This is a genomic window from Blautia sp. HCP28S3_G10, assembly GCF_052065235.1.
Taxonomy (GTDB): domain Bacteria; phylum Bacillota; class Clostridia; order Lachnospirales; family Lachnospiraceae; genus Blautia_A.
In genome coordinates, this window is sequence record NZ_JBQHUL010000002.1 from 1 (window position 1) to 115343 (window position 115343).

General features: G+C 41.9%; 103 protein-coding genes, 4 pseudogenes and 1 riboswitch (1 of these 108 running past the window's edge). Of the genes and pseudogenes, 86 read left to right on the plus strand and 21 right to left on the minus strand.

Translation table 11 applies throughout. From position 1 onward, the window contains the following. Positions 1–154: 154 nt before the first annotated feature. Both ACTNB8_RS01210 and ACTNB8_RS01215 read left to right on the plus strand, forming a co-directional pair. Positions 155–694, plus strand: a pseudogene (locus tag ACTNB8_RS01210) (manganese catalase family protein); the annotation flags it as partial. Positions 695–824: 130 nt separating this feature from the next. Further along, positions 825–2161 (plus strand): annotated as a pseudogene (locus ACTNB8_RS01215) (transposase). 366 nt (positions 2162–2527) lie between these two features. Here the strand turns inward: ACTNB8_RS01215 and ACTNB8_RS01220 are convergent. Beyond that, the gene (locus ACTNB8_RS01220; protein WP_441051599.1) at positions 2528–2911 is read right to left on the minus strand and encodes a hypothetical protein; all 384 of its coding nucleotides are present in this window, start codon (positions 2909–2911) and stop codon (positions 2528–2530) included. Further along, complete coding sequence (locus ACTNB8_RS01225) at positions 2902–3354, minus strand: helix-turn-helix domain-containing protein (RefSeq protein ID WP_441051932.1); 453 nt, start codon at positions 3352–3354, stop codon at positions 2902–2904. The genes ACTNB8_RS01220 and ACTNB8_RS01225 overlap by 10 nt, the downstream gene beginning before the upstream one ends. Positions 3355–3534: 180 nt before the next feature. Here ACTNB8_RS01225 and ACTNB8_RS01230 point away from each other — a divergent pair, with 180 nt between their 5' ends. After that, positions 3535–3741 carry a helix-turn-helix domain-containing protein gene (locus ACTNB8_RS01230; protein ID WP_441051602.1) on the plus strand — a complete coding sequence of 69 codons (207 nt, stop codon included), beginning with the start codon at positions 3535–3537 and terminating at the stop codon, positions 3739–3741. A gap of 191 nt (positions 3742–3932) precedes the next feature. Here the strand turns inward: ACTNB8_RS01230 and ACTNB8_RS01235 are convergent, their stop codons facing one another. Continuing rightward, the gene (locus ACTNB8_RS01235) at positions 3933–4304 is read right to left on the minus strand and encodes a hypothetical protein (protein WP_441051604.1); all 372 of its coding nucleotides are present in this window, start codon (positions 4302–4304) and stop codon (positions 3933–3935) included. 179 nt (positions 4305–4483) lie between these two features. Further along, entirely contained in the window at positions 4484–4837 is a 354-nt protein-coding gene (locus ACTNB8_RS01240) for a hypothetical protein (RefSeq protein WP_441051607.1), read from the minus strand. A 107-nt stretch (positions 4838–4944) separates the two neighbouring features. On the opposite strand from ACTNB8_RS01240, the gene ACTNB8_RS01245 reads away from it, so the two are divergent. Continuing rightward, a complete protein-coding gene (locus ACTNB8_RS01245) occupies positions 4945–5139 on the plus strand; it encodes a hypothetical protein (protein ID WP_441051610.1) in 195 nt (64 codons plus the stop codon). Here ACTNB8_RS01245 and ACTNB8_RS01250 read toward each other — a convergent pair. Continuing rightward, positions 5123–5332, minus strand: a complete 210-nt coding sequence (locus ACTNB8_RS01250; RefSeq protein ID WP_441051613.1) for a hypothetical protein — start codon at positions 5330–5332, stop codon at positions 5123–5125. The genes ACTNB8_RS01245 and ACTNB8_RS01250 overlap by 17 nt on opposite strands. A 170-nt stretch (positions 5333–5502) precedes the next feature. On the opposite strand from ACTNB8_RS01250, the gene ACTNB8_RS01255 reads away from it, so the two are divergent. The 8 genes from ACTNB8_RS01255 to ACTNB8_RS01290 all read left to right on the plus strand — a co-directional run bounded on the left by ACTNB8_RS01255 (position 5503) and on the right by ACTNB8_RS01290 (position 9314). Next, entirely contained in the window at positions 5503–5646 is a 144-nt protein-coding gene (locus ACTNB8_RS01255; RefSeq protein WP_441051614.1) for a hypothetical protein, read from the plus strand. 21 nt (positions 5647–5667) lie between these two features. After that, the gene (locus tag ACTNB8_RS01260) at positions 5668–5820 is read left to right on the plus strand and encodes a hypothetical protein (RefSeq protein ID WP_441051617.1); all 153 of its coding nucleotides are present in this window, start codon (positions 5668–5670) and stop codon (positions 5818–5820) included. Next, positions 5808–6002, plus strand: coding sequence for a hypothetical protein (locus tag ACTNB8_RS01265; RefSeq protein ID WP_441051620.1), 195 nt, complete (start codon positions 5808–5810; stop codon positions 6000–6002). Before ACTNB8_RS01260 ends, ACTNB8_RS01265 begins: the two co-directional genes overlap by 13 nt. 53 nt (positions 6003–6055) lie before the next feature. Further along, the gene (locus tag ACTNB8_RS01270; protein ID WP_296158249.1) at positions 6056–6241 is read left to right on the plus strand and encodes a hypothetical protein; all 186 of its coding nucleotides are present in this window, start codon (positions 6056–6058) and stop codon (positions 6239–6241) included. A gap of 186 nt (positions 6242–6427) precedes the next feature. Further along, positions 6428–7066, plus strand: a complete 639-nt coding sequence (locus ACTNB8_RS01275) for a rolling circle replication-associated protein (RefSeq protein ID WP_441051622.1) — start codon at positions 6428–6430, stop codon at positions 7064–7066. Positions 7067–7221: 155 nt separating this feature from the next. Further along, complete coding sequence (locus tag ACTNB8_RS01280; protein WP_441051625.1) at positions 7222–7536, plus strand: hypothetical protein; 315 nt, start codon at positions 7222–7224, stop codon at positions 7534–7536. Further along, positions 7526–7858: a ribonuclease gene (locus ACTNB8_RS01285; protein ID WP_296157101.1), complete on the plus strand. Its 333-nt coding sequence runs from the start codon at positions 7526–7528 to the stop codon at positions 7856–7858. Before ACTNB8_RS01280 ends, ACTNB8_RS01285 begins: the two co-directional genes overlap by 11 nt. Before the next feature lie 34 nt (positions 7859–7892). Further along, positions 7893–9314, plus strand: a complete 1422-nt coding sequence (locus ACTNB8_RS01290; RefSeq protein WP_441051628.1) for a GH25 family lysozyme — start codon at positions 7893–7895, stop codon at positions 9312–9314. 365 nt (positions 9315–9679) lie between these two features. Here ACTNB8_RS01290 and ACTNB8_RS01295 read toward each other — a convergent pair. The 3 genes and pseudogenes from ACTNB8_RS01295 to ACTNB8_RS01305 form a co-directional block, all read right to left on the minus strand. Then, positions 9680–9778: pseudogene (locus tag ACTNB8_RS01295) on the minus strand (manganese catalase family protein); the annotation flags it as partial. Positions 9779–9781: 3 nt separating this feature from the next. Beyond that, entirely contained in the window at positions 9782–10066 is a 285-nt protein-coding gene (locus ACTNB8_RS01300; protein ID WP_441051630.1) for a spore coat protein CotJB, read from the minus strand. Beyond that, complete coding sequence (locus ACTNB8_RS01305; protein WP_441051632.1) at positions 10063–10398, minus strand: spore coat associated protein CotJA; 336 nt, start codon at positions 10396–10398, stop codon at positions 10063–10065. The genes ACTNB8_RS01300 and ACTNB8_RS01305 overlap by 4 nt, the downstream gene beginning before the upstream one ends. Before the next feature lie 172 nt (positions 10399–10570). Here ACTNB8_RS01305 and ACTNB8_RS01310 point away from each other — a divergent pair, with 172 nt between their 5' ends. From ACTNB8_RS01310 to ACTNB8_RS01345, 8 genes are all read left to right on the plus strand, one after another. Further along, entirely contained in the window at positions 10571–11107 is a 537-nt protein-coding gene (locus ACTNB8_RS01310; protein ID WP_441051635.1) for a flavin reductase family protein, read from the plus strand. A gap of 21 nt (positions 11108–11128) precedes the next feature. Beyond that, the gene (locus ACTNB8_RS01315; RefSeq protein ID WP_441051636.1) at positions 11129–11638 is read left to right on the plus strand and encodes an NUDIX hydrolase; all 510 of its coding nucleotides are present in this window, start codon (positions 11129–11131) and stop codon (positions 11636–11638) included. Positions 11639–11641: 3 nt separating this feature from the next. Further along, the gene (locus tag ACTNB8_RS01320; protein WP_441051639.1) at positions 11642–12943 is read left to right on the plus strand and encodes a Na+/H+ antiporter NhaC family protein; all 1302 of its coding nucleotides are present in this window, start codon (positions 11642–11644) and stop codon (positions 12941–12943) included. Positions 12944–13020: 77 nt separating this feature from the next. Beyond that, a riboswitch (cobalamin riboswitch) is annotated at positions 13021–13202 on the plus strand. A 153-nt stretch (positions 13203–13355) separates the two neighbouring features. Beyond that, on the plus strand, positions 13356–14714 hold the full coding sequence (locus ACTNB8_RS01325; RefSeq protein WP_441051640.1) for a sirohydrochlorin cobaltochelatase: 1359 nt from the start codon (positions 13356–13358) through the stop codon (positions 14712–14714). Between the two features lie 117 nt (positions 14715–14831). Beyond that, entirely contained in the window at positions 14832–15809 is a 978-nt protein-coding gene (locus tag ACTNB8_RS01330) for a hypothetical protein (protein ID WP_441051642.1), read from the plus strand. Then, on the plus strand, positions 15810–16982 hold the full coding sequence (locus ACTNB8_RS01335; RefSeq protein ID WP_441051644.1) for an ABC transporter substrate-binding protein: 1173 nt from the start codon (positions 15810–15812) through the stop codon (positions 16980–16982). It abuts the gene before it with no gap. Positions 16983–16997: 15 nt separating this feature from the next. Continuing rightward, complete coding sequence (locus ACTNB8_RS01340; RefSeq protein ID WP_441051645.1) at positions 16998–18014, plus strand: FecCD family ABC transporter permease; 1017 nt, start codon at positions 16998–17000, stop codon at positions 18012–18014. Continuing rightward, a complete protein-coding gene (locus ACTNB8_RS01345) occupies positions 18014–19141 on the plus strand; it encodes an ABC transporter ATP-binding protein (protein WP_441051647.1) in 1128 nt (375 codons plus the stop codon). The genes ACTNB8_RS01340 and ACTNB8_RS01345 overlap by 1 nt, the downstream gene beginning before the upstream one ends. 47 nt (positions 19142–19188) lie before the next feature. On the opposite strand, the gene ACTNB8_RS01350 is transcribed toward ACTNB8_RS01345, so the two are convergent. After that, positions 19189–19800 (minus strand): TetR/AcrR family transcriptional regulator, encoded by a 612-nt coding sequence (locus tag ACTNB8_RS01350; RefSeq protein ID WP_441051648.1) that lies wholly within the window; start codon positions 19798–19800, stop codon positions 19189–19191. A 292-nt stretch (positions 19801–20092) separates the two neighbouring features. On the opposite strand from ACTNB8_RS01350, the gene ACTNB8_RS01355 reads away from it, so the two are divergent. From ACTNB8_RS01355 to xerD, 36 genes are all read left to right on the plus strand, one after another. Then, positions 20093–22162 (plus strand): efflux RND transporter permease subunit, encoded by a 2070-nt coding sequence (locus tag ACTNB8_RS01355; protein ID WP_441051650.1) that lies wholly within the window; start codon positions 20093–20095, stop codon positions 22160–22162. Positions 22163–22220: 58 nt separating this feature from the next. Continuing rightward, positions 22221–25088 carry a hypothetical protein gene (locus ACTNB8_RS01360; RefSeq protein ID WP_441051652.1) on the plus strand — a complete coding sequence of 956 codons (2868 nt, stop codon included), beginning with the start codon at positions 22221–22223 and terminating at the stop codon, positions 25086–25088. A 144-nt stretch (positions 25089–25232) separates the two neighbouring features. Continuing rightward, entirely contained in the window at positions 25233–26438 is a 1206-nt protein-coding gene (locus ACTNB8_RS01365; protein WP_441051654.1) for an FtsW/RodA/SpoVE family cell cycle protein, read from the plus strand. Positions 26439–26565: 127 nt separating this feature from the next. After that, a complete protein-coding gene (gene acpP, locus ACTNB8_RS01370; protein WP_296157077.1) occupies positions 26566–26799 on the plus strand; it encodes an acyl carrier protein in 234 nt (77 codons plus the stop codon). 102 nt (positions 26800–26901) lie between these two features. After that, a complete protein-coding gene (gene gltX, locus ACTNB8_RS01375; protein WP_441051656.1) occupies positions 26902–28350 on the plus strand; it encodes a glutamate--tRNA ligase in 1449 nt (482 codons plus the stop codon). Between the two features lie 22 nt (positions 28351–28372). Beyond that, entirely contained in the window at positions 28373–30199 is a 1827-nt protein-coding gene (locus ACTNB8_RS01380; RefSeq protein ID WP_441051658.1) for an ATP-dependent helicase, read from the plus strand. After that, positions 30196–30744, plus strand: coding sequence for a 4'-phosphopantetheinyl transferase family protein (locus ACTNB8_RS01385; protein ID WP_441051660.1), 549 nt, complete (start codon positions 30196–30198; stop codon positions 30742–30744). Before ACTNB8_RS01380 ends, ACTNB8_RS01385 begins: the two co-directional genes overlap by 4 nt. Positions 30745–30893: 149 nt before the next feature. Further along, the gene (locus tag ACTNB8_RS01390) at positions 30894–38087 is read left to right on the plus strand and encodes an Ig-like domain-containing protein (RefSeq protein ID WP_441051662.1); all 7194 of its coding nucleotides are present in this window, start codon (positions 30894–30896) and stop codon (positions 38085–38087) included. 149 nt (positions 38088–38236) lie between these two features. Then, entirely contained in the window at positions 38237–40015 is a 1779-nt protein-coding gene (locus tag ACTNB8_RS01395) for an O-antigen ligase family protein (protein ID WP_441051663.1), read from the plus strand. Positions 40016–40102: 87 nt separating this feature from the next. Further along, the gene (spoIIIAA, locus tag ACTNB8_RS01400; RefSeq protein WP_441051665.1) at positions 40103–41008 is read left to right on the plus strand and encodes a stage III sporulation protein AA; all 906 of its coding nucleotides are present in this window, start codon (positions 40103–40105) and stop codon (positions 41006–41008) included. Then, positions 41002–41520: a stage III sporulation protein AB gene (locus tag ACTNB8_RS01405; RefSeq protein WP_441051667.1), complete on the plus strand. Its 519-nt coding sequence runs from the start codon at positions 41002–41004 to the stop codon at positions 41518–41520. The genes spoIIIAA and ACTNB8_RS01405 overlap by 7 nt, the downstream gene beginning before the upstream one ends. A 14-nt stretch (positions 41521–41534) precedes the next feature. After that, positions 41535–41729, plus strand: coding sequence for a stage III sporulation protein AC (gene spoIIIAC, locus ACTNB8_RS01410; protein WP_296157065.1), 195 nt, complete (start codon positions 41535–41537; stop codon positions 41727–41729). 13 nt (positions 41730–41742) lie between these two features. Then, the gene (locus ACTNB8_RS01415) at positions 41743–42129 is read left to right on the plus strand and encodes a SpoIIIAC/SpoIIIAD family protein (RefSeq protein WP_441051669.1); all 387 of its coding nucleotides are present in this window, start codon (positions 41743–41745) and stop codon (positions 42127–42129) included. After that, the gene (locus tag ACTNB8_RS01420) at positions 42126–43286 is read left to right on the plus strand and encodes a stage III sporulation protein AE (protein WP_441051671.1); all 1161 of its coding nucleotides are present in this window, start codon (positions 42126–42128) and stop codon (positions 43284–43286) included. The genes ACTNB8_RS01415 and ACTNB8_RS01420 overlap by 4 nt, the downstream gene beginning before the upstream one ends. Before the next feature lie 13 nt (positions 43287–43299). Continuing rightward, complete coding sequence (locus ACTNB8_RS01425; protein ID WP_441051673.1) at positions 43300–43875, plus strand: stage III sporulation protein AF; 576 nt, start codon at positions 43300–43302, stop codon at positions 43873–43875. Next, the gene (locus ACTNB8_RS01430; RefSeq protein ID WP_441051675.1) at positions 43790–44170 is read left to right on the plus strand and encodes a hypothetical protein; all 381 of its coding nucleotides are present in this window, start codon (positions 43790–43792) and stop codon (positions 44168–44170) included. The genes ACTNB8_RS01425 and ACTNB8_RS01430 overlap by 86 nt, the downstream gene beginning before the upstream one ends. A gap of 10 nt (positions 44171–44180) precedes the next feature. Then, on the plus strand, positions 44181–44951 hold the full coding sequence (locus ACTNB8_RS01435; protein ID WP_441051677.1) for a SpoIIIAH-like family protein: 771 nt from the start codon (positions 44181–44183) through the stop codon (positions 44949–44951). Positions 44952–45027: 76 nt separating this feature from the next. After that, entirely contained in the window at positions 45028–46641 is a 1614-nt protein-coding gene (locus tag ACTNB8_RS01440) for a peptide chain release factor 3 (RefSeq protein ID WP_441051679.1), read from the plus strand. 305 nt (positions 46642–46946) lie between these two features. Next, entirely contained in the window at positions 46947–47333 is a 387-nt protein-coding gene (locus ACTNB8_RS01445; protein ID WP_296157054.1) for an Asp23/Gls24 family envelope stress response protein, read from the plus strand. A 72-nt stretch (positions 47334–47405) separates the two neighbouring features. Next, entirely contained in the window at positions 47406–47927 is a 522-nt protein-coding gene (nusB, locus tag ACTNB8_RS01450; RefSeq protein WP_441051681.1) for a transcription antitermination factor NusB, read from the plus strand. Then, a complete protein-coding gene (gene xseA, locus ACTNB8_RS01455) occupies positions 47924–49135 on the plus strand; it encodes an exodeoxyribonuclease VII large subunit (protein WP_441051683.1) in 1212 nt (403 codons plus the stop codon). Before nusB ends, xseA begins: the two co-directional genes overlap by 4 nt. Continuing rightward, a complete protein-coding gene (gene xseB / locus ACTNB8_RS01460) occupies positions 49132–49362 on the plus strand; it encodes an exodeoxyribonuclease VII small subunit (RefSeq protein ID WP_296157049.1) in 231 nt (76 codons plus the stop codon). Before xseA ends, xseB begins: the two co-directional genes overlap by 4 nt. Further along, entirely contained in the window at positions 49352–50239 is an 888-nt protein-coding gene (locus ACTNB8_RS01465; protein WP_441051686.1) for a polyprenyl synthetase family protein, read from the plus strand. The genes xseB and ACTNB8_RS01465 overlap by 11 nt, the downstream gene beginning before the upstream one ends. 16 nt (positions 50240–50255) lie before the next feature. Next, positions 50256–52118, plus strand: a complete 1863-nt coding sequence (gene dxs / locus ACTNB8_RS01470; protein WP_441051687.1) for a 1-deoxy-D-xylulose-5-phosphate synthase — start codon at positions 50256–50258, stop codon at positions 52116–52118. Continuing rightward, positions 52115–52924: a TlyA family RNA methyltransferase gene (locus ACTNB8_RS01475; protein WP_441051689.1), complete on the plus strand. Its 810-nt coding sequence runs from the start codon at positions 52115–52117 to the stop codon at positions 52922–52924. The genes dxs and ACTNB8_RS01475 overlap by 4 nt, the downstream gene beginning before the upstream one ends. 14 nt (positions 52925–52938) lie before the next feature. Then, positions 52939–53799, plus strand: coding sequence for an NAD(+)/NADH kinase (locus ACTNB8_RS01480; protein WP_441051692.1), 861 nt, complete (start codon positions 52939–52941; stop codon positions 53797–53799). A 56-nt stretch (positions 53800–53855) separates the two neighbouring features. Then, positions 53856–54311, plus strand: coding sequence for an arginine repressor (gene argR / locus ACTNB8_RS01485; protein WP_441051694.1), 456 nt, complete (start codon positions 53856–53858; stop codon positions 54309–54311). Next, complete coding sequence (gene recN, locus ACTNB8_RS01490; protein ID WP_441051695.1) at positions 54305–55996, plus strand: DNA repair protein RecN; 1692 nt, start codon at positions 54305–54307, stop codon at positions 55994–55996. The genes argR and recN overlap by 7 nt, the downstream gene beginning before the upstream one ends. 145 nt (positions 55997–56141) lie before the next feature. Continuing rightward, positions 56142–57350 carry a SpoIVB peptidase gene (gene spoIVB, locus ACTNB8_RS01495; protein ID WP_441051697.1) on the plus strand — a complete coding sequence of 403 codons (1209 nt, stop codon included), beginning with the start codon at positions 56142–56144 and terminating at the stop codon, positions 57348–57350. Between the two features lie 327 nt (positions 57351–57677). Further along, positions 57678–58484, plus strand: a complete 807-nt coding sequence (gene spo0A, locus ACTNB8_RS01500; RefSeq protein WP_441051698.1) for a sporulation transcription factor Spo0A — start codon at positions 57678–57680, stop codon at positions 58482–58484. A 55-nt stretch (positions 58485–58539) separates the two neighbouring features. Next, a complete protein-coding gene (gene glgA, locus ACTNB8_RS01505; RefSeq protein WP_441051700.1) occupies positions 58540–59988 on the plus strand; it encodes a glycogen synthase GlgA in 1449 nt (482 codons plus the stop codon). 192 nt (positions 59989–60180) lie between these two features. Next, positions 60181–61239 carry a recombinase RecA gene (gene recA, locus ACTNB8_RS01510; RefSeq protein ID WP_441051703.1) on the plus strand — a complete coding sequence of 353 codons (1059 nt, stop codon included), beginning with the start codon at positions 60181–60183 and terminating at the stop codon, positions 61237–61239. 11 nt (positions 61240–61250) lie between these two features. Then, on the plus strand, positions 61251–61745 hold the full coding sequence (locus ACTNB8_RS01515) for a regulatory protein RecX (RefSeq protein WP_441051705.1): 495 nt from the start codon (positions 61251–61253) through the stop codon (positions 61743–61745). A 299-nt stretch (positions 61746–62044) separates the two neighbouring features. After that, positions 62045–63568, plus strand: a complete 1524-nt coding sequence (gene rny, locus ACTNB8_RS01520) for a ribonuclease Y (RefSeq protein ID WP_441051934.1) — start codon at positions 62045–62047, stop codon at positions 63566–63568. Between the two features lie 109 nt (positions 63569–63677). Further along, the gene (locus tag ACTNB8_RS01525) at positions 63678–64265 is read left to right on the plus strand and encodes a stage II sporulation protein M (RefSeq protein WP_441051707.1); all 588 of its coding nucleotides are present in this window, start codon (positions 63678–63680) and stop codon (positions 64263–64265) included. 170 nt (positions 64266–64435) lie between these two features. Then, a complete protein-coding gene (gene xerD / locus ACTNB8_RS01530) occupies positions 64436–65320 on the plus strand; it encodes a site-specific tyrosine recombinase XerD (RefSeq protein ID WP_441051708.1) in 885 nt (294 codons plus the stop codon). A 324-nt stretch (positions 65321–65644) separates the two neighbouring features. On the opposite strand, the gene ACTNB8_RS01535 is transcribed toward xerD, so the two are convergent. The 4 genes from ACTNB8_RS01535 to ACTNB8_RS01550 all read right to left on the minus strand — a co-directional run bounded on the left by ACTNB8_RS01535 (position 65645) and on the right by ACTNB8_RS01550 (position 69857). Continuing rightward, positions 65645–66610: an IS3 family transposase gene (locus ACTNB8_RS01535; RefSeq protein WP_441051710.1), complete on the minus strand. Its 966-nt coding sequence runs from the start codon at positions 66608–66610 to the stop codon at positions 65645–65647. Continuing rightward, positions 66607–67287, minus strand: a complete 681-nt coding sequence (locus ACTNB8_RS01540; protein ID WP_441051712.1) for a transposase — start codon at positions 67285–67287, stop codon at positions 66607–66609. Before ACTNB8_RS01540 ends, ACTNB8_RS01535 begins: the two co-directional genes overlap by 4 nt. Before the next feature lie 116 nt (positions 67288–67403). Beyond that, on the minus strand, positions 67404–68435 hold the full coding sequence (locus tag ACTNB8_RS01545) for a 3-deoxy-7-phosphoheptulonate synthase (RefSeq protein WP_441051714.1): 1032 nt from the start codon (positions 68433–68435) through the stop codon (positions 67404–67406). Between the two features lie 84 nt (positions 68436–68519). Further along, a complete protein-coding gene (locus ACTNB8_RS01550; RefSeq protein WP_441051715.1) occupies positions 68520–69857 on the minus strand; it encodes an oligosaccharide flippase family protein in 1338 nt (445 codons plus the stop codon). A gap of 122 nt (positions 69858–69979) precedes the next feature. Between ACTNB8_RS01550 and ACTNB8_RS01555 the strand changes: the two genes are divergently transcribed. The 5 genes from ACTNB8_RS01555 (at position 69980) to ACTNB8_RS01575 (ending at position 75432) form a co-directional block, all read left to right on the plus strand. Further along, positions 69980–70414 (plus strand): RrF2 family transcriptional regulator, encoded by a 435-nt coding sequence (locus ACTNB8_RS01555; protein ID WP_441051717.1) that lies wholly within the window; start codon positions 69980–69982, stop codon positions 70412–70414. A gap of 29 nt (positions 70415–70443) precedes the next feature. Then, positions 70444–71628, plus strand: a complete 1185-nt coding sequence (gene nifS / locus ACTNB8_RS01560; protein ID WP_441051719.1) for a cysteine desulfurase NifS — start codon at positions 70444–70446, stop codon at positions 71626–71628. A gap of 64 nt (positions 71629–71692) precedes the next feature. Next, entirely contained in the window at positions 71693–72133 is a 441-nt protein-coding gene (gene nifU, locus ACTNB8_RS01565) for a Fe-S cluster assembly scaffold protein NifU (protein ID WP_441051720.1), read from the plus strand. Between the two features lie 51 nt (positions 72134–72184). Next, positions 72185–74659: an HAD-IC family P-type ATPase gene (locus tag ACTNB8_RS01570; protein ID WP_441051722.1), complete on the plus strand. Its 2475-nt coding sequence runs from the start codon at positions 72185–72187 to the stop codon at positions 74657–74659. Positions 74660–74802: 143 nt separating this feature from the next. Continuing rightward, positions 74803–75432, plus strand: coding sequence for a hypothetical protein (locus tag ACTNB8_RS01575; protein ID WP_441051724.1), 630 nt, complete (start codon positions 74803–74805; stop codon positions 75430–75432). Between the two features lie 83 nt (positions 75433–75515). Here the strand turns inward: ACTNB8_RS01575 and ACTNB8_RS01580 are convergent, their stop codons facing one another. Further along, positions 75516–77669: an alpha-amylase family glycosyl hydrolase gene (locus tag ACTNB8_RS01580; protein WP_441051725.1), complete on the minus strand. Its 2154-nt coding sequence runs from the start codon at positions 77667–77669 to the stop codon at positions 75516–75518. A gap of 64 nt (positions 77670–77733) precedes the next feature. Then, positions 77734–78552, minus strand: a complete 819-nt coding sequence (locus ACTNB8_RS01585) for a histidinol-phosphatase HisJ family protein (RefSeq protein ID WP_441051727.1) — start codon at positions 78550–78552, stop codon at positions 77734–77736. A 267-nt stretch (positions 78553–78819) separates the two neighbouring features. Here ACTNB8_RS01585 and gap point away from each other — a divergent pair, with 267 nt between their 5' ends. The 9 genes from gap (at position 78820) to ACTNB8_RS01630 (ending at position 88675) form a co-directional block, all read left to right on the plus strand. Next, the gene (gap, locus tag ACTNB8_RS01590) at positions 78820–79839 is read left to right on the plus strand and encodes a type I glyceraldehyde-3-phosphate dehydrogenase (RefSeq protein ID WP_441051729.1); all 1020 of its coding nucleotides are present in this window, start codon (positions 78820–78822) and stop codon (positions 79837–79839) included. Between the two features lie 124 nt (positions 79840–79963). Beyond that, complete coding sequence (locus ACTNB8_RS01595; protein ID WP_441051731.1) at positions 79964–81172, plus strand: phosphoglycerate kinase; 1209 nt, start codon at positions 79964–79966, stop codon at positions 81170–81172. Positions 81173–81310: 138 nt separating this feature from the next. After that, on the plus strand, positions 81311–82060 hold the full coding sequence (gene tpiA / locus ACTNB8_RS01600; RefSeq protein WP_441051732.1) for a triose-phosphate isomerase: 750 nt from the start codon (positions 81311–81313) through the stop codon (positions 82058–82060). A 199-nt stretch (positions 82061–82259) separates the two neighbouring features. Next, positions 82260–83555: a homoserine dehydrogenase gene (locus ACTNB8_RS01605; RefSeq protein WP_441051734.1), complete on the plus strand. Its 1296-nt coding sequence runs from the start codon at positions 82260–82262 to the stop codon at positions 83553–83555. A gap of 37 nt (positions 83556–83592) precedes the next feature. Beyond that, positions 83593–83874 (plus strand): hypothetical protein, encoded by a 282-nt coding sequence (locus ACTNB8_RS01610; RefSeq protein ID WP_441051736.1) that lies wholly within the window; start codon positions 83593–83595, stop codon positions 83872–83874. After that, positions 83871–84707 carry an Mbeg1-like protein gene (locus tag ACTNB8_RS01615; RefSeq protein WP_441051737.1) on the plus strand — a complete coding sequence of 279 codons (837 nt, stop codon included), beginning with the start codon at positions 83871–83873 and terminating at the stop codon, positions 84705–84707. Before ACTNB8_RS01610 ends, ACTNB8_RS01615 begins: the two co-directional genes overlap by 4 nt. 88 nt (positions 84708–84795) lie before the next feature. Next, the gene (gene gpmI, locus ACTNB8_RS01620; protein ID WP_441051740.1) at positions 84796–86337 is read left to right on the plus strand and encodes a 2,3-bisphosphoglycerate-independent phosphoglycerate mutase; all 1542 of its coding nucleotides are present in this window, start codon (positions 84796–84798) and stop codon (positions 86335–86337) included. Positions 86338–86694: 357 nt separating this feature from the next. Further along, positions 86695–88353 carry a L,D-transpeptidase family protein gene (locus ACTNB8_RS01625; RefSeq protein ID WP_441051742.1) on the plus strand — a complete coding sequence of 553 codons (1659 nt, stop codon included), beginning with the start codon at positions 86695–86697 and terminating at the stop codon, positions 88351–88353. Positions 88354–88375: 22 nt separating this feature from the next. After that, on the plus strand, positions 88376–88675 hold the full coding sequence (locus ACTNB8_RS01630; RefSeq protein WP_441051743.1) for a DUF3784 domain-containing protein: 300 nt from the start codon (positions 88376–88378) through the stop codon (positions 88673–88675). Positions 88676–88742: 67 nt separating this feature from the next. Here the strand turns inward: ACTNB8_RS01630 and ACTNB8_RS01635 are convergent, their stop codons facing one another. Further along, a complete protein-coding gene (locus ACTNB8_RS01635) occupies positions 88743–89363 on the minus strand; it encodes an HAD family hydrolase (protein WP_441051746.1) in 621 nt (206 codons plus the stop codon). A gap of 140 nt (positions 89364–89503) precedes the next feature. On the opposite strand from ACTNB8_RS01635, the gene mutY reads away from it, so the two are divergent. Both mutY and ACTNB8_RS01645 read left to right on the plus strand, forming a co-directional pair. Next, positions 89504–91309 (plus strand): A/G-specific adenine glycosylase, encoded by a 1806-nt coding sequence (mutY, locus tag ACTNB8_RS01640; RefSeq protein ID WP_441051747.1) that lies wholly within the window; start codon positions 89504–89506, stop codon positions 91307–91309. Further along, positions 91306–92319 (plus strand): glycosyltransferase family 2 protein, encoded by a 1014-nt coding sequence (locus ACTNB8_RS01645; protein WP_441051749.1) that lies wholly within the window; start codon positions 91306–91308, stop codon positions 92317–92319. The genes mutY and ACTNB8_RS01645 overlap by 4 nt, the downstream gene beginning before the upstream one ends. Positions 92320–92419: 100 nt before the next feature. On the opposite strand, the gene ACTNB8_RS01650 is transcribed toward ACTNB8_RS01645, so the two are convergent. Next, entirely contained in the window at positions 92420–93340 is a 921-nt protein-coding gene (locus tag ACTNB8_RS01650; RefSeq protein WP_441051750.1) for a diacylglycerol/lipid kinase family protein, read from the minus strand. 207 nt (positions 93341–93547) lie between these two features. On the opposite strand from ACTNB8_RS01650, the gene ACTNB8_RS01655 reads away from it, so the two are divergent. Both ACTNB8_RS01655 and ACTNB8_RS01660 read left to right on the plus strand, forming a co-directional pair. After that, entirely contained in the window at positions 93548–94213 is a 666-nt protein-coding gene (locus ACTNB8_RS01655; RefSeq protein WP_441051752.1) for a response regulator transcription factor, read from the plus strand. A 125-nt stretch (positions 94214–94338) separates the two neighbouring features. Further along, positions 94339–96531 carry a DNA topoisomerase III gene (locus ACTNB8_RS01660; protein ID WP_441051754.1) on the plus strand — a complete coding sequence of 731 codons (2193 nt, stop codon included), beginning with the start codon at positions 94339–94341 and terminating at the stop codon, positions 96529–96531. 32 nt (positions 96532–96563) lie between these two features. On the opposite strand, the gene ACTNB8_RS01665 is transcribed toward ACTNB8_RS01660, so the two are convergent. Then, the gene (locus ACTNB8_RS01665) at positions 96564–97922 is read right to left on the minus strand and encodes an MATE family efflux transporter (RefSeq protein WP_441051756.1); all 1359 of its coding nucleotides are present in this window, start codon (positions 97920–97922) and stop codon (positions 96564–96566) included. 201 nt (positions 97923–98123) lie between these two features. Here ACTNB8_RS01665 and ACTNB8_RS01670 point away from each other — a divergent pair, with 201 nt between their 5' ends. Next, complete coding sequence (locus ACTNB8_RS01670) at positions 98124–99608, plus strand: AAA family ATPase (protein ID WP_441051758.1); 1485 nt, start codon at positions 98124–98126, stop codon at positions 99606–99608. A 62-nt stretch (positions 99609–99670) separates the two neighbouring features. Here ACTNB8_RS01670 and ACTNB8_RS01675 read toward each other — a convergent pair whose 3' ends face one another. Beyond that, positions 99671–101392, minus strand: a complete 1722-nt coding sequence (locus tag ACTNB8_RS01675) for an ABC transporter ATP-binding protein (protein ID WP_441051760.1) — start codon at positions 101390–101392, stop codon at positions 99671–99673. A gap of 105 nt (positions 101393–101497) precedes the next feature. Further along, positions 101498–103102: a phosphoenolpyruvate carboxykinase (ATP) gene (gene pckA, locus ACTNB8_RS01680; RefSeq protein ID WP_441051762.1), complete on the minus strand. Its 1605-nt coding sequence runs from the start codon at positions 103100–103102 to the stop codon at positions 101498–101500. 300 nt (positions 103103–103402) lie between these two features. Between pckA and ACTNB8_RS01685 the strand changes: the two genes are divergently transcribed. The 3 genes from ACTNB8_RS01685 to ACTNB8_RS01695 all read left to right on the plus strand — a co-directional run bounded on the left by ACTNB8_RS01685 (position 103403) and on the right by ACTNB8_RS01695 (position 108158). Continuing rightward, positions 103403–104752: an MATE family efflux transporter gene (locus ACTNB8_RS01685; protein WP_441051763.1), complete on the plus strand. Its 1350-nt coding sequence runs from the start codon at positions 103403–103405 to the stop codon at positions 104750–104752. Between the two features lie 211 nt (positions 104753–104963). Beyond that, positions 104964–106154 (plus strand): pyridoxal phosphate-dependent aminotransferase, encoded by a 1191-nt coding sequence (locus ACTNB8_RS01690; protein ID WP_441051765.1) that lies wholly within the window; start codon positions 104964–104966, stop codon positions 106152–106154. A gap of 945 nt (positions 106155–107099) precedes the next feature. Beyond that, positions 107100–108158: an NAD(P)H-dependent flavin oxidoreductase gene (locus ACTNB8_RS01695; RefSeq protein ID WP_441051935.1), complete on the plus strand. Its 1059-nt coding sequence runs from the start codon at positions 107100–107102 to the stop codon at positions 108156–108158. A 33-nt stretch (positions 108159–108191) separates the two neighbouring features. Here the strand turns inward: ACTNB8_RS01695 and ACTNB8_RS01700 are convergent, their stop codons facing one another. Continuing rightward, positions 108192–108473, minus strand: coding sequence for a helix-turn-helix transcriptional regulator (locus ACTNB8_RS01700; RefSeq protein WP_441051936.1), 282 nt, complete (start codon positions 108471–108473; stop codon positions 108192–108194). Between ACTNB8_RS01700 and ACTNB8_RS01705 the strand changes: the two are divergent. From ACTNB8_RS01705 to ACTNB8_RS01740, 8 genes and pseudogenes are all read left to right on the plus strand, one after another. After that, positions 108375–109076: pseudogene (locus ACTNB8_RS01705) on the plus strand (glycoside hydrolase family 3 protein); the annotation flags it as partial. The gene ACTNB8_RS01700 and the pseudogene ACTNB8_RS01705 sit on opposite strands and share 99 nt — an antisense overlap. Before the next feature lie 802 nt (positions 109077–109878). Further along, the gene (locus tag ACTNB8_RS01710) at positions 109879–110565 is read left to right on the plus strand and encodes a hypothetical protein (protein WP_441051767.1); all 687 of its coding nucleotides are present in this window, start codon (positions 109879–109881) and stop codon (positions 110563–110565) included. Positions 110566–110627: 62 nt separating this feature from the next. Further along, on the plus strand, positions 110628–110858 hold the full coding sequence (locus ACTNB8_RS01715) for a hypothetical protein (RefSeq protein ID WP_441051768.1): 231 nt from the start codon (positions 110628–110630) through the stop codon (positions 110856–110858). Between the two features lie 225 nt (positions 110859–111083). Beyond that, complete coding sequence (locus ACTNB8_RS01720; RefSeq protein ID WP_441051937.1) at positions 111084–111905, plus strand: amino acid ABC transporter substrate-binding protein; 822 nt, start codon at positions 111084–111086, stop codon at positions 111903–111905. Positions 111906–111992: 87 nt separating this feature from the next. Further along, a complete protein-coding gene (locus ACTNB8_RS01725) occupies positions 111993–112640 on the plus strand; it encodes an amino acid ABC transporter permease (protein ID WP_296157932.1) in 648 nt (215 codons plus the stop codon). 10 nt (positions 112641–112650) lie between these two features. Next, positions 112651–113421, plus strand: coding sequence for an amino acid ABC transporter ATP-binding protein (locus ACTNB8_RS01730; protein WP_441051772.1), 771 nt, complete (start codon positions 112651–112653; stop codon positions 113419–113421). A gap of 168 nt (positions 113422–113589) precedes the next feature. Then, positions 113590–115023: an adenylosuccinate lyase gene (gene purB, locus ACTNB8_RS01735; RefSeq protein ID WP_441051773.1), complete on the plus strand. Its 1434-nt coding sequence runs from the start codon at positions 113590–113592 to the stop codon at positions 115021–115023. Positions 115024–115145: 122 nt separating this feature from the next. Further along, positions 115146–115343, plus strand: the start of a protein-coding gene (locus tag ACTNB8_RS01740) for an adenylosuccinate synthase (RefSeq protein WP_441051775.1). Its footprint extends 1083 nt past the window's final position; the window shows 198 of its 1281 coding nt (coding positions 1–198); the start codon lies at positions 115146–115148; its stop codon lies off the right edge, out of view.

Sequence of the window (115343 nt, forward strand, 5' to 3'; positions counted from 1 at the left end):
TTGGCTATGGGGTAAACCATAGCGTTTTTTTGTAATATAATTAGAAATTACAAGAAAAATTATAAAAGAAGAACTCCCACCTTAAAAAAATGGGAGTTTTTCAGTGCCCTTATAAACACTGGGTTTGCGGCACTATTATAGGGTATTGCACTCTGGTGGCCCGGATGGTGAAATCGGGGCTTCCATGCGCTATCTTTCCCAACGTTTTGCAATGCCTGACAAAGTGTCCGCTGCAGTATTAACAGATGTAGGTACGGAAGAGCTTGCACACCTGGAAATGGTATCCACCATCGTCCACCAGCTGACCAGAAATCTTTCTATGGAAGAAATTGAAAAAAGCGGTTTTGGCCCGTATTATATTGATCATACTGTAGGCATCTGGCCCCAGGCAGCAGGTGGTGTTCCTTTTAATGCCTGTGAATTTCAAAGCAAAGGCGACCCGATCACCGATTTGTTTGAAGATCTGGCTGCAGAACAAAAAGCACGCTCCACTTACGACAACATTCTCCGTGTTGTAAGAGACATACCCGAAGTTGCAGACCCAATCCGCTTCCTGCGGGCACGTGAGATCGTACACTTTCAGCGTTTCGGTGAAGCACTCCGTTCTCTTCAGGAACATCTGGAAGCCAAGAACTTTTATGCTTTCAATCCCAGTTTTGATAATCCATGTGAAGCTTCCTGCAAAAAAGGCTAAAATAACAAACTCCCCGGCTCATTCCGGGGAGTTTGTTTCAGACTGTAGACAAAGCCCTGTTTTTGCAGGGTTTTGCTATTGTTGGAACCGCTTTTCTGATATAATAAATATCAGAAGGGCGGTGTTTTTTATGATGACGAAAAATGCAGATAAAAAAAGAGAACAAATGATGATGTTTTCCATGGATGACATGGTACCTCAAAACCATATGCTGCGATTGATTGATAAAGCAATCAATTGGAACTTTATTTATGATCTGGTTGAAGAAAAATACTGTCCGGATAACGGCCGCCCCAGTATGGATCCCGTTATGCTGATAAAGATACCATTCATTCAGTATCTCTATGGAATAAAAAGCATGCGGCAGACCATGAAAGAGATCGAGGTAAACGTTGCATACCGCTGGTTTCTCGGACTAGACATGTTAGATCCAGTACCTCATTTTTCTACATTTGGAAAGAATTATACCCGCCGTTTCAAAGATACAGACCTTTTTGAGCAGATCTTTTCAAAGATTTTGGAAGATTGTATGAAATATAAGCTTGTAAATACAGAACAGATCTTCGTGGATGCAACACATGTAAAAGTCTGTGCAAACAGTAAAAAAATGCGTAAGCGGGTTGCACACGAACAGGCTCTCTGGTATGAAGAGGAATTAAATAAAGAGATTGAAAAAGATCGTCTAGCACATGGAAAAAACCATTGAAGAAAAAAGATGATAACCAGCCACCTGCATCCGGTGGAACCGGAAATGATAAGGATTCTATATCTGAAGAACTTCCTGAAGATGTGAAAACACAAAAATGCAGCATCAGCGATCCGGAAAGTGGATGGTTTCGAAAGGGTGAACATAAACACGTTTTTGCATATGCTGTAGAAACTGCCTGTGATAAACATGGCTGGATCCTTGGATATCAACCACTTTTTCCGTATACCCGTCCCAAGACCAAAGAAGGCTTTTTCGGAAAACACGAATTCGCATATGATGAATACTATGATTGTTGTATATGTCCGGGAGCACATATATTGACATACAGTACAACAAACAGAAGTAGATATAAAGAGTATAAAAGCTGCGGTGAACATTGTGCTGAATGCCAATATCTTTCAAAATGCACAGAAAGTAAGGATCATGTAAAAATGATCACACGTCATGTATGGGAAGAATATATGGAAGTGGCAGAAGACATTGGGCACACGATAGGAAACAGACAGATCTATCAGTTAAGAAAAGAAACCATAGAGAGGATATTCGGTACAGCGAAAGAACAGCATGGATTTCGATATACGCAATATGTAGGAAAGGCACGGATGGAGATGAAAGCCGGGCTTACCTTTGCATGCATGAATCTGAAAAAACTGGCAAAGATTCTGGAAAAACGAGGCTGGAATACAGCCACTTTTTTATATTTTGAGCTAAGAACAAGAATAAAACCAAAATTTAAAGAAAAATGGTGCTGGGCATAACACCCAGCACCAAGTTTGTCTACAGTCTGAGCTTTGGAATACAATTCCAAAGCTCTTCCGCTGTACTCATAATAATCACCCTTTTTGTAAGGCTTAGATCAGATGAGAGCACGTCCCCTGGCTTCCTGGGTAAATATATTCTATTGTCAAAGTATCTGTCTGTCCGATCGGACACGCTATTATTGCATTTAAAATTTGAAGCAAAATAAAAAGGTGCTACCATAATGGCAACACCTTAATAGTAAGCCAAGTAACAAGATGGGCGGCGTATCCATCATCTCAGGTACTCTTACGAGTGTGTCGGGAGCCTTTCCGACCTTTGCTACTTGTTTATTATCTTATGTCATTATTATAAATATATATTCACTATTTGTCAAATCTTTTTAATCGACCATTTTCTATCCCATGTTGCAATTTTCCAGGGGTGATTGTGTGCAATGTAGCAACATAGAGATAATCTTCTGCCATATCGAGCTTTATACCTATTTGAACATTCTCACTCATTACTTTTACCAATTCAAAACTTGTTCCTTTTTCGTTTGGATTTACACCAATATAATCAGGATCTTCAATAATAGAAGATAACAAAGATAAATAAGGGAGACATTCAGGGTGCCTTTTCTCAATATGTTTTTGCAAACCTTTTGACTGATAAATGAAATCATACTTTAAAGGTTCTGAAAGATAATCATTGAACTGCAAATTAAAAGGAGCAGTAATAAATACTTTAGGTTTCATTTTCATTCCCATTCTGAATCATCATTCATAATATCAAGATCATGCTGAACACCTTCCGATGTCTGTTTAACATCTGTACGGGCATGAGCGGCGAGAACGTCTTCTTCCATCTGCTGGGTGGAGAGAAGATTCTGAGAGTATGTGAGTACTTTTCTCTGGTTGTGTTCATTTAATTTCCTATAGGAAAGAACCAAATCAGCTTCATTTTTAGTTTCGCAATGAACATTGTATAATTCAATAGTGGCAGCAGGTGCAGAGGATTCGTTCCACCCCATTAAATATGCAGGAGAGACATTTAGTGCATCTGCTAATTTTGCGATTTTGTCACGGCGCATATTTGCGATCATTCCGTTTTCCCATTTTCGGACAGTACTTTTTCCTACACCTACTTTATTTCCTAACTCTTCAAGAGTCATATTGTTTTCTAAACGTAAATTTTTTATGCGTGTTCCCATACTTTCCAAACCAGTTCACCTCCGTTACGGAAATAATATCATAAATGTGTCTTTTACGCAACATATAAATATAAAACAAATAAAAAGTGTCATAAAATACACAAATGGTATTGACAGAGGTGAAATAGATGTGGTATTTCATAAGTGTCCTAAACGACACAGGAAAGGAGGAAGTGTTGGATGGATAAATACAAATTAGAATATGAAATGAAAAAGAGAAAAATAAGTCAAGAAGAGCTTTGCAAAAAGATTCATATCAGCAGATCGGCATTTTATAGAAAATGCAATGGCTTATCAGAATTTATTCAGAGTGAAATTCAGGCTATCATAGATTTATTGGAACTTGAATCTCCTATGGGAATTTTTTTTGCAGAAAAAGCGTCCTAAAAGACACAAAAACATTCAAACCAGAAAGGAGGCGAAAGAAGTTGCAATTAGCATGTTGTATTGTAGGTACAGGGCTTTTGATTTTAGCGATTGTTATCTCTGCTTTTTCTGAAAATAACGTAATATGGCTTGTATTACTGATACTAGGAGAGATAGTTGCGTTTTTGGGCTATGCCCCTGTATTGTTGGAACTAAAACTCTTTGGATAATAACTGGATGCAGTGTTCATACAGTTTGTCGGTATCCTTGGAAGCACCATTTTGCAATACTTCGTTTGCTAAAAGAAAAAGGGAACGCCGAACACTTCGACGATGACAAACGGTTGCTAACTTAAGAGATTTTTTGTAAAAAGCCAAAGCAAAACCGCACTTTTCAGTACCATATTGACAGGAAGAATAGGCATCAGTGAATATTTCGCATAATTCAAGGCGTTTTACAATTGTAGAATTCATTTTTGAAATTTTGTATTCCTTGATGGAATGGATGAGAGCAGTGATTGTCGGAGCAACAATGGCCGCAAAAGCAGTTACAAATGCAGCTGTAACAGTAAAATTGTTATCCATAATTTTTGCCCTTTCGCAATATTTGGTACATCAATGTCTGTAATTAGAATAGGAGCAAAAGTGGTAAAAAGTTAATATTTTTGTTATACCAGAAGAAGGGAGCGTAGAGATGATAGACAAAATAAAGTTTTTTCTTGAAGATGCCGCAATCCCCATCATTGGCGGTATCATAGGAAGGTTCATAGGGATGGGGATAGCAGTACTGTTAGGAATATTGTGATCAGAGTTGTAATGATTGCAATGACGATAGGAAGGACGATTTGTAACAAAACAAACTGTAGATTGAACCATTGCTTACTTTCGACTTCTGCGATGCCTAGCTCATCAAGTTTAAAGAGAGTATCTTCACGAAACGGAACAGGTTCACCATATTGATTGGTGCTTCCGCCAATTTGGACAACATAATGACTTCGGACAAGGCTGTCCAGTATTTCGTCAATATCATCAAATTGCATATTCAATTTTGAATATGAGACAGATTTTCGATGGTATATGTATCGAAGAATTTTTAAAGAATATTTGGTAATGGTCATGAGGAACTCCTTTCGTTGTAGATAACTAAAGTATACAGGATTTAATGCAAGGAAACAATGAGCAACTGAATCAGGCAAAAAGGAATCAGCGTAAGGGGGTGAGAGAAGTGAGAGAAATTAGATCATTGGAAGTAGATATAGATAAAGGAATATTAAAAATTAACGGACAGGATGCTGACACACCTACAATCGTAACTCTACCGGGACCTGAAGGATGGCCGTTGCAAAGATTATTTGCTTTGTCAACAGATGCGCTGGTAGAGTGCAATCGAATAGATGTTGTGCTTAATAATAAGTCTTGATGAATCGTATGCCATCTGTAGTAGCATAGTCAATCATTTTGATTAAATGGTTATTTACAAATGTACTAGCGATATCAGAAATGTTTTTGCCAGCATTAGGTGGAACGGTAATTAAAAGATACTTTCCGGCAGAATCTTCGCACTCAGTAAAGTAAGTATCATAACCATTTATATTTATTGACTTTGGTTCCATATTGTCACTCCTTTCATTTTACTCGGACATGGCAGTGTCCTGTAAATTCAGTATAGGAGGACATCACATAATACACAATATGCACAACCAGAATAGACAGGAATTGAAGAAAAAGGATATAGGAACCACAGACAAGTACATTTCATACCATATCACAGGGAGGTGAGGCTGTGAAGAAGATAGAATTCATCACCAGAATACAGGTTAATGGTGTAAAAGAAGAGGTTTCGGGTGCAAAAGCATCTGAGATTGTCCGGGAACGTGTGGAAAACGCACTTCAGGCAATGAACTATGAGAGAAAGGCTGCCGGATAAGGGCAGCGGGGAGGGACAAGCATGAGAGATTTAATTGATTCCGTTCTGATCGGAGGCTGCGCAAGTTATCTTCCGTTCTGGATCTGGGATAACGCAGGTGGTCAGATTGCCGGAGCACTGGCACTGATCGGAATGACATACATAGCAAGGATGTGGAAAGCATGGACGAACTGATCAGACTGGAAATTGAGAACCGGGCACTCTGGAATGTGATCAATGAAGCCAGAAGGATCCTGGAAGACCCATGTGCACATCATACGACACAGGAAACGAGGGCCAGAAGTCTTCTGAACCGGACTGGATACTACATAAACCGTTCCTGCAGGGAAGGGCAGGCATACGAATTCCAGAGCTAGAGATCAAAGAAGAGATTTCTTGAAGAAATAAAAACACTGACAGGAGCAGATAAATGAGACTGACAAGAAAGAATCCCAACGGATCCTACAGGATCCCCATGTGTACCCAGAAGACGATCCGCATGGAATGGCAACAGGAAGAATTAAATGTATTTGGTGAAGTCGCCAACCTTTTGGGGGAATATGAAGATCTTGGGACACCGAAAGAGTTAAGAGAACTTTTAAAACAAAAAAGGTGACCCGTGTACGGGAATACACGGGCCGGGTTATGTCCTCACGACAATAATAATACATTATTATGATAGCATCTGGAGGGCATAGCGTCAAGAGATTACAGGAGAAATCCTGTAATTTTTTTTACCGAAAAACGGGGGAAAACCGCCGTATTAGGACTTGATTAAGATATTAAAGTTAGGACATACGCTATGGTAAAGAGAGAAGAATACAGCTTCCGGAAAAAGATGATCATAGAGATCCGGAAACATCATGCTGGGAATTATGGTGCACCTGGAAAAAAGAGGATAAAAAAGAAGAAGCCTACAGAAGAACAGATGCGTCTGGTGAATGCACAGAACAAAGCCATGCGGTGCAGACACAGGCTGTTGGAATACTTCACACCGGGGGTCTGCTTCGGGACATGGACCTATGCCATGGGGAACCGTCCACCTGATATGGTGGCAGCTTTGAAAGATTTCCAAAAGGCTATCCGGAAGGTGAGGGCTGAATACAAGAAAAGAGGATATGAACTTTTCTGGATCCGCAATATCGAAAGAGGTACAAAGGGAGCCTGGCATATCCATTTTGTAGTGAATGAGATCGGTGATACAGCCAGCATCATGCAGAAAGCCTGGACAAAGGGAGGTACCTATTCCGTGGAGATCCGGAACGACCCGAAGATCTATGATGAGGATTTTACAAAGTTGGCTGCGTACATGACAAAAGATGAGTATACCAGGGAAGAAAAGAAAGACGGTACTCTGGGAAAATCCCGTCTGAAAGAGTCAAGTTACAATACAAGCCGGAACGGTAAAACTCCACTCAACCGAATTGTCTTTCGCTATTGAAGGAAAGGTGTGAGATGTTCCTTCACAAATTATAGCCTTATTTGACTTCGTGTTTAATTCTTTATCTGTCAGTTTTTAATATGATTAGAGCAGCACCATAAATTCTTTCAATTTAAGTAAATTTGCGCCGGCGCAACCGGAGAAAGTGTGAAATATTGAAAGAAATACTTATGCAGACCTACATTATTGTCCTGCCTATAATCCTGGGGTATATCGTCTGGCTTCTGAAGAACCAGAAAAAGGACCGGGACGCAAACAGCAAGGGAACCATGCTCCTGCTTCGTGTACAGCTGATCGAATATCACACAAAGTACATGAAAGAGGGCAGTATCCCTTCGTATGCCTATGAAAACTTTAATGAGATGTACCAGGCATATCATGAACTGGGAGGGAATAGTATGGTGACAAAAATGAAAAAAGAAATTGATGAATTGCATTTAAAGAAAAAGGAGAATGACCATGGATATTAATGTAATGATGCAGTATGTAACTTATGGACTGGCGCTGATCGGTGTGCTTGCCTTCCTGGTATCAATTATTGTTCAGGTGATCAAAGAGATGCCGGGGCTTAAGAAAATCCCCACAAGTGTTGTGGCGCTTGTCACATCACTGATCCTGTGTCCTGTAACGCTGGCGTTTTTGTGCGCATATTATAAAGTATCAATCACAGGCTATTACATTTTTGCTTCTTTCGTTGCCGCATTTATTGTATATCTGGTTTCGACAGGCGGCTGGGAGAAGGTAAAATCCATCTGGGACAGAACAAAGTATAAAGATTCTGAGGGCGAGTGATCGTCCTCTTTTTTGATTCTTAGGAGGGATTCTTATGGAAATCAAAGGTATTGATGTTTCTGCATGGCAGAAAAAGATTGACTGGAAAAAAGTGGCAGCCTATGGAATGGGATTCACTATTATCCGGATCACGGAAGCAGGAAACGTGATCGACCCGTATTTTGAAGCCAACTACAAAGGCTGTACGGAAAATAAGATTCCTGTTGGCGTGTACCGGTATTCTTATGCAATGAACATTGCAGAAATCCAGAGTGAAGCAAGAAAGATCGTCAGCATTCTGAATGGCCGGAAGATCCAGTATCCGGTGTTCCTGGACCTGGAATATAATTCACAGCGCCGCCTTGGTGCTGAGAGTATCCACAAGATGGCTGAGGCTTTCCGGGAGATCATTGTGGCAGCAGGCTATGAATTCGGAATTTATTGTAATTTGGACTGGTACAACACTGTGATCTGCTCTCATTTGAAAAAATATGATTTCTGGATCGCCCGCTATCCCACTAATGACAAGGGAATTCTGGTGGAACGGCTTCGGCCGGATTTCGGAATTGGCTGGCAGTACAGTAGTAAGGCTGTGATTCCGGGTATTTCCGGAAAAGTAGACAGGAATGTGTTTTATAAGGATTACAGCAAAACAGAACCGAAGAAGGAGGAAACTACGGTGGATAAGTTAAAAGAATTCACGGACCTTGGGGATTATTATGCCGGTGAAACGACAGGCACCCCATATCTGGAAAAGAAATCAGCAGCATATCTGGACGATTTCCAGAAGAATACCGGTTACAATAATTATACAAAGTTTGCCCGTGATGTAAACTCCTGGGGACAGCCAGGGTGTCAGGGGCAGCCATGGTGTGCGGTATACCAGTTCTGGAAGCTGGTAAAAGTATTTGGCCTTGCAAAAGCCCTCCAGATCATGGGAGGCGGTTTTTATAACTGCAGAAATGTTACACGACATGCACAGACAAAAGGTACCTGGAAGAAAACACCGAAGAAAGGTGCACTGATCATCTTCCGGAACGGCGCACATATTGGTTCTGTGCGGAAATTTGACACTACTTACGTATACACCAACGAAGGAAATACTTCCAGTGCTTCCGGAGTGATCGCCAACGGTGGCTCCTGCAGGAACAAGAAATACAAACTGACTTCAAGAGACATTGACGGTTATGTATGGATTGACTACGGAACAGGAACAGATCAGAAATCAACAGAGACTGCGAAGACTCTGAGTAAGACACCGAAATGGGTAGGAAAAGTCACCGCAACAGAACTGAATGTCCGTTCCTGGGCAGGTAAAGAGAATCCGACCATCAAGAAGTGGCCGCTCCTGAAGAAAGGAAATCTGGTAGACGTGTGTGATACCATTAAAGCTGCAGATAAATCCAGCTGGTATTATATCCGGATCGCCGGTAAGTACTACGGTTTTGTATCTGCAACGTATATCAAAAAACAGTAATAAACGGAACAAAAACCCCGGAAGTGTGCGAGACTTCCGGGGGTTTCGTTTGCTCTCAATGGATTATCACCATAATCCTTAGCTGTTTTTATCATATGCTATTAAATCCAAAAAGTCACCCTGATTTTTACAATAAAAATATACAGCACCCTCATAGACTGTGGTATAATACAGGTACAATAAGCTTGGAGGTGAGCATAATGAAATATGTAGGACTATTTTTTATTATATTAGCCGGCAATATTGTAGCGCATTATATCTGTAAATGGATTGATAAAAAGTAAAAAAACTCCCGGCAGGTACCCATCTGCCGGGAATATTGTATCATCTCAAAATGTCAATTTTTTGCATTATAGGGTATGGAAGTCCGGGCCACCGTACTGACTCATGATATACTGTGCGATTTTTGCATTGGGAGTTTTGATATTTACCGGGTATTGGAGTCTTTTTTCATAATTCCACATAAATTATCTGCACCCTCCTTCCATCTGCCATGGAAATGGCTGTTCAACCCATTTCCAGGTATTGCTGTCAGATTCCAGTGCATCATCAATGGTAAGAGGTCCATAACACTGGGCATATTCCTTCATCAGTTGCTGGCGCTCCCGGGCACAGTCCTGATAAAATGTGAGAGCTTCCTGACAGCCGGGATGAGTATCAAGATAGAGAAGAATATCATCAACGGCAAAACTGACCTCATTAATACGGTTCAGAAGTTTTTCTCTGGGTGTACAGGAATTTCGATACATCATCTCTGCATGCCCCTCCTTCCGCAAAATGGTTTACACAACTGAGGAAAAACAGTTCCTTCTTTCAGAGCATAGCCAAGGTCATAAACTGTGGTAAATTTCTGACAGGGTATATAGGCCATAGTGGGTTCCATCTGATCTATATGTGTATACATTTCCGGATCATTGCTCTTGACTCCCGGAAGCTGACATGAGCAGGACGAAGAAGAAGGCATTGGTTTTTTTCCGGAGGAAGAGCGACAGGAACACTGCTGCCCTGACATCATCTCTCTGGCCATTCCGCAGGTTGCATTATATGGGCGACCGCATGGACGGTTCATCTGAAAATTTTCCATGAACAAATCCTTTCTGCCATAAAAGTTATTTCCATATATTTTATGACATAAAATAAAAATGGTGCAGATAGCAATGTACTGGCAAAAAAATAAAGTATGATAATTATACACTTGCGCAGGATACTTTTTTACTTTATTATGATAAAGAAAAAGCTACAGGAGGAAATCTTAAATGAAGGAAAAAATAGATGTATATGAACATATGGGAGAAATTCTGAAAAGGGTCAGAAAGGGTGTGCTTATTACAGGAAAAGCCGATGGCAGAATAAATTCCATGACAATTTCATGGGGCATGACCGGAATTGAATGGGGAAAACCTGTTTTTGTTACTTTTATCAGAGAAAATCGTTTTACCAGAAGTCTTCTGGAAAAGAATGGTGAATTTACAGTCAGCATTCCTGTTGATGACAGTGCGAAGAAAATTCTTGGATTTTGCGGTTCAAAATCAGGAAGAGATGTAGATAAAGCGAAAGAACTTGGATTCACTTATGTGGAGCCTGAGATGGTTTCTACACCGGGAATAAAAGAACTGCCACTGACACTGGAATGCAAAGTGATCTACAAACAGAAACAGGACATGGCTGCTATGACGGAAGAGGACAGGGTAAAATTTTATCCACAGGATGTTGACAGTTTTTCTACGGGAGCAAACAAAGATACACATGTTGCATATTACGGCGAGATCGTCAATGCATATTTAATTAAATAGAAGAACAGGGGAGATATCAAAATGGAGTTATGGGATATCTATGATGCAGATAAAAAACCGACAGGCAGAACAATGAAACGTAATGACTGGTGTCTGAAAGATGGAGAATATCATCTTACTGTGCTTGGAGTGATTGGAAGACCTGACGGAACATTCCTTATTACAAAAAGAGTTATGACAAAAGCATGGGCTCCTGGCTGGTGGGAAGTTTCAGGTGGAGCAGCACAGGCAGGTGAAGCTTCAGAAGATGCAGTCCTTCGCGAAGTGAAGGAAGAAACCGGACTGGATGCATCGGAAGCTGAGGGAGGCTATCTTTTTACATATAAAAGAGAAAATCCCGGAGAAGGTGACAACTATTTTGTTGACGTATATCGCTTCATTATGGATATTGATGAAAAAGATCTGAATCTTCAGACCGAGGAAACAGATGGATATATGTTTGCTACATTGGATCAGATTAAAGCCTTTGCAGAAGAAGGAATATTTCTTCACTATGACAGTATTAAAGAGGCTTTTAAAAAGCAGGTGTAATTTATGGAATTTCTGGTTCTTGGAATTTTCTGCACTTTCCTGATCCTGTGTATTGTATCAGAAGCTTCTATTATATATGCACTTCTGGCCGGTTTTGTACTTTTTATGGGCTACGGAAAAAGCAGAGGCTATTCATGGAAAGAACTTGGGCATATGGCTTTTGAGGGAATATATAAAGTAAAAAATATTCTGATCACATTTGTGCTCATCGGAATGATGACAGCTCTGTGGCGTGCAGCAGGAACAATTCCGGCAGTGATCTGTTATACAGTCCGGTTTATACAGCCATCTGTGTTCTTGCTTATGGTTTTTCTGCTGAATTGTCTGGTTTCTGTACTGACAGGAACTGCACTTGGAACGGCGGCAACTATTGGTGTAGTCTGCGCAACGATGGCTTCTGCGTTGAAAATCAGTCCATGGCTTACTGGCGGGACAATCCTTTCAGGTGTATATTTTGGTGACCGCTGTTCGCCGGTATCGACAAGTGCACTTCTTGTTGCGGAATTGACTGAAACCAATATTTATCAGAATATAAAAACGATGATAAAAAGTGCCGCAGTACCATTTGTTCTTAGCTGTATTCTCTATGGATTGATCAGTATGAGAGCCGGGCGCAGCGCAGAACTTCCGGATCTCGTACATATATTCAGCGGACAGTTTGTGATCAGCTGGATTGCGCTTCTTCCTGCAGTTGTAATACTGGTATTGTCTGTGCTGCAGGCAGGGGTAAAAATCTCAATGCTTGCGAGTATTCTGACGGCAGTTCCTGTATGTGTTTTTACACAGGGTATAAGCTGGCAGGAGCTTTCACAGCTTCTGATAACCGGGTTTCATTCCGGTGATGCGGCGATGGCGGCCATGTTGAATGGCGGAGGCATTGTTTCCATGATTAAGGTCGGGGCAATTGTATGTATCTCTTCATCATATTCAGGAATATTTCAGGAGACCGGAATTCTGGATCATGTACAGAAAATTGTGGAGGAACTTGCTGAAAAAACATTCCCTTTTCTTGCAGTGTTTGTAACTGCCGTTATTACGAGCATTGTAGCATGTAATCAGACACTTGCCATCATGCTTACAAGACAGCTGTGCGAAAAAACAGAAGAAGATCAGAAAAAAATGGCCGGATATCTGGAGGACAGTGCTGTAGTCATAGCACCCTTGATTCCCTGGTCAATTGCATGTGCAGTTCCACTGTCAGCAGTCGGTGTATCGGAAATCAGCATACTGGCAGCTTTTTTTCTTTATCTTCTTCCGGTCTGTGAATGTTTCGCTGCGTTTATCAGAAAGAAAAAGAACGTATAAAAAGTTTGTAAAAAAGAACAAAAATCATAAGTAGACTATTGAATTCTTGAGGTGAATGTGCTATTCTGTCTGTAAATTAAATATAGAAAATAACAGGTGCTGATAAAAAAGTTAAAAGGGAAACAGGTTAGAATCCTGTACGATCTCGTCACTGTATTTGGGGAGTAGTAATCTACAATATAAGTCACTGGAAAACCGGGAAGGCAGATTACTATGATGATTCATAAGCCAGGAAACCTGCCTGTTGTTGGTACGGGAATATGCATTCCGGATCACGAGTAATTGATTGTACCGTTTTAATCTGTTGCGAGGATCCTTTTGCTGTGTGTGAAAGGCTTTTTTGTGATGGCAGGCGGTTTGCATTTTCCATATCATACTTTATATTTTCTATAGAAAACAGGAGGATAAAGAAATGAAAAACAAAACTGTAAAAGCACTTGCCATTTTACTGGCAGCAACAACTGTATCCATGATGGGTGGCGTAAGCGCAATGGCTGCTGATGATACTGCAACAGAGGCAGATGCAGCAGAAGAAACAACGGACGATGCTGAAGCAGAAGACGATGCTGAAGCAGAAGACGGAGAAGCTTCTGATGATCAGGCAGCAGCAGATAATGTAGCTGCTCTCATTGACAAGATTTATGTTCAGGAAAGAACTGATACAACAGATGAAGACTGCAAAGCTGCAAAAGAAGCATGGGATGCTCTTACAGATGCGCAGAAAGAACTGGTAGAAGGCGAAGAAGCAAGTCCGGAATATTTCGGCGCTGATACAGGTGATGCATCTAACGATGATCCGCGTAACCAGGATGAGATTGGTGAAAACGAACTTCTTGTAGTAAGCTTTGGAACTTCTTTCAACGACAGTCGTGCAGAAGACATCAAAGGAATCGAAGATGCTCTTCAGGAAGCATATCCGGATTGGTCAGTAAGACGTGCTTTCACAGCACAGATCATCATCAACCACGTAGAAGCAAGAGATGATGAATATATTGACAACATGGATCAGGCTCTTGAGCGTGCAGTTGATAACGGAGTTAAAAATCTTGTTGTTCAGCCTACACATCTGATGCATGGCGCTGAATACGATGAAATGGTAGGAGTAATTGATAATTATAAAGATAAATTTGAATCTGTTGCCATTGCAGAGCCAATGCTTGGAGAAGTTGGAGATGATGCTACAGTAATCAATGATGACAAGAAAGCAGTTGCTCAGGCTATCACAGATGAAGCATGCAAAGAAGCAGGATACGATGATATGAAAGCAGCAGCCGATGACGGCACAGCATTTGTATTCATGGGACATGGAACATCTCATACAGCTAACGTTACATATGATCAGATGCAGACACAGATGGAAGATCTTGGATTTACAAATGCTTTCATTGGAACTGTAGAAGGTAAGCCGGAAGATACAGAATGCCAGGCTGTTATTGAGAAAATCAAAGATGCCGGATTTAAGAAAGTTGTTCTTCGTCCGCTGATGGTTGTTGCAGGTGATCATGCAAACAACGATATGGCTGGTGATGATGAAGATTCCTGGAAGAGTCAGTTTGAAGCAGCTGGTGCATTTGACAGTGTAGACTGCCAGATCGCAGGTCTTGGAAGAATCGAAGCTGTTGAAGATCTGTATGTAGCTCATACAAAAGATGCTATCGATTCTCTTGGAGCAGAAGATGGAGCAGAAGTATCTGATTCAGAAGATACAGAAGAAGCTGCAGATGCAGAAACAACAGATGAAACAGCAGAAGATACAGAGGCTGCTGAATAATAAGAAATACTGGCCTGGGCAGTAGCGTTCAGGTCTGAGAGTAATAATTACAGCTGCCCGGAGGTTTGAGATGACTTCCGGGCAGTTTCTGTAAATATAACAAAGGAGAGTATTATTATGAAACGTTCAATGGCTTTAATGGTATGTGCATTAAGTAGTGCTATGGTACTGGGAAGTTTCAGCCCTGTTATGGCAGGCGGAATCAAAACTGTGCAGACAGCAGTAAAAGACGGTGAGGTCAGTGAAACTGAGAAAGCTGATTCCAAAGAAGACAATCAGGAAGATACTGCAGAAGAAATAGCAAAAGAAGAAAATGGTACGACAGACAGTGCAGCAGATACAACTCTTGAGGATGGAGTATATACTGCGGAATTTGACACGGACAGCAGCATGTTTGCAGTAAATGAAGCGAAGGACGGCAAAGGTGAACTGGTTGTTAAAGACGGTAAGATGACAATTCATGTGAACCTGAAAGGCAAAGGAATCCTGAATCTGTTTATGGGAACAGCAGAAGATGCAAAAAAGGAGGGCGCAGAACTCCTTGAGCCAACAGAAGATGAAGTAACATACAGCGACGGATACTCAGAAAAAGTGTATGGATTTGATATTCCAGTACCTGCTATTGATGAGGAATTTGATGTTGCACTTATTGGTAAAAAAGATAAATGGTATGACCATAAAGTAAAAGTCACAAACCCTGTAAAAGCAGATGACAGCGCGGGAGAAGGTTCTGAAGATACAAAGAAAATGACAGCAGAAGATCTGAAGCTGGAAGATGGCAGTTATACAGTTGAAGTAACCATGGAAGGCGGAACAGGACGTGCTACAATAGAGTCTCCGGCAGCAATTGAGGTGAAAGATGGGGACGTTACAGCAACAATCGTATGGAGCAGTCCAAATTATGATTATATGCTGGTTGGAGATAAGAAATATGAACCTGTAAATAAAGATGGAAATTCTACCTTTGAGATTCCGGTAGACGGTTTTGATTATCCGATGGAAGTTACCGCAGATACTGTAGCTATGAGTACTCCACATGAAATTGATTATACGTTACAGTTTGATTCTTCGAGTATCAAAGAGGCAGATAAATAAATGAAAAAGAAGATACATATATTGGTAAGCCTGGCGCTCAGCACATCTCTTCTGGCGGTGACTCCGGTAATGGCAGAAACATCAGAAACGGAAACAAAGACTGAACAGAGTACTGAGACGAAGACGGATCTTGCAGGACTTAAATATGATCACAGTCTGGAACTTCAGTATGCGGATCAGTTTTCCGTAGATTACTATGAAGGTGGATATGCGCTGATCACAATTGAAGGAGACGGGCAGTTCCTTCTTGTTCCGGAAGGAAAAGATGCACCGGAAGGTCTGGACAAAGATATTGCAGTGATACATAAACCAGTGCAGAATATTTATCTTGTGGCAACATCTGCTATGGATCTTTTCTGCGCACTGGATGGGCTTGACAGCATCAGCCTTTCCGGGACTGATGCAGACGGATGGTATATTGATGAGGCAAAAAAAGCACTGGAAGACGGAAGTATTCTTTTTGCAGGAAAATACAGTGCGCCGGATTACGAACTGATCCTTTCCAAAAACTGTGGACTTGCAATAGAATCTACAATGATTTCTCATTCACCGGAAGTTAAAGAAAAACTGGAAAGTTTTGGAATACCTGTTCTTGTGGAGCATTCCAGCTATGAGAGTTATCCTCTGGGAAGAACAGAGTGGCTGAAACTCTACGGAGTTCTCCTTGGCAAGGAAGATATGGCTGATGAACTTTTTCAGGAACAGGTGGAGAAACTGAAATCAGTGGAAGACAGTGATAATACAGGTAAAACCGTTGCATTTTTTTACATTAATTCTATCGGGGCTGCCAATGTTCGAAAATCTAATGACTATGTGTCAAAGATGATTGAGCTGGCCGGAGGTAAATACATTTTTGACGATCTTGGAGATGAAAACGCTCTTTCTACGATGAATATGCAGATGGAAGAGTTTTATGCCGGAGCAAAAGATGCGGATTATATTATTTATAACAGCACAATTGACGGTGAACTGTCATCTGTGGATCAGCTGCTTTCAAAGAGTGCACTTCTGGGAGATTTCAAGGCAGTGAAGGATGGAAATGTATGGTGTACTTCACAGAATCTTTTTCAGGAGACGATGGAACTGGGAACAATGATCGAGGATATTCATACCATGCTTACATCTGATGATCCGGATCTGGATACACTGACGTACATGCATAAACTTAAATAAAGGAAGGAACGCAATATGCGGAAGAAATTACAGTTCAGATATCTGATTTCGTTTGTTCTGCTGATATTTCTGCTGTGCTTTTTTATAGTATGGAATATTAATGCAGGAAGTATTGATATTTCATTGAAGGAAGTATTTGATATTCTGTTTTGCAGAAACGGACAGGAAACAGCTTATAATATTGTATGGGAGATTCGTATGCCGAGAATTCTCGCTGCAGTGATCCTTGGAGGAGCACTGTCTGTGTCTGGTTTTCTTCTGCAGACGTTTTTCGGAAATCCAATTGCAGGTCCATTTGTTCTGGGAATTTCTTCCGGAGCCAAACTGGTGGTTGCTCTGGTAATGATCTATCTTCTTGGAAAATCAATGGTGGCAACTTCAGGTATCATGATCATTGCAGCTTTTGCAGGTTCAATGATCTCAATGGGATTTGTGCTTGCTGTTGCAAAAAAAATCAGACAGATGTCAATGCTTGTTATCTGCGGAATTATGATTGGATACATCTGCTCAGCAGTTACTGATTTTGTTGTGACATTTGCAGATGATTCCAATATTGTCAATCTTCATAACTGGTCACTGGGAAGTTTTTCAGGCACAAGCTGGGATAATGTAAAAGTTATGACAATCGTGGTAGTGCCGGTTTTGATCATTACATTTCTGATGTCAAAACCGATCGGTGCATATCAGCTGGGAGAGGGGTATGCGCAGAATATGGGCGTGAACATTAAGGTGTTCCGTGTGGCGCTTATTCTGCTGTCCAGTATTCTTTCTGCATGTGTGACTGCTTTTGCAGGCCCGATATCATTTGTTGGAATTGCTGTGCCGCATCTGGTAAAAAGTCTTCTGAAGACCTCAAAACCGATACTGGTAATTCCAGCTTGTTTTCTCGGCGGAGCAGTATTCTGTCTGTTCTGTGACCTTATTGCAAGAACAGTATTTGCACCGACAGAGCTTAGCATAAGTTCTGTAACGGCTGTCTTCGGAGCACCGATCGTTATTTATATCATGATTCACAGGAAGAGGAATGCATAATGGGAGATTTTTTTGTCCGTACAGAACAGATGACAGTCGGCTATGATGGAAAGCCGCTGATAAAAAATATTGAGATTCAGCTGAAAAAGGGCGAAATCCTGACGTTGATCGGACCAAACGGTGCAGGAAAATCCACTATCCTGAAAAGTATGACCAGGCAGCTGAAACTGGTAGGCGGAACTGTTTATCTGAATAATGAAATGATGAATCATATGTCGGGAAAAGAAGTGGCAAGGCGTCTTGCTGTTGTTATGACAGAACGAATACGTCCGGAACTTATGTCCTGTGAAGATATTGTTGCAACAGGGCGCTATCCGTATACAGGAACACTCGGGATTCTGGGAGAAGAAGACTGGGAGAAAGTTCACAGAGCTATGGAGATGGTTCATGCACTGGAATTTAAAGACAGAGATTTTACTGCGATCAGTGATGGTCAGAGGCAGAGGATCCTTCTTGCAAGGGCTATCTGTCAGGAACCGGAGATTATTGTTCTGGATGAACCGACTTCATTTCTGGATATCCGCCATAAGCTGGAATTACTTGCAATTCTTAAGAAAATGGTCCTGGAAAACGGAACGGCTGTTCTGATGTCACTTCATGAACTGGATCTTGCACAGAAGATATCTGACAAGGTGATCTGTGTTCATGGTGATAAAATCGAAAAATACGGAATACCGGAGGAAATTTTTACATCAGAATATATCCATCATCTTTATGGAATCACAACGGGAAGCTATAATGCTTCATTTGGATGTCTGGAGATGGAATCACCGAAGGGAACACCGAAGATTTTTGTGATCGGTGGAAATGGAACAGGAATTCCTGTTTACCGTAAACTGCAGAGGGCAGGCATACCGTTTGTGACCGGGGTGATCCATAAGAATGATATGGATCATGAGGTGGCGAAAGTGCTTGCTACAGAAGTGATCGCAGAAGAGCCTTTTGAGGAAATCAGTGAGAAAAATCTTGAGACAGCCAGAAAATGGCTGGATTCCTGTGAACAGGTGATCTGCTGTGTGGATGTGTTTGGAAAAATGAATGCAGGAAATCGGGAATTGTCTGAAATAGCCCGTAAAGAGGGAAAACTGATTACAATAACTGAATATATGAAACAGAAAAACAGCTGATCATGACAATCGGCTGTTTTTATTTGTACAGAAATATATAAAATTATTCAATTTGCAGAAGCAGTAGTATAACTGGCAAGGATGCCGTCAATGGATTTGTGGAGATAAGGCATATATTCTTCCAGAGGAACCGGCTGCTGGTACAGGATGCAGTTGTAGCAGGTAGAACTTGCAAGCTCGATCACAGAGAAAAGCAGAAGATCTGGATGCTCATAAGTGCGGGAGTCCTGCGCTATAAGCTGAAGGTACATATCATAAAATTTACAGTCTGCATCAGGCATCTGGCCTTCGAGAGCTGCCTGAAAAACACTCCAGGAAAGATTCTTGGAAACAAAGATCAGAAGCTGGGAATCATTTTTCAGATTTTCCAGAATATGATCAATCATAAAATGAAGCTGTGCAGGAAATCCGGTGATGTGATTTTCTATAACAGCCTGATATGCTGCATAAAAAAGATCCTTTGTTTTGTGCGAGGCAAGTTTGTTGCGGATGTCGTATTTATCTTTGAAATATAAATAAAAGGTACCTTTGGCCACACCGGCTTTTTCTACGATATCTGAGATAGTCGTCTTGTTGGGACCTTTGGTCGTAAAAAGTTCAAATGCCGTATTGTACAGAGCATCTTCTTTTTTCTTTTTATTCAGTTCTAATTTTCCCATGAGAAGACCTCCCTGTATAAAATATATCCATTCGTCAACTATTATAGACAAAAATGACTAAAAGTCAATATTGAAAAAATAAGCTGTTTATTTTTGGACACTTTGTGGAAAATGGATATTGACTATCAGTCAGTTTTATTATATAACTCTATTCGGATAAAGAAAATGACTGATAGTCATAAATGATAAAAAGAATCAATAAAATGTTACTGTTCACTCCGTTCACAGCAACTTGGACAGTAACAACAAAATTGCTGTAGACAAAAACGGCAGGACAATTAAGGAGGCAGTAATGATTAAGGTAGGAAAATGGATCGCAAAGCATAAGGTACTGATCGTATTGATCGGTCTGGTGCTTCTGGTTCCGTCAGTGATCGGAATTGCGGCAACAAGAGTTAATTATGATATTCTGAGCTATCTTCCGGAGTCTCTGGAAACAGTAGAGGGTCAGGATATCATGGTAGATGAATTCGGAATGGGCGCCTTTTCCATGGTTGTTGTAGAAAACATGGATATGAAAGACGTGGCTGCTTTGAAAGCAAAATTTGAAGATATCGATCATGTGGAAGATGTACTCTGGTATGACAGTGTGGCAGACCTGAGTTTTCCGGTGGATATGCTCCCGACCAAAATTAAAAATGTATTTTTTAAAGGCGATGCCACAATGATGATTGCACTCTTTGACAATACCACTTCTTCTGATGCGGCAATGGAAGCTGTAACAGAGATGCGTAAGGTAGCAACAAAAGAATGTTATATCAGCGGTATGTCAGGCGTTGTTACCGATATCAAGAACGTGGCACTGGAAGAAATGCCAATCTATGTAGTAGTTGCAGCAGTGCTTTCTTTTCTTGTTCTTTGTCTTTTCATGGATTCACTGGTGGTTCCGGTTCTGTTCCTCTTAAGTGTAGGACTGGCGGTTCTCTATAACCTGGGATCCAATATTTTCCTGGGGAGTGTTTGTTACATCACAAAATCCCTGACAGCAGTACTTCAGCTGGGTGTTACAATGGACTACTCCATTTTCCTTCTGAACTCTTTTGAGGCATATAAGAAGAAATATGAAGACAAAGACAGAGCTATGGCTCATGCCATTGCAGATACATTTAAATCTGTAGCAGGAAGTTCTGTAACTACAATTGCCGGTTTTCTTGCGCTTTGTGTTATGACTTTTGCACTTGGACGTGATATGGGTATCGTAATGGCAAAAGGTGTTGTAATCGGAGTTATCTGTTGTATAACAATACTTCCGGCTATGATCCTTCTTTTTGACAAAGCTATCGAAAAGACAAGACACAGAGCACTGATACCGAATCTTGACAGAGCGTCAGAATTTATTACAAAGCACTATAAAGTATGGATCATCATCTTCCTGGTAATGCTGTTCCCGGCAATTTACGGAAACAATCATACACAGATTTATTACAATATTGATAAATCACTTCCTTCCACATTACCAAGTAATGTTGCAAATGATAAGCTAAAAGATGAGTTTGATATGAGTACTGTACATATGGTACTTCTGAAAAATGGTCTTGACAGCCAGCAGAAAACAGAAATGCTTGATCGTATGGATAAAGTAGATGGAGTTAAATGGGCTCTGGGACTTAATTCCTTCATCGGACCAACATTTCCGGAATCCATGCTTCCATCTGATTTGAAGAGTATGCTGGCATCTGATGATTATGAGATACAGTTTATCTGTTCTGAGTATTCTTCAGCAACGGATGAATGTAATGCACAGCTTGCAGAGATCCAGAAGATTGTAAAAGAATACAGTCCGGAATCCATGGTTATCGGTGAGGCACCTCTTATGAAAGACCTTCAGGATACCACAGACGTTGACCTGCAGAGGGTAAATATCCTTTCTATTGCAGCCATCTTCGTGATCATACTTCTGGTGTTCAAATCAATTTCACTGCCGTTTATCCTTGTGGCAGTTATTGAATTTGCAATTTTTGTAAACATGGCAATTCCTTATTATCAGGGAGTCACACTTCCGTTCGTAGCAAGCATCGTAATCGGAGCAATCCAGCTTGGTGCAACGGTTGACTATGCGATCCTGATGACAAGTAACTATCAGAAACAGCGTCACCTCGGAAAGAGCAAAAAAGAGTCTGTTTCTATTGCACACAAGTTTTCAATGAAGTCGATCATTATCAGCGGATGTAGTTTCTTTGCGGCAACATTTGGTGTAGCCCTGTATTCAAAGGTTGACATGATCGGTTCCATCTGTACACTTCTGGCACGAGGTGCTGTAGTAAGTACGATCGTAGTATTGCTGGTTCTTCCTGCAATGTTTATGATTTTTGATCCGATCATCGTCCATACATCAAAGGGATTTTTACCGGATAAGAAATAAATTACATCAGGTTAACTATTTTTTATGAAGCCGAATGGCAGAAAAGGAGTCGTATAAAATGAACAGAAACAGAAAAAAAGCAGTGGCAGCTTCTGTAGCAGCCGGAATGGCGGCTGTAATGGCAGTAAGCCCGGTAATGGCAGCGGACAGCGGTATCTCCAAAGAAGAGACTGTATATGTAAATGCGGCAGCTGACGGAACACCGGAAGAAATCACAGTATCTGACTGGCTGAAGAACTCCGCATCAGCAGGTGATCTTTCAGATACATCAGATCTGAAAGATATCAAAAATGTCAAAGGTGATGAAACATTCAGTCAGGATGGCAGTAATCTTACATGGAATACAGATGACAAAGATATATATTATCAGGGAACTTCCGACAAAGAACTTCCGGTATCTATGAGCATTAAATATTATATGGACGGTGTTCAGGTAAGTGCAGATGATCTTGCTGGAAAGAGTGGACATCTTAAAATAGAAGTAAATTACACGAATAATGTAAAAAATAAAACAAAAGTCGGCAACAAAACAGAAGACATGTATGCGCCGTTTGTAATGGCAACTGCAATGATCCTTCCTGTGGATAACTTTACAAATGTTACTGTTGATAATGGAAAAGTCCTTTCAGATGGAAAGAGAAATATTGCAATCGGTGTCGGACTTCCGGGTTTAGCAGACAGCCTGGAGCTGAAGAGTATTGATAAAGATATTGATGTTGATATTCCGAAAGGATTTACCATGGAAGCTGATGTTACTGATTTCAGCATGAGTTCAACATTTACTTTTGCACTGACTGATATGCTGGATTCTATTGATACAGATGATATTGACGGACTGGATGATCTGAAGGATTCTGTCAAGAAACTGACAGATGCGGCAACTGAACTGGTAGACGGATCTCAGGAACTGTCAGATGGAGCAGATACACTGAATGAAAAATACGCAGAGTTTGATGATGGTGTGGGAACACTGTCCAGTGGAGTAAGCACACTGAATACAGGTGTAGCATCTCTGAACAGTGGTATTGCCTCTTATACAGCAGGAGCAGACACACTTGCTTCCGGTGTGACTCAGTATACTTCGGGTGTTGGTACACTGACAGATGCACTTAAGAAATATAATAACGGTGTAAATACTCTGACATCGGGTGTGAAATCCTACGTAACAGGAACAACCACACTTGCAGGTGGCGTGAAGACTTATGTACAGGGCGCAACAACACTTGGCCAGGGAATCCAGAAATATGTAGACGGAATCGGTGAGCTGATCAGTGGAATTGGAGATGCAGTAACAGGGATCAATGATGCTGCAACAGAACTGACAGAAACAGCAACAAAGGCGGCTGATCTGCAGAAAGCACTTCCGACAAAGGTCGGAGAGATCAAGAAGTTTGCAGCCGGAGCTTCTGACTTTGCAACAAGCATGGAAACAAAAACAGGCAATTTTGCAACTTCAACAAAGGATTACGCAGGAAAAGTCAGCCAGGTTCGTAAAGGTCTTGATCAGCTGAATGCTTCTTTAAATGGTTCAACAGGTGGAACAACAGAAGGCGCGGATACTGTAGCAAGCGGCCTTGCAACAGCACAGGCAGCAGCTTCCTCTATCTCCGCAGCAACAGACGGTTCTGTTGCAACTCAGATTTCTTCAGCAGCCAGCGCAGTAAGCGCAGCAGCAGGAACAGGTGCTGCACTTCAGGGAGATGCAGATACAATTTCCGGCGGACTTTCCCAGGCAAGTTCTGCAATTGATATCCTGAACGGAATCGATACATCAGGAATGGACGAGGCACAGGCAGCAGCAGTACAGAGCGCAGTTCAGAGTGCGATCGGAGCTATTTCCGGTGGTGTTGCAACAGCTCAGGGCGGAGTTGGAAATCTGCAGGCACATGCAGGTGCTGTTTCAGGACTCTCTGATCAGGCAGCCCAGGTTCAGGCAGCAGCAGATGCAGTAAGTGCACAGAGCGCACAGAATGCGGCAGCAAACAGCGGTGCGGTACAGCAGCTTCAGCAGGGGCTTGCGCAGGTTCAGGAAGGTCTGGAAGACATTAATGCAGCGGGAGATGCACAGGATCCGCTTGCTACAATAAAAACAACAGTAAATCAGCTGGCAACAAGTCTGGATCAGATTGACGATGGTTATAGCAAAGGATTAACAGCAGCTGCAGATGGCTTCCTTTCTAAGGATACACAGGCACTGGTAAAAAAGATCACAGAAGGTGCAACGGAAGTTAACACCGGTGTAGATGATCTCACAAAACAGGTAAGTGAGATGCTCAGTGCAGAGAAACTGAAAAAACTCACAGACGGTGCAGCAGAACTGACAGCAGGTTCACAGGCACTGACAGCAGGATACGCAGAAGCTACAGCATCAGCAAAACAGCTGGTAGAAGGTGCAACAAAACTTCAGTCCTATAACAAAGACCTTACAAGTGGAGCTGACCAGCTTACAAGTTCAGGAAAAACTCTTACAAGTGGAGCTAACAGCCTGGATAAAGCAACCAAGCAGGTTAAATCAGGTACTTCCAAGATCAAGAAAGCGACAAGCCAGCTTGCAGGCGGAGCCAAGAAACTTTCTTCCAACAGTGGTGCACTGAGAAGCGGAGCAGGCCAGCTCGTATCTGGAACTCAGCAGCTGTCAAGTGGTGTGGGAACACTTACAAGCGGCAGCAAACAGGTCAAAGACGGAATCGGAACTCTGGCAGACGGCGCCAAGAAACTGGCAGACGGAACAAAAGAATTCAACGATGACGGAATCAAGAAGATTCAGGACGTAGTTGACAATGATCTTCAGGATGTTCTGGATCGTCTGGATGCACTCTGCGCAGACAATAACACTTACACTTCCTACAGTGGAAAGACAGACGATATGGATGGAAATGTCAAGTTTGTGATCGAAACAGCATCTATTGATGATGATAAAAACTGATGATTTTTATGAGATAACAGTAACGGGGCGGTACGCAGAGTACCGCCTCTTTTTGTGTCTTCAAAACCTTGCAGACAAAACTTTATTCTGTTATAATTTATTCCAATTATGAAAACATTTTTACAGAAAGTTTCAGGTGATTGAATGGCAAAAACAAAACAGCAGAGAAAACCACTGATACCTGCTGCGACCAGCAGTTCATCCCACAGGAAACGTAAGGCAGATTATTATGATTACAGTCTTTTGGCTGTTATTATTCTGCTGACGTGTTTCGGACTCATTATGCTGTACAGTACAAGTTCCTATATGGCTGAACTGAATTATGGCGATGATATGTATTATTTCAAAAAACAGGCTGCGATCAGTCTGGCATGTATTGTGGCAGCTCTTGCAATATCAGAAGTGGACTATCATATTCTCACAAAATTCACGGGTGTGCTTTATGGAGCGGCTGCAGTGCTCATGATACTGGTAAAGACTCCGCTTGGACGAAGTGCAAACGGTGCAAGACGGTGGCTGAACCTCGGTCCGCTTTCTTTCCAGCCGTCAGAGATCGCGAAGATCGCCGTAATTGTCTGCCTGTCATATATGATCGTTAATATGGGAAAAAAGGTACGTACACTGAAAGGCTGTATGACACTGGCAGGAATGGGTGGAGCACTTGCACTTTTTGCCTATGTGTTCACAGATAACCTGAGTACGGCTATCATTATCTTCTGTATTACAGCAGGGCTTATTTTTGTGGCACATCCGCAGACAAAACCATTTCTCATTATTGCAGGAGTGGGAATTATGATGATTATTATTTTTGTACGGGTGCTGAGTTCTTCTATGGAAACGAGTTCCAATTTCCGTCTGCGCCGTATCCTGGTATGGCTTCATCCGGAGGATTATGCTTCCGGTGACGGTTATCAGACCATACAGGCATTGTATGCGATCGGTTCAGGAGGGCTTCTTGGAAGAGGGTTAGGAAACAGTATCCAGAAACTGGGAAGTGTTCCGGAAGCGCAGAACGATATGATCTTTTCAATTGTATGTGAGGAGCTGGGAATCGTTGGAGGAGTTATCCTGCTTTTGCTGTTTGCATATCTTCTGTACAGGCTGTTCTTTATCGCACAGAATGCACCGGACATGTTCGGGTCACTGATGGTTACAGGAATCTTTATACATATTGCATTGCAGGTTATTTTTAATATTGCAGTTGTGGTAAATCTGATGCCAAACACAGGTGTTACCCTTCCTTTTGTCAGTTATGGAGGAACGTCCATTTTGTTCCTTATGGCAGAAATGGGACTTGCATTAAGTGTGGCAAGGCAGATTAAATTTCAGGAGTCCGAAAGGCTTCTGTGAAATAACACAAAATCTATTGACAAATGTTTTGCCAGAATATATACTTTCCACATCAAAGTAGTGGCGAACATAGTCTGTTCATGGGAGAACAGCGACACGAAACATGCTTGATAAAGGAGAAAACGCAATGTTAGAAGAAATGAGAAAAATGATCGCAGAACAGTTGAGCTGTGATGAAAACGAAATTACAGCAGATACCTCTTTCAAAGATGATCTGGGAGCAGATTCCCTTGACCTTTTTGAGCTGGTAATGGCTCTGGAGGATGAGTACAATATTGAGATACCTGCCGAGGAACTTACCGAACTGGCAACAGTAGGAGATGTTATCGAATACCTTAAAGGCAGAGGAATCGAAGCATAAGAAATTGTAGCGAAACCAAAAACTCCCTGAGGCAGACTTGTCTCAGGGAATATTTTTGGTTATAATAAGAACAGACTGTAATAACTGAAAGGATGGAGAGAAATGACTAAGATCAGAACAAGATTTGCACCAAGTCCTACAGGACGTATGCACGTAGGAAATCTGCGTACAGCTCTGTATGCATATCTGATTGCAAAACACGAAGATGGAGATTTTATCCTCAGAATCGAAGATACAGACCAGGAACGTTATATGGAAGGCGCAGTAGATATTATTTACCGTACACTGGAAAAAACAGGACTTCTTCATGATGAAGGACCGGACAAAGACGGTGGTGTCGGCCCGTATGTACAGAGTGAGAGACAGGCATCAGGCCTTTATCTGAAATATGCAGAACAGCTTATCGAGCAGGGAGATGCTTATTACTGTTTCTGTGGACCGGAAGAACTGGAATCCATGAAACGTGTAGTTGCAGGCAAGGAAATTTCTATCTATGACAAGAGATGTCTGCATCTTCCGAAAGAAGAAGTAGAGAGACGTCTGGCAGCAGGGGAACCGCATGTTATCCGTTTCAACATGCCTACAAAAGGAACAACTACTTTCCATGATGTTATTTATGGAGATATCACTGTAAACAACGAAGAAATGGAAGACCTGATCCTTATTAAATCTGACGGATATCCTACTTACAACTTTGCAAATGTAGTAGATGACCACCTTATGGGAATCACTCATGTAGTAAGAGGAAACGAATATCTTTCTTCCGCACCGAAATATAACCGTATTTATGAAGCATTCGGTTGGGAAATCCCGGTTTATGTACACTGTCCGCTGATCACAAACGAAGAACATCAGAAACTGTCCAAACGTTCAGGACATTCTTCCTATGAAGATCTGATCAATCAGGGATTTGTTACAGAAGCAGTTGTAAACTTTGTTGCTCTTCTCGGATGGAGCCCACAGGACAACTGCGAGATCTTTTCCCTGCCGGAACTTGTAAAAGCATTTGACTATCATCATATCAGCAAATCTCCGGCAGTATTTGACATTACAAAGCTTCGCTGGATGAACGGTGAGTACATTAAAAAAATGGATCCGGAAGCATTCTATGAGAGAGCTCTTCCATATATGAAGGAAGTTCTCAAGAAAGAATATGATTTCCATAAGATCGCAGGTATGGTTCAGACAAGAATTGAAACATTTCCGGATATCCCGGCACTGATCGATTTCTTTGAAGAAGTTCCGGAATATGATTCTGCAATGTACTGCCACAAGAAAATGAAAACAAATGAAGAAACATCTCTTCAGGTACTGAAAGAAGTACTTCCTGTACTGGAAGCCCAGGAAGATTATACAAATGATCCGCTGTTTGCATCCTTAAGCGCATTTGTCAAAGAAAAAGGATACAAGAACGGATATGTTATGTGGCCGCTTCGTACAGCTGTTTCCGGCAAACAGATGACACCTGCCGGTGCAACTGAGATTATGGAGATTATTGGCAGGGAAGAAACAATTAAGCGTGTAAAAGCAGCTATCGAGAAACTCAGCTGATTTATTTCAAGATCGGAACAATATGAAACGTAATCCATCTCAGAAACGGGCAATCGCCCACCTGTCAGGACCGATGATGGTTCTGGCAGGCCCCGGTTCGGGGAAAACTTCCGTAATAGTAGAAAGAACTGCATATATGACCAGTGAGGGGAAGATACCGCCTTCCTCTGTTCTTGTTGTGACTTTTTCAAGGGCAGCGGCAAAAGAAATGAAAGAACGTTTCCTTACTTTTACAGGACAGCAGCATACGCAGGTAACTTTCGGGACCTTTCACGGGGTATTTTATGGAATCCTGAAACATGCCTATGGATTTACTGCCGCAAATATTCTTTCGGAAGAAGAAAAATCAGGGATTTTAAGGGAGCTGACACTGAATTATGGCGGAGATCTGGCAGAAGAAGGCGATTTTACAGAAGAAATCGCCAAAGAGATCAGTGTAGTAAAAGGAAACAGGATTTCTCTGGAACATTATTATTCTTCCTGTTGTCCGGATGAGGTTTTTCGGCAGATATATCAGGGATACCGTAAAACATGCCAGGAAAAGCGTAAACTGGATTTTGATGATATGCTTCTTTACTGCTATGAACTTTTTGACAAAAGAAAAGACATTCTGGCTGCCTGGCAGAATAAATTTCAGTACATTTTGGTCGATGAGTTCCAGGATATCAACCAGCTTCAGTATGATATTGTACGTATGCTGGCAGAGCCGCAGAATAATCTGTTCATTGTGGGAGACGATGACCAGTCGATTTATCATTTCCGTGGTGCAAGGCCGGAGATCATGCTGAATTTTACAAAAGATTATCCGGAGGCGGAGACTGTTCTGCTGGATGTGAATTACCGCTGCAGCAGCAGAATTTTAAGTTCAGCCATGAAAGTGATAGGAGAAAACAAAAAACGCTTCCAGAAAAAACTGAGCACCCCGAATGAGACCGGGAACAGGATTTCTGTCCGGGAATTTCAAAATCCCAGGGAAGAATATCTGAATGTGGTTTCTGAACTGAGAGAACGTATGGAAAAGAGCGAAGACCTGAAAGATACGGCAATCCTTCTCCGTACCAATCAGGAGGCAGAAGGTCTGGTCGGGGCTTTGATGGAACGACAGGTTCCATTCTATATGAAAGAAAAACTTCCCAATCTTTTTCATCACTGGATATGCAGAAATATGCTTGCATACATGCGGTTTGCAAAAGGGGATACAAGCCGGAAAAACTTCCTTGAGATCATGAATCGTCCGAACAGGTATATCGCAAGAGATGCCCTTCCGATGACTGAAATTTCTTTCGATGTACTACGTGATTTTTATAAGGATAAGGACTGGATGTGCGATCGGATAACAACGCTGGAAACGCATCTGAAGATACTGAAAGGACTTTCTCCTTATGCTGCGATAAATTTTATCAGAAAGGGCATGGGATACGAAGAATACTTGCATGAATATGCAGAATATCGTAAAATAAAACCAGAAGAGTTAAGTGAGATTCTGGACAGACTTACCGAAAGTACAAAGGGAATGGACAGTCTGGAAGAATGGGAGAAATACATAGAAGAATATACACATAAACTGGAAGAGCAGGCCAAAAAACAGGAGCAGGAACGGGAGGGCGTTCTGATATCCACACTCCATGGTGTGAAGGGGCTGGAGTTTGACAAGGTTTATATTCTCAATGTAAATGAGGGCAGCATGCCTTACAAAAAAGCGGTTCTGGAACCTGCGGTCGAAGAAGAACGGCGGCTCTTTTATGTGGGAATGACCCGTGCCAGAAAGATACTTACTCTGTGTTACGTGAGACAGCAGTATGAAAAGAAACGGGAACCCTCCCGATTCTTAAAGGAGGCAGGAGTATGAAGGCGGTTATTTATTTTACAGAGATTCCGGAAAAATACGTGCACAAAAACATGGAACACATGACAGGGGAAAAACTTCTTGCAGCAGGCCTGTACAAAGAATTTGGCATGAAGCTGGCTTTTGAACCCAGAGCAAGAGGGGAACATGGCAAGCCGTTTCTGACTTTGCAGCCAAAGATTCATTACAATATCAGCCACTCAGGCAAATATGTAATGTGTATTATCACAGGACAGGAAGTTGGAATCGATATACAGGAACATAAAAAAGTAAATTATGAGCGCATGCTGGAACGTATGGTTCCACCAGATATGATAAGAGAAATCCTGGAAAGCGATGAACCGGAGAAGGCGTTTTTTGCACAGTGGGTACTGAGAGAAGCTTACATCAAATGGACAGGAGAGGGCCTTTCAAAAGACCTCCGCACGATTTCTATGGACAAAGGGTCATATCTTATGCTGGAGCTGGAAAAAGGATACAGCGGAGCCGTATGGTCCAGAACACCTCTCGAGATCAGCTGGGAACACATGGATATAGAGATTCCGTAAATTGTAACAAATAATTTTAACATGAAATAATATTTAAATCAGGTTGGAAAATTTTTCTGACCTGATTTTTTTGACATTTTTATTGCGAAATGACGTTATAGAGAGGTATACTTATTTTGTATATTTATCATAAAAAGGAGGAAGCGTGTATGAAGAGAAAAAGACTGGCTCTTTTGCTGGCTGTTGCCCTGACTGTTACAAGCGTGGACAGCTCGGCACTTGCAGTAAGCGGAGCAGATTTTTCATCTGAAGCTGCAGAAGTGGAAACAGAAATAGAGCCACAGGCAGCCGAAGACGCAGCTGTGAATGTGACAGGTGAAGATACCTCAGAAGAAACTGTCACAGCACAGGAAACGGCAGAGCCGGAAGTGACTGCCGATGATGAAACAGACAGTGAAGTGACTGTGGAAAACAACGAAACGGAAGAGACAGAAATTGTATCTGAAGATGAGGCAGAACCTGACCTTGGCGATGGTGAGGAAACTGACATTGTCGCAGTCGGAGATGAAAACGGAAATGGTTCTGAAGAAAGCAATGTCGAATCTATTACTGTAGAGAATCTGAATACAACAGAAATAACAGCAGGATTTGATTATGTTGCGGAAATATTCAATGGCGCTACTGTAACTGTTAACTATAATGATGGTTCAGAATCGTATGTGAAACAGTTTGATGAAGAAGGGAATTTAGGAGCTACATTTGAGGATTCTTACGGCCATTCTTTTTCTGCTTACTGGCTGATTGACAATCAACTTCAGAATTTGGATTTCTGGGGAAGGCAGAATCCTGGAACATATGAACTGGTTTTCAGTAATGGTAATGTCCAAAGTGACAGTACAGAAATCAATGTAGTTCATCCGAAAAATCTGTCTGGGTACCAGGGAACGATGAATTCTGGCGAAACAGAATGCAGTCTTGTAAAGGGTGAAGTTTTCAGTTTTACACCTGAAAAATCTGGAAATTATAAGGTTGAATCGTATATAGCGGAAGAAGGATACAGCGTTGGCAGTACGTTGGCAGCCGAAAATAAACCAGGTGAGTTCAGCTGCGTGTATGGCTCGTCAAGCGTTTATCAACTTGAAAAAGATATAACTTATTATTTCAGACCAGATTTAGAGGCTGATTCAACTGCAACAAAAGTTACGATTACTTTTTTGCCTGAAATTTCTTCTGTACAGGTAAATATGAATCAGGTAGAAAAAACAGCCTTCCTGGCTGGATTAGAGTACTGTTATTTACCAGGGCTGGAGCTGACTGTGAATTATGGAAATGAGCTGGAAGCGCAGACATTTACTTTTGAAGATAAATGCGGAAGCATCATGGATTCCTATGGAAATAATTTTTATTATTATTTTGAACCCCAGACATTTAATGAAAATAATAATACATATGGTTATGGTGGGATATTACCAACAGTTGGAAAGTATAAGGTAAATGTTTATGCTAATGGTATGTTAGTGAATGAAGATTCTGATTGTACTGTTTCAGCTGTAATGCCGGAGAATCTCACAGAACTTAATGTGGGTTCAAACCATATAAAAAGTTCAGACAACTACCAATATATCTGGTATACATTTACACCTTCCAGTACAGCGAAATATCGGATCGGACCAGTCAGCAATTTTAAAATATATAAGAAGACGGATACAGGTGTTGAAGAGTTATATCCGTCTGGAAGCGAATACTGTTCATGTGAACTGGAAGAAAAAGCAACTTATTATTTCGGATTCCGGGGAACAAAATACTTCTATGATGAAGAGAATGACAGAACTGTAATAACGCATGAATGGGATGTGACTATTGAAGAGGGTCAGGATATTTCAGGTCTGCAGTTTACCCAGGATGAAATTACACTTGTAGAAGGCTTTGATTCAACAATAGCTGATTCACCGTTTGGATATGAGAAACTTGCCATTACCTATGGTACAGGTGAGACTGCTGTAACAAAAACAACCACTCCATATCTCGGACAGATTCTGAGTGATGATTTCGGAAACGGTATTTATACACATATCTATGGTTCTGATGGAAGTGAGTTTAAATGGGATACAGAAGAGTCAGATGTGTCTGAAGACGGCGAAGCAGAAAAAGAAGTACAGAAACTTCCAATAGGAACTTATACGGTGAATTTTACCTATACAGATCCTGGTGCAGAAGAAGGAGAAACAGATACTACAATCACCAGTAACACTATAACTTTAAATGTGATTTCTGCCGATAAGGCCGGTTTTCAGGAACTTAAGGTTGGTGAAAAAAACACAGTAAAACCAGGTGACTGGAACAATAACCAGAAAAACTGGTATAAATTGGTAGTCTCAAAGGCAGGAGAGTACAGGTTCAGTCAGGAAAACAATGAGAATTACTATAGGCAGAGATGGCGTTATGTTTCTGAAGGAAAGATTATTGATCCGGAAGTTGATGAAGACAACGAATTCTGGGGAGACTGGGGAGCCAGACTGCAGGTCGGTACGTATTATGTGTGCTGGGAGAACAGCAAACCAGAAGATGAATTAACTATTAATATTTCCAAGAAGCCGGAAGTTGAATCGGTAACAGTAAAAACAATTGAACCTGCTGACATGACTTTCATCGAGCATATGGGAATAGATATCAGTAAGCTGCTTGTAGAAGTTAAATATGATGATGGAAAGACAATAGAAATTGGCAGAGATTATGGTTGTGATGACTATGATAATTACCTTAATACAAAGCTTGTAGATCCGACGAAAGATGAAGAAGATAATTATATTGATTTGACTGATGATATCCCGGCAGGTAAATATGTATACAAGGTATCTTTCGGTGGTGTTTATGCGGATGATATTCCTGTACATGTGATTTCAGCAGGAGATCTTGTTAAGGGAGATCTGAAAACAGATGAAGCTACATCTGTGACCAATCAGGATAAACTGGTCCTGAAATATACAGCAGAAGCAACCGGACGTTATGAACTGGGCTTCAATATACCTCTCACAAACATCAAGATCAGAACTGTAGGGGAGGGATACAGACCTAGAAACTCTGTAGTGGAAAGTAACTGTACTTATGTAAATATGGAACAGGGTACTACTTATTACATCTATGTTCAGGCAGATGAGTACTGCCCGGAACTTGAAGTAAGTGTATCTCTTATTACCAGACCGGCGGGCCTGACAGCTACTGCATTAAAGAAAAACTACATCGCAGGTGTGGATTACTTTAACGAAAGCGATATGCAGACAGAGGTCAGCTATGACGGAAATACAAGAACAGTGCGCGGACCGCAGGAGGTAGATGGATATTACCTGCATTATAACCTGAAAGACAGTGATGGAAATAATATTGATTATGATGGATATTACGAACCTCTTTCAGCAGGTACTTATACTGTAACACCATATCTCAGTGCAAGTATACAGACAGGAAGTGCAGTTGCAGTTGAAATGTCAGAGCTTCCGACAACAGCAACAACGATCACTGCGAAGAAATTTGAAAATCTGAAAGCACTTCCGGAACTTAAGGAAGATACATGGACAGATGTAGAGGTAAAACAGAAAGGACAGTATTATTATTTTACAGCAGGTGAAGCAGGAACTTATACATGGCAGATCGAGAACGTAAACAGTAACATTGGTGTTGGTTTCTACAGAGACGGAGAGAATGAATACGAAGCAAGTTATGACTATGGTATCCGTTTGGAAGCAGGTGAAACCTGTCTGGTACATGTTTCCGCATTGAATGATGGAAGATTTAAAATAGTTCGGGAAGCAGAAGAGGAAATCAAAAAACCGGAAGAAATAACTTCTCTTGAACTTACTGACGGAATGAAAAAGCTGATTGCTTACAAAGGAGAAGAGATACCGTGTACTTTCACACCTGAGGAAGATGGAGAATATATTATTGAGTCTCTGCCAAATGGAGAACATTACTCTACCAGTGTAACATTAAAATGTGATGGTAAAACGATTGCAGAAGATGGTGTCTATGATGAGGATGATGAACATCAGTTTAACCTTGAATATACATTGAAGGCCGGTAAGACGTATACATATTATCCGAGATTGTTTTATGCAGAGAATTCAGGAACTATTTATCTCTATTTCCACAAAGCCATTAAAAAAGATATTCAGAGTTTTAAACTTGTAAGAGATCCTGATGCTGAGAATAAGGATCTTACTGTGTTCGACCGCATAAAAAGTTATTATAATGCTGTAATTACTTATACAGATAACACAACTTATGCAACAGGAACAGAAGACTGGTTCCAGACAGACGAATATGGAAATGAATTTTACTTTGACGCAGATTATGCAGAAAAAGATATGTTTGCTGAAAATCTCACCTATAATGTTACCTTATGCTACAGACAGGACAGAAATGGCGATTACAACAGGATTACAGAGTCTCTTTCTGTCCCGGGACTGGGTTCCTTTGATAAATTCTCATTAGGCAAAGAATACCAGATTACGAAACATGAGCAGTATTATATCTTTACCCCTGAAGAAGATGGAGAATATATCTGTACTCTTAATCAGGAAAATGACGGCGCAAATCATACAGGTATTTCAGAATGCGGAAAAATAGAAGATGGACGTCTGCGGGAAAAATCTCTGGAATCCAGCTGGCAGGAAGGAGAAACTACTTTTTCTGTATATCTGAAAGCAGGACAGAAATATATCGTTAATGCAGGAAGAGAAGATGATCTGGATGAAACAACTGCAACGTTTATTGTTAAGAAAGTAGCGAAAACTCTGAAAGGCCTCAAACTGGTAAAAGCACCGGAACAGACTACATGTCTTCCTAACGATGTGAATGCAATTTCCCTTAAGGGAATGCAGGTAGAAGCATCTTATACAGATGGTTCCACAGAAACAGTTACCTATGGAAAAGCAGACAGTGACGGAAGATTTCTGCATCATGGCGGAGTAAAATGGCTCAGCAATGGCAAATGCCGTGCATATGTAAATCTTGGAAGATATCAGGTATCCTTTGAACTTGATGCAGCTTCCAGAGATGATGTACCGCAGATCAGAATTGGTGAGAAGACTGAACTGAATGCAGTAAAAGGTGACACAGTTACTGTAAAAGTAACAGCAGATGAAAGTGCTTCATATGTTATAGATTCTGATTACTGCTATATCAGTGGAGAAATTGGAAGCGATAATGCTGATGATGAAGGCTGGGTATATGGAGATCGCTACTACATGGAAGCAGGAAAAACCTATTATGTACACTTCCATGTATTCAGATCCGAACCGACACCGACAGTACTTATCAAAAAATATGAAAAACCAACAGCAACACCGGAACCGACAGCAACGCCAGAACCGACAGCAACACCGACACCGGAACCAACGGCAACACCGGAACCGACCGCAACGCCAGCTCCGACCGCAACGCCAGTTCCGACAGCAACGCCAGAACCAACGGCAACGCCAGTTCCGACCGCAACGCCAGCTCCGACAGCAACACCAACACCAGTTCCGACAGCAACAGCAACACCGGAACCGACAGCAACGCCGGAACCAACAGCAACACCGGAACCGACAGCAACGCCAGTTCCGACAGCAACGCCAGCTCCGACAGCAACACCAACACCAGTTCCGACAGCAACAGCAACACCGGAACCGACAGCAACGCCAGTTCCGACAGCAACGCCAACACCGGAACCAACAGCAACACCAGTTCCGACAGCAACGCCAGTTCCGACAGCAACACCAGTTCCAACAGCAACACCAACGCCGGAACCAACCGCAACACCGGAACCAACAGCAACGCCAGTTCCGACAGCAACGCCAACGCCGGAACCAACAGCAACACCAGTTCCGACAGCAACCCCAACACCAGCGGTATCTGAGAAGATTGAAGAGGTTAAGAAGGATCTGGAAAATATTCCGACAGAACCGGATAAGATTACAGATGAAGACAAGATTAAGATTGACAGCGCAGTTGACACAATCACAGAGATCAGTAACGAAGAGCTGGTCAAAGATGACAATGCGATGGAAACTGTAGAAAAAGTTGAAGATCTTGTAGTGAAAGCAAATGAAAAAGTTGCTGAAACAGAAGTTAAGTCTGAAGTTGGAACTGTTACAGTAAAAGGCGCAGCTCTTACAGCTGCCAAAGAAGCAAAAGCGGCAGACGAAAATCAGCAGCTGGCAGCAAAACTTTCTGTAACAGAATCTGCAAATAAATATGAAAATCTGGGTAAAGATGTTCTTGCACTGGATATCAGTCTTTCTATCGTAGATATGAATAATGATGGAAAGGTAGTCGAAGGAAAAGAAGATGTACAGCCTGCAGCACCGATTCAGATCACAATGCCTGTTCCTGAAAAATACCAGAAACGTGAACTGAAACTTGTTCATATTAAAGGTAATGGACAGGAAACCATGAATTGCACTGCAAACGCAGACGGAACAATTACATTTGTGGTAACTTCCTTAAGCGATTATGTCCTTGTACCGGGAAAATGTACATATGGAAATCATAACTACAAAGCAACAGTTATCAAACCTGCAACCTGCATTGAGCCGGGCCAGATGAAAAAAGTCTGCAAGATCTGTGCTGATGAATATACACAGCCGATTGATGTGGATTCAAATGCCCACAGCTACAAATGGGTTACAGTCAAAAATCCAACCTGTACAGCAGCAGGAAGTAAGCAGGAAGAGTGTGAATACTGTCATGATGTGAAGAGCACGGCTTCAATCCCGGCAACAGGCAGACATACTTTAAGTGGCTGGGCTACAACAAAAGAAGCAACAGCAGTGGCAGAAGGTATACAGGAACGTAAGTGTACAGTCTGCGGCGGAGCAAAGGAAACAAGAAAGATTGCGAAACTGAAAGCAACTGTTACTCTGAATGTTCCGACAAACAAGACACTTCCACTGAAAGTAAAACAGTCCTTCCAGATAAAAGCTGACGGACTGGCAAAAGGTGACAGAGTTGTTTCCTGGAGTACAGACAAGGCGAAAATCCTGTCCGTTTCTTCCAAGGGCAAGATCAAAGGAAAGAAAGCAGGAAAGGCAACTGTTACAGCGAAACTGCAGAGTGGCCTGACTGTCAGTGTCAAGGTGAAAGTACAGAAAAAAGCAGTGACAACTACTGCGATCCAGGTACTGAACAAAGCAACAGGAAAGAAAGCTGCGAAGAAAGTCAACCTGAAAGCAAAAGCAAAACTGTCACTTGTGGCTACTGTTGCACCGCTGACAAGCAAGCAGAAAGTTACCTTTACTTCATCTAACAAGAAAGTTGCAGCTGTAAACTCAAAAGGAGTGATCACAGCGAAGAAGAAAGGTACAGCAACGATCACGATCAAATCCGGAAAGAAATCCGTGAAGTTCAAGATCAAAGTAAAATAACGTGCAATCCGATATGGCTTTCCTTCATTCTGTGGAGGAAGGCCATATTTTCGTATATGGACAGAATCAGGCAGGAACTGTATAATTAAACCAGTTTTGTGACAGATGTTCACAGTAACAGTTTCATGATACGAAGGAGAAAATATTTTATGAAAAGGAAAAAGAAACTGCTCCGGGCCGACCTTCTTCCGATTATTTTTACACTGGCACTTCTTCCGCTGGTTGCGAAGGGGCAGGAAGTTGAAATATCATTGGATAATTATTCATGGTTTCCAGACGGCGGTTTTCAGTATGACTTTTTTATGTACTGGAAAGAAATCATATTTCTGATCTTGGCAGGCTGGATGCTTGTAATGCTTACAGACAGATGGCTGATCCGGAGAATACCTTTCAGGAGTCTGAAAATGTGTATGCCACTGGCACTTTATGGTGGATTAACAGTGCTGTCAACGATACTTTCGGTGGATAAAACACTTTCGCTGAAAGGAATGTGGCAGCAGTATGAATCTCTGTGGGTTCTTCTGGGATATCTGGTGGCTGTTTTTTACTGTATGCAGGTTGTGGAATCCATAAATGACGTAAAAATCCTCCTGACAGCATTAGCCGTGGGAGCACTTTTGCAGGGGATTCTGGGAATTACGCAGATGTCCGGTCATGATTTCTTTAGTTCGGAGGCTGGAAAGTCACTGTTTACCGCAGGATTTGATCCATCGGTAAAAGAGGCTCTGCGATTTAATTTTGCAGGAGATTCTTCTGTATATATGGCGTTATACACACCTAACTATGCTGGCGTATATGTGGTGATGATTTTTCCCGTACTTCTTGCACTGGCGGCAATTATCCGTAATAAAATACAGAAAACACTTCTGCTGGTTCTTTCAGGGATTCTAATGATATGTCTCTGGGGAAGTGGATCACGGACAGGTTTTATCGTTCTGGGAGTTCTGATTCTGGTGGCAGTATGTATCTTTCCGGACAAAAATCAGAATAAGTCTGACAGGAAGAAGAGATGGATATGTGCAGGCGTGGCTGTGATCGCAGCCCAGGTTCTGATCTTTGGATATGATTTTGCGAATGATCACGCAATATCGGGAGCATTTGGAGCAATTTTTCAGAAAGAAAGCTATGATCTGGAAGCAATGGAAGCTGACAGAGAGGGTCTGACGCTTGAGTACAAAGGAAAGAGCCTGAAAGTTATTCCTGAAATGACAGAATGGGGAATGACTCTTACTGCAAAAGAAAGTAACGGGGATAAAAAGACAGCTTCCTGGAACTCAGAGAAACAGTGTTTCGACTTCAAAGGAACAGATTACGAAGATCTGGAATTTGATGCATATGAGCAGGAGGATACGCAGTATCTGATTCTTAAATATGCTGATATCAGCTGGAATTTCTATAAGGAAATGGGCTCAGATCATTTTGTATATATAAATCAGTACGGAAAAGATGATGCAATAGAAACAGTACAGGCTGTTCTGAAAGGCCATGAAAAAGCGCTTTCAGGGCGTGGCTACATCTGGGGCAGGACGATTCCCCTGCTTCTGAAACATTTTCTGTGGGGAAGCGGGCCGGATACTTTTGTGGTGGAATTTCCACAGACAGATTATGTGATGAAAGCAAACACAGGTCTTGGAATGTATCAGCAGCTGCCGACGAAGGCACACAGCATGTACCTCCAGAGTGCATTGCAGACAGGTGTGTTTTCGCTGATCTGCCTGTTGATTTTCTGGGGCAGATATGTGATCTGTTTCATAAAAAATGTTCGCCAAAGGGAAAACAGTGAAAGCAGATGGCTTTCACTGGGGATTTTCCTTGGGGTGACAGGATTTTTGCTAATGGGAATAATGAATGATTCCAACCTTGCAGTCTCACCGGTATTCTGGTGCATGCTTGGAACAGGGATTGCAATGGAAACCTTCCACAGTTAAATCTGTGGGAGGTTTTTTCGCATGAATTCAGGATTGTCCACATATATTTAACAGTGAAGAGGGGTGAGGGAGATAGAGGCAGCGTATGTGCAGAATCTTTTTGTGGGAAGGATACGGGAACTTCTGAAAGATGCAGATATTGATTACGATAAACTGTATGAGATACGTCTCAGGGTAGGACGTCCGGTGTTTCTTACCGGAGAAGAGGGAGAACATTTCCTTAAAATACGGGGACGGACACCTTATATAGTTACTGCACATGATCTGAAAGAAACACTGGAGTACATCAGCGGCTATTCGCTTTATGCGTATGAAGATGAGCTGAAACAGGGATATATCAGCATTCAGGGTGGGCATCGTGTAGGAGTGACTGGAAAAGTACTTCTGGATGGCGAAAATATCCGGGGAATGAAATATATTTCCTGTATGAACCTTAGGCTTTCTCATCAGATTGTAGGCTGTGCGGATCAGGTACTGCCGTATATTCAGAAAAAAAACTGGATTGCCCATACGCTGATCATATCACCTCCAAGATGCGGTAAAACGACTTTGCTCAGGGATATTATCCGTCAGATCAGTAATGGAAGAGAGGGGATTGAAGGACAGACAGTTGGAGTCGTAGATGAGAGAAGTGAGCTGGCCGGATGCTATCAGGGAATTCCGCAGAATGATCTTGGGATGAGAACGGATGTTTTGGATGGATGTCCAAAAGCTGAAGGAATGAAAATGCTTTTGAGATCTATGTCACCGGCGGTAGTCGCAGTAGATGAACTCGGACGACAGGAGGATTTCCGGGCGGTGGAAGATGTGATCCACTGTGGATGCAAACTTCTGGCGACTGCACATGGGAATTCACTGGAAGATATTCTGAGACAGCCATTATTTCAGAAACTGGGAGACCTGAAAGTTTTTGAACGCTATGTAATACTGGGGAAAAATCACAGAGCCGGAGAAATCAGGGAAATCTTGGATGGTGAGGGCAGGAGATGCTGAAAACGATCGGGCTTGCGCTGATCATGATCTCCGGTGCAGGTCTGGGATATTCAGCCGGCAGAGAATATATGCTGCGTGAAAAAAATCTCCGGCAGCTGTTTTTGCTGACAGTTTATCTGAGAGGCGAGATACGGTGTGGGAACAGTTCACTGCCGGAAGCTTTTGGAGAAATTTCCATGAGGCTTGATAATAACTGGGGAAAACTGTCAAAAAAGATTTCAGAAGAACTGAAATCTGTGGAAGGAATGTCACTGGAAGCTCTTCTGAGTGGAAAATTCTGTCCGGAAATAAGGCAGCTTCATTTTACAGCAGAAGATGTGCAGCTTATGATTTCTCTTGGCAGCAGACTGGGATATCTGGACAGAGAGATGCAGCTGCGCCAACTGGAATTATATGAGGAAGAACTGAAACAGCATATCCATGAGCTTCATGAAAAAATACCCGAAAAAAGAAAAATATGTCAGAGCCTTGGAATTATGGGAGGCTTTTTACTTGCAGTTATGCTGTGGTAGCAGGAGGGAAGAGAGTGGAAGTCAGTATAATTTTTAAAATAGCAGCAGTCGGAATACTGGTTTCTGTTCTTTCGCAGATACTGAAACACAGTGGGAGGGATGAGCAGGCATTTCTGGTGAGTCTTTCGGGACTTCTGATCGTCCTGTTCTGGATCGTGCCATACATTTATCAGCTGTTTGAAAGTATTCAGAAACTGTTTGTGTTATAGAAGGGGCAGGAAGATGGATATTGTAAAAATTTCTCTGCTTGGCATGAGTGGTGTAGTGCTTGGCTTTTTTCTTAAAGGTATAAAATCAGAGTACTCACTTTTTGTAACAATGGGAGTGGGAATCATGATACTTGAGCTGGCTGTTGGAAAACTTGAGTATCTTTTTCAGTCAGCAGGCCAGCTTAAGGAAATGCTGCCGGTAAGCCAGGAGTATTTTTCCACTCTTATAAAAATGGTTGCAATAACATATGTCGGGCAGTTTTCGGCTGGAATATGCAAAGATGCGGGACAGCAGGCAACCGCTGCACAGATAGAACTTTTCTGTAAATTATCTGTGTTTGTGCTGAGCATGCCAGTGTTGATGGCACTTCTGTCTGCAATTCAGGAATTTCTTATATGAAGAAAAAAGTTATATTTTTTCTGAGTTTTTTGCTGTTATGTATGACTGGAAAGATCCTCTGGAACTGTGAAAATGTTCCGGCGGCAGTGGAAGTAACAGGGAATGAGACAGCAGAAAATATTCTGAAAGACCTGGAACTTGATGAAGTACAGAAAATGCTTAATGAGATGATGGGAGAAGATAGTTTTTCACTGAAACAGATGGCAGCAGATCTGATAGATGGAAAAGAAGCACTGTCTGCCGAAACCATTCAGAAATTCTTGCGGACGGTATTATTTAATGGTCTGGAAAATGAAAAATCTCTTCTTCTGAAATTGATTTTGCTTATGTTTCTGGCTGCTGTTTTTGCAAATTGTGCAGAAGTTTTTGGCAATGGACAGATTGGAGAAATCAGTTTTTATGTGGTTTACCTTATGGTTTTTATACTTCTTATGAATTCATTTAAAGAAATGAGTGCTTCTCTGGAGAAGATTATCTCATGGATGACAGAATTCATGAGGGGACTTGCCCCTGCATATTTTATGGCAGTGTCGGCTGCTTCAGGGACTGCTTCGGCGGCAGTTTTCTATGAAGGAGTACTGATACTGGTGTGGATGATCCAGTGGATACTTCTGAATGTTCTGCTTCCGGGAGCAGGATTTTATGTGCTTCTGGAACTGGTAAACAATCTGTCAAAAGAGGACATGCTGGATAAGCTTGCAGAACTTCTTAATACGGCAGTCAGCTGGGGACTGAAAACATTGCTGGGAGCGGCTGTGGGCCTTCAGGTGGTGAGAAATCTGGTAGCGCCAGTGATGGATTCGATGAAAAGAGGAATCCTCGGAAAAGCAGCAGGGGCTATTCCGGCGGTTGGAAATGCAGTAAATATGGTAACGGAACTGGTGTTGACAAGTGCAGTTCTGGTACGCAACTGTCTGGGCGTGGCAATTCTTGTTGTTTTTGTTGTCGTGGGTGCAGGCCCGGTACTTCATTATGGAATGCTTTCACTGATATACCGGCTTATGGCGGCTGTTTCCCAGCCGGTGTCAGACAGGCGGCTTGTGGGCGCTTTCAGTACGATGGGAGAAGGCTGTGCACTGCTTCTGCGGATTCTTTTTACTGCGGAAATTTTATGCATGCTTGCTTTTATTGTGCTGCTGGCAGGCTTTTCAGGGTAAGACAGGGGAAAATATGAAAGAAGAGATCAGCAGCTGGGTGAGAAATCTGGCTGTATTTTATATTATTTTTACTGCTGTGATCCAGTTGGTGCCGGACAGAAAATATGAAAGATATGTACGGAATTTTATGGGGCTTCTTCTGATCTATATGGTATGTATCATGCTGTGTACAATGGCAGGAAAAAGCAGTGAAATGATCCGGCAGTTTTCGACTGAGTATAATGCTGAAATCACCAGGCTGAAACTAAAAGAAAACAAAAATCTTCAGTCATTTTATATTAATGAAGAATATGAAAAAGAAATTCGCAAAATTATTCTCGAAATATTAAAAAGTACAGGCATAAAAAAGGCAGATGCCGCCGTACATATAGAAGGAGAAAATCTGTCAGCGGAGATATACCTTCAGCAGAAGATAACAGAGGAGCAGGAAGGGAGGCTGGAAAATGCACTCTGGCAGAAACTCGGAATCGGAAAAGAAAACTGTCAGATCATTGCTGACAGGAATGGGAAAACAACAGTGGGCAGTGCTGCTTCTGACGGGAATTCTTCTGGCAGTGATCGCATTTCCGACCTCAGGAGGAAACAGTAAGGCAGCTTTATCAGAAAATGTATTTGAAGAAACAGAAGGTTCTGGGACGGGGACGGATCTGGAACTGCGGCTTCAGAATCTTCTGGAAAATGTAGAAGGAGTGGGAAGAGTAAAAGTCATTCTTATGACAGGGCAGGACACTGGTATTTACGGCTCTACATATTCAGAGATCACGGGTGTACTGATAGCGGCAGAAGGTGCTGATAATCCTGTGACAGTTCAGAATATTCAGCAGGCAGTAATGGCATTATTTCAGGTAGACGCTCATAAAATTAAAATTATGAAAATGAAATGAGGAGTGTAAAGTGAAAAAAGTTGTAAAGAAAAATCAGGTGATTATTACCGCTCTGGCAATCCTTATTGCAGTTGCAGGATATCTGAATTTTTCAGATGTAAATCTTGGATTCAGAGATAAAGAGGCGAGTACTGACAGCAGTAGCATCCTGGATGAGGTAGAATATGATCTGACAGACGAGACAGCTCTTCAGGAAGAAAACGGTGCAGCTGCGGAGGAGGAAACAGAGCCTGCCGGTACACCGGGAGAAGCAGTACTTACTGCAGCATCAGATTTTGCAGCACAGGCAAAATTATCCAGAGAGCAGGTACGCTCACAGAACAAAGCAGATCTGCAGGAAATTATCAATAATACAGATATCGGAGATGAACAGAAACAGCAGGCAGTCAATACTATGGTGGAAATGACAGATATTGCGGAAAAGGAAGCAGCAGCAGAGATGCTTCTGGAGGCAAAAGGATTTGAAAATGTAATTGTAAATCTGACCGGAGAGACAGCAGATGTTGTTGTACCGGATACGGATCTGGAAGATGCGAAACGCGCACAGATTGAAGATATTATAAAAAGGAAAACAGGGATCGCACCTGCAAATATTGTGATCACTCCGTTAAGTCAGACAGAAGAGAATGAGGGAGAATCAGAAGAAAGTTCATCTGATGAAACTTATCAGGAAGAGGAGACCGGTGCGGCAGTGTCAACAGACGGGACTGCATCAGATACAGGTGAAGAACAGGAAACATCTACAGAGCCAGTGATAGAAACAGAAGGAATTTATGATTGACCAAATACGGGGATAAATTTCTTGACAGTGTGGTGTTCTGTATACTAGAATAAAAAGTTGTATAGAAATTGGAAGAATGATAATAAACAGGAGGCCAAACGTGTCTAAGTTTGCGAAAGAAATAGAAAAAAGAAGAACCTTTGCCATTATCTCTCACCCGGATGCAGGTAAGACAACTCTGACAGAGAAGTTTCTGCTGTATGGAGGGGCCATTAACCTGGCCGGAAGTGTTAAAGGAAAGGCAACGGCCCGCCATGCAGTGTCAGACTGGATGGAAATCGAAAAAGAGAGAGGTATTTCTGTTACCTCATCTGTGCTGCAGTTTCATTATGACGGATACTGTATCAATATTCTGGATACACCGGGACATCAGGATTTCTCCGAGGATACTTATCGTACACTGATGGCTGCTGATTCTGCTGTCATGGTTATTGACGGAAGCAAGGGTGTGGAAGCTCAGACAAGAAAACTTTTCAAAGTCTGTGTTATGCGTCACATTCCTATTTTTACTTTTATCAACAAAATGGACAGAGATGCAAATGATACATTTGATCTTCTGGATGAAATAGAAAAAGAACTGGGAATCGCAACCTGTCCGATCAACTGGCCAATTGGCTCAGGTAAAAAATTCCGTGGTGTATATGACAGAAATACACATAAGGTACTTACTTTCTCTGATACACAGAAAGGTACAAAAGAAGGTGTTATCGAAGAAATCGATATTGATGACGAACGTCTGAATGATATAGTTGATCCGGATCAGAGAGAGCAGCTGATGGAGGAAATTGAACTCCTGGATGGTGCAAGTGTTGATTTCGACCAGGAACAGGTAAGCAGGGGAAATATGACACCTGTATTCTTTGGATCAGCACTGACTAACTTTGGTGTGGAAACATTTCTGGAACATTTCCTGAAAATGACAACATCTCCGCTTCCGAGAATGTCTGATCAGGGTGAAATAGATCCGATGTCTGATGATTTTTCAGCATTCGTATTTAAGATCCAGGCAAATATGAACAAAGCGCACAGAGACAGAATTGCATTTATGAGAATCTGTTCCGGTAAATTCGATGCGTCCCAGGAAGTGTACCATGTACAGGGAGACAAAAAAATGCGTCTTCTTCAGCCTCAGCAGATGATGGCGGAATCACGTCACGTGGTTGAAGAGGCTTTTGCAGGAGATATCATCGGTGTATTTGACCCGGGTATTTTTTCCATCGGAGATACTATCTGTGCGCCTGGAAAAAAATTTGCATTTGAGGGAATCCCGACATTTGCTCCGGAACATTTTGCGAGGGTGCGTCAGATTGATACAATGAAACGTAAACAGTTTGTAAAAGGTATCAACCAGATTGCTCAGGAAGGTGCTATCCAGATATTCCAGGAATTTAACACTGGTATGGAAGAAATCATTGTAGGTGTCGTAGGTGTACTTCAGTTTGACGTATTGAAATACCGTCTGGAAAATGAATATAATGTGGAGATCCGTCTTGAAACTCTTCCATATGAGCATATTCGCTGGATCGCAAATAAAGAAGAAGTGGATGTTGCGAAGATTACAGGTACTTCAGATATGAAGAAGGTTACAGATCTTAAGGGAAATCCGCTGCTGCTCTTTGTGAATGCATGGAGTGTGGGCATGACAGAAGACAGAAATCCGGATCTTGTGCTGACGGAATTCAGTAAATAAATGTTATTGATAACTGGTTACTGTTCACTCCGTTCACAGCAACTTGGTCAAAATCCATTCCAAATCACCTTCGGTGATGGGATTTTGCCCCGTATGTCTCGGGATTTTGCCATATTCATGGCAAAACACCTCGCGGGACATTGCCTGTGAACAGTAACGATAACTGTACACAGGTAATATTCTGTGACAAAAACGCTTTTAATTTATGTATAAATTTGTTATACTAAACCCATAAGTAAATTAATTTTGGTAATTGCTGTGAACGGAGTGAACAGTAACATTCGGTATCCTTAGGAGGAATTGAAATGGCAGAAAAAAGAACAACATATAAACTGCAGGACGTAGGCGGAATCGGTGAAGTAAAGATTGCAGATGAAGTAGTAACTGTGATTGCCGGACTTGCAGCAACAGACGTTGAAGGAGTCGCTTCCATGGGCGGCAATATTACAAATGAACTGGTTGGCAAACTTGGAGTAAAAAATCTTTCCAAAGGTGTCAAGGTAACTATACTCGAGGGCGTTGTATCCGTAGATCTTACATTAAATATTGAATTCGGAAAGAACGTTCTGGAAGTAAGCCGAAAAGTTCAGGATAAAGTAAAATCATCTATCGAAAATATGACGGGTCTGGAAGTAGCAGATGTAAATATCCGCATTGCCGGTGTTGATATGGAGAACGAAAAAGGAAAGTAAACCTTTCCTTTTTTCTTTATAAAGCAATCATGAGAGCATGAAATGCGGAATGATTGTATTTCAGGAGGAATTATGCGAAGAAGGGAACAGAGAGAGCATGTTTTTAAACTGCTTTTTATGACACAGTTTAACACAGAAAAAGAAATGCAGGATCAGCTTACTGTGTATTTCGATAATCTGGGAGAAGTGGACGAAAAAGATAAAGAAACAATTGAACAGAAATACAGACATGTTATGGAACATCTGGCTGAAATCGACCAGATACTGAACGATTTCAGCCGTGGCTGGAAGACAAGCCGTATGAACCGTGTAGATCTGACAGCACTGAGACTGTCCGTATACGAAATGAAATATGATGAAGAGGTTCCTACAGGAGTTGCTATCAACGAGGCTGTTGAACTGGCAAAAGTTTTTGGCGGAGAAGACTCAGGTTCATTTGTAAACGGTGTTCTTGGCAAAATTGCCAGCGGAAAGAAAGATTCAGGCGAAGAACCGAAGAAATCTCACCGCCCGACACACAAAGCCAGGATCATTATCAGATCATCCAAAAAGTCTCCAAAAGAGACATCAGAAGAGAGTACTGATCAGAAATGAAAAACATCTATTCGGTAGGACAGGTCAACCGATACGTAAAAAACATGTTTACCCAGGATTTTATGCTTCAGAAAGTCTATGTCAGGGGTGAAGTTTCCAATTGTAAATATCATACAAGCGGACATGTTTATTTTTCACTGAAAGATGAAACAGGAGTTCTTTCCTGTGTTATGTTTGCCGGACAGCGCAGGGGACTTGCCTTTCGTATGAAAGACGGGGACAAAGTTGTTGTCGGCGGATCTGTAGATGTCTATGAGCGCGACGGAAGGTACCAGCTGTATGCCAGAGAAATTTCTCTGGAGGGAGCGGGTGCTTTGTATGAGCGCTTTCTTGCGCTGAAAGAAGAACTGGAAGAAATGGGGATGTTTGCAGCAGAGTACAAACAGCCGATTCCGAAATTTATCAGGAAGCTTGGCGTTGTAACAGCACCTACAGGCGCAGCAGTCCAGGATATCAGAAATATTTCCCTGAGAAGGAATCCATATCTTCAGATCATTCTGTATCCGGCGCTGGTACAGGGTGAAGGTGCTTCGGACAGCATTGTCAGAGGAATCCGTATGCTGGATGAGGCAGGTGTTGATACAATTATTGTCGGACGTGGCGGCGGATCTATAGAAGATCTGTGGGCTTTCAACGAAGAAAAAGTTGCAAGAGCTGTTTTTGAATGCAGGACGCCGGTAATTTCGGCAGTAGGACATGAAACAGATTTTACTATTGCTGATTTTGTGGCAGACATGCGCGCACCGACACCATCTGCGGCTGCCGAACTTGCAGTTGATGATTACAGACAGATCCTTCAGACCTGTCAGGAGTATAAAGACCGTTTTCAGAGGTCAATGCAGGGCAGGCTTGATGTTATGAGGGCGGAACTGAGACGATACCAGCTTCAGATGGAATATCTGAGCCCGGAAAGCCGCCTGAAAGAAAACCGCCAGAGACTTGCGGATCTCGAAGATGAGATCAGAGGTGCCATGCAGAACAGACTGAATGACTGTCGTCATACTCTGGGACTGTATCTTGAAAGATACAAAGGTCTGTCGCCACTGAACAAACTGAATCAGGGATATTCTTTTGTTGAAAACACAGAGGGAAAGGCTGTTACAGGCATATCGCAGGTACAGCCAGGGGAATATCTTAAGATATCTGTTACAGATGGTGTGATAGAAGCTGAAGTCGTGAACAGCAGGAAGGAAAATTGGAATATATGACAGATACACAGATTCAGGATACAAAAAACGAAAAAACACTGGAGGAGGCTTTTCAGGAACTGGAATCTCTGGCAGAAAAGCTGGAAGATAGCAGTACTTCCCTGGAGGACTCCTTTCGTTTCTACAAAAAAGGAATGGAGCTTCTGAAGTTTTGCAGCGGCAAGCTGGATACCGTAGAAAAAAAGATGCTCCAGATGGACGAAGATGGGACGTTGCATGAATTTTAAAGAAGAATTAAAAGTAAGAACGGAATATGCAGAAGAAGTAATACGTCGCTGGCTCCCGGAGGAAACCGGATTTGCAAAATCAATGGCAGAAGCGATGAATTACAGTATGTGTGCAGGCGGCAAGAGACTCCGTCCTGTATTGCTTCTGGAAACTCTGCGCCTGTTTGAAGGCCGGGAATCTGTTGCAGAACCTTTTATGGCAGGAATTGAAATGATTCATACACATTCACTGATCCATGATGATCTTCCGGTGATTGACAACGACGATTACAGAAGAGGAAGACTTACCACACACAAAGTGTATGGAGAAGCAATGGGGGTACTGAGTGGAGTAGCCCTTTTGAATTATGCTTATGAAACCATGTTTCAGGCATTTGCCATGGATCCGGGAGACGGAAGAGTTGCAGAAGCACTTAAGATCATGTCCGGGAAAACAGGTCTTTATGGTATGCTGGGGGGACAGAGTGTGGACGTCGAAAATGACGGCAAACCTGTCAGCAGAGAGATGCTGGATTATATTTACAAACACAAAACATCGGCACTTATAGAGGCTTCCATGATGTGCGGTGCAGTTCTTGCAGGGGCATCACCGGAGGAAACATCACTGGTTGAAAAAGCTGCTTCAGATATCGGGCTGGCATTCCAGATTCAGGACGACATTCTGGATATTACGAGTACAAGTGAAGAACTGGGCAAGCCTGTGCACAGTGATGAAAAAAACAACAAAGTTACTTATGTGACTCTTTTCGGAGTGGAAAAGGCCGCAGAAAAGGTACAGAAATTTTCTGAAAGTGCATTATCTTCTCTTAATGAACTTAACAAAAAAAATGAATTCCTGGAGATGCTGATCCTGGAAATGGCCAGCCGCAGGAAATGAAAGAAGGATACGAAGGATGTTGGAAAAAATCAATAAGCCAAATGACATTCATAAAATAGCTTTAGCGGATTTTCCACAGCTTGCGGAAGAAATCAGACAGTTCCTGATTGAATCAGTCAGTCATACTGGTGGACATCTGGCATCCAATCTTGGGGTCGTGGAGCTGACACTGGCACTTCATAATGTGCTGGAACTTCCACAGGACAAGATTATATGGGATGTGGGCCATCAGGCATATACACACAAGATCCTTACCGGAAGAAAAGACGGATTCAAAAATCTGCGTAAAGAAGGCGGAATGAGCGGATTTCCGAAGAGAAGTGAGAGTGACTGTGATTTCTTTGATGCAGGACACAGTTCCAATTCAATTTCCGCAGGCCTGGGTTATGTCAGGGCAAGAGATCTGCAGGGACAGAAATATACAGTGGTTTCTGTGATCGGAGACGGGGCGCTGACTGGGGGAATGGCATATGAAGCTCTGAATAATGCGGCAGAACTCGAAACAAATTTTATCATTGTTCTGAATGATAACAATATGTCAATATCCAAAAACGTAGGTGGAATGTCTTCCTATCTGAGCGCTCTTCGTACTGCTGAAGTCTATACAGGAATGAAACTGGGGGTAACAAAAACTCTCAAGAAAATCCCGAGAGTAGGAACTTCGCTGGTTGATACCATGCGAAAGACAAAAAGCAGTATTAAGCAGCTGATCATTCCCGGAATGCTTTTTGAGAATATGGGACTGACTTATCTGGGACCTGTGGACGGTCATAACATGCGTCAGATGATGAAACTTTTTAATGAGGCAAAGAGGGTGGAGGGACCTGTGATCGTTCATGTTCTTACCGAAAAGGGCAGGGGATATGAACCGGCGAGCAGACATCCCGACAGATTTCATGGTACAGGTCCTTTTGATATAAAAACGGGCAAACAGCTTGCAGTGAAAAAATGTCCGACATATACGGATGTTTTTGCAGACACAATGGTAGAACTTGGAAAAGCAAATCCGAAACTTGTAGGTATTACGGCTGCCATGAAAGAAGGTACAGGTCTCAGGAAATTTGAGACAAAATTCCCGGACAGGCTTTTTGATGTGGGAATTGCGGAAGAGCATGCAGTTTCTTTTGCAGCCGGACTTGCACTGGGCGGTATGGTGCCTGTGGTGGCAATTTATTCTTCCTTCCTTCAGCGTGCGGTAGATCAGATGCTTCATGATGTCTGTATGCAGAAGCTTCATGTGATTTTTGCAATAGACAGGGCAGGGCTTGTCGGTGCTGACGGTGAAACACATCAGGGCTGTTTTGATATTTCCTATCTGACAATGATGCCGAACATGACAGTGATGGCACCGAAGAACCAGTGGGAACTTTCAAGAATGCTTGAATTTGCTGTGAACTTTGACGGACCGTGTGCGATACGCTATCCAAGAGGAAGTGTATGTCAGAGTTTGAAAGAATTTGATGCACCTGTAAATTATGGCAAAAGCGAAGTGCTTTACAGAGGCAGGAAAACAGCGATACTTTCACTTGGAAGCATGACTTCTGTATGTGAACAGGTATATAAAGAAATGAAAAACAGAGGTTCTGATCCTACATTTGTGAATGTCAGATTTGCAAAACCACTGGATACAGAATTGCTCGATGAACTGGCAGCAGATCATGATCTGTTTGTCACTGTAGAAGAAAATGTCAAAAACGGTGGATTTGGAGAGCATGTGTCTTCTTACATGGAAGCATGCCATCCGGAAGTGCGGGTACTGACCATAGCTGTCTGGAACCGTTTTGTAGAGCACGGGGAAGTAGACAGCCTCAGGGCAAAAATCGGACTTTCTGCGCCGGATATTCTCAGTGCAATAGAAGAGTATGAGGAACAGAAATGAAAAAAAGACTGGATATATTAATGATGGAGCGTGCGCTGGCACCTTCCAGAGAAAAAGCAAAGGCATATATTATGGCCGGAGATGTTTATGTTGACGGACAGAAAGAAGACAAGGCGGGAACCATGTTCCAGGAAACTGTCAGGATCGAAGTAAGAGGAAATACACTTCCGTATGTAAGCAGAGGTGGTCTGAAACTGGAAAAAGCAATGAAATATTTCGGAGTTTCTCTTGATGGCAAAGTCTGCATGGATGTTGGCGCTTCTACAGGTGGATTTACAGACTGTATGCTCCAGAACGGTGCTGTAAAAGTTTATTCCATAGATGTGGGATACGGACAGCTGGACTGGGGACTTCGGAATGATCCAAGAGTTGTCTGTATGGAAAAAACCAATATACGTTATGTGCTTCCTGAGAATCTTCAGGAACCTGCAGATTTTTCTTCTATAGATGTATCGTTTATTTCTCTGACAAAAGTTCTTCTTCCTGTGAGAAACCTTCTGACAGAAGATGGAGAAATTGTCTGTCTCATCAAGCCCCAGTTTGAGGCAGGAAGAGAAAAAGTTGGCAAGAAGGGCGTTGTAAGAGATCCGGCAGTACATCTGGAAGTAATCGAGAAGGTGATAAGTTATGCCATGAGTATTGCTCTTGAGCCGAATCATCTTTCTTTTTCTCCGATCAAGGGACCGGAAGGAAATATTGAATATCTGCTTCATGTGAAAAAACGCCCGGAGGGAACAGCTGTGACTTCCTGTCTGGAGACTGATCCTGAGCAGGTGGTAAAAGAAGCCCACCAGCAGCTGGATTAGGGAAGGCGGTCAGGATGGATAAGTTTTATATTATCACTAACAGCGCAAAAGATAAAAATCAGGAATTTACAAATGAAATAGTAAAATATCTGAAAGACCACGGCAGGCAGTGTCAGGTACAGCTGGCTGAGCGCAAAAAAGAAGGCGCCTATCATTATACAAACCCGGATCTGATACCAGAAGGTACCCAGTGTCTTCTGGTACTTGGTGGAGACGGAACACTTCTTCAGGCTGCCAGAGACGTGGTGCACAGAGAAATTCCAATGCTTGGAATCAATCTGGGTACACTGGGATTTCTTGCTGAAGTTGACAGAATGTCTGTCTATCAGGCACTGGATCAGATTATGGCAGATGATTATGAGATAGAAGAACGTATGATGTTTACAGGAACTGTATGGCGGGGGGATACCATTATTGGCAGAGACGTTGCCCTTAACGATATCGTAATATGCAGGGAAGGTCCTCTGAGAGTTGTACGGTTCAAAAATTATGTAAACGATGTTTACCTGAATTCCTATAATGCTGACGGAATTATTATTTCTACACCAACAGGCTCTACAGGTTACAGTCTGTCCTGCGGTGGTCCTATTGTGGCACCAAACGGGGCAATGACTCTGATGACACCTATTGCACCGCATACACTGAATACCAGGAGTATTATTTTTCCTGCTGAAGATGTGATCACTGTAGAACTTGGTAAAGGCAGACGCCAGGATACAGAAAAAGGTCTGGCATCTTTTGATGGAGATACAGTGATACCTATGGTGACAGGTGACAGGATAGTGATCCAGAGAGCATCTGTCAGTAGCAGAATACTGAAACTGAACCATTTGAGTTTCGTAGAAGTACTCAGACAGAAAATGCATAATAATTAGGAATTGCTGTGAACGGAGTGAACAGTAACAGACATTCAGGTAATGGAGGAAGTATTTTGAAGGTTGCAAGACATGAAAAAATTATAGAACTGATTCAGCAGCACGATATTGACACGCAGGAAGAACTTGCGGCCAGACTGAATGAAGCAGGATTCAAAGTAACGCAGGCTACGGTTTCCAGGGATATCCGTGCACTTAAAATGACGAAAGTTGCCGGAAAAGACGGTAAACCTCATTATGCAATCCTTAATGGAACAACTGCAGAGCTGGGGGATAAATATACAAGAGTACTTCATGATGCTCTTACATCTATAGATGTTGGCCAGAATATGATCGTAATACGTACAGTTCCTGGAATGGCAATGGGAGTGGCAGCTGCACTGGATGCACTGAACTGGAAAGAAATACTGGGCTGTATCGCAGGAGATGATACGGTAATGTGTGTATCCAGGGATGTGGAACAGGCAAAGCTTGCGGCTGACAGGCTGAAAGGAATAGTGAAATTATGTTAGTTCATCTTCATGTAAAAAATCTTGCGCTGATACAGGATATTGAAGTGGAATTCGGACCGGGACTGAATATTCTTACAGGTGAGACCGGTGCTGGTAAATCCATTCTTCTGGGATCCATGCAGCTTATTCTGGGGGGCAGAATCGCCAGAGATATGATACGTGCAGGCGCATCGTACGCACTCGTGGAGCTGCTGTTTCAGATCGAGAATCAGAAAGCAGAAGAAAAATTAAGAGAACTTGGCATAGAAACGGAAGACGGACAGGTACTTCTAACCCGAAAAATAATGGACGGCAGAAGCATCAGCAAAATAAACGGAGAGACCTGTACGGTATCGCAGATGAAAGCGGCCGCCTCCTGTCTTCTGGATATTCACGGACAGCATGAACATCAGTCACTTCTCTATCAGGAAAAACAGCTGGAAATTCTGGACGCATACGGCAAAGATAAGATCTTCCCGCTGAAAGAGAAAGTCAGGGATGCATATGAGCAGTACCAGCAGGATCTTCGTGAACTGAAAAAACTGGATGTGGATGAAGAACAGAGAAATCGTGAAAGAGCTTTTCTCGAGTTTGAGATCAATGAGATCAGTACTGCTGCACTGATGTCCGGAGAAGATGAAAATCTTGAGAATCTGTACCGTAAGCTTGACAATGGCAAAAAGATCCTCAGTACACTACAGAGTGTCCATGAACTGACTGGATCAGATTCGGCACAGGGAGCAGGAGATTCTGTGGGAACAGCCGTGCGTGAACTCTCAAAAGTTACAGAGTTTGATTCTCAGCTGGAGAGTATGGCTGAGACGCTTCAAGAGGTGGATTCTCTTCTGAATGATTTTAACAGGGAGCTTTCTTCCTATGTGGAAGAATTGAATTTTGATGAGGAAACTTTTTTTGAGACAGAGAAACGTCTGGATCAGATTAATGGACTTAAGGCAAAATATGGACAGACAATAGAAGATATTCAGGCATATGGAAAGGCACAGCAGGAAAAACTGGAAAAAATTGACAGACATGAGGAATTTTTACAGAAGGCAAAAGCAAAAACTGAAAAAAGCCGCAGAAATCTGGAAGAAATCTCGAATAAACTGACTGAGATCAGGAAAGAATACAGCAGGACACTGACAGAAGAAATTATTCACGGACTGAAAGACCTGAATTTCCTTGATGTGAAGTTCCGTATTACTTTTTCTGAAACAAAAGATTTTACGGCAAATGGTGCAGACCAGATTGAATATGAAATTTCAACCAACCCTGGTGAATCAGTGAAGCCTCTGGGTAAGATCGTATCAGGTGGAGAACTTTCCAGAATCATGCTTGCGCTTAAAGCAATCCTTGCTGACAAAGATGAGATTGAAACGCTGATCTTTGATGAGATTGATACAGGAATCAGCGGCAGAACAGCACAGAAAGTATCCGAAAAGATGTCTGTGATCGGTAAATGTCATCAGGTGCTCTGTATTACGCATCTTCCGCAGATTGCTGCTATGGCAGATACTCATTTTGAAATAGAAAAACATCAGAAAGGGACAGAAACGATTACGGAAATCCATCCGCTTGAAGGCGAGGATTCCATAAAAGAACTGGCAAGACTTCTCGGTGGAGCTGAGATCACGGAAGCAGTGTTCCAGAATGCAAAAGAAATGAAAGAATTGGCACAGGTACAAAAAAATACAAGACTGAAATAAATGCAAATAAAGCATAATAAGAGAGGACGACCAAACAGGAAATCCTCTCTTTTTATTTTTCAATAAAAGTTCAGAACAGCAGACTGCATGTCTGTTTGGAAAGAGGGCATTTCCTTTCATACTACAAAGGAAAGGATGTGGCAGAATGAACAGAAAGAGAAAATACCGGTACTTTCTGATAGTGTTTCTGTGTCTGGATCTGATACTGATCGCAGCCTTAAGTTATCGGTATATGAATCGGAAGATTCCTGATGAAATACATGTTTCAGATAATCAGAAAGAACAGGTGCAGAAGTTACTGAAACATCCACTGCTGACTTTTGACAGATCCATAGCAGTTTCCGGTGATGGCAGTTATCTTCTGCACAGCAGAATTTTGGGTGTAGTTCCGTTTAAAGATATAAAAGTGATCCCGGAAGATGAAAAAAGTGTTTATGTCAGCGGAAATACTGTTGGAATTTATATGGAGACAGAAGGGGTGCTGGTCATTGATACAGGAGAGATTCTTTCGGAAAAAGGCACGAAAGAAAGTCCCTCAGAGAATCTTGCAAAACCGGGAGACTATATAGTGGCCTTCAACTGTCAGACTGTCAGCACAAAAAAAGAACTTATGGCTGATCTGAGAGAGACTGACGGACAGAAGATTACTCTGGAAGTTATGAGAAACGGAGAAAAGGTGCCACTGACCATTGAACCGGTAAAAGATGCCACAGGAAACTACAGACTTGGAATCTGGGTCAGAGATAATACACAGGGAATTGGGACTTTGACATATGTAGATGAAGAAGGCAGATTCGGAGCACTTGGGCATGGAATCAGTGATGTGGATACGGGAAGTCTTCTGCACATTGCCAGTGGATCCCTGTATCAGGCGGAAATACTGGGAATTCAGAAAGGAATAAGCGGAAGTCCGGGTGAACTTTCAGGACTGATACGGTATGAAACAACGAAAAAAGCCGGCTTCATAAAGAAAAACAGTGAAAAAGGAATCTACGGTCAGTTTACCGGAAGCAGCGATAAATTCAATCTGAAAAAAATGCAGGTTGCCTATAAGCAGGAACTTGAGACAGGACCGGCATCTGTGTTGTGTTGTGTGGAAGGCGAAGTAAAGGAATATGATGCCGAGATCACAAAAATAGATATGAATCATGAAGACAGTAATAAGAGCTTTGTAATAGAAATAACTGATCCGGCTCTGCTGGAAGCTACAGGAGGAATCATTCAGGGAATGAGCGGAAGCCCGGTGATTCAGAATGGAAAATTCGCAGGCGCAGTTACACATGTTTTTGTACAGGACGCCGCAGGCGGTTATGGGATATTTGCAGAGACAATGCTGGAGAATGAAGAGGGATAAAGTAAAAAATGATAATGCAGAGAGGCCTGCAGAATGTTGAAGAATAAAGGAAAATAAACTTTTTTTCGGAAGAAGAAAGTCGCTAAACGTCGATTCGGGACGAACGAAAATCAGCCATTATCCCCTGTTTCGGCTTGATTTCGCAGGCGGCCATCCACTATAATATTTCTGTTGTACGGAGGCGAACATTGTGGGCCCATTGCCCTGTGCATAAAGAAACATTGGTTACTGTGAACGGATCGGAAAGTAACAAACATCATACAGTTGCTGTCGTAATTATGCGGTAACTGTATACATATGTGGTGGTTAGAGGAGGAGACGGGCTTCATGGAAAAATTAAATGTGGCTATTGCTGATGATAATGAAAAAATGGTTGAAATTCTGGGCCGTATGATAGAGGAAGATAAAGATCTGACACTGGTTGGCAAAGCACGTAATGGAGAAGAAATATGCAATATCATCAGGGAAAAAGAACCGGATGTAGTTGTACTGGATATTATTATGCCGAAGATGGATGGTCTGACAGTAATGGAAAAATGCAGTCACGACCATAATATCAGAAAACACCCTGCTTTTATCATAGTTTCTGCTGTTGGACAGGAACGGATAACAGAAGATGCATTTAATCTGGGAGCAGATTATTATATGCTGAAACCGTTTGATAATCAGGTACTTCTCAACAGAATCAAACACAGCAGGCGCGGGACGGAGCGGAGGATGAGAGAACCTGTTCATCAGGTTGCGAGAGAAGAAACGGCATCTTATGGAACACATAATCTTGAGGCAGATGTAACGAATATCATACATGAAATTGGCGTACCTGCTCATATAAAGGGATATCAGTATCTGAGAGACGCAATTATTCTTGCAGTAAATGATATGGAAATGCTGAATTCCATCACCAAAATTCTGTATCCGACAATCGCCAAGAAACATCAGACAACACCCAGCCGTGTGGAAAGAGCAATCCGTCATGCAATAGAAGTTGCATGGAGCAGAGGAAAGATGGATACAATAGATGCTCTTTTTGGATACACCGTCAGTACAGGAAAAGGAAAACCGACGAATTCAGAGTTTATTGCACTGATCGCAGATAAAATTCGTCTGGAATATAAAAAACAGTCTTTGCAATAGGTGCTTTTTAGGTTATAATGTACAAAAGAACCAACACGGAAGGGGAGATTTATCGATGAAAAGAATTTTATTCGCAACATCAGAGGCAGTACCATTTATAAAGACAGGCGGACTTGCAGACGTAGCCGGTGCACTTCCGAAATGCTTTGATAAACGGTATTTTGATGTTCGTGTCATACTTCCGAAATATGCCTGTATGAAACAGGAATGGAAAGACAAAATGGAATATATAACTCATTTTTATATGGATCTGGGTTATAAGAACTGCTATGTGGGAATCATGCATCTCGAATATGAGGGGATTCATTTTTATTTCATAGATAATGAATACTATTTCAGCGGACCGAAACCATATGACAGCGCTCCGTGGGATCTTGAGAAATTTGCATTCTTTTCCAAGGCAGTATTATCAGTACTTCCGGTTATCGGATTCCGTCCGGACGTTATTCACTGCCATGACTGGCAGACAGGTCTTGTTCCTGTTTATCTGCATGATTCTTTCCAGCAGAATGAATTTTTCTGGGGAATCAAGACAATCATGACAATCCATAACCTGAAATTCCAGGGAGTATGGGATGTGAAGACTGTTCAGGATATTACAGGACTTTCCGATTATTATTTTGCACCGGACAAGCTGGAAGCCTACAAAGATGCCAACTTCCTGAAAGGCGGCATCGTATTCGCAGATGCTGTTACTACTGTAAGTAATACTTATGCGGAAGAAATCAAAACACCGTTCTATGGAGAACGCCTGGACGGACTTCTCTGTGCACGTTCCCATGATCTTCGTGGTATCGTAAACGGTATTGATTATGATGTGTTTAATCCTGAGACAGACAAATGCATCACACAGAACTATAATGCAACTACTTTCCGCAAGGAAAAAATCAAAAATAAGACTCAGCTTCAGAGAGATCTTGGACTCAATGAAGATCCGAAAGCTATGCTTATCGGAATCGTATCCCGTCTTACAGACCAGAAGGGATTTGATCTGATTGCATACATAATGGATGAGCTGTGTCAGGATGCGGTGCAGATCGTAGTTCTCGGTACAGGAGAAGAAAGATATGAAAACATGTTCCGTCATTTTGACTGGAAATATCATGGCAAGGTATCTGCACAGATCTATTATGATGAACCGCTTTCACACAGAATTTATGCAGCGTCAGATGCATTCCTGATGCCGTCGCTTTTTGAACCATGCGGATTGAGCCAGCTCATGAGCCTGAGATACGGTACTCTTCCAATCGTTCGTGAGACAGGCGGCCTGAAAGATACTGTAGAGCCATATAATGAATATGAAGGCACAGGAACAGGATTCAGTTTCACAAATTACAATGCGCATGAAATGCTTGCTACGATCCGTAATGCCGAGCGTATTTTCTATGATAAGAAACGTGAGTGGAACAAGATGGTGGATCGTGCCATGGCAGCTGATTTCTCATGGAGTCATTCTGCAAAACAGTATGAGGAAATGTACAACTGGCTGATCGGAGATAAATAAATATCTGAATCAAATGTAATAATAACATGAACAGGAGAGGACGCTGTCGAAACAGTGTCCTCTTTTCCGTTTTATGACAGGAAAAGTCGAAAAGTTATGCTTGACTTTAATGGGATTTTATAATAGCATGTAATAAGAAAACACGAACATAGGTTTGGTAAATAAAGAATACGGATAAGGAGAAATATAGATATGATCAACGAAGAGAAACAGAAAGCACTGGAAGCGGCTCTCGGACATATTGAGAAACAGTATGGCAAGGGATCAGTTATGAAACTGGGAGATTCCAGTTCACATATGCAGGTAGAGGCAATCCCTACAGGATCACTGGGACTGGATATTGCTCTTGGTGTAGGCGGCGTTCCCAAGGGAAGAATCATTGAGATCTACGGACCTGAATCCAGTGGTAAGACGACTGTAGCACTTCATATGGTATCCGAAGTACAGAAACGGGGCGGGATTGCAGGATTTATTGATGCAGAGCATGCTCTTGACCCGGTATATGCCAAGAATATAGGAGTTGATATTGATAACCTTTACATCTCACAGCCTGACAACGGAGAGCAGGCGCTTGAGATCACAGAGACTATGGTACGATCCGGAGCAGTAGATATTGTAATTGTAGACTCTGTAGCAGCACTTGTACCGAAAGCTGAGATCGAGGGAGATATGGGTGACAGCCATGTAGGACTTCATGCCAGACTGATGTCCCAGGCTCTGAGAAAACTTACAGCAGCCATCAGCAGATCCAACTGTGTTGTTATCTTTATCAATCAGCTTCGTGAGAAGGTCGGTGTTATGTTTGGCAATCCGGAGACGACTACAGGTGGACGTGCATTAAAATTCTACGCATCTGTACGCCTTGATGTAAGAAGAACAGAAACTCTGAAACAGGGCGGTGAGATGGTTGGTAACCACACTAAGGTGAAAGTTGTCAAGAATAAGGTGGCTCCACCGTTCAAACAGGCAGAATTTGATATCATGTTCGGGACTGGTATTTCCAGAGAAGGTGAGATCCTTGATCTTGCAGCAGAATGTAATGTCGTGAACAAGAGTGGTGCATGGTATTCCTATAATGGAGAGAGAATCGGACAGGGACGTGAGAATGTCAAAGTTTTCCTTAAAGAACATCCGGAAATCCGTGATGAGATTGAGAAAAAAGTAAGAATCCAGTATCATCTTCTTCCGGAAGAAGAAGGAGCAGAAACACCGGTGGCTGTTCCGGAAAATGATACAGAGAAGCAGGAGTAAATATCTGAATCATGGTGAATGGTTACGGAGAAGAGAGAGAAGCACGCAGGAAAGCACTCAGATTGCTGGAACATATGGACCGTACCGAAAAGGGGCTTCGGGACAAACTTATACAGAGCGGATTTTCCGAAACAGTGTCTGAAGATGCAATTGCCTATGTAAAAGATTACGGTTACATAAATGACCAGAGATATGCATTCAATTATATCATGTACAGGATTCACAGCAAAAGCCGCCAGAAGCTGTTTCAGGAACTTCAGCAGAAGGGAATTTCCACTCAGCTGATCCAGGCTGCCTGGGAGGAAGCTTCTGAACTGGAAGAACCGGACGAACACACTCTTCTCAGGGAAACCATACAGAAGAAATGCGAACCAGGAACTGCATTGGATGACGGAGCACTGCGCAGACTGTACGGATTCCTGCAGAGACGTGGCTTCCGCACGGGCGATATTGCTTCTGCACTGGAAGAACTGAATATTACACGAGGCAACTACAGCGAACAATAGTTTATTTCCCCAAAATTATATATAGTAAAGGTATGTCAGTCTCCCGAAAAATCAGAAAACATTATTCGTGAGATTTGTTTTCATGATTTTGCAGGAGGCGTCAAATTAAGTTCTTTTATAGTCCCGTTCACTTTTTTACAGTTCTTTTTGTAAAAAACTACAGTATCTTTTTGGGTAGAAAAACTTGACATAATTATCAAAAACAGCTAAACTTGTATTGTTGTATTTGTACAATGAAAACTAAATAAGGAGGTGCTCCTGTGACAATCACAAGTGTTTTTGTTGCAATTGTCGCTGTAGTGGTCGCACTGCTTATTGCGGTTCCTGTTACTTGCAAGGTTGCTGTTGGCAATAAAGCGAAAAAAGATGCTGAAGTTGTCGGCACAGCAGAAGACAGAGCAAGAAGCATCATAGATGAAGCTTTGAAAAATGCTGAAACAAAGAAACGTGAAGCTTTGTTGGAAGTAAAGGAAGAATCTCTCCGAACAAAAAATGAACTGGAGAAAGAAACCAAGGAACGTAGAAATGAACTGCAGAAATATGAAAGACGTGTTTTATCCAAAGAGGAATCTGTAGATAAAAAGGCAGATGCAGTTGAGAAGCGTGAGGCAGAGTGCACAGCAAAAATTGCTGAGTTGCAAAAGAGAGAAAAGAAAGTAGATGAACTTGAGGAAAAAGGAGTACAGGAACTGGAAAGAATTTCCGGTCTGACCTCCGACCAGGCAAAAGACGAGTTACTCAAAAGTGTAGAAGACGATGTAAAAGTAGATGTTGCACGACTTTACAAAGAACTTGAGAACAGAGCAAAAGAAGAAGCTGGTAAGAAAGCCAAGGAATACGTGGTAAATGCCATTCAGAAATGCGCAGTAGACCATGTGGCAGAAACCACAATCTCCGTTGTTCAGCTTCCAAGTGATGAAATGAAAGGTCGAATCATCGGACGAGAGGGACGTAATATCCGTACTCTTGAAACACTGACTGGTGTAGATCTCATTATTGATGATACACCGGAAGCAGTTGTACTTTCTGCATTTGATCCTATCAGACGAGAAGTAGCAAGGGTTGCCCTTGAGAAACTGATCGTTGATGGACGTATCCATCCTGCCAGAATTGAAGAAATGGTAGAAAAGGCCCAGAAAGAAGTAGAAGCGCAGATTCGCGAAGATGGTGAAAATGCAGCAATGGATGTCGGGGTTCATGGCATTCATCCTGAACTACTTAAACTTCTTGGACGTATGAAATTCCGTTCAAGCTACGGACAGAATGCATTGAAACATTCAATTGAAGTAGCACAGCTTTCAGGAATTCTTGCAGGTGAAATTGGCGTAGATGTACGTATGGCCAAGCGTGCAGGTTTACTTCACGATATTGGCAAATCTATCGACCACGAAGTAGAGGGTTCTCATATTCAGATTGGTGTGGATCTTTGTAAGAAATTCAAGGAATCTGCAGTGGTTATCAATACTGTTGCATCCCATCATGGCGACTGTGAACCAGAATCTTTGGTTGCATGTATTGTTCAGGCTGCAGATGCAATCTCCGCAGCAAGACCAGGTGCAAGAAGAGAAACTCTTGAAACTTATACAAATCGTTTGAAACAGTTGGAAGACATTACCAATGAATTCAAGGGAGTAGAAAAGTCCTTTGCTATTCAGGCAGGCAGGGAAATCCGTGTAATGGTAGTACCGGAACACGTAACAGATGCTGATATGGTTCTGCTGGCAAGAGATATTGCAAAACAGATTGAAGCTGAACTGGAATATCCGGGACAGATTAAAGTAAATGTGATAAGAGAAAGCAGAGCAGTTGATTATGCGAAATAATATAAAACCGTGTGGAAGAAATTCCATACGGTTTTTCGCATTCATGAACCGAAAAAGAAAAAAAGTTCTAATTACTGCATATCACCCGTAGACTGTACAGGGTGAGTAAATGCAGAATAAGAAATATAAAAATAGAAGTTTTCCGGCATATGGACTGTTATGGTTGGGAATATTAGTGGGAACACTGGTTCCAAATATTATATGGAAAATCGAGTGGCATCAGAAAGCAGCGGCAGCCATGTATCTTCTGGGAACTTTTTCAGGGAAAAACATAGACAGAATTGAGTATCTGCAGCAGGTTGTGAAAATGCGTGGCGGATTTTTTGTAATGGCAACAGTATGTGGAGTATCGATTTTCGGGGTGCCTTTTGCTGTTCTGGCAATGATACTTACAGGTGTGAAGATAGGAATGCTTCTTACAATGTCGCTTCTGGAATTTGGAGTAAATGGAGGCCTTACAGGAGTCGGACTTCTGTTTCCACAGTATTTGGTATATATTCCTCTAAGCACATATTTACTCGGACTTGTATACAGACAATCTTATATCATATGGAACAATCCCTCAGATACATTAAAAGAAATGAAACGTTATTTTTTACAGATACTGATATGTGCCGGAATTATGACGGTAGGAATATTACTGGAAGTATACTGTAATCCGGCGGTAGCAGAGCTGGTGCTCAGGAATGTATTTTAACCGAATCAAGGAAGTCCCCTGCTTCAATTGCGAATATCCGCTTGACCCAAGTCTGGTATGAAAGGTAACAAAGTTTTTGATGGCTGAATATAAAAACAGATTGATTTTACACTAAATCGAACGTATAATACATATACGTTTTATGGGAATATGCAGAGGATGGGAAGAAAATGGAACGAGAAATTACGAATCTGATCATGTATCTGAGAGAAAGAAAAAATATATCTCAGAATACAGAAGTGTCTTACGAACGGGATCTGATGAAACTGGTCAGATATCTTAAGGAGCAGAAACTTAACAACTGGTCAGCTATTACCAGTGCAGATCTTAAAGGATATCTGAATTATATGAAAACAGAAAATCTGGCTTCATCTACTATATCAAGAAATATCGCATCAATAAAGGCATTATTTCATTACCTTGAAAGAACAGACAAAATCAATGAAGATCCGTCAGAGAATCTGAAAGCTCCTAAAATAGAAAAACAGCCGCCGGAAATACTGACAGTACAGGAGGTTGACCGTCTTTTGAAACAACCGGATGTAAAAACGGCCAAAGGACTCAGAGATGCAGCAATGCTGGAACTCCTCTATGCGACAGGGATGCGGGTAAGCGAACTGATTCATCTTCAGCTTTCTGATTTGAATCTTAGATTTGGATATGTGATCTGTCATGACAGTGACAGGGAAAGAGTAATACCAATCGGAAATACCAGTAAGAATGTACTCTCAGAATATATGGAACATGGAAGAGTGTATTTTGTCAGATCAGACAGTGAAAGATCTCTGTTTACTAACTGTTCTGGAAAAAGTATGAGCCGTCAGGGGTTCTGGAAAATATTGAAAAAATATGCCAGCGATGCCGGGATTACGGGAGATATAACGCCACATATGCTGAGACATTCCTTTGCAGTACACATGCTCCGGAACGGGGCAGATATAAAAAGTGTTCAGGAAATGCTGGGACATTCGGATATTTCTTCTACACAGATATATCTTGCAGAAAATGTTTCAAAAATGCGGGACGTTTATATGAAAGCACATCCCCGCCACTGAAATCAGTATTATATCAGATGTGAGATGACTCCCACCTCTTTAGGCGGCGAGGAGCAAATTAGTATCAGTGGTGGGAGTCAATCCCCCATCTGACATAGCCTCCGGCAGGATTGCAGAGATGCGCAAAAGAAATATGTCATGCTTTGCATGACGCGCATCTCGCAGCAAGAATGCCTCGGCGTTCTTGAAAACAACAGCAAAAAGCCGCCTGATTTTCCGCAGACAGAAACTGCAGAATGATATGCCCCTTGTCAAGTAGACAGGTGAAATATCTAAAGATAAGCGACAAAAATACCTACATTTCATTTTGGAGTGTAGGTATTTTTATGCACACCATTTCTCTTTATATTTTTTAATTCGTTTGTTTTCTGGAATAGGATATTCTACTGGTATGTCAGATTTCAGTGCTTCTTGACGTACTTCTAGGGGTGTTTTGTAGCAATACCTATCCTGTGGACGTTCTTCGCTATAAAATCTTATATAATCCTTTATTGCAAATCTTAATGAGGATTCATCAGTTATTTCGTACATCTGATACATTTCTGCTTTGATAATTCCCCAGAAACCTTCTGTTGGTCCATTATCAATACAATGTCCAACCCGAGACATGGATTGTCTCATTTCTTGTTTTACAAGTTTCTTTTTAAACATTTTGCTGGTATACTGGAATCCCCGATCTGAATGAAAAATCGGCTTTGCACAGGGGTTCAACGCAATTGCCTTATCAAAGGTTTTAAATACTAATTTATTATCATTTCTGGCACTAACAGCATATGACACAGGATATCTATCATACAGATCTATAATGGCACTTAAATACAACTTCTTTTTTTCACCTGGCACTTTAAATTCAGTCACATCAGTAGCCCATTTTTGATTGGGTGCAGTTGCGTAAAAATCTCTTTGTAATATATTTTGTGTTGTTTCATCTGCATTGGCATTCCTATATTTTTTCTTCTTTTTTCGTATAACGGAATGGATTCCCAGTTTTTTCATAATTCTGTGAACTCTATTTTTGCTGTACTTTGTTTGATTAAAATGATTGATCCAAGAAGTCATTCTCCGATACCCTAAGATATGACTAAAGCGTTCATCATACTCCTTAATGAGCTCTGCAAGTTTGATGTTTTCCATTTCCTCCTCAGGTGTTTCACGGTGTAGCCATTTATAATAAGCAGCTCTTGCGACCTCCAAATGTTTACACATCCATCCAATACTCCAGTTTTTCTCTGTATAAAAATATTCTATCGCAAGATATTTTGATTCATGACGAATCTTACCCAGCCTCACATCCTTTCGAAGTCTTTCACTTTTTTTAACAATTCAACAACCATATCCTTTTCTTCCAGCTGACGCTTTAGTCGTAAGTTTTCACGTCTCAAACGTTCTAATTCATCTACTTCATCATCTGTTTTACGTTGACCGCGTCTGTCAGTTAATCCGGATTCCCCATCACTATCATATTTCTTTACCCAAGAATAGACCTGACTGTAAGAAACATTGAATTTTGTAGCTGTATTCTTATAGTCACGATTATGGTTGATGCAATAATTAACGATTTCTTTTCGTTCCTCAAGTGTTGTTTTTCTTCGTGCCTCTGCCATATAGAACTCCCGTTTTGGATTATAATCCTTGAACTCTCTATTGGCATTATACACCTTAATCCAACTTCGCAAAACAGAACGACTAGATATTGCATATTTAGCGATGATATCGTCAACAGTCCCTTCTCCATTTAGAACTGCTTCTACGCATCGGAGTTTAAATTCCTTTGAATAAGTTCTATTTCTATTCGATGGATGATAAAATGCAGCTATCCCATGAATTTGATATTCATTAATCCATCCTTTTAGTGTTGAATATCCTATACTGTATTTATCAGCAAGGAACTGAATAGAACCTATACCATCCAGATATTCCTGCGATACTTTAGCTCTAAACTCAGGTGAATGTTTTGATTTTGGCATAAAAAATACCTCCAAAGTAACAGATTTTTATATTTAATCTGTCTACTTTAGAGGTATCATATCAGAAGATCAGGCGGCTTTTTGTGTTTATTGTTACTGTGAACAGTTACTGTTTATCAGCACATTTCAGCGATGGTATAAAGCAATTTTTCAGATTCGTCCCATCCAAGACAAGGGTCAGTAATGGACTTTCCATAAATATGATTACCACCAATTTTTTGATTGCCAGGTTCAATATAACTTTCAATCATAAAACCTTTGACCAGTTTATGGAGTTCAGGATCGACCAGACGGCTATGAAGAACTTCTTTGGCAATACGTACCTGCTGTTCGTACTGTTTGTTGGAGTTGGAGTGATTAGTGTCAACTATTACTGCAGGATTCTGCAGATTTTTTTCCTGATATTTTTCCCAGAGAAGTCGAAGATCTTCGTAATGATAATTCGGGATAGCTTCTCCGTGTTTGTTGACAGCACCTCTGAGAATGGTATGAGCCAGAGGGTTTCCTGTTGTTTCTACTTCCCAGCTTCTGTATATAAATCGATGTGAAGCCTGAGCTGCAACAACTGAATTAAGCATAACACTGTAATCACCACTGGTAGGGTTTTTCATACCTGCCGGTACATCCATGCCACTGACCGTGAGACGATGCTGCTGGTCTTCAACAGAACGTGCACCTACTGCGACATAAGAAAGAATATCGGACAGATAACGATAGTTTTCAGGATAAAGCATTTCATCAGCACAGGTAAAACCACTTTCCTGGATTGCATGAATATGCATTTTGCGGATTGCAACAAGACCTGCGAGAAGGTCAGGTGCTTTTTCTGGATCGGGCTGGTGAACCATTCCTTTGTATCCCTCACCTGTAGTTCTTGGTTTGTTGGTATATACTCGTGGAATGATCAGTACTTTGTCAGCAATTTTGTCCTGAACAGTGCGCAGACGCTGCAGATAATCAATTACAGCTTCTTCATTGTCGGCAGAACATGGACCGATGATCGCTAAAAATTTATCTGATTTTCCAGTAAAGACATCGCGGATTTCCTGATCTCTTTTGTCTTTGAGTGCCTGAATTTCAGCGTCGATCGGATATTCATTGCGAATTTCTGCCGGGCTGGGTAATTTTTTCATAAATGTAAATCCCATACTTCCTCCTCTTAACCTGATGTTGTGTTACTGTCTGTTAAGTACACAGCAACACCGTCAGGATTTACGTTTCGTAAATGTTTCTCACCGGCTTATTATAAACGATTCAGAAGCCCTTGTCGAGTGATTTAGTGCATAAATATGAAGGAGGCTCAAAAGCATTTCACTGAAGAGAAAACCATAAAGATATCCCCGCATACCAGTCAGGGGAATAACAAAAAATACGCATGAAATCCGGCACAGTATACCAATACTGTTATGGAGAAGACAGCGTCCTGCTTTTCCAAGTCCATGAAGTATGGCGGAAAGCGCAGTGTTCATGTAAAGAAAGGGACAGATAAAAGCCAGTGTCTGTATGTAAATCCCGGAGGTGCTGCTGTGAAAAAGAAAACAGCCCATAAAAGAACCAAAGATGAAGAAAAAAATACAGCAGAAAACTCCGATCAGTGCACAGCTTCGGCAGGTCTGGCCGATGATCCACCGGATTTTTCGATTGTTCCCAAGAGCCTGCATTTCAGAAACAGAAGGCATCAGCATAAGAGCAGCAGAGTTTGTAAGCGCAGTGGGAAACATGATGAGTGGCAGGGCCATGCCGGCAAAGATTCCATATATACTTAAAGAATCAGCATGGGACAGCCCGAACATACGGAGGCGCTGTGGAATCAGTATAGTTTCGATGCTTCCGAGAAGTGTGATAAGAAGACGGTTAAGAGTCATAGGAAAAGCTGTGACAGATATTTCCTGCATGACCGGGAAGATTTTTACAGCGGAAAAATAATATTTGAATCCTCTGAGTCGAATACTGATATAAAGGAGAGAGAAAAGAGCAGCAACAAGTTCAGAGCAGAGCGATCCTCCGACAGCAACAGAAGCATTTACCGTAATACCACGGGAAACTGCAATCTGACAGAAAAGCCAGGAGCTTCCAACGCGTACAAACTGTTCCAGGAGCTGCGTGAAAGCAGGAAATTCTGCTTTTCCAAGTGCGAGACAGTAACTGTTTGCACAGCTGTGCAAAGATGCAAATGGGAAACAGAAACAAAGGATTTTTATCAGAGGCGCAGTGGAAGATTCCTTGAGGATTTTTATCGAAAAAAAATCGGCATATCGAAAAAGAAGAAAAGAAAAAAGACAGGAAAGTATAAAGGCAGTGGATGTGCCTGCGAGGAAAAATGTTCCGGCTTCCTTTTCTTTCCTGACAGCAAGACGGGCGGAAATAAGCCTTGACAGAGCTGTCTGGATACCGATGGTTGTAAGTGAAAGAATCAGACTCTGGAGCGGAAAAGTAAGCTGATAAAGCCCAATGCCCTGTGCACCAATAGTATGAGAAAGGAATATTCTGTAAAAGAAGCCTATAATCCGACTGATGAATCCTGCACTGGTAAGGAGAAATGTCCCCCTGAGAAAATTTTTTTTCGACATAGAGCTCATCTCGTGTTTTTTTAGCAGTATATGCGCAAAACTGCCTTGACAGAACAGAGGGATTCTGATAAAGTAAGTTTTGGAAATCCGACGAAAACACTAGGAATTAAAGAGGTGAGTGGATGAAACTGTCAACAAGAGCAAGATACGGACTGAAAGCATTGGTAGATCTGGGTCTTCACTGTGAGACAGAAGCTGTTTCCATTCAGAGTATTTCAGACAGACAGGGAATTTCCGTCAGCTATCTGGAACAGTTAATGGCGAAACTGAAAAAAGCCGGCCTGGTAGAGAGCACCAGAGGAGCGTGCGGTGGATACAGACTTGGTCGTCCGGCGGAAGAAATTTCAGTAGGAGACGTCTTAAGAGTTCTGGAAGGCAGTCTTGAAGCAGCACAGTGTTCAGGCATGGATGCTGAACAGAGTTGTGAACGGAAGGATATCTGTGTTACAAAATATGTATGGAAACGAATCAATGACAGTATCACAGAGGCAGTTGATACCATGATGTTGAGTCAGTTGATAGAAGAAAGCCGGAAAAAACAACAGGAAAGAGTATAATTATATCATTATTTCAGGAGGACAAAGAAATGAAGAAATTAATTTATCTGGATAATGCAGCTACAACAAAAACAGCACCGGAAGTTGTGGAAGCTATGATTCCGTATTTTTCAGAATATTATGGAAATCCCTCCAGCGTTTATGATCTGGCAGGTAAGAGTAAAGAAGCAATCACAGAAGGAAGACAGAAGATTGCAGATGCCCTTAATGCAAAAAGAGAAGAAATCTATTTCACAGCAGGTGGAAGCGAAGCTGACAACTGGGCACTGAAAGCTACTTTTGAAGCATACAAATCAAAAGGTAATCACATTATTACAACAAAGATTGAACATCATGCTATCCTCCATACATGTGAATATCTGGAAAAAGAAAGAGGAGCACGTATCACTTATGTTGATGTAGATGAGAACGGTGTTGTAAAACTTGATGAACTGGAAAAAGCAATCACACCGGAGACAATTCTTATTTCTGTTATGTTTGCAAATAATGAGATTGGTACGATCCAGCCTATTAAAGAAATCGGAAGAATTGCAAAGGAACATGGAATTCTTTTCCATACAGATGCAGTTCAGGCGTTTGGTCAGGTACCGATTGATGTAGATGAATTGAATATTGATATGCTCAGTTCCAGTGGACACAAGCTGAACGGACCTAAGGGTATTGGTTTCCTTTATATCCGTAAGGGCGTTAAAATCAAATCTTTCGTTCATGGAGGAGCTCAGGAGCGTAAACGTCGTGCAGGTACAGAAAATGTTCCTGGAATCGTAGGATATGGCGTAGCTACAGAACGTGCAGTAAAATCTATGAAAGAACGTACTGCAAAGGAAATCGAACTGCGTGATCATCTGATTCACAGAATTGAAACAGAAATTCCATATGTAAAAGTAAACGGTGACCGTGTTAAGAGACTTCCTAATAACGTAAACGTCAGCTTCCAGTTTGTAGAAGGTGAATCTCTTCTTCTGATGCTGGATGGAAACGGAATCTGCGCATCCAGCGGATCTGCATGTACTTCAGGATCTCTTGATCCGTCTCATGTACTTCTTGCAATCGGACTGCCTCATGAAATCGCACACGGTTCTCTGAGAATGACTCTGAGTGAAGAAACAACAAAAGAAGATATTGATTTTACAGTTGATAAATTAAAAGAGATCGTACAGTATCTGAGAAATATGTCTCCGCTGTATGAGGATTTCATCAAAAAACAGAAATAATCATTAAGCTGAATAATAACAGTTGAATACTTAAGAATAAACAGTAATACAGGAGGAATTTGAAATGTATAGTGAAAAAGTAATGGATCATTTTCAGCATCCGAGAAATGTAGGAGAAATTGAAAACGCAAGTGGAGTAGGAACAGTTGGAAATGCTAAATGTGGTGATATCATGAGAATGTTCCTTGATATTGATGATAAAACACATATCATTAAAGAATGTAAATTCAAAACATTTGGCTGTGGTGCAGCAGTTGCAACCAGCAGTATGGCAACTGAAATGGTAAAAGGAAAAACTATCGAAGAAGCTATGCAGATTACAAACAAGGCAGTTATGGAAGCTCTTGACGGACTTCCTCCGGTAAAAGTTCACTGTTCTCTGCTGGCAGAGGAAGCAATCCATGCAGCTCTGTGGGATTATGCAGAAAAACATGGAATCAAAATCGAAGGACTGTCAAAACCGAAGTCTGATATCAGTGAAGGCGAAGAAGAGGAAGAATATTAAAATACTCTGAATAGCAGCAATATTAATCACTAATAATCGAGAGGTGAAAGATTGACAGGACTTACAGACGAACAGGTAAGGGAAAGAGTAGAAGAAGGAAAAGTCAATGCGGACGAAAATCCGAATACCAGAACCTATAAGCAGATCGTCAGAGAAAATACGTTGACCTTTTTCAACTTTCTGAACCTGGTGCTTCTGGTTTTGGTATTATTTGTAGGCTCATACAAAAATGCGTTTTTTGTATGTATTATCATTATAAATACTTTGATAGGCATTGCACAGGAGATAAGGGCAAAAATCACTATAGACAAGCTTGCAATCCTTACAGCCAAGAAATCAGTCGTGATCAGAGAGGGACAGAAATGGACAGTCCCGACAGAGGAACTGGTAATTGATGACATTGTCTGTCTCAGAACCGGTGATCAGGTACCGGCAGATGTGAGAATTCTCGAAGGCGGTGTTGAAGTAAACGAATCTCTGCTTACAGGAGAATCAGACAATCTTCCCAAAAATGAAGGAGATGAACTTTTTTCCGGAAGTTTTGTAACTTCAGGGGAAGCCTGCTGTCAGATCATTCATGTAGGCAAAGATAATTATGCGTCTCAGATTACAAGTGAGGCAAAGGAATTTAAACGTCATAATTCAGAACTTAAAAATTCTCTGAATGCAATACTGAAAGTAATCAGTGTGATAATTGTTCCTTTGGGAGCGCTGCTGTTTTATAAACAATATTATCTTGCCGGTGACAGTTTTCGCGATTCAATAGTCAGCATGGTTGCCGGTGTTCTTGGAATGATTCCTGAAGGACTGGTGCTTCTTACAAGTGTTGCACTGACACTGGGAGCACTTGTACTTGCAAATAAAAAAACACTTGTACAGGAACTGTATTGTATAGAAACGCTTGCCAGAGTAGATACATTGTGCCTGGATAAAACAGGAACAATTACCGAGGGAACCATGTGTGTGGAAGGTGTGGAGTCCTGGAATGGAGAAACAGCAGAATCTGAGCAGCTTATTGCAGCGGAGGAAAATCCTGAGACAGCCGAAACTGACGGAAAAACAGTACCAGAAGAACAGGTGGAGTCACTGGCAGATGAAGAAAATCTGAAACTGATTGAAACTTGTATGTGCAATCTAATGTATGTGCTTAAAGATGAAAATGCAACAGCAGATGCGCTTCGGAAACGTTTCCCGGCAAGTCAGAGCTTTACACTGGATCATGTAATTCCATTTTCTTCAGACCGTAAATACAGCGGAGCAGTTTTTGAAGAAACGGGCACCTGCCTTTTTGGAGCAGTACAGTTTCTTTTTCCTGAAGGACAGGAAGAACTGGCTGAATATTGCAGGGGATTTGCAGAGGAAGGCCTCAGAGTTCTTGTCCTTGCTCAGAGCCCAAACAGGGCAGAGAGCACAGAAATTCCCGAAGACCTTGAGCCGGTGGGTATCCTGCTTCTGACTGATGTTATTCGTGAGGAGGCACCGGATACACTGAAATTCTTTGACAGTCAGGAAGTTGACCTGAAAGTTATTTCCGGCGATGATCCTGCAACTGTTGCGGCAATCGCCAGACGTGCAGGACTTAAGAATGCAGATAACTATGTTGATGCAACGACTCTCCAGACACCGGAAGATATTGCAGATGCTGTTTCCGTATACAGCGTTTTCGGACGTGTGACTCCTCAGCAGAAAAAAGAAATGGTACAGGCACTTAAGGCACAGGGACATACTGTTGCAATGACCGGAGACGGTGTAAATGATGTTCTGGCATTGAAAGAAGCTGACTGCAGTATTGCAATGGCACAGGGAAGTGATGCCGCCAAGAATATAGCAAATGTAGTGCTTCTGGATTCGAATTTTGCTTCTATGCCTCATATTGTAAATCAGGGTAGAAGAGTGGTGAATAATATCAGGACAGCTGCATCAATGTTCCTGATCAAAACAATGTTTTCGGTAATGTTGTCTCTTCTGACGATCTTCTTCGGAGATTCTTATCCGTTTGAGCCGATCCAGATGTCTCTGATCAGTGCCTGCGCGGTTGGTATTCCTACATTTTTACTTGCACAGGAGAACAACTATGAAAAGATTGACCATACATTCCTGCGGCATGTATTTCTGAATGCTTTTCCTGCGGCAATAACGATCAGTTCCTGTGTTTTTGCAGTAATGCTGGTCTGCCAGAATGTATATCATTCCAATGCCATGCTGAATACAGCATGCGTGCTTGTAACAGGCTGGAACTATATGGCAGCACTGAAAACGGTTTATGCACCGCTCAACAGATACAGAAAGATCGTTATTTATGGAATGCAGTTTATTTTCTTTGCGGCGGCAGTGATTTTCCAGAAGCTTCTGTCCCTTGGTTCACTGGATTTCGGAATGATCATTCTTGTATTTATCCTGATGACCTTTGCACCGGTACTTATAGATGTGATAACAGGATGGATCAGGGAAATTTATGCGAAGTCTCTGGACAAAGAGACGCCTGGACTTTTTAACACAGTGCTGTTAAAACTTAAACTGAAATAAAAGATTTATATAAAGAACAGATTCAGCTGGGAAACCGTTTGAATCTGTTTTTTTTACGTGCATGACTGTGATGAATTTATTGATTTTGAAGAGCTGAAACTGTATAATGGACGTATATTTGTGATATTAGGGGAGGGGATAGTATGGAAGATGCGGAATATCTGAGAAAACAGGGAGTAGAATGCCTTGAAAAAGCAGCCGGATTTTTCAGAAGGGCAGGTCTGACTGAAACAGACGAAAATACCTGTGCCATGCTTGAGGCGATTGACAGATATCTGTCATCAGGAAAACAGCCCCTCAGTAATGAACAGAAAGCGGTCAGGATGCCCAGAAATCTTTTTATCATCAATGATGAAGAAGTGCATGGACGTAAAGAGGTGCGGAGTTATAATGGTGCTACAATAGAAGAAATATGTCAGAGATTTCTGTTTTACAGAGAGAACCAGAATGTAAATAATGGACAGAAGAATAAAGATAAACTTGTGGAAATGTTAAGGATTTCTCCAGAGGACAAGATTTATCTGCTTCACGATGACACTCTTTTAAATACCGGTAAAAATGGTTTTGCTATTACTGACAGAGGAATGTATGTAAAAGAACTCATGGAAAAACCGCAGTTTATGTCGTGGGAAGATTTCAGAGAATGTACAGAACTTGGAAGAGACGGTTCTTCGTTGAAGGCAGATGGAAAAAGTATTATCTATATGTCCGGTACAGAACAGGCACTGCAGCTGGAGGTAATGCTTGCAGCGATACACTGGTGTCTGAACTGAAATTTATATCAGATGTGAGATGATTCCCGGATCATACAGCCCTGTTGCTGTATGAATCCGGGAATTTTATGTGTTGTCGGTTATTATTTATTTCTGTACAGCCAGCAGAAGCCAAATGCAGGAATCTGTACACCTTTGGCTTCCAGTTCTTTGCCGGAGATAAGATCAGTGTATGTTCCGTCATGTTCATCAATCCACGCAACACCGTCATTTTCGGAGAAGTTAAAAATTCCAATGAATTTTTCATCATCGTTTTCACGTACAATGGCAAGAATTGATTTGTTCCAGGTTTCAATTGTGTGGAATGCTACATCACTGTTGAACACACTGTGGCAGGCACGGATCTGTTCCAGTTTGCCAAGCGCAGGGAAAAGTTTACCCTGCACGGTATCAGGATTGTGGCGGTTCTCTGTCAGTTCCCAATGGAAATCTCCTCTGTGAAGATTTCGGGAATCGGCAGATTTATCCGGATCATCTTTATAAGTATAGTCATTTACCTGTCCAATTTCATCACCACTGTAGATGACAGGAATACCAGACTGGGAAAGCATAAATGCATGAAGTGTGATATCATAGCGTACTGCCCGGTCAATACCTTCCTGATTGCCCTCGAATCCGAAACGTTCAATACCGCAGAGAGAAGCAGTTGTTCCACAGAGTCTGGCGTCACCGAGACGCGGATCATCATTGTAAAGCTCACCACGTGCGAAAGAATCCGGATATTTGCCTGTAAGAAAATCATTCAGATATTTTTTATGCGGCACTTCCTGAATTCCAAAATTTGCAAGGTAATCATAGTCCAGTCCCCAGCCGATGTCATCATGGCAGCGGAGATAATTCTGGAAAACATAGTCGTGAGGAAGTTCCGAAAGAATATCAATCTGGCGTCTGAGCAGAGAAACATCTCTGGTAGCTACAGTATGCCATGTACTTGCCATGGTTGTTACATTATAAAGAAGATGACATTCTGGTTTCTCACCGGTACCAAAATACGGAACGACTTTATCAGGAGCCATAACAACCTCGCCGAGAAGAAGAACACCAGGACACACAATCTCAGTGATCATACGCATGATACGTACGATCGTATGTACCTGTGGAAGATTTCGACAGGTAGTGCCAAGCTGCTTCCAGATATACGGTACAGCATCCAGACGAACGATATCAACGCCCTGATTAGCAAGATAGAGCATATTAAAGATCATTTCGTTCAGGACTATCGGATTGCGGTAATTCAGATCCCACTGGTATGGATAAAAAGTAGTCATAACATGTTTATGAATATCTTCCTGCCAGGTGAAATTGCCGGGGGCTGTTGTCGGAAATACTTCCGGGCAGGTTTGTTCATACATGGAAGGAATATCAAAGTTATCAAAGAAGAAATAACGATCCTGATATTCTTTTTCGCCATTGCGGGCACGTTTTGCCCATTCATGGTCTTCGGAAGTATGGTTCATGACAAAATCAAGGCAGACACTGATACCACGTTTATGGCATTCGGAAGTGAGATGCGCAAAATCATCCATTGTACCAAGATCTTTCCGAATCATACGGAAGTCGGATACAGCATATCCGCCATCACTTCGACCTTTTGGTGTTTCCAGAAGGGGCATGAGATGAAGATAATTTACATTGCATTCCTGAATATAGTCAAGTCTGGATTCCAGCCCGGAAAGATTACCGGAGAAAGCATCGACATACATCATCATTCCTGTGAGATCGTTGTGCTTGAACCATCCGGGAGATTTTTCGCGGCGAATGTCAGAGGCTTTAAGTTCGTTATCTCTCATGTCGTAGAACTTTTTGAGAACTTTCAGAAGGTCATTCAAATGTGTGGTGACATAAGGATTATCCTGATAAAGTTCACAGTAAAGCCATTTCAGTTCATCAAGATGATGGGAAAGTCGTTCTTTATAAATTCCATCATCATTTCGTACAGGAATTTCAGGTACAGGAGAAGCTGCCTCGACTCTTGGTGCCTCGACTTTTCTGGTTTCAACTTTAACAGGCTCGATTTTTCTGGTTTCAACTTTAACAGGCTCGATTTTTTTGGTTTCAACTTTAACAGGTTCGACTTTTCTGGTTTCAACTTTAACAGGTTCGACTTTTTTAGTTTCGACTTTAAGCGGTTCGATTTTTTTGGTTTCGACTTTAAGGGCTTCTTTTTTCTGTGTTTCGATTCTTGCGGAAGCGGCGCGGGCTGCTTCTCTTTTTTTCTGAAGGCGTTTTTTGGCCATAATAAATCCTCCTTTTGATAACTGGAACTGATGAAAACAGAGCTGGCAGTTATCATATTAGCAGTTATAATTTTATGAATTCAGGTTTACGGTCTTTGAAAGTTGTGTAATAACGAAAACCGCAGTCCTTAAGTATATTGTATGCCTTATCAAAAGCGTAGGCGACTTTGTCTGGTGTGTGTGCATCCGCACCAATGGTAATGATCTCTCCGCCAAGCTGGTGATAGCGTTTCAGTACTGCACGGCATGGATTCGGCTCACCGAGACCATAGTGGAAACCACCGGTATTTAATTCAATACCGCAGCCCTTTGAGATGACAGTCCGGAGAATCTCATCGAGAATATCCTGGTATCGGCTGTATGAATATTCACGGTTCTGGTTGGGACCGTAACGGACAACATAATCGATATGCCCATATACATCCATTTCGGAAAAAGCTGCCAGATTTTCGAGAATAGATTCAAAATATTCCATATAGCATTCGGATTCTCTGCGGCCTTCAAAGAAATTAGGATAGTAGGGATCAGCACCATGGACGATGTGTGAGGAGCCGATGACAAAATCAAAAGGAAATTTCTTAAGCAGGCTGTGAAAATAATCACCGAGATGCGGCTGGAGTCCAAGCTCGATTCCGAAGCGGAGATCAAGTTCGGAATGGTATTTCTGACGCAGTTCCTGAAGTTTCTGATAATAGGCGGGTATATCAAGTGAAAAATCAATTTTTTCAGGTGTATCCGGATAATCAGGATCCAGATGTTCGGTAAAACAGATACCGGAGAGTCCCTGTTCAATGGATTTCCTTATCATATCCTCCATGGGAGTGGGAGAGTCTACAGAGAAAGATGAATGCATATGACAGTCCCATAAGAGCTGATCAGACATGAAGTGAACCTCCTTTTTTATGATTGAACCGGATAAATGTCCGGCACCATTATTATAGCATGAATAATCAATCTGTGCCATATCTGCTGGAGCATTATACCCCATATTCTGGAAAGTGGTAAAAGATAATTCTGAGGAAATTAATAAAATTTATAAAATGGTCTTGAATTTTTGTATAAGATTCGATACAATATGCAATAGGTTGACGTTTCTTTAACAAACAACGAAACGCCATATCAACCATTTAATTCATAGGAGGAATTTATCATGGCAGTAAAAGTTGCAATCAATGGATTTGGCCGTATCGGTCGTCTGGCATTCCGTCAGATGTTTGGAGCAGAAGGATTTGAAATCGTTGCAATCAACGACCTTACTTCCCCGAAAATGCTGGCTCACTTATTAAAATATGACTCAACTCAGGGAAGATATGCTCTGTGTGACAAAGTTGTTGCAGGAGAAGATTCCATCACAGTTGACGGAAAAGAAATCAAAATCTATGCAAAAGCTAACGCTGCAGAACTTCCTTGGGGAGAAATCGGTGTAGATGTTGTTCTTGAGTGTACTGGATTCTATACATCCAAAGACAAAGCTCAGGCTCATATCGATGCAGGTGCTAAACATGTTGTTATTTCCGCTCCGGCTGGAAACGACCTTAAAACAATCGTTTACAATGTAAACCATGAAGGTCTTACAAACGAAGATAAAATCATCTCCGCAGCTTCCTGTACTACAAACTGCCTTGCACCAATGGCTAAGGCTCTTAATGATCTTGCACCGATCAAATCCGGTATCATGTGCACAATTCACGCTTACACAGGCGATCAGATGACACTTGACGGACCGCAGAGAAAAGGCGATCTGAGAAGATCCCGTGCAGCTGCAGTTAACATCGTTCCTAACAGCACAGGTGCTGCAAAAGCAATCGGTCTTGTTATTCCGGAACTGAACGGAAAACTTATCGGATCCGCACAGCGTGTTCCAACCCCTACAGGTTCTACAACAATCCTTACAGCAGTTGTTGAAGGAAATGTTACAAAAGAACAGATCAACGCAGCTATGAAAGCAGCTTCTAACGAATCCTTCGGATACAACGAAGATGAAATCGTTTCCAGCGATATCGTTGGTATGACTTATGGTTCTCTGTTCGATTCCACACAGACAATGGTTCTGCCACTGGAAAACGGAACAACAGAGGTACAGGTTGTTTCATGGTATGACAACGAAAACTCCTACACAAGCCAGATGGTTCGTACAATCAAACACTTTGGCAAACTGCTTGGAGCATAATTCAGCCTGTTATTCAGAGTAGATATATTTACTGTAACAGAACAGTGAAGCTATAGACTCAGTGAGGGTCCGGTCTGATTTGGACCGGACCCATTTTTGTATAAAATTCGGAGGTAGTACTAAAATGGGATTAAATAAAAAATCTGTTGATGATATCAATGTAAAAGGCCTGAGAACACTGGTAAGATGCGACTTTAACGTACCGCTGAAAGATGGAAAGATCACAGATGAAAACCGTCTTGTAGCAGCACTTCCTACAATTAAGAAACTGGTAGCTGATGGCGGAAAGATCATTCTCTGCTCTCACCTTGGCAAACCGAAGGGAGAACCAAAACCGGAACTTTCTCTTGCACCTGTAGCTGTCCGCCTTTCCGAACTCCTGGGACAGGAAGTTAAATTTGTTCCAAGTCCGGTTGTTGTTGATGATAAAGTAAGAGCAGCAGTAGCTGAAATGAAAGACGGAGATATCATTCTCCTTGAAAATACACGTTATCGTGCAGAAGAAACAAAGAACGGCGAAGCATTCAGCAAAGACCTTGCATCTCTTGCAGATGTATTTGTAAATGATGCTTTCGGAACTGCTCACAGAGCACACTGCTCCAATGTTGGTGTTACACAGTTTGTTGATACAGCAGTTGTTGGATATCTTATGCAGAAAGAAATTAATTTCCTTGGAAATGCTGTAGAAAATCCTGTAAGACCTTTCGTAGCAATCCTTGGCGGTGCAAAAGTTGCAGATAAACTGAATGTTATTTCCAACCTTCTTGAAAAATGCGATACACTTATCATCGGTGGTGGTATGGCATACACATTCCTGAAAGCTCAGGGCAAAGAAATCGGTAAATCTCTGGTAGATGATTCCAAGATTGACTATTGCAAGGAAATGATGGAAAAAGCTGAAAAACTTGGCAAGAAACTTCTTCTTCCGGTTGATACAACTATCGCAGCAGATTTCCCGAACCCGATCGATGCAGAAATCGAAGTATCCTGTGTATCTGTAGATGAAATTCCGGCAGATATGGAAGGTATGGATATCGGACCTAAGACAGCAGAACTTTATGCAGATGCTGTTAAAACCGCAAAAACAGTTGTATGGAACGGACCGATGGGTGTATTCGAGAACCCGATCCTTGCAAAGGGAACAATCGCTGTAGCAAAAGCTCTTGCAGAAACAGATGCTACAACAATCATCGGTGGTGGTGATTCCGCAGCAGCAGTAAACCAGCTTGGATTTGGTGATAAGATGAGCCATATCTCTACTGGTGGCGGAGCTTCCCTGGAATTCCTTGAAGGTAAGGAGTTGCCTGGAGTAGCAGCAGCTAACGATAAATAAGCAGTGTATATAATCCACAATCACTGTTTCTTTGCAGTGACAGGCAATGTATTTATATTGCGATAAAAACATAAGCTTATTGTTTGCTAGGTAAAGAAACAATTTATAAATAAATTATTTATATAGGAGAATATTAAAATGGCAAGAAAGAAAATTATCGCTGGAAACTGGAAAATGAACATGACTCCAAGCGAAGCAGTTAAATTAGTAGAAACTCTGAAACCACTTGTACAGAACGACGAAGTTGACGTTGTTTTCGGTGTTCCGGCTATCGACATCGTTCCTGTTGTTGAAGCCTGCAAAGGTACAAACATCGCAGTTGCAGCTGAGAACATGTACTTTGAAGAAAAAGGTGCTTACACAGGTGAGATCGCTCCGGCAATGCTGGTAGATGCTGGTGTTAAATACGTCATCCTTGGACATTCCGAAAGAAGAGATTACTTCGGAGAAACAAGCGAAGATGTTAACAAGAAAGTCCTGAAAGCATTTGAACATGGTATCACACCTATCATGTGCTGTGGAGAATCTCTGGAGCAGAGAGAGCAGGGAATTACTATGGACTGGATCCGTCAGCAGGTTAAAGTTGGTCTTCAGAACGTAACAGCTGAGCAGGCTAAGACAATGGTTATCGCTTACGAACCAATCTGGGCTATCGGAACAGGAAAAACAGCTACAAGCGAACAGGCACAGGAAATCTGCAAAGGAATCCGTGACTGTGTAGCAGAAATCTATGATACAGATACAGCAGAAGCTATCCGCATTCAGTACGGTGGATCTGTAAATGCAGGAAATGCAGCAGAACTGTTTGCAATGGGCGATATCGACGGTGGTCTTGTTGGTGGTGCAAGCCTTAAACCAGACTTCGGAAAGATCGTTAACTACAAATAATTTTGCATAGTTTTTGCACATATATATGAGTTTTAATACCATCAGATGAGAAATCAGGAGATATTGCCTAAAAAATCATCTGGTGGTATTTTTTTACTTTTTACTTTACTTGACAAAAGTCTGTTTGTGCCATACTATAAAAAAATAGTGGAAAAAATTTCCATATTTAACAGAGACGAGGAGAAAGGAGCCATTCCATATGGAGAAAAAAGTTATACGAGCTGCCCTTCTGGGCCTTGGAACAGTAGGAACAGGCGTTTATAAAGTACTGAAAGCGAAGAAAGAAGAAATGCTTCCGAAACTTGGAAGTGAGATAGAAATCAAAAAGATTCTGGTTCGTAATCTTGAAAAAGCAGCAGCAAAGGTTGATAATCCATCAGTTTTAACTAATCAGTGGGAAGATATTGTCGGAGATCCGGATATAGATATTGTGATCGAACTGATCGGTGGAATTGAACCTGCAAAGAGCTATATTCTTGCTGCATTAAATGCCGGTAAGCATGTAGTTTCTGCCAATAAAGACCTGATTGCAGTTCATGGTAAAGAACTTCTGGATGCTGCTGAAGCCAACCATGTGGATTTCCTTTTTGAAGCAGCTGTAGCTGGAGGAATTCCGATTATCCGACCGCTGAAAGAATGTCTGGCAGGAAACCATATGACGGAAGTTATGGGAATTGTCAATGGAACAACAAACTTTATTCTTACCAAAATGACACAGGATGGAATGGAATTCAAAGATGCCCTTGCTCTTGCAACTGAACTTGGTTATGCAGAGGCAGATCCGACAGCAGATATTGAAGGGCTGGATGCGGGACGTAAAGTGGCTATTCTTGCATCTGTAGCGTTTAACTCCCGTGTTGTATTTGATGACGTATATATAGAAGGAATTACCAAAATCACTGCAAAAGATATCAGATATGCAAAAGAAATGGGGTCAGACATAAAACTTCTCGGAGTTGCAAATAATACAGAAGACGGCATTGAAGCATATGTGTGCCCGATGCTTATCCCGAGCAGCCACCCGCTGGCATCTGTAAATGATTCTTATAACGCAGTATTTGTTCACGGTGATGCAGTGGAGAATGCTATGTTCTACGGACGTGGGGCAGGCGAACTTCCGACTGCAAGTGCTGTCGTGGGTGATGTGTTTGAAATTGCACGCAATATCAGAAACAACTGCTGTGCACGAATCGGATGTACCTGTTACAAAGAGCTTCCGGTGAAAAAAATGGCAGATACGCATAATCGTTACTTTATGAGACTTCTTGTTGAGAACCGTTGCGGCGTTCTGGCTGAAATGACAGCAGTATTTGCAAAATATCATGTAAGTGTTGAGCAGATTATTCAGAAATCTTCAAAACATCAGGACTGTGCAGAGGTTGTTGTTATCACTGCGAAAGTTCGTGAAGGAGACTTCCGTACAGCAATGGAGGAACTGAGAGGAAGAAGTTCCGTTCGTCAGATTTCCAGTATGCTGCGTGTTTATGGTGAGTAAATAATAAGTGACATCTGATTCCCGGGAGGAGAATTCTATGGGAAATATTATGGATTATATTAAATGGCGTGGAGACCTTGATTTTTCTACATCACCGTTTAATGAAGTGGATAATCTGATTCTGTCATTACTGGCGTATGTAGATCTTGACGGGATTTCAGTGGCTGCAGGACAGAAAGGTGCAGAAATCAGAAATATTGTGGATGAATTTCTGAAACTTCACTCAGAAGAAGAACTGAAAAGAGACAAATCATTTATCCGCTTTGCGCCTTTTATGATGATGGATATGGCAGAATCAGAACGGTCGGGAATTGCGTGATCCGTAATTATGTAAATGAGATTGCAACAGAAGAAGAACTGCAGTTTGCGGCAATGGAAATATTGCTTGACGATGGGACTTCGTACATTGCATTTCGGGGAACAGATGATACGGTCATTGGCTGGAAAGAAGATTTTAATCTGAGTATCGGTGTAATTCCGGCACAGAAACGTGCGGTTGAATATGTGCGCAAGGTTTCGGCCGGTTCGGACCGTTTTCTGCGAATCGGAGGTCATTCAAAAGGTGGAAATCTGGCAGTTTATGGTGCTGTCATGTGTGAGGAGGCATATGACAGGATTCTTGAGGTGTACACAAATGACGGTCCTGGATTTGACCTGGAATTTCAGAAGCTGGCCGAAACAAAAGGAATGCTTTCGAAGATTACAAGAATAATTCCGGAACATTCTATCATAGGCACGCTGCTGGAACACAGGAAAGAACCGGTGATCGTTGCCAGTTCCAATAAAGGACTGCTTCAGCATGACGGATTTTCGTGGGAAGTTGTGGGGCCGTCATTTGTGCACCGTGACAGCCTGGAAAAAAGTGCACAGGTGTTCATTGATGTCCTTTATAAGTGGATAGATGGAAAAGATATTGAGCAGAGAAAACTTCTCATTGAGGATCTTTTTTCCACGATACAGGCTTCAGGAAGTGAAAATATAAGCGAGGTGCAGAGCGGCGGGCTCCGGAGTTTTACTGCGATGCTGAAACGCATGGAGAAATTTGCACCGGAATCACGGGGGATGGTGCGGGAACTGATCGCTGCACTTTTTTCCGGCTGGCTGGAGCAGTTGCAGGCAGATACAAGGGAGAAAATTCCATTTTTTTTATAACTTCATTTAGGAGAAAATCCTTGAAAAATTTCTGATTTTTGATACTATATAATAGATAAAAAGTTAACAATAGATAAAGGAGAATATTATGAGTAAAAAACCAACCGTTTTAATGATCCTGGATGGTTATGGACTGAATGACAGACATGAGGGTAATGCAATTTATGAAGCAAAGACTCCTGTCATGGATAAATTAATGGCTGAATATCCTTTTGTTAAAGGAAATGCCAGCGGACTTGCAGTAGGGCTTCCTGACGGACAGATGGGTAACTCTGAAGTCGGTCATATGAACATGGGGGCAGGCCGTATCGTATATCAGGAACTCACCAGAATTACAAAAGAAATCAATGATGGAGATTTCTTTAAGAATGAAGCTCTTCTTGCTGCAATGAAGAATGCAAAAGAAAATGATTCCGCAATTCACTTTATGGGACTTGTTTCTGATGGTGGTGTGCACAGCCATAACACACATATTTATGCACTTCTTGAGATGGCTAAGAGAGAAGGACTCAAGAAAGTTTATGTACACTGCTTCCTGGACGGACGTGACACACCTCCTGCTTCCGGAAAAGAATTTGTACAGGAACTTGTTGATAAGATGAAAGAAATCGGTGTTGGTGAGGTAGGTGTGATCTCCGGTCGTTATTATGCAATGGACAGAGATAACCGCTGGGATCGTGTTGAACTTGCTTATAATGCACTTACTAAAGGTGAAGGCGTTAAAGCAACAGACCCTGTTGAAGCAGTACAGGCTTCTTATGATAATGATAAGACAGATGAATTTGTACTTCCTACAGTAATTGAAAAAGACGGCAAACCGGTTGCAACAGTTCAGGATAAAGATTCTGTTGTCTTCTTTAACTTCCGTCCTGACCGTGCACGTGAGATCACAAGAGCGTTCTGTGATGATGATTTCAAGGGATTTGCACGTGAGAAGAGACTGGATCTCACATACGTATGTTTCACAGAGTATGATGAGACAATCCCGCACAAACTGGTTGCATTCCACAAAGTCCAGCTTCACAATACATTTGGTGAATATCTTGCAGCACATGATATGACTCAGGTACGTATTGCAGAAACTGAAAAATATGCACATGTTACTTTCTTCTTCAATGGTGGAGTGGAAGAGCCGAACAAGGGTGAGGAAAGAATCCTTGTAAAATCTCCTAAGGTTGCCACCTATGATCTTCAGCCTGAGATGAGTGCACCGGAAGTTTGTGAGAAACTTGTTGAGGCAATCAAATCTGATAAATATGATGTTATCATCATCAACTTCGCTAACCCGGATATGGTAGGTCATACAGGTGTGGAAGCAGCAGCAGTAAAAGCTATCGAGACTGTAGATGAATGTGTTGGAAAGGCTGTTGAGGCACTGAAAGAAGCAGACGGACAGATGTTTATCTGTGCAGACCACGGAAATGCAGAACAGCTGATCGATTATGAGACAGGAGAACCATGGACTGCTCATACAACAAATCCTGTTCCGTTTATTCTTGTAAATGCAGATCCGAAATATACTCTGAAAGAGAATGGTTGTCTTGCTGATATCATTCCTACACTGATCGAACTTATGGGAATGGAAAAACCTGTGGAAATGACAGGAGAAAGCCTTCTGATCGAAAAATAATATCAGATGTGAGATGACTCCCACCTTTTTAGGTGGCGAGGAGCAAATTAGTATCAGTGGTGGGAGTCAATCCCCCATCTGATATAGCCTCCGGCAGGATTGCAGAGATGCGCAAAAGAAATATGTCATGCTTTGCATGACGCGCATCTCGCAGCAAGAATGCTGAGGCATTCTTGAATTGAATTATCAGGCCTCCGGCTGCAGTGTCTGCCGGGGGCCTGAATTTTGTATGAAACTTCAAAAAAAGAAACAAATTAAGATGCAAAAAACTGGAAGTATGTTATAATGGAAAAGCCAGATACTAATGAAGTATAAAATATATGATTATGATTCATATGTTTTCAGGAGAATATATAAATGCATAATAAAAAAATAAAAGGCAGAGACTTCCAGGGTGAGGGCACACAGGGAGACAATACAGATATTGAAGACAAGATCAATGCTGCCATGGATAATATTATTGAGGAAGAAGCACCGGAGGAAGAACAGCCGGTAAGGCGCAAATCAAAATCGGCAAGACCGGGACCGGTAATATATGTACCTATGGATGACCTTGACGAGGAAATGCAGGTTCCGACGGGAAGACCACGCAGGAAACTTAAATTCAAAGGTCTCCGTATCATGGGGCTTCTGGTACTTATGCTGATCGTTGTAGCGGGCTGTGCATATGGAGCAGCGACGTATTATTTTTCAGACCGATTTTTTGAAGGAACCTGGATCAATGGTGTCAACTGTTCTTTTAAGACTCCGTATGAAGTAGAACAGCTTCTTGCTAAAAATGTAGAAAACTATTCCATAGAAATATCCTCCAGAAATCTTGCACCACAGACAATTCAGGGCAGTCAGATCGATTATCAGTATGTGTCCAGTGGAGAGGTGCTTGCACTTCTGAAACAGCAGAAGCCGTATGAATGGATAAAGGGATATTACGAACAGAAAAATTATACAGTATCCGAGAAGAGTGCCTACAATAAAACGCTTCTTCAGGAGCAAGTCAAGTCACTGGACTGTGCAAAAGAAGAAAATCAGACAGCACCGGAGAATGCATATGTTGCATTTCAGGATAATCAATTTGTGATTGTTCCGGAGACAGAGGGAAGCAAACTTGATATCAAGGCTGCTTACAGGATTCTTGATGATGCAGTGGCACAGAGCGCAACATCTGTTGATTTCAGTAATTCACCGGAAGCGTATGTTTCCGCTGATGTCACACAGGATGATCCGGCTCTCCAGTCAGCGCTTGAAGCATGTAATAACTATACAAGAGCAAGTATTACTTATACATTTGGAGACCAGACAGTAACACTGGATGGCAATACGATTAAAGACTGGCTTCAGTTTGACGAAAAGGGTCAGCTTATATATGATGATAACTCTTTCCAGCAGCATATTGCCGATTATGTGGCTCAGCTGGCTGCAACTTATGATACAGTGGGAACAGAAAGAGAATTCTATACGACAAGCGGAAGAACTGTTTATGTATCAAGTTCCATTTATGGCTGGAAGATCGATCAGGCAGCAGAGGCAGCAGAACTCAGTCAGGAGATACAGTCAGGAGCACAGACAACGAGACAGCCGGTATATGCACAGACAGCTAATTCCTATGGTGTGAATGATCTGGGAAGTACTTATATAGAAGTGGATCTGAGTAATCAGCATATGTATTATTACCAGGACGGAGCAATGATCTTTGACTCCGATTTTGTATCAGGTAATATGAGTTATGCTGACAGACAGACGCATGCAGGTATTTTTACACTGTATTATAAAAAGAGTCCGGATGTACTGAGAGGTACACAGAAACCGGATGGAACTTACGAGTACGAACAAGAAGTTCAGTACTGGATGCCATTTGATGGCGGAATTGGATTCCATGATGCACCATGGAGAGATGGTTTTGGAGGAGACATTTATCTGACAAGTGGTTCTCATGGCTGTATCAATCTTCCTCCTGACAGTGCGGCAGCACTTTATAGTATCATTCAGTACAATGTACCGATCGTATGTTTCTACTAAAGAAAAAGAGAGGACAATATTAATGAGCAGAGAGTTTGATTTTTTACTTGCCGGAGCAGCGCTGATCGTTGGAATCATGATGTTGACAGGTCATGGCGATATTTTTATGAAAGGTGGCAATACCCAGCTGCGTAAACAGAAATATGACGAAGAAAAAATGGCAAAGGGCTCTGGTATTTCACTGATCATTATCGGGATTGCTACAGCAATTGATTCTTATACGACAGGTTTGCCTGCAAAGATCATTTATATCGTGGTTTTGCTGGCTGCTATAATCTGGCTGATTTTATTCATTAAAAATAAATGCCAGAAGAATAATTAAATAAAACAATACAAAAGCACGGAAATGGTCAATACTGACCGGAATCCGTGCTTTTGTTTGCATAATATTAAAGTGACAGAGCTGTAAGATCTATGGGGCTTGCGATAATGGCGTCTGGTTCTGGAACTTTACCGAAGCCATAAGAGGCAAACACAAATGGTACATCAGCCTGACGGCAGGCGAGAAAATCACCGTAGGTATCACCGACATAAACAGGATCTTTCAGGTTATTACGGCTGGCAATCAGAGAAATATTACTTCCCTTGTCGAGTCCGTTGTCTCCGTTGCAGAGATGATCGCGGAAATATTTTCCAAATCCTGTCGTTTCCAGAAATACTTCAATATATCCCGCCTGCGAATTGCTGACAATATAAAGAGGATATCTGGAAGAAAGAATTGAGAGAGTTTTTTCAAGCTCAGGATACAACGGTGCGCATTTCTTAAGCAGAGCACGGTGTTCTGCCTGGCAGCATTCATCAATCAGTCTGAGCTGTTCGGCTTTTGTGCGTTCAGGGAAAATCTGGCTGGCAATATCCGGAAGCGGCTGGCCGAACATGGAAACAAGTTGATCAGAAGTAATAGTTATATTCATATGCTCAGTTTCCTGAAGATATTCAGTCCAGGCTCTGGCTGTGATTTCTGTAGAGTTCCAAAGTGTACCGTCCACATCAAAAATAATACTGTCCATAAAATGGTCCTCTTTCTGTTATTTATTATTAGCTGTAACTGGTTACCATTCTAAATGTGTAAACGGAAAAAATCAACTGCCATTTGATAAAAAGAGGCAGGTATGTTATACTATGAACACTTGAATTGCAGGAGCACAATATGAAATATAATAATATTCTGAAGGCAGAATTCCGCGACAGACCCAATCGTTTTATTGCACATGTGGAACTTCATGGGCATATCGAAACGGTTCATGTAAAAAACACCGGCAGATGCAGGGAACTTCTTGTTCCGGGTTGTCAGGTCATGCTGGAAGAGAGCGGAAACCCTGCCCGCAAAACCAGGTATGACCTGGTCAGTGTATGTAAAAACGGCAGATGGATCAATATGGATTCACAGGCACCCAACCAGGCAGCTGCTGAATGGGTGCAGGGAGGAGGACTTTTCCCGGAGGAAGTAACTGTATACAGAGAACGTAAATATGGAAACTCCCGTTTTGATCTGTATGTGGAGTCTCCGGAGAGAAAAGCTTTTATAGAAGTAAAAGGAGTAACACTGGAAGAAGATAACATTGCCATGTTTCCTGATGCGCCGACAGAGAGAGGTGTAAAACATGTAGAAGAGCTTATAAAATGCATGCAGGACGGATATGAGGCATATCTTCTGCTGGTCATTCAGATGAGGGGAATACAGCTTTTCAGGCCAAACTGGGATACACATTATAAGTTCGGAGAGGTTCTTGTAAATGCTCAGAAAGCCGGGGTGAAGATTCTAGCATATGACTGCCTGATCGGAGATGATTTTATGGAGATACAGGATCCGGTGCCGCTGGATCTGACAGAACCCGTAACAGAAGCTGTGGAAACAGAGACACCGGATCTGTCTCCGAAAGCATCGAAGACAGATCTGCCCGGTGAGATTGTAAACCCGCTGGTTGACTGGTACAGAAAGAATAAACGGATTCTCCCATGGAGAGATAAGGATAATGCCTATTATACCTGGATATCAGAGATTATGCTGCAGCAGACCAGAGTAGAGGCAGTAAAGCCATATTTTTTGCGTTTCATAAAGGAACTGCCGGATATTCAGGCACTTGCCTGCTGTCCTGAAGAGAAACTGATGAAATTATGGGAAGGACTTGGCTATTATAATCGTGTTCGAAATATGCAGAAAGCTGCCATTCAGATAATGGAAGAATATGACGGAAAGATTCCGGATTCATATGAAAAAATTCTTTCACTGAAGGGAATCGGCAATTATACTGCCGGTGCAATCGCATCTATCGCATATGGAATACCGGTGCCTGCTGTAGATGGCAACGTTCTTCGGGTAGTTTCAAGAATCGAAGAAAATCCGGAAGACATCATGAAACAGTCTGTCCGGCATAAAACAGAGAATAATCTGAAAGTGATTATGCCAGAGGACTGCCCTGGTGATTTTAATCAGGCGCTGATGGAGCTTGGAGCTGTTGTCTGTGTGCCAAACGGACAGCCGAAGTGCGAAGAATGTCCGGCTGCTTTCTGCTGTAAGGCATTTATACATGGAACAATTGAGCAATTTCCGGTAAAAGCACCAAAGAAAGCACGCAAAGCAGAAAACCGTACTGTACTTGTCATACAGGATGGAAATTACACGGCAATAAGAAAACGCCCGGGAAAGGGGCTTTTGGCAGGGCTGTATGAACTTCCGAATATTAAAGGCCATCTGAAACAGGAAGAAGTTCTCGAAAAGGTCAGAAGTCTTAATCTGGATCCTCTGTATATAGAGCCGCTTCCTGAGGCGAAACATATTTTTTCTCATATTGAGTGGCGTATGACCGGTTACAGAATCCGTGTGGCTGCTCTGGAAAAAAGAAATACAAAAGATCTTATATTTGCTGACAGAAAGGAATCTGACAAAAAGTATGCGATTCCGTCAGCATTTAATGCGTATATTAAGTACATGAAGGAGGAAACAGTCAAATGAAACTGTTAAGTATTGCAATTCCCTGCTATAACTCAGAGACATATATGGAAAAATGCATCGAGTCACTTCTTGTCGGAGGAGAAGAGGTGGAGATTCTGGTAGTAGATGACGGTTCTTCTGACCGCACAGCAGAGATTGCAGATTCCTATGCAGAAAAATATCCCACCATTGTTAAAGCAGTACATCAGGAAAATGGAGGTCACGGAGAAGCGGTAAATGCAGGTATACGTAATGCTACAGGTCTTTATTTCAAGGTTGTAGACAGTGATGACTGGGTAAATAAGGAAGCATATGAACAGATTCTGAAAACTCTGGAAGAACTGATCCGCGGACCAAAGACAGTCGATCTTCTGATCAGCAACTTTGTATATGAAAAACAGGGAGTTGCACGCAAAAAAGTTATGCAGTACCGTAACTGTCTGCCGATAAATGAAATTTTCAGCTGGGACAGTGTGCATATGTCCAGAGGAAAATATCTTCTCATGCATTCCATGATCTACCGTACAAAACTCCTTCAGGACTGTGGATTAGAGCTGCCGAAACATACTTTTTATGTGGATAACCTTTTTGCATTTGAACCACTCCCTTATGTAAAGAACATGTATTACCTTGATGTGAACTTTTATCGTTATTTTATCGGACGTGATGATCAGTCTGTAAATGAAAAGGTCATGATCAAAAGAATTGACCAGCAGATACGTGTCAATAAGCTCATGGCTGATGTGTTCCATAAATGCCAGTTTGATAATAAATACTGCAAAAAATATATGCTCAGCTATCTGGATATTATCACAACAGTATCCTCTATCATGCTTGTACGTGCAGGCACAAAAGAAGCACTGGATAAGAAAAAAGAATTACTGGAATATATCCGGGAGCAGGATCGCTGGCTGTACCGCAAACTTCGTTACAGTCTTCTTGGAAGAGCAGCTAACCTTCCGGGAAAAGGTGGACGTAAGATGTTTGTAGCAGCTTACAAAGTATGCCAAAAATTTTACGGATTTAACTAAAATTAAAAGACTTTCGCTGTTTCGTGAATGTTCATGAAACGGCGAGAGTCTTTTTTGTGGCAGGTTCTCTGTATGAAAATATACTGTAACTGTTCAGTAATTATAATGGAAGGAATATGGAGAGTTTCTGCGGCTCGACAGAAACAGAAAATGATTTATGTATACCGCCGGACTCTCCGTCTTTGTGTACAGGAAGAGCCACCTTGCTGTTAACAGTAATATTTTTGCACTGGAAAATATGGATCCCTTTAAATATAGTGTGTTTTCCGAAGAATGCAGTAGGAAGACACAGAAGGACTTTGAATTTAGGAAGACTGTCAACAACTATCACGTCCAGTATACCATCGGAAGGTGAGGCTTTTGGACAGAATTTAAATCCCCCTCCCTCATATTTCTGATTCATGACAGCAACGAAATATACTTTTGAAAAGGATTCATTTCTGCCGTCCATATCCAGTGTTACAGGAGATGGTGTCAGAAAGAGAAGCTGTTTCAGCGCAACAAAAAGATAAACAAGTTTACCGAGTCCTATTTTGTTGAGGACTTTTTTCATAGGAGTAATTCCCACTTCATGGCAGACAGCAGCATCAAATCCGATGCCGCAGCTGATTGCAAAACGGCTGCGGTCATTTTTGTATGTGATAAACGGAATATCGATATCTGAGATTTTGTGTCCGGAGAGAATGATATCCAGAGCTTCGGCCGGATCCTGTGGAAGTTTCATGCTGCGGCAGAAATCATTACCGGAACCGGTCGGGATATATCCGAACCGGACAGATGAGAGATCCTTTATGCCAGTCAGGACTTCCTGTATGGTGCCGTCTCCACCTACGGCAATAAGATTGACAGGTGAACCAGCCTGGGAAGTAATCTCTTCAGAAATGGATATTGCATGACCACGATACGATGTAAAGTACGCTTTATAGGATACTTTCTTCCGGTCAAGGATGTTCTGAAGCTGCTTCCAGATTTCAGCACCTTTTCCGGAGCGGGAATTGGGATTTATAATAAAATAGTACATAAAAATTCCTCCTGATGTATGAAGGCTGTAGCTGATTGCAGCCTGTAACATACCCATCATATCATTGACAGAACAGATTTACAATCTATACTTTACGAAGATTTAACAGTGAGAGAACCGGAATTTTAACGCTGGTTTATTATACTTGCAGTCAGTATTAATAAATGATTAAAAGAATATATGCCGGCAGGGCATACAGGAGGAAAAATGATTTATTTGGTAGAAGATGATGAAAGTATCCGTGAACTTGTTATATATACGTTGAAAAGTCAGGGAATGGAGGCAAAAGGTTTTGAGCGTCCATCGCTTTTCTGGAAAGAGCTGGAAAAAGAAGTTCCTGCACTGATCCTTCTGGATGTGATGCTTCCGGAGGAAGATGGAATCTCGATTCTCAAGAAATTGCGTTCAAGACCTGATACACGTAAACTTCCAGTCATCATGCTGACAGCCAAGAGCAGCGAGTACGACACAGTTATGGGACTGGACAGCGGAGCAGATGATTACATACCGAAACCGTTCCGTATGATGGAACTTATTTCACGTATCCGTGCGAGACTGAGAAGGGCGGAAGATCAGAGCGCTGAGGAATACAGGCTGGGAAATCTTTATGTGTGTCCGTCAAGACATGTGGTTACTGTTGATCAGGAACCTGTAAGCCTGACACTGAAAGAATATGAAATGCTTTGTCTGCTGTTGAAAAACAGTGGAATAGTACTTTCGCGTACACAGCTCCTCAATCAGATATGGGGTTATGAGTTTGACGGAGAAAGCAGAACCGTAGATGTACATATCAGAACATTGAGACAGAAACTGGGTTCAGCAGGAGAACTGGTGGAAACAGTCAGAGGTGTGGGATATAAGATGGGAAGATAGAACAGAGAAAACTTCCAAGGTTTCATTTGTGCTGTAAATATGGTATGATTGTGGAAGTGTAAAACAAAGAAATCTACATGTATCATAGTTGGGAATTATTGTCCCCGACATCAGAGAGGTAAAAAATGAAATCACTGGTAATTGCAGAAAAACCTTCAGTTGCAAGAGATATTGCAAGAGTGCTTCACTGCACACAGAAGGGAAACGGCATCCTTGAGGGAAAAGAATATGTTGTGACCTGGGCACTGGGGCATCTGGTCACACTGGCTGATCCGGAGGAATATGATAAAAAGTACATTAAATGGGATATGCAGACACTTCCCATGATGCCGGAAAAAATGAAACTGGTAGTAATAAAGCAGACTTCCAGACAGTATCAGGCAGTTAAGACACAGCTCTTCCGAAAAGACATCGGAGATATCATCATAGCTACAGATGCGGGAAGAGAAGGAGAACTGGTAGCACGCTGGATTCTTGATAAATCAGGATGTCGTAAGCCTTTGAGAAGACTCTGGATTTCTTCTGTCACAGATAAGGCAATCAAAGACGGATTCAAAAATCTGAAAGACGGAAAAGAATATGACAATCTGTACAGGGCGGCCGTAGCAAGAGCAGAGGCAGACTGGCTGGTAGGAATGAACGGAACGAGGGCGCTGACATGTAAATATAATGCCCAGCTGTCCTGTGGACGTGTGCAGACTCCGACACTGGCGATCATAGCCATGCGGGAAGACGAGATCCGAAATTTCAGACCAGAAGAATATTACGGGATCACAGTACAGGCAGGAGATGTGCAGTGGACCTGGAAAGATAAAAAAAGCGGAAGTTTTCGGACTTTTCATAAAGAAAAGGCTGAGGAGATACAGAATAAAATAAACGGCGGAGTGATGGAAATAAAATCTGTCACAAAGAAACCAAAGAAATCATATGCACCGGGACTTTATGATCTGACAACTCTTCAGAGAGAGGCGAACCAGAAATATGGTTTTTCGGCAAAAGAAACTCTGAACATTATGCAGAGACTTTATGAAAACCATAAAGTGCTTACCTATCCGAGAACAGACTCCAGATATATAGGAAAAGACGTTGTGCCAACTATCAAAGAACGTCTGAAAGCCTGCGGAACAGGACCATACAGGAAGCTGGCAGGGACACTGATAAACAGACCACTCCAGACAAATGGAAGTTTTGTTGATGACAAAAAAGTCAGCGATCACCATGCAATAATTCCTACAGAACAGTTTGTACAGCTGGACCATATGACAAATGAAGAACGTAAAATCTACGATATGGTAGTGAGACGTTTCTTAAGTGTTCTGTACCCGCCTTATGTGTATGAGCAGGCATCTATGGAGGCAGAGGCAGGAGGCTGTACTTTTGCTGCAAGCGGGAAGTCAGTGATCAGTGCAGGTTGGAAAGATGTTTATGAAGGAAATTATCAGGATGAAGAAGATGCTGATGAAAAAGAACTGAAAGATCAGAAACTTCCGGTTTACAGTCAGGGTGAAAAACTGAAGATCCAGAATGTATGGCTGAATACAGGAAAGACAAAACCACCGGCAAGATTTACGGAGGCAACGCTTCTGGCAGCAATGGAAAATCCTGTAAAGTATATGACAACAAAGGACCGAGAAGCTGCAAAAACACTGGGTGAAACAGGCGGTCTTGGAACTGTTGCAACGAGAGCGGACATTATTGAGAAACTTTTCCATTCATTTCTTATGGAAAAAAAAGGAAATGAAATTTATCTTACGTCCAAGGCAAAACAGCTACTCGAGCTGGTGCCTGAAGATCTGAGAAAACCGGAACTTACGGCAGACTGGGAAAGGAAACTTGCAGACATTTCAAAGGGAAAACTCCGCCAGGATCGTTTCCTGAAAGAAATCAGGGATTATACATGTGAGATTGTAAATGAGGTAAAAACAGGCACAGGAACATTCAGGCATGATAATCTGACAAATAAGATCTGTCCGAACTGCGGAAAGAAACTTCTGGCAGTAAACGGAAAAAACAGCAAAATGCTTGTCTGCCAGGACAGAGAATGCGGCTATCGTGAGACAGTTTCACGTACAACGAATGCAAGATGTCCGAAATGCCACAAGAGAATGGAAATGCTTGTAAAGGGAAAAGAAGAAACTTTTGTATGCCAGTGCGGGTATAAGGAAAAACTTTCTGCTTTTCAGGCACGAAGAGCAAAAGAAGGGGCAGGAGTCAACAAAAGAGATGTACAGAAATATATGAGACAGCAGCAGAAGGAAGCAAAAGAGCCGGTAAATAATGCATTTGCACAGGCTTTGGCAGGAATAAAGCTGGATTAAGAAAGTGGGCAGAGATGCCCACTTTTTACAGGTTAAATGACTTTGTGCGCAAGCCATTTGCGGCTTCTGAATCGAAGGGTAAATATTACACTGCGGATTCCCCAGTCTGTGAACATACCGATCCACACTGCGATAGGTCCCATATGGAAGACACGTGCAAGGAGCGTAGCAAGGGTAACACGGCAGAGCCACATGGAAAGTACAGAGACTGTCATGCTGAATTTTACATCACCTGCAGCACGAAGACCATAGGCAGGGATAAATGCCATAGTCCAGATGATCGGTTTTACAATGGTGATACAGGTTACCATAAAGATGCACAGACGTGCACTTTCCAGTTCCATACCTCCGAAGATGGTGATAGGACGAGTAAGTGCATACATGAAAAGACAGGAAAGAGTAACCACGACTTCTGCAATGATGCAGAGCTTTTTGATATAGTATACAGCTTCGTCTTTTCTGCCGGCACCGAGAGTTTCTCCGACTACAGTCATCAGACCGATTCCAACGCCGATGGCCAGAATACCATTCAGATTTTCGATGATGTTTGTCATACCCTGAGCAGCAATTGCCGCAGTTCCCATAAGGGATACTGTGGACTGGATTGCAAGTTTACCAAACTGAAACATACTGTTTTCTATGCCTGACGGAATTCCGATATAAAGGATCCTCTTGATCTTGTCCCAGTCAGGACGTATGGAAAGATAGTGCGTCACAGATACATTAAAAGACGGGTTTCTGAGTTTCAGCATTACAACAGACATACTGAAGATACGGGATATCAGAGTCGATATGGCAGTACCTGCAACACCCCAGTGGAATACCCATACAAATACAAGATTCATCACCACATTCATGATATTGGAGATGATGGAAATCTGCATGGGAAGCTTACTGTTTTCCTGTGCTCTTAAAATGCAGGAACCATCATCGTACAGTGCAATGAACGGATAAGAAAGAGTGGTGAAGAAAAAATAACTGCGTGCGTTGCTCATGACTTCTGCCTCTACCTTACCGAAGATGAGGTGAAGCAGTGGTCCGTTAAAGACAACGAACAGAATGCTTATGACAAGTGAAAGTACAAAGGTTATGAAGATCAGCTGTCTTGCAGATTCATTGGCACGTTTTTTATCTCTACAGCCAAGATAATGAGAGCAGACAACAGTTCCACCGGAAGCCAGGGCAAAAAAGGCCTGAACAATAAGAATATTGATTGAGTCTACCAGTGATACTGCGGAGATGGCAGCAGACCCCAGATTACTGACACAGAGAGTATCTACAGTACCCATAAACGAGTTCAGAAGCTGATCCAGTGCCAGTGGTATCAGCAGTTTTGCCAGCTTTTTGTTGTCAAACAGAAGCGGCTGTTTGGATTGCGTTAGTTCTTTCATATATTTATCCTTTAATAAATAAGTAATTCGTTTTTGCGCCGTTTACAAGAATACACCTGTAGAAAGGTTAAAACAACAGAAAAATTGTATTTTTTTGTATTCTTTTGAAAGAATTCAGGTTGTTGAAGAGCAAAAACCATGGTAAACTAGTGTTAATGTTACTGCCTGAAGTAACTTGTTAATTGTGAAGGAGTATCAACTATGCCAGTATTTGATTTCAGTAATACAACAACCGAAAAAAAAGATCCGGAATGTACCTATACTACATTTCAGTCAAATGAAACAAAACCATCTCCGGAAAAACCGATCCTGATTCTGGAAAATAAGAGCCGCAGCTGGCAGCACCATTCCTGTGGTGTTTTTAGCAATCCCAATCAGAAGTCATCCTTTGAGTTTAAAGAAGAGGACGGAGTATTTCCGGCAGATATCCTGAAAATTGATTCAAGATTTGTAAGCCTTGTAAAATGGCTGGGTGAAAATCATATCAGTGTCCGCCTTTCCGGACAGAACAGCGATGAAGGATATGCAGTATACAAAATAAGAGAGACCGCTTTTGGGGGTGGAACAAAATTATCAGCAGAAGACGGATTTCTCCAGTTTATGATCGAACGCCTTCTTGCAAGCAGTGCGCCGGCAGAGCTTCCGGAAGATGAGGACGAAAGTGAAGACGGCGATGACATGAAGCTTACCAGCATTCAGAGCATCACAGACTTTATGACATGCGCAGGCAGAACAATGCCTGATAATATCCGGCTCTGGGCAAGACGAAACCTTGCAGTTGCACGTTCTCATGAGGTTTCACAGGAGGAGAGACGTCATGCACAGAGAGCATTATCAATTATGATGAACATTCAGTGGAAGAATAATTATTTTGAGTCTATTGACCCTGTAGAGGCACGTCGTATTCTTGATGAAGAGCTTTATGGAATGGAAAAAGTCAAACAGAGAATTATTGAGACGATCATTCAGATTAACCGTACGCATACACTTCCTGCATATGGTCTTCTCCTTGTAGGACCTGCAGGAACCGGAAAATCCCAGATTGCTTATGCAGTGGCACGTATTCTGAAACTGCCGTGGACGACTCTTGATATGAGCTCTATTAACGATCCGGAGCAGCTGACAGGAAGTTCCCGTATCTACGCAAATGCAAAACCGGGAATTATTATGGACGCCTTTTCTATGGCAGGAGAGTCCAATCTGGTCTTTATCATCAATGAGCTGGACAAGGCAACGGCAGGCAAAGGTAACGGTAATCCTGCAGATGTGCTGCTGACGCTTCTTGATAACCTTGGATTTACAGACAACTATATGGAATGTATGGTTCCTACGGTAGGTGTTTACCCAATTGCAACTGCTAATGACAAAGATCAGATCAGCGCACCGCTGATGTCACGTTTCGCAGTTATTGAACTGCCTGATTATACGGAAGAAGAGAAAAAAGTCATCTTCTCTAAATTTGCACTTCCGAAAGTCCTTAAGAGAATGAGCCTTAAAGAAGAAGAATGTGTGGTTGCACCGGATGGCCTGGAGGCTGTGATCGAACAGTTTGCAGATACAACAGGAATCCGTGATCTGGAGCAGGCAGCAGAACATATTGCGGCAAATGCACTATATCAGATTGAAGTAAACCATGTTTCCTCTGTGACGTTTGACAGAGAAATGGTAAAAAAACTTTTTGAATAATATAAAAGATCTCCTTTCCGAAAGTGTTATGCTTCCGTAAAGGAGATTTTTTGATAAAAAGTTTACATATTATAATAGCGGGCATAAATTCCATTTCTGGAAAGTAATTCCTCGTGCGTACCACGTTCTGCGATGCCATTTTCGGTGATGACAATGATCTCGTCGGCATTTCGGATTGTTGAAAGACGGTGTGCAATGGTAATGGTTGTGCGGTTTCTTGAAAGTTCCTCAAGGCTTTTCTGAATCCATCGTTCGCTTTCATTATCCAATGCACTGGTTGCCTCATCGAGAATCAGGATTGGAGGATTTTTAAGGAATACCCTCGCAATGGAAATTCGCTGTTTCTGTCCTCCTGAGAGACGGGTACCACGCTCACCAACGTAAGTATTATACTGATCAGGAAGTTCCATGATAAAGTCGTGGATATTGGCGCGTTTTGCAGCAGCGATAATTTCTTCATCAGAAGCATCCGGCTTTCCATAAGAAATATTGTCCTTGATCGATCCGTCAAAGAGATAGACATCCTGCTGAACCATACCAATCTGCTTGCGGAGACTTTTCAGGGTGAGGTTACGGATATCTTGGCCATCAATGGTGATATTTCCGCCAGTCACGTCATAGAAACGGGGCAGAAGGGAGCAGATGGTGGTTTTTCCGCTTCCGGAAGGTCCGACAAGAGCAACTGATCTGCCAGCAGGGATATCAATTGACACGTTTGTAAGAACTGGCGTTTCGTCATCACTGTAGTGGAAAGAAACGTTGTTATAGGAAACATGTCCTTTTACATTATTTAGCGGGACAGCATCAGGCGCATCGGTTATCTCAGATTCTGTTTCCATAACATCCAGGAAACGACGGAATCCTGAGAGGCCTTTCTGCATCATTTCGACCAGTTCTACAAGAATCTGGATAGGACTGATAAAAATACCGATATAAAGTGCATACATGGCAAGATCAGCTGTCTGCATTTCACCCTGTGCGATCAGATAGCCACCATAGACAAGTGTTACCAGATACATCATTCCCTGAAAGAAAAGATTGGAACTCATAAAACTTCCCATGCAGTGATAGTTGTCACTTTTGGAAACAAGAAAAGCCTCATTGCTGTGGCAGAATTTCTGATGTTCGATATCTTCATTTGCGAAAGACTGTACAACACGGATGCCGGAAAGTGTATCCTGTAAACTTGCGTTTACATCACCGATCTTGCGCCTGTTTTCCATAAAAGTTTCCTGCATTTTGGCATTCTGACGGAAGGAAAAAATAAACATGATGACGACAAGAATAGCAAGTGGAAGAGCAAGTTTTCTGTTAATGAGAAACAGGAAAATAAAAGCGCCGATGATCTTTACCAGAGAAATAAAAAGGTTTTCTGGGCCATGGTGTGCAAATTCTGAGATGTCAAAAAGATCGCTGACAAGTTTGCTCATCATCTGGCCGGAGTTGTTCTGACTGTAATAAGAAAAAGAGAGTTCCTGGTAGTGGTCAAACAGCTTCTGACGCATATCGCGTTCCATTCTGGCGCCCATCATGTGGCCCTGACAGGTTACATAATATTTACAGAGACTCTGAACAATATACATGACAAAAAGACCGGAAGCGATCCATGGGAGTGCGTGAAGTATAACAGAGCTGTCCTTTGTAAAGAGAGTTTTAGTAAAAGAACGCAGCATTTGTGGATAGGCCAGATCAACGAGACTTATGATGGCAGCACAGATGAGGTCAATAAGAAAGACCGCTTTATACGGACTATAGTAGCTGATGAATTTTTTCAGTGTTTTCATCAAAGAATACCTCCATTTTTTTCTTGTTGTATCTTTTATCTTAGCACAAAATATAAAAAAAAGGAATGACCAACCGGCCATTCCTTTTTGCTTGTGTGAAGAAGATTATAACTGCGGACCAGCAGCAACAAGTGCCTTACCAGCAGCATTTCCTTCGTATTTAGCAAAGTTCTTGATGAATCTCTGAGCAAGATCTTTTGCTTTTGTTTCCCATTCGGAAGCATCTGCATAAGTGTCACGAGGATCAAGGATTCCTGTATCAACACCTGTAAGTTCTGTAGGAACTTCGAAGTTGAAGTAAGGAATTGTTTTTGTAGGAGCTTTCAGGATATCTCCGTTCAGGATTCCGTCGATGATACCACGAGTATCTTTGATGGAGATACGTTTTCCGGTTCCATTCCATCCTGTGTTAACAAGATAAGCTTTTGCTCCGCTCTTTTCCATTCTCTTAACAAGTTCTTCTGCATATTTTGTAGGATGCAGTTCCAGGAAAGCCTGGCCGAAGCAAGCTGAGAAAGTAGGAGTAGGCTCTGTAATACCACGCTCTGTACCAGCAAGTTTAGCTGTGAATCCAGACAGGAAGTAGTACTGTGTCTGCTCTTCTGTCAGAATAGATACCGGAGGAAGTACTCCGAATGCATCTGCAGACAGGAAGATTACGTTCTTAGCAGCCGGTGCGGAAGATACAGGACGAACAATTTTTTCGATGTGGTTGATTGGATAGGAAACACGAGTGTTTTCTGTTACGCTCTTATCATTGAAGTCGATCTTTCCATCTTTGTCAACAGTAACGTTCTCAAGAAGAGCATCACGTCTGATTGCATTGTAGATGTCCGGCTCGGAATCTTTGTCAAGGTTGATAACTTTAGCGTAGCATCCACCTTCGAAGTTGAATACGCCGTTGTCATCCCAGCCATGTTCGTCATCACCGATCAGGAGACGTTTCGGGTCTGTGGAAAGAGTTGTTTTACCTGTTCCGGAAAGACCGAAGAAGATAGCTGTGTTTTCACCGTTCATATCTGTGTTTGCGGAGCAGTGCATGGAAGCAATGCCTTTCAGTGGAAGGAAGTAGTTCATCATGGAGAACATACCTTTTTTCATTTCTCCGCCGTACCATGTATTGATGATAACCTGCTCTTTAGATGTGATGTTGAACATTACAGCTGTCTCAGAGTTCAGGCCTAATTCTTTGTAATTTTCTACTTTTGCTTTGGAAGCGTTGTATACAACGAAGTCTGGCTCAAATGTTTCCAGTTCTTCAGCTGTAGGCTGGATGAACATGTTTGTTACGAAATGTGCCTGCCATGCAACTTCAACGATGAAACGGATAGCCATGCGAGTGTCTTTGTTTGCACCGCAGAAAGCATCAACTACAAAAAGTTTCTTATTGGAAAGTTCTTTCTTGGCAATTTCCTTGCATGCTTCCCATGCTTCCTGAGTAGCCGGATGGTTGTCGTTTTTGTATTCGTCTGTTGTCCACCAAACAGTGTCTTTGGAGTTTTCATCCATAACGATGTATTTATCTTTTGGGGAACGTCCAGTGTAAATACCTGTCATTACGTTAACAGCACCAAGCTCTGTGTTCTGACCAACTTCGAAACCTTCAAGACCAGCTTTGGTTTCTTCCTCGAATAACAGTTCATAAGAAGGGTTACATACAACTTCAGTAGTTCCGGTGATGCCGTACTTAGTTAAATCGATTTTTGCCATCTTACATTTACCTCTCTTCTTTTATAGTACGATAGTTCCCGCAGATGCGGGTGTTACTATATCCAATCAGGAACGATAATAAACCGTTTCCCATATCGTTTATTATACATAATTCGATGATAAAAGCAATAAAAAAACAATGAAATTTTCAAAAAGTGATAATATTTTAACATTAAATCTCAAACTGGTATTACCAAAAACAGAACTTATGGAGTGCATGATATCTTTTCTTGACTTTATAACAGTTGTAGAGTTTATAATACAAAAAGATTACAGAGAGCAGAGAGGAGTATATTTTATATGGAAAAAAATCTTACATCAGGCAGTGTGCTGAAAAACATTGCATATTTTTCACTGCCGTATCTTTTATCATATTTTCTGCAGACCCTTTATGGAATGGCGGATCTTTTTATCATAGGCCAGTTTGAGGGCGTGGCAGGTACTACGGCGGTGTCTGTAGGAAGCCAGGTTATGCATATGCTGACGGTTATGATCGTGGGACTTGCAATGGGTACTACGGTCAGTATTGCGCAGGCAGTGGGCGCAGGAGAGAAAAAGAGGGCATCTCAGGCTGTTGGAAACACAGTTGTGTTATTTCTGGGTGTATCCGTAGTGCTTATGCTTGTTCTGCTTTTCTTTGTAAAACCGGTTGTTGCAGTGATGTCCACGCCGGGAGAAGCTGTGGCAGGAACAATCTCTTATCTGAAAATCTGCTTTATTGGAATTCCGATGATCACAGCGTATAATGTGATAAGTTCGATATTCAGGGGAATGGGAGATTCCAGAAGTCCGATGTATTTTATTGCAGTAGCCTGTGCGGCAAACATTGTGCTGGATTATATTTTTATCGGGGCACTCCATATGGGAGCAGCAGGAGCAGCTCTTGGTACCACACTTGCCCAGATGGTGAGTGTTATTATTGCGCTGATCGCCATACTGAAAAGCAGAAATGGAATTTCTGTCTCCGGAAAAGATTTCCGGCCGATAAAACAGGTTACAGGAAAAATTGTGAGAATTGGTGTTCCGATCGCACTTCAGGATGGTTTTATCCAGATTGCTTTTATTATTATTACGATCATTGCAAATAAAAGAGGGCTTAACGATGCTGCGGCAGTTGGGATTGTGGAAAAAATCATCAGTTTTCTGTTCCTTGTACCGTCCTCCATGTTGTCTGCGGTATCCGCACTTGGAGCACAGAATATTGGGGCCGGAAAGCAGAAAAGGGCAGATGAAACACTTAAATATGCAATCTTTATTGCAGCAGGTTTTGGACTGATCGTATCAGTTGCGATACAGTTTATTGCGGAACCTGTAGTTAGTTTTTTTACAACAGACAGTATTGTGAAAGTGCTTGGAGGACAGTATATTAGAGGCTATATCTGGGATTGTATTTTTGCAGGAATACATTTCAGCTTCAGTGGATATTTCTGTGCATGTGGAAGATCAGAACTCTCTTTTATCCATAATATTATTGCAATCTGTCTTGTGAGAGTCCCGGGAGTCTATCTGGCATCGAAACTGTTTCCAACGACTTTGTTCCCGATGGGAATTGCCACTGCAACAGGATCGCTTACTTCGGTGGTTATCTGTGTGATTGCCTTTATGTGGCTTCGTAAACGCAGAGGCGAAGGTATTGTTTTGGAAAAATAACCGGAAGTGAAAAATATATTTTTTGCTAAATAGAGAGACTTTTGGGAGATTTCCTGTTATAATTCAGTTTAAGACGCTGTTGCTGTGAAGTGAGAATGCTTCTGGAGATAATATGACGCACATCTCGCAGCAAGAATGCAGAGGCATTCTTGAATCAGGCAGGTTGTCTGACTGACAGTGACAGGAATTTATGCAGAGAGAAGGCAGAGAAATGATCAATGAAACATATAAAGCAATGCTTCAGGGGAAATCCATCATCAGAGAATTAAGTGAATATGCGACGGCAAGAGGTCAGGAAATCGGATATGAAAATGTATTTGATTACAGCCTGGGAAATCCAAGTGTGCCATGTACGTCTGATTACACAAAAGCAGTGATCGAACTTCATGAAAAAGAAGATCCAATGGCACTTCATGGATACAGCCCGTCTCTTGGAAATACAGAGGTAAGAGGAATCGTGGCAGACAGTCTTAACCGGAGATTTGGCATGGATTATGAGACAAAGCATATTTTTATGGCTTCAGGCGCAGCAGGTGCCCTTGCCCATGCAATTCGCTGTGTGACAAAACCGGGAGATGAGATCCTGACTTTTGCGCCGTGTTTTCCGGAGTATTTTCCTTATGTAAATACAACGGGAGCAGTTCTTAAGGTGGTCAAAGCAGATACAACTGCCTTTCAGATTGATTTTGATGAATTTGAAAAAATGATGAATCCGAATGTGGCAGCGGTTCTTATCAATTCTCCAAATAACCCGTCAGGTGCTGTTTACAGTGAGAACACGATCAAGAAGCTGGCTGAGATTCTTAGTACCAAACAGAAAGAATACGGGCATGATATTTTTATTATCAGTGATGAACCGTACAGAGAGATTGTTTTTGATGGTAAGACATGCCCATACGTAAGTAAATTTTATGATAATACTCTTTCCTGCTATTCTTTCTCAAAGAGCTTAAGTCTTCCGGGAGAACGTATCGGCTATGTGGCAGCTAATCCACGCTGTACGGATGCAGATATCATTGCTGTTATCTGTGGACAGATCAGCCGTGGTATTGGGCATAACTGTCCGTCTTCTACGATCCAGCAGGCTGTGGCAAAGGTGATTGATCAGACAAGTGATATGAGTGTTTATGAGAAGAACCGTAATCTTCTTTATGATGCGTTGACCAGACTTGGGTTTGAGGTTGTGAAGCCGCAGGGCACTTTTTATATTTTCCCGAAAGCTCTGGAGGAAGATGCAAATGCATTCTGTATGAAAGCGAAGAAGTATGATCTGATTCTTGTTCCGGCAGATAATTTCTGCTGTCCGGGTTATTTCCGCATGGCGTATTGTATTGATACGGAGAAGGTGGAAAGGTCTATTCCGGTACTGGAGAAATTTGTGCGTGAGGAATATGGGAAGTGATTATTGCTGTGGCGGGGTGAACAGTAAGCGGTAACATCGTGATGAATACGTTGGATTAATATTGGTTTGTATATAAAGGCCTGTCCTGTAATGGGGCAGGTTTTTTGCTGTTCGGATTTTTAGATTTATTTGAATGCTCACGCAGCAGGATATCATATAACAGATTCCCTGACACGTTGCGCGTCCTGCTCAGTACATGCGCTTATTTGCTGCTATTCGGGCAGAACTCGCTTCGCTCAGACATTGCCCTCGGTAGCAGCAGCTTGCATGGGACTTCGCGACGGCCGCTCCACTGACCATCAGGGAATTCTGTTTATGAATCCTGCTGCTGTGAATTCAGAACAGTAGAATCAAAATATGCAGGTGGCTGAACCAGAGAAAATATGCCCCAGGCAGTAGAAATGGTGCAGAAGAATGGCTGAGCAGTCAATATTGTGCCCCAGATAGCAGAAATAGTATCAGTGAATGGCTGAACAGCCAGTTTCATGATTTCAGCCGTTAGAAACAGTGGCATTTGGCAGTATACAGCTGCAAAGAACAAAAAACAGGTGTCCTGACGTTAGCGCGTATTCCGTTGTGAGGACTGGGCCAGCTGCTGTCACCGAGGGCAATGTCTGAGCCGTAAGGCGAGTTCTGCCCGAATGACAGCAAATAAGCGCCCGGGACGAACAGGAAACACAGCGTGTCAGGACACTGTTTCTTTGTATCTTGCAGCGTGAATACAAAATATAAACGTGAATACGGACAGAATTGTTAACAGGAACAGAATTAATCGATATATATGCGGTAATTAAAACTATATCTCAAAGCAATAATAACAATAAAACATTGACATGAACACCAAACAGGTATACACTGTAGATACTTTGATAATCAAAATAAACAACGAGGATAAAAAGTGAGGTATCTACAGTGAATACAAAACCATTCAAATACACCAGCAGACTGAAACAACTTAAAATAGGAGAAAAAATCGCCACACTTCCAATCATCCAGGGAGGTATGGGCGTTGGCATCAGCAGAAGTTCCCTTGCAGGAGCTGTTGCAAAAGAAGGAGGAGTTGGCGTTATATCCACAGCACAGATTGGATATGACGAAGAAGGCTTCGAAAAAGACCAGGCAGCATGTAATCGAAATGCGATTCAGAAACACATCAGAAAAGCAAAAGACATTGCCCAGGGCAGCGGACTCATTGCAGTAAACATTATGGTAGCCCTGAAACACTACGAAGAACATGTAAAAGAATCTGTAAAAGCAGGAGCAGATGCCATTATCAGCGGAGCGGGACTGCCAATGGAACTGCCGGCAATGGTACCAGAAGAAAGTGGAACCAAAATTGCACCGATCGTATCCTCTATGCGCGCAGCCAGACTGATTCTGAAGATGTGGGCACATCGTTACAACCGGACAGCTGATTTTATAGTAATCGAAGGGCCAAAAGCAGGAGGACACCTGGGCTTCTCCAGAGAACAGCTGGCTGATATAGAACATCTGAATTACGATGAAGAAATCAGAAACATTATAGAATGTAAAAAAGAATATGAAGATAAATTTCAGAAAAAAATCCCGGTGATCGTTGCCGGCGGGATTTTTGACAGAGCTGATATAGATCATGCTATAGAACTTGGGGCAGATGGAGTACAGATTGCGAGCCGCTTTGTGGCAACAGAAGAATGCGATGCATCAGTTGCTTATAAACAGGCATATATTAAGGCAGAAGAAAAAGATATCCGCATCATTCAGAGCCCTGTCGGAATGCCCGGACGGGCACTTGAAAATGATTTTATCCGTGCAGTGGAAAAAGGGAGGCAGCCGGTAAAGAAGTGCTACAACTGCCTTCATAAATGCAATCCGAAAGAAGTTCCTTACTGTATCACAAAAGCATTGATCGACGCAGTAAGAGGAGATGTACAGAACGGTCTGATCTTCTGCGGTGCAAATGTAGGACGAATAAAAGAAATGACTACAGTACCGGAACTTATGAGAGAACTGGCTGAAGCATAACACAGGCTATAATACGAATGACATTCTTGAAGATTATTTATACCTTTTACGATACTCACCAGGTGTCATACCATATGCTTTCTTAAAGGTGCGCATAAAATGCTCCGGACTGTCATAGCCTACCAGCTCACAGATAGCGGTATTGCTGAGAATGGTTTCACGCAGGGCCCGACAGGCCTGATTTAATTCAATATCACGGATGATCTGAAGGAAGGTTATTGTACAGCGATTCCGGTTGGAACTCTTCTTGCGCAGACGTGGGACCAGAAGCTGATACAGGAAGTGGGCGCCATGATCAGTACAGAAATGGATTATTTCGGTGTGACTCTGTGGCTGGCACCGGGAATGAACATTCACAGAAATCCTCTCTGTGGAAGAAACTTTGAATATTATTCAGAGGATCCTTATGTGGCAGGCACAATTGCAGCAGCCATGACAAATGGTGTGCAGTCTAATTATGGCTGTGGAACTACCATCAAGCATTTTGCATGCAACAATCAGGAAGATAACAGAATGGGATCTGACAGTGTGGTTTCAGAGAGAACTTTAAGAGAAATTTATCTGAAGGGATTTGAGATTGCTGTTAAAGAAAGTCAGCCACTGTCTATTATGACCAGTTATAATCTGATCAATGGTGTTCATGCTGCGAATAATTATGATCTCTGTACGGAAATCGCAAGAAATGAATGGGGATTCCGTGGAATGATCATGACAGACTGGACGACTACGGAAGTGGATGACAGCTGTACTGCGGCAGGCTGTATGAGAGCCGGAAATGACCTGGTTATGCCGGGATGTGAGGGAGATCATGAGAATCTTAAGAGAGAACTGGCGGAAGGTACGCTGAAGCTTAATGATCTGAAAGCATGTATTGCAAGGCTTGTAAGTGTGATCTGGAGATCAAATCAATATGAATAAAGCGGGGCCCCCGAAAGGGGGCTTTTTGTATGCCAAAGTATGCAGGAGAAGCTGCCAGTGGCAGGTTCTCTGTATGGGAAAAATGGAATACCGGTGTCACGCTGATGCAAATATAGAAAACAGCTCTCCACGATGCCAGCAGCAGATTCCTGATTCGATGCATGCGCTGATTTGCTGCCATTCGGGCAGAACTCGCTTCGCTCAGACATTGCCCTCGGTGGCAGCAGCTGGCCTGCATCTCATTCACGGAATCTTTGCAGCATCAGGATAGCTGTTGTTCTTATTTGCTCAGCTGAAGTCCGTTATTGATGAATATGCGTCAGCTGTACAGCACATAGCATTCATTTTCTGGCAATTTTTTTATTATACAAAAAGCTCTTTCACCCCGAGTTAGCTGTGCAGTACTTGTCAGTAGACAGCCGGGAAGACTTCATAGCAATGGTTCCGGGCAGTTAAGTGAGGGGCCGTCGTGAGATCGGAGTCCGCTGCTGTCATAAAAGGCAATGTTTGAACACCGCAGGTGTGAGTTCTGCCCGACTGACAGCAAATAGGCGAGACAACGATCGAGCAGGGACCGTAACGTTGCCCGGAACCATTGCTATGAATGTCTTAACCGGCGTCACTAACCTTGTTGTATGAATGTCTGTCCAAATTACTTTCTTAATTGATTTTCGCATAAAGATGCTCTACAATATCATAAAAACATAAACAAAGGAAAATTATATAGATAACAATGCAAAACTACAGCAATTATCATTCACAGAAAGTGCAGTCCAACCACAGTGCCTATGAGGGGCTTCACATGACTCTTCAGAAAGAAACACCGATTCTCACGGCGCAGATCCGTGCACTGTACAGAGAACTGGATAAGAAATTTCATCTTCGTGGAGCAAATATCCCGATAACATTTGGATTTGAGACAGATTCCCTGGGAGCTTATAATCAGAACGGCCATGGACAGAGGGAACATTTCCATTTTTCACTGCTTTTTATAGGATATGCAGTAAAAAATCCTCTCAGCAAAGAGGACAGGCTGGATCTTTATAAACATGAATATGCCCATTATATGCAGTACAACATGACGATCCCGAAACTGTGCCAGTGGCAGCCCGGAATACACGGAAGCGCATGGAAATACTGCTGTTCGCTGGTAGGAGCTGCACCGACACCTTATTACAAAGCGGGTGAGGCGCTTATGAATCATAATTATGATAAAGTTCTCAAAAACCCGATTCATGACAAAACAGTTACCATACGTGACCAGCACAGAAGAGAGCAGGAATACAAAAGAACACAGAATGTGATCGTGAAATACGAAACCGGAGAGAATGTGGATCATCCGAAATTCGGAGAGGGTACCATAGTTAAAATTGAACAGCAGCCGGGATCAGTAACGCTTCATATCCGTTTTGGTGAAGAAGTAAAAGTCATAGATCAGAAATGGCTGATTCAGACAAAATACAAAAAAGGCAAAATCCAGAGAGACTAAAATAAAACATAAAATATATAAAAAATAACATAAGGCCAATAACCGGAGGGGAGGAAGCACTTATGCGCCAGGAAAGATTCAAGATGGAGCGTCCGGGGCTTGTGAATATCGGTGACAAAGTAAAAATCTCCGAATTCCAGTCTTATATGAATTACAGCTACATTATAGAACCAGCAGTGGCAATGTCCGGATGCTACAAAAATGCCGACAGAATAAAAGCAAAAGAAGGCATCGTAACAAACATTGAGCACACACCACAGGGCTATTACGTAACAGCAGAGTTTGAAGCGTGATGATAAATCAGATAATCCAAGCCATCAGTGGAATGAAGTAAAAGCTGGTGGACAATGAAATTATCAGATAACATAACAGTTTTTTCTTGACAAGTATTCAACCCTATGTTACGATAAACACACTTTCATGTGGTAGAGTGACTACGTGATAAAATACAAAAGATAAGAGGAGACCGAATGATGAAGAAAAAAGTATTGGCAGTAGTACTTGCATCAGTAATGACAATGGGAATGATGTCTGCAGTAAGTGTACAGGCAGGCGTAGATGATAAAACACTGGTTGTTGGTTTTGATGCTGAGTATCCTCCTTATGGATATATGGATGAAGATGGAGAATATACAGGATTTGACCTTGAACTGGCACAGGCTGTATGTGACATTGAAGGCTGGACACTGGAAAAGAAACCGATCAACTGGGATTCCAAGGACATGGAACTGAGTTCAGGGTCTATTGACTGTATCTGGAATGGATTTACAATGAATGGAAGAGAAGATGATTATACATTTTCTATTCCTTATGTAGATAACAGCCAGGTAATCGTAGTAGCAGATGATTCAGGAATTGAGAAACTTACAGATCTAGCAGGCAAGACTGTAGGTGTTCAGGCTGCTTCCGCAGCACTTGATCTTCTTCAGAGTGAGGAAGAAGGCGGACAGAAAGAACTTGCAGATACATTTGGAAGCCTGAATGAATTTGCTGATTATAATACGGCATTTACAGAACTGCAGGCAGGTGCACTTGATGCGCTGGCAATTGATGTCGGAGTTGCAAAATATCAGCTTAATTCCAGAGGAGAGGGATTTAAGATTCTTGATGAAACACTGAATACTGAACAGTATGCGATCGGATTCAAGAAAGGTAATGACGAACTCTGTGATATCGTAAATGCAGATCTTCAGAAACTTGCAGATGACGGTACAGTAGAGAAACTGGCTGAGAAGTATGAAATTGCAGATATGGTTACTCTGAAAGCAGATGGTGAAGATGCAGCACAGAGTGATGATACTGAAGAAACAGCAGATACAGAGGAAGAAGCTGCTGAATAATTTTTAACTGAAAAAAAGTAAGCAAACGGGATGCTCCAAAACCTTCACGGAGGGGCATCCCTGTTCTGAGTTTATGGAGGGGAATTCATGAGTTTTCAGGTAATGTTAAAACAGCTTACCACAGGTTTCGGGTCAACACTTCTGATTTTCTGTCTGACCCTGTTGTTTTCACTGCCTCTTGGTATGATTGTTTATTTTGGACGCCAGAGTCGTTTTAAACCTCTGAGCTGGATTGTTAAAGCCTATATTTCTATTATGCGAGGAACTCCGCTGATGCTTCAGCTGCTGTTGTGGTATTTTGGTCCGTTTTATCTCTGGGGAATGAATATTGGCGGATATAAATTTACCGCAATTATTCTGGGATGTTCTCTGAACTATGCCGCATATTTTGCTGAGATCTATCGTTCCGGTATTGAATCGATTCCGGTAGGACAGTATGAGGCTGCACAGCTTCTTGGTTATAACAGACAGCAGACTTTCTTCAAAATCGTGCTTCCACAGGTCATCAAGATTGTACTTCCGTCTGTTACAAACGAGGTTATTACTCTTGTCAAGGATACATCTCTCGTATATTCAGTATCTTACATTGAGATGTTTGCACTGGCAAAACAGATCGCAGCAGCAAATACAACAGTTATGCCATTCTTTATTGCAGGCGTTTTTTATTACATATTCAACTTTGTAGTTGCCTGGGTAATGGAATGGTTTGAACGTAAACTGGATTATTATCGCTAGGAGGACTGAGATGAGTACAAATCTTCTTGAAATGAATCATATTAAAAAGGAATTTGACGGACTCCAGGTTCTGAAAGATGTCTCCATTCAGGTAAAAGAGGGGGAGATTGTTTCAATTATTGGTCCTTCCGGTTCCGGAAAATCAACTCTTCTCCGCTGTGCAACATTACTTACGATGATCGACGGCGGCGAGATCAGCTATATGGGAAAGAAAACAGTATGGGAGGAAAACGGCAGGATTACAGTTCCGAAGAAAGCCCAGTTGAAGGAAATTCAGTCATGTTTCGGTCTTGTTTTCCAGAATTTTAATCTGTTTCCACATTATTCCGTAATGAAAAATATAACGGATGCACCGATTCATGTACAGAAAAGAAATAAAGATGAAGTTTACAAAGAGGCAAGAGAACTTCTGAAAAAGATGGGGCTTGAAGATAAAGAAGATGCATATCCGTATCAGTTGTCAGGCGGCCAGTGTCAGCGGGTTGCCATTGCACGGGCTCTGGCACTGAATCCGAAGATTCTGTTCTTTGATGAGCCAACTTCTGCACTTGACCCGGAGCTTACAGGAGAAGTTCTTCGTGTCATAAAGTCCCTTGCAGATCTTCATATTACAATGGTGATCGTTACACATGAGATGAATTTTGCAAAAGATATCTCAGACAGGGTTATTTTTATGGACAAAGGTGTTATTGCTGTTGAAGGTACACCACAGGAGGTATTTTCATCAGATAATGCACGAATGAAAGAATTCCTTGGTAAATTTCATCAGGGTACAGAATAAAATGATTGCTTTTACAGTAGCGATGTTATATAATTTCAGCGTAAAGACAGGAAATTGTTACTGTTCAGTATGAGCAGTAACAGTTTTTTGTGCGGTAAATTTGTGTCTGAGAAATCAGACAGAAGATACCGTAACATGTTAATCCATTGAGATGATAGGAGTAAATACATGAGTACAGACAGATATGTAAGTCCCCTTTCAGAGCGTTATGCAAGCAAAGAAATGCAGTATATCTTTTCTCCGGATATGAAATTCCGTACATGGAGAAGATTATGGATCGCTCTGGCTGAAACAGAAAAAGAACTTGGCCTGAATATCACTCAGGAACAGATCGATGAACTGAAAGCTCACAAAGACGATATCAATTATGATGTCGCAAAGGAAAGAGAGCGTCAGGTCCGTCATGATGTTATGTCCCATGTGTACGCATATGGTGTACAGTGCCCGAAAGCAAAAGGTATTATCCATCTGGGTGCAACATCCTGCTATGTAGGTGATAATACAGATATTATCGTTATGGCAGAAGCACTGAAACTGGTTCAGAAGAAACTGGTAAATGTTCTTGCAGAACTGTCAAAATTCGCAGATAAATATAAAGATCAGCCAACACTGGCATTCACACACTTCCAGCCTGCACAGCCTACAACAGTAGGTAAACGTGCAACTCTGTGGACACAGGAATTCCTGATGGATCTGGAAGATCTGGAATATGTGCTTGGAACACTGAAACTTCTTGGCTCCAAGGGAACTACAGGAACACAGGCAAGCTTCCTTGAACTTTTTGAGGGTGATCAGGAAACCATAGACAAGATCGATCCGATGATCGCAGAAAAAATGGGATTCAAAAACTGTTATCCTGTATCTGGACAGACTTATTCACGTAAGGTTGATACAAGAGTACTGAATGTTCTTGCAGGAATCGCAGCAAGCGCACACAAAATGTCAAATGATATCCGTCTTCTTCAGCATCTGAAAGAAGTCGAGGAGCCATTTGAAAAATCCCAGATCGGTTCTTCAGCAATGGCATATAAGAGAAATCCGATGAGAAGTGAACGTATCGCATCTCTTTCCAGATATGTCATGATCGATGCACTGAATCCGGCGATCACATCCGCTACACAGTGGTTTGAAAGAACCCTTGATGATTCCGCAAACAAACGTCTCAGCATTCCGGAAGGCTTCCTTGCAATCGACGGAATTCTTGATCTCTGTCTGAATGTGGTAGACGGACTTGTAGTATATCCGAAAGTTATCGAGAAACATATGATGGCTGAACTTCCGTTTATGGCAACTGAAAATATCATGATGGATGCAGTTAAAGCTGGTGGAGACCGTCAGGAACTTCACGAACGTATCCGTGAGCTTTCCATGGAAGCAGGACGTACCGTGAAGGTAGAAGGAAAGGATAATAACCTTCTTGAACTGATTGCGGCTGACCCGGCATTCAATCTGACAATTGATGAACTGCGTAAATCTATGGAGCCGTCCAGATATGTGGGAAGAGCAAAGGAACAGACGGAAACATTCCTTGCAAAGACTGTTCAGCCGGTTCTTGACGCACACAAGGACATGCTTGGTATTAAAGCTGAAATAAACGTATGATACCAGGACTGTGAGAGTACAAAGTGTGGAACAATCCGTAGGTATCATAAAATATTGTTAGAGTTGGGGGTATCCCCAACATCATTGTAACAGATCAAAGAAACACAAGGAGGAAAAGTGTTATGATCAAAGCAGTAGTAGGAGCTAACTGGGGAGATGAGGGAAAAGGTAAGATCACTGATATGCTTGCCCAGGAAGCAGATATTATCGTAAGATTCCAGGGAGGAGCAAACGCAGGTCATACAATCGTAAATGATTATGGTAAATTTGCATTGCATACCCTTCCGTCCGGTGTATTTTATAATCATACAACAAGTGTT

Bases quoted from the DNA above. Each gene is read 5' to 3' on its own strand.
- ACTNB8_RS01220 (WP_441051599.1), bottom strand. From the start codon at position 2,911: ATGGGAATGAAAATGAAACCTAAAGTATTTATTACTGCTCCTTTTAAT.
- ACTNB8_RS01225 (WP_441051932.1), bottom strand. From the start codon at position 3,354: ATGGGAACACGCATAAAAAATTTACGTTTAGAAAACAATATGACTCTT.
- ACTNB8_RS01230 (WP_441051602.1), top strand. From the start codon at position 3,535: ATGGATAAATACAAATTAGAATATGAAATGAAAAAGAGAAAAATAAGT.
- ACTNB8_RS01235 (WP_441051604.1), bottom strand. From the start codon at position 4,304: ATGGATAACAATTTTACTGTTACAGCTGCATTTGTAACTGCTTTTGCG.
- ACTNB8_RS01240 (WP_441051607.1), bottom strand. From the start codon at position 4,837: ATGACCATTACCAAATATTCTTTAAAAATTCTTCGATACATATACCAT.
- ACTNB8_RS01250 (WP_441051613.1), bottom strand. From the start codon at position 5,332: ATGGAACCAAAGTCAATAAATATAAATGGTTATGATACTTACTTTACT.
- ACTNB8_RS01260 (WP_441051617.1), top strand. From the start codon at position 5,668: ATGAGAGATTTAATTGATTCCGTTCTGATCGGAGGCTGCGCAAGTTAT.
- ACTNB8_RS01265 (WP_441051620.1), top strand. From the start codon at position 5,808: ATGGACGAACTGATCAGACTGGAAATTGAGAACCGGGCACTCTGGAAT.
- ACTNB8_RS01270 (WP_296158249.1), top strand. From the start codon at position 6,056: ATGAGACTGACAAGAAAGAATCCCAACGGATCCTACAGGATCCCCATG.
- ACTNB8_RS01275 (WP_441051622.1), top strand. From the start codon at position 6,428: ATGGTAAAGAGAGAAGAATACAGCTTCCGGAAAAAGATGATCATAGAG.
- ACTNB8_RS01285 (WP_296157101.1), top strand. From the start codon at position 7,526: ATGGATATTAATGTAATGATGCAGTATGTAACTTATGGACTGGCGCTG.
- ACTNB8_RS01290 (WP_441051628.1), top strand. From the start codon at position 7,893: ATGGAAATCAAAGGTATTGATGTTTCTGCATGGCAGAAAAAGATTGAC.
- ACTNB8_RS01300 (WP_441051630.1), bottom strand. From the start codon at position 10,066: ATGATGTATCGAAATTCCTGTACACCCAGAGAAAAACTTCTGAACCGT.
- ACTNB8_RS01305 (WP_441051632.1), bottom strand. From the start codon at position 10,398: ATGGAAAATTTTCAGATGAACCGTCCATGCGGTCGCCCATATAATGCA.
- ACTNB8_RS01310 (WP_441051635.1), top strand. From the start codon at position 10,571: ATGAAGGAAAAAATAGATGTATATGAACATATGGGAGAAATTCTGAAA.
- ACTNB8_RS01315 (WP_441051636.1), top strand. From the start codon at position 11,129: ATGGAGTTATGGGATATCTATGATGCAGATAAAAAACCGACAGGCAGA.
- ACTNB8_RS01320 (WP_441051639.1), top strand. From the start codon at position 11,642: ATGGAATTTCTGGTTCTTGGAATTTTCTGCACTTTCCTGATCCTGTGT.
- ACTNB8_RS01325 (WP_441051640.1), top strand. From the start codon at position 13,356: ATGAAAAACAAAACTGTAAAAGCACTTGCCATTTTACTGGCAGCAACA.
- ACTNB8_RS01330 (WP_441051642.1), top strand. From the start codon at position 14,832: ATGAAACGTTCAATGGCTTTAATGGTATGTGCATTAAGTAGTGCTATG.
- ACTNB8_RS01335 (WP_441051644.1), top strand. From the start codon at position 15,810: ATGAAAAAGAAGATACATATATTGGTAAGCCTGGCGCTCAGCACATCT.
- ACTNB8_RS01340 (WP_441051645.1), top strand. From the start codon at position 16,998: ATGCGGAAGAAATTACAGTTCAGATATCTGATTTCGTTTGTTCTGCTG.
- ACTNB8_RS01345 (WP_441051647.1), top strand. From the start codon at position 18,014: ATGGGAGATTTTTTTGTCCGTACAGAACAGATGACAGTCGGCTATGAT.
- ACTNB8_RS01350 (WP_441051648.1), bottom strand. From the start codon at position 19,800: ATGGGAAAATTAGAACTGAATAAAAAGAAAAAAGAAGATGCTCTGTAC.
- ACTNB8_RS01355 (WP_441051650.1), top strand. From the start codon at position 20,093: ATGATTAAGGTAGGAAAATGGATCGCAAAGCATAAGGTACTGATCGTA.
- ACTNB8_RS01360 (WP_441051652.1), top strand. From the start codon at position 22,221: ATGAACAGAAACAGAAAAAAAGCAGTGGCAGCTTCTGTAGCAGCCGGA.
- ACTNB8_RS01365 (WP_441051654.1), top strand. From the start codon at position 25,233: ATGGCAAAAACAAAACAGCAGAGAAAACCACTGATACCTGCTGCGACC.
- acpP (WP_296157077.1), top strand. From the start codon at position 26,566: ATGTTAGAAGAAATGAGAAAAATGATCGCAGAACAGTTGAGCTGTGAT.
- gltX (WP_441051656.1), top strand. From the start codon at position 26,902: ATGACTAAGATCAGAACAAGATTTGCACCAAGTCCTACAGGACGTATG.
- ACTNB8_RS01380 (WP_441051658.1), top strand. From the start codon at position 28,373: ATGAAACGTAATCCATCTCAGAAACGGGCAATCGCCCACCTGTCAGGA.
- ACTNB8_RS01385 (WP_441051660.1), top strand. From the start codon at position 30,196: ATGAAGGCGGTTATTTATTTTACAGAGATTCCGGAAAAATACGTGCAC.
- ACTNB8_RS01390 (WP_441051662.1), top strand. From the start codon at position 30,894: ATGAAGAGAAAAAGACTGGCTCTTTTGCTGGCTGTTGCCCTGACTGTT.
- ACTNB8_RS01395 (WP_441051663.1), top strand. From the start codon at position 38,237: ATGAAAAGGAAAAAGAAACTGCTCCGGGCCGACCTTCTTCCGATTATT.
- ACTNB8_RS01405 (WP_441051667.1), top strand. From the start codon at position 41,002: ATGCTGAAAACGATCGGGCTTGCGCTGATCATGATCTCCGGTGCAGGT.
- ACTNB8_RS01415 (WP_441051669.1), top strand. From the start codon at position 41,743: ATGGATATTGTAAAAATTTCTCTGCTTGGCATGAGTGGTGTAGTGCTT.
- ACTNB8_RS01420 (WP_441051671.1), top strand. From the start codon at position 42,126: ATGAAGAAAAAAGTTATATTTTTTCTGAGTTTTTTGCTGTTATGTATG.
- ACTNB8_RS01425 (WP_441051673.1), top strand. From the start codon at position 43,300: ATGAAAGAAGAGATCAGCAGCTGGGTGAGAAATCTGGCTGTATTTTAT.
- ACTNB8_RS01430 (WP_441051675.1), top strand. From the start codon at position 43,790: ATGGGAAAACAACAGTGGGCAGTGCTGCTTCTGACGGGAATTCTTCTG.
- ACTNB8_RS01440 (WP_441051679.1), top strand. From the start codon at position 45,028: ATGATAATAAACAGGAGGCCAAACGTGTCTAAGTTTGCGAAAGAAATA.
- ACTNB8_RS01445 (WP_296157054.1), top strand. From the start codon at position 46,947: ATGGCAGAAAAAAGAACAACATATAAACTGCAGGACGTAGGCGGAATC.
- nusB (WP_441051681.1), top strand. From the start codon at position 47,406: ATGCGAAGAAGGGAACAGAGAGAGCATGTTTTTAAACTGCTTTTTATG.
- xseA (WP_441051683.1), top strand. From the start codon at position 47,924: ATGAAAAACATCTATTCGGTAGGACAGGTCAACCGATACGTAAAAAAC.
- xseB (WP_296157049.1), top strand. From the start codon at position 49,132: ATGACAGATACACAGATTCAGGATACAAAAAACGAAAAAACACTGGAG.
- ACTNB8_RS01465 (WP_441051686.1), top strand. From the start codon at position 49,352: ATGAATTTTAAAGAAGAATTAAAAGTAAGAACGGAATATGCAGAAGAA.
- dxs (WP_441051687.1), top strand. From the start codon at position 50,256: ATGTTGGAAAAAATCAATAAGCCAAATGACATTCATAAAATAGCTTTA.
- ACTNB8_RS01475 (WP_441051689.1), top strand. From the start codon at position 52,115: ATGAAAAAAAGACTGGATATATTAATGATGGAGCGTGCGCTGGCACCT.
- ACTNB8_RS01480 (WP_441051692.1), top strand. From the start codon at position 52,939: ATGGATAAGTTTTATATTATCACTAACAGCGCAAAAGATAAAAATCAG.
- recN (WP_441051695.1), top strand. From the start codon at position 54,305: ATGTTAGTTCATCTTCATGTAAAAAATCTTGCGCTGATACAGGATATT.
- spoIVB (WP_441051697.1), top strand. From the start codon at position 56,142: ATGAACAGAAAGAGAAAATACCGGTACTTTCTGATAGTGTTTCTGTGT.
- spo0A (WP_441051698.1), top strand. From the start codon at position 57,678: ATGGAAAAATTAAATGTGGCTATTGCTGATGATAATGAAAAAATGGTT.
- glgA (WP_441051700.1), top strand. From the start codon at position 58,540: ATGAAAAGAATTTTATTCGCAACATCAGAGGCAGTACCATTTATAAAG.
- recA (WP_441051703.1), top strand. From the start codon at position 60,181: ATGATCAACGAAGAGAAACAGAAAGCACTGGAAGCGGCTCTCGGACAT.
- ACTNB8_RS01515 (WP_441051705.1), top strand. From the start codon at position 61,251: ATGGTGAATGGTTACGGAGAAGAGAGAGAAGCACGCAGGAAAGCACTC.
- ACTNB8_RS01525 (WP_441051707.1), top strand. From the start codon at position 63,678: ATGCAGAATAAGAAATATAAAAATAGAAGTTTTCCGGCATATGGACTG.
- xerD (WP_441051708.1), top strand. From the start codon at position 64,436: ATGGAACGAGAAATTACGAATCTGATCATGTATCTGAGAGAAAGAAAA.
- ACTNB8_RS01540 (WP_441051712.1), bottom strand. From the start codon at position 67,287: ATGCCAAAATCAAAACATTCACCTGAGTTTAGAGCTAAAGTATCGCAG.
- ACTNB8_RS01545 (WP_441051714.1), bottom strand. From the start codon at position 68,435: ATGGGATTTACATTTATGAAAAAATTACCCAGCCCGGCAGAAATTCGC.
- ACTNB8_RS01550 (WP_441051715.1), bottom strand. From the start codon at position 69,857: ATGTCGAAAAAAAATTTTCTCAGGGGGACATTTCTCCTTACCAGTGCA.
- ACTNB8_RS01555 (WP_441051717.1), top strand. From the start codon at position 69,980: ATGAAACTGTCAACAAGAGCAAGATACGGACTGAAAGCATTGGTAGAT.
- nifS (WP_441051719.1), top strand. From the start codon at position 70,444: ATGAAGAAATTAATTTATCTGGATAATGCAGCTACAACAAAAACAGCA.
- nifU (WP_441051720.1), top strand. From the start codon at position 71,693: ATGTATAGTGAAAAAGTAATGGATCATTTTCAGCATCCGAGAAATGTA.
- ACTNB8_RS01575 (WP_441051724.1), top strand. From the start codon at position 74,803: ATGGAAGATGCGGAATATCTGAGAAAACAGGGAGTAGAATGCCTTGAA.
- ACTNB8_RS01580 (WP_441051725.1), bottom strand. From the start codon at position 77,669: ATGGCCAAAAAACGCCTTCAGAAAAAAAGAGAAGCAGCCCGCGCCGCT.
- ACTNB8_RS01585 (WP_441051727.1), bottom strand. From the start codon at position 78,552: ATGTCTGATCAGCTCTTATGGGACTGTCATATGCATTCATCTTTCTCT.
- gap (WP_441051729.1), top strand. From the start codon at position 78,820: ATGGCAGTAAAAGTTGCAATCAATGGATTTGGCCGTATCGGTCGTCTG.
- ACTNB8_RS01595 (WP_441051731.1), top strand. From the start codon at position 79,964: ATGGGATTAAATAAAAAATCTGTTGATGATATCAATGTAAAAGGCCTG.
- tpiA (WP_441051732.1), top strand. From the start codon at position 81,311: ATGGCAAGAAAGAAAATTATCGCTGGAAACTGGAAAATGAACATGACT.
- ACTNB8_RS01605 (WP_441051734.1), top strand. From the start codon at position 82,260: ATGGAGAAAAAAGTTATACGAGCTGCCCTTCTGGGCCTTGGAACAGTA.
- ACTNB8_RS01610 (WP_441051736.1), top strand. From the start codon at position 83,593: ATGGGAAATATTATGGATTATATTAAATGGCGTGGAGACCTTGATTTT.
- gpmI (WP_441051740.1), top strand. From the start codon at position 84,796: ATGAGTAAAAAACCAACCGTTTTAATGATCCTGGATGGTTATGGACTG.
- ACTNB8_RS01625 (WP_441051742.1), top strand. From the start codon at position 86,695: ATGCATAATAAAAAAATAAAAGGCAGAGACTTCCAGGGTGAGGGCACA.
- ACTNB8_RS01630 (WP_441051743.1), top strand. From the start codon at position 88,376: ATGAGCAGAGAGTTTGATTTTTTACTTGCCGGAGCAGCGCTGATCGTT.
- ACTNB8_RS01635 (WP_441051746.1), bottom strand. From the start codon at position 89,363: ATGGACAGTATTATTTTTGATGTGGACGGTACACTTTGGAACTCTACA.
- mutY (WP_441051747.1), top strand. From the start codon at position 89,504: ATGAAATATAATAATATTCTGAAGGCAGAATTCCGCGACAGACCCAAT.
- ACTNB8_RS01645 (WP_441051749.1), top strand. From the start codon at position 91,306: ATGAAACTGTTAAGTATTGCAATTCCCTGCTATAACTCAGAGACATAT.
- ACTNB8_RS01650 (WP_441051750.1), bottom strand. From the start codon at position 93,340: ATGTACTATTTTATTATAAATCCCAATTCCCGCTCCGGAAAAGGTGCT.
- ACTNB8_RS01655 (WP_441051752.1), top strand. From the start codon at position 93,548: ATGATTTATTTGGTAGAAGATGATGAAAGTATCCGTGAACTTGTTATA.
- ACTNB8_RS01660 (WP_441051754.1), top strand. From the start codon at position 94,339: ATGAAATCACTGGTAATTGCAGAAAAACCTTCAGTTGCAAGAGATATT.
- ACTNB8_RS01665 (WP_441051756.1), bottom strand. From the start codon at position 97,922: ATGAAAGAACTAACGCAATCCAAACAGCCGCTTCTGTTTGACAACAAA.
- ACTNB8_RS01670 (WP_441051758.1), top strand. From the start codon at position 98,124: ATGCCAGTATTTGATTTCAGTAATACAACAACCGAAAAAAAAGATCCG.
- ACTNB8_RS01675 (WP_441051760.1), bottom strand. From the start codon at position 101,392: ATGAAAACACTGAAAAAATTCATCAGCTACTATAGTCCGTATAAAGCG.
- pckA (WP_441051762.1), bottom strand. From the start codon at position 103,102: ATGGCAAAAATCGATTTAACTAAGTACGGCATCACCGGAACTACTGAA.
- ACTNB8_RS01685 (WP_441051763.1), top strand. From the start codon at position 103,403: ATGGAAAAAAATCTTACATCAGGCAGTGTGCTGAAAAACATTGCATAT.
- ACTNB8_RS01690 (WP_441051765.1), top strand. From the start codon at position 104,964: ATGATCAATGAAACATATAAAGCAATGCTTCAGGGGAAATCCATCATC.
- ACTNB8_RS01710 (WP_441051767.1), top strand. From the start codon at position 109,879: ATGACTCTTCAGAAAGAAACACCGATTCTCACGGCGCAGATCCGTGCA.
- ACTNB8_RS01715 (WP_441051768.1), top strand. From the start codon at position 110,628: ATGCGCCAGGAAAGATTCAAGATGGAGCGTCCGGGGCTTGTGAATATC.
- ACTNB8_RS01720 (WP_441051937.1), top strand. From the start codon at position 111,084: ATGGGAATGATGTCTGCAGTAAGTGTACAGGCAGGCGTAGATGATAAA.
- ACTNB8_RS01725 (WP_296157932.1), top strand. From the start codon at position 111,993: ATGAGTTTTCAGGTAATGTTAAAACAGCTTACCACAGGTTTCGGGTCA.
- ACTNB8_RS01730 (WP_441051772.1), top strand. From the start codon at position 112,651: ATGAGTACAAATCTTCTTGAAATGAATCATATTAAAAAGGAATTTGAC.
- purB (WP_441051773.1), top strand. From the start codon at position 113,590: ATGAGTACAGACAGATATGTAAGTCCCCTTTCAGAGCGTTATGCAAGC.